This window comes from Nocardia sp. NPDC056611 (assembly GCF_042792755.1).
Lineage (GTDB): Bacteria > Actinomycetota > Actinomycetes > Mycobacteriales > Mycobacteriaceae > Nocardia.
Genome location: NZ_JBHTVV010000002.1, coordinates 659,026 through 758,589, shown reverse-complemented (window position 1 = coordinate 758,589; position 99,564 = coordinate 659,026). Strand labels below are relative to the sequence as shown.

Here is a 99,564-nt window from a genome sequence, read left to right as displayed (position 1 = left end):
GGGGCGCGCCCCCCCCCGCCCCGGGGCGCCCCCCCCCCGGGGCGCGCCCGCCCCGCGCGCGGGGCCCCCCCCCGCCCCCCCGGCCCGCCCCCCCCCGCCTGATCGATCTCCTGGGCCTGTCCCACCGCCGCGACGCCGACTGGCAGATCCTCTCCCAAGGGCAGCGCGGCCGCACCCTCATCGCCCGCGCCCTGATGCCCAGCCCGCGCCTGCTGCTGCTCGACGAACCGGCCACGGGCCTGGATCTGGCCGGGCGAGAACAACTTCTGGAGCGAGTCGACCTGCTCCAGCGCAGCCACCCCGAGCTGGCGTCGGTCCTGGTCACCCACCACCTGGAGGAACTGCCGCCCGGCACCACCCACGCCATGCTGCTGAGCAACGGTCGCACCGTCGCGGCCGGACCGGTTGAACGGGTGCTCACCACCGACCACATCAGCGCCTGCTTCGATCACCCCGTCCGCATCCTGCGCGACGAGGGACGGTGGAGTGTGCGCCCCGCCCAATCCCAGCCCGCCTGAATCGAATCCGGCGCGTGCGGCGACGCCGTGCGATTCTTCCGTTGGCCCGACAGGTACCGCGTCGAACGCTCCCGGGAAACCTGTCGCCACGCTTGGCCCCGGCTATACCGCGGGAACCAGTGAGTCGATCCACCGTTCCAGGCGCGCGCCCTCGGCCGCCATCATTGCCGGGTCGCGGAAGGTGTTGGTGAGCAGGGAGATTCCCTGATACGCGGCCATCAGCGCGACGGCGAGTTCGCGGGAGTCGGTGCGCCCCAGGGCGGCGAACTGCGTTTCGATCCAGTCGAGCAAGCCGCGCATGACATCGGCGAGTTCGCGGTCGAGGCCGTCGGCGCGCTTGTCGAGCTCGGTGGCGAGAGTGCCCGAGGGGCAACCGAATCGAGCGGCCAGCTCCCGCTGCTCGACCCACCCGCGCACCAGCGCCTTCAATCGCTCGGCGGGCGCGTCGAATTGCTCCAGCGCGGTGATGACCTCCTGCGCGGTCCGCGCGTGGGCACCGATCGCGGCCTGGACCAGCTGATCCTTGGTCTTGAAGTAGTAGTACACATTGCCCACCGGCACCTGCGCGGCGCGCGCGATGTCGGCGATGGTCGTCTTCTCCACGCCGTGTTCGTGGAAGACCTTGGCGGCGGCGTCGGAGAGCCGCTCCCGCTTCCCCGCCGGCCGGACCACTGAGTCAGTCATACGACTAACTATAGACAACGCCCGGTCATGTGGCCTATGTTCGATTTAGTCAGCCAACTAACTCAGGAGTGAGACAGATGATCGTGGTAACCGGAGCGACCGGAAACGTCGGCAGCGCGCTCGTGCGCGAACTCGCGGAAGCCGGTGAGAAGGTGGTCGCCGTCTCACGCGGCGAGAAGCCGATCGACCTCCCCCACGGCGCCGAACACCGCCGCGCCGACATCGGGGATCTGGACAGCCTGGCCGAGGCGGTGACGGGTGCGGACAGCGTGTTCCTGCTCATCACCGGAGCGCAGCTGGTCGAGGGGCCCGCGCCGGCCGAGGTGCTGGAAACCGTTGCGGCGGCGGGTGTCCGGCGCGTGGTGTTCCTGTCCTCGCAGGGCGCGGTGACCCGGCCGGACAGTGACGGATACGCACGGACGCTGGCCTTCGAACAGGCACTGGCCGCATCGGAGCTGGAATGGACGGTGCTGCGGCCGGGCGGGTTCTTCACCAATACGTTCGCCTGGATCGATCCGGTCCGCGCCGAGCGGACGATTCCCGCGCCCTTCGGGGATGTCGGTCTGCCGCAGGTGGATCCGGGCGATATCGCGGCCGTGGCCGCGGCCGCGCTGACGCACGACGGCCATCACGGGCAGAGCTACACGGTGACCGGACCCGAACTCGTCACTCCGCGCGATCAGGCGGAGGCGCTGGCGGAAGCACTCGGGGAGCCGTTGCGGTTCGTGGAGCTCAGCCGGGCGGAGGCCAGGGTCAACATGCTGCGCTTCATGCCGGAGTCCGTCGCGGACCACACCCTCAGCATTCTCGGCGAGCCGACGCCCGAGGAGCAGCTGGTCAGCGGTGATGTCGAGCGGGTCCTCGGACGTCCCGCGACGGGGTACGCGCAGTGGGCGGCTCGGGTCGCTCCGGCCTTCCGCTGAGTTCGACCGTTGAATATTTCGTACGCATACGCTTATCGTCTACGTATGCATACGAAATCATTCTCCGAAGGCACCGTGCTCATGCCCTGGAATCCCGGCCCGAACGATCGGCGTCCGGGTCCGGTGTTCGTCAGCGTGACCGACTTCCTCGCGGACTCCGAGGCCGAGGCACGCGACATCTATACGGCGGGGCTGGAATTGGGCCGGACGTGGCCGGTCATGCAGGGCGCGGTGGGTTTGTGGTTGTGGGGCCGGCCCGCGGAGTTCCGGGGCGGCTCGATCTCGATATGGGAGTCCGAACGGGACATGCGCCGCTTCGTGCGCTGGCCCGTCCACACCGAGATCGTGCGCGCCTGGCGCGGCCGCATCGGGATCAGCCTCGACTCCTGGCAGGCCGACACCTTCGACGCCGACGCCATCCTGACCCGCGCGGGCGAGACGATCGACAGGACGCACCGGCTGGCCGCATAGTCTGGTCCGCATGACAGACCGTCCGGACCTCGCAGCGATGATCGTCCCCCTGGGCCGCGCCCTCATGGCGGCCGAACAACCGGTGCTGGCCGGGCACGGGCTGACCATGTGGGCGTATGTCGTACTGCTGCATCTGGATGAAGGCCCGGCACGGGGTCAGGGGGTGCTGGCCCAGGAGATCGGGGCGGACAAGACACGGATCATCGCGGTGCTCGACGACCTGCAGGAACGTGGGCTCATCGAACGTCGCCCCGATCCGGCCGACCGCCGGGCGCGGCTGCTGGCCTTGACCCCGGAGGGTCGTCGCCTGCGCGACGCGGCACAGACCGAGATCCAGGCGCGCGAGGATCGCCTGCTCGCGAAACTCCCCGCCGCCGACCGCCGCGGCTTCCTGAACGCCCTCACCACCCTCGCCGCCCTCCCCCGCGACGAAATCACCAGCGCCTGAACAGGATCAGGGAGCAGTCAGCGCGACGATGCGGACATCATTCCGCGCCGGGAACTCCCTGATCTTGTTTCGACGCTAGCCGATGTCGATCGGGTCGATCTGGACGCGCAGGGGGGCGTCGGAGCGGTGGGTGCTGCGGATGGCCTGGGCGGCGGTGAGGGCGCGGGAGAGGGCGGCCCCGCCGGAGCGGTCGGCGCGCAGGATCATGCGTTCCACCTCGGCGGGAGAGTCGCCGGAGGAGAAGGGCTTTCGGGCACCGGGGGGCAGTGGCACCGGGCCCAGGACTTCGACATCGCCGGAAAGCTTGGCCTCGCCGAGCAATTCGGCGATGGAGTCGGAGGTGCCGTCGATGGCGGCGAAACGGACCGCGGGCGGGAAGCGGACCTCGACGCGCTGGTCGAGCTCGAAACCGGCGTGCCACACCGGGTCCCAGCGGACCAGAGCCTGCACGGTAGGGAGACCGGCGTCGGCCATGACGATGACCCGGCCGTCGGAGCGAACCAGGGCGGCGGCCGACATCCAGCGACGCAGGGCGTCCTCGGCGGCGCGCAGGTCGGCGCGGCCGAGCAGGGCCCAGCCGTCCAGGAGCATCGCGACCGCGTAGCCGCCGGGCACCGGGGGCTCCGCGCCGATGGTGGAAACCACCACCTGCGGACCCTCGGGGACGGAGTCGAGAATCGCGGAACCACCCGAACCCCGCACGGGCACACCGGGAAACGCGCGACCCAGCTCCTCGGCGGTGCGGGACGCACCGATGACGACCGCCCGCAGCGCACGAGACCCGCAGGATCCGCAGCGGAACGCGGCCTCGGTGATTCCACACCAGCGGCAGGCCGGGCTCTGCGCCTCGGCGACACCTTCTCGCCCGGTGCGCAATGCGCCACGTGACGCCGGGGCGGAGTCCGGCAGCGCCAGCGGTCCATTGCAGTGGCGGCAGCGCGCGGGGGTCCGGCACTTCGCGCACGACAGGGCGGGGATGTAGCCGCGCCGCGGCACCTGAACCAGCACTGCCCCACCGGCTTTGAGCGCCTTGCGCGCCTCCATGAACGCCACCGCCGGAATCCGGATCGCCTGCGCGATGGGATCCCGCTCCAATGCCGCGTCGGTGTCGCCGGGCGCGGTGATGCGCGGCATCGCCTGCCGCACCACGGCCCGATCCGCGAGCAGGTCGTGCGCCCACCCGGATTCGACGATCGCCTGCACCTCGGCGGTCCGCGCGAACCCGCCCGCCACGAACGCCGCCCCCGTCTCGTGCGCCCGCAGCATGGCCACTTCGCGCGCATGCGGATACGGCGACCGCGGTTCGGCGAACGTGTCGTCCCCGTCGTCCCAGATGGCGATCAACCCGAGATCCCGCACCGGCGAGAACACCGCACTGCGCGTCCCCACCACCACCTTCGCCTGCCCCCGCAGCACCGACAACCACCGCCGATACCGCGCCGACGGCCCCAACCCCGCCGCGAGCCCGACCGCCGACTCCCCCATCAGCGCGACACATTCCGCCAGCACCCGATCCAGATCCCGCTGATCCGGCACCATGATCACCGCCCCGCGCCCACCCCGCACGGTCACCGCCGCCAACTCCGCCAGCCGCTTGGCCCAATCCTCCCCCGGCAACGCCTGCCACCCGGCCCGCGGCCCCCGCCCCGCCGCGAGCGCACCCAGGAACGAATGCCCGTGCGCATACCGGCCCCACTCGGCGAACTCGGACACCCACGACTGTGGCGAAGCAGCGCTCACCGCACTCGGCCCGGTCGTGCTGTTCGATGCCGTCGGCGTGGCATCGGTTTCGTCCACGCCTGCGGACCGATCGTGCTGTTCGGCAGGATCGTCCGCGGTGTCCGCAGGAGCGACCGCGGCCTCGATGCTCGCCGATTCGACCGTCGTGGAAGTCCGCACCTGCTCCGAGCCCGTACCGGCGACCGGCTCGCCGCGGGTGAGGACATCGCCGTCGCGAGCCGGATCAGCGATGGTGCCGACCACCGCGGACACCTCCACAGCCGCAGCACCGGCGACCGGTGCCGGGTCGGCGGCGTCGCCGGGCACGCCACCCTCAGTAAGACCGCCGGTCGCTGCGGTGTCGGAGTCAGCGGACGCGGCCTCGACGTCTCGCGGATCAGCCTGCGCGGCAATGCAATCAGCGGTTCGGTGTGCCGCGCTGACCGACGCGGCGGCCGCATCGCCCGGCTGCGCCGGGCCGGCGGGCGCGATCGCGTCGAGGTCGACCACACCGCCCGGGGCTGTCACCGGATCGACGGCGGTGCTCTTCTTCGTGGTGCGCTTGGGCTTTTCGGGCTTCTCCGTGCCCTCGGTTTCGACCTTGGCGTGGCGGGGCGGGATGGCCAGGCGCAGGACGTCGGCTCGGGTGCCGGCGTAGCGGGCCGCGACGGCGGTGACGAGCTTCAGGATCTCGGGGGTGAGGACGCGCTCGCCCGACACCACGCGTTCGAGGCGGACGAGTTTGCCGGTGTGGGCGGATCTTTCGAGGCGTTCGAGGAGGTAGCCGTCGATGAGGCGGCCGGAGAAGCGAACTCGGACCCGGACGCCCGGTTGGGCGATTTCGTCCAGCTCAGGAGGGACGACGTAGTCGAAATCGCGGTCCAGGTGGGCGGGTTCGAGCAGGGGCAGGACGCGGGCGATGGGGCGTGCTGCGCCAACGACGCTGGGAGCGGTGCCAACGACGGCGGGAGCGTCGGGCTCGGAGGGGGACTCCGTGCCCGACGCTCCCGTCGAGAACTGTTGGGTGCCGGTCAATTACAGCCCGGCGGCCGCGCGCAGCTTCTCCGCGCGGTCGGTGCGCTCCCACGGCAGATCGACATCCGTGCGGCCGAAGTGGCCGTAGGCGGCGGTCGGCGCGTAGATCGGGCGCAGCAGGTCCAGGTCGCGGATGATCGCGCCGGGACGCAGGTCGAAGACCTCGCCGATGGCGTCGGAGATCTTGATCGGGTCGATCTGCTCGGTGCCGAAGGTCTCGACGAACAGGCCGACCGGGGCCGCCTTGCCGATGGCGTAGGCGACCTGGACCTCGACCCGCTCGGCCAGGCCGGCGGCGACGACGTTCTTGGCGACCCAGCGCATGGCGTACGCGGCCGAGCGGTCCACCTTCGACGGGTCCTTGCCGGAGAAGGCGCCGCCACCGTGGCGGGCCATGCCGCCGTAGGTGTCGACGATGATCTTGCGGCCGGTCAGGCCCGCGTCACCCATCGGGCCGCCGAGCACGAACTTGCCGGTCGGGTTGACCAGCAGGCGCACGTCGGAGGTGTCGAGCGGGTTGGGCAGCCGCAGCTCGGACAGGACCGCGTCGACGACCTTCTCGCGGATGTCGGGGGCCAGCAGGTTGTCCAGGTCGATGTCGGCCGCGTGCTGGGTCGAGATGACCACGGTGTCGAGGCGCTTCGGAATGGCGCCGTCGTACTCGATGGTGACCTGGGTCTTGCCGTCGGGCCGCAGGTACGGCAGCACGCCGGTCTTGCGGACCTCGGTCAGACGCCGGGACAGCTTGTGCGCCAGCGAGATCGGCAGCGGCATCAGCTCGGGGGTCTCGACGGTGGCGTACCCGAACATCAGGCCCTGGTCGCCCGCGCCCTGACGGGCGATCTCGTCGTCCTCGCCGCCCACGCGGGCCTCGTGCGAGGTGTCCACGCCCTGGGCGATATCGGGCGACTGCGCGCCGATCGCGACGTTCACGCCACAGGACGCGCCGTCGAAACCCTTTGCGGACGAGTCGTATCCGATCTCCAGGACCTTCTCGCGGACGATGGTCGGGATATCGGCGTAGGCCGAGGTGGTGACCTCACCGGCCACGTGCACCTGACCGGTGGTCACCAGGGTCTCCACCGCGACCCGGCTGCGCGGATCGGCCGCGAGCAACGCGTCGAGGATGGAATCGCTGATGGCATCACAGATCTTGTCGGGATGACCTTCGGTCACCGACTCACTGGTGAATAGGCGGCTGCCAGACGTGCGCACAGTTGTTCCCTCTCCCTCAACGGGTTTCTCGTATCGGGTGGCGACAGTAGCGTCTCCGCGCCATCGCACAACCCTTTGTCTCAGGTTATTCCAATATGTTCGTCACAGGGGCGAACCACCACCGTGACGAGCACATTGCGACTCGGACACCCGCCGCGACCTGCGCGGCGAGCGTCCGAACCCTGCGGTGCCGAGGCTTCAGCGGAGCAAGGGACCGAGTGCGTCCAGCACTCGGCTAGCCAATAGGGCCTTGGACCCGTGGTCCAGGGCGATCTCGGTGCCGTCGGCGCCGAGCAACCAGCCGTCGTTGGTATCGACCTCGAAGGCCTTCCCCTCCCCGACGGCGTTCACGACCAGCAGGTCGCAGCCTTTGCGGGCCAGTTTGGCCCGGGCGTGGGTGAGCACGTCGGCGTGCTCGTCCCCGGTCTCGGCGGCGAAGCCGACGATCGCGGTGCCCGGTAGGTGCCCGTCGCGACGAGCCTGTACCAACCCGGCAAGGATATCGGGTGTCTTGGCCAGCTCGATCGAATTCGGTTCGCCCGCACCCTTTTTGATTTTGGACGCGGCGACGTTGACCGGCCGGAAGTCGGCGACCGCGGCCGCCATGATGACGGCGTCCGCGCCGAGCGCGTGCTTGTCGACGGCCACCTTCAGCTGGTCGGCGGAGGTCACGTGCACCACCTCGACGGCGGCCGGAGCCTCCAGGCCGATCGTGTTGCCCGCGATCAGCGTCACCTGCGCGCCGCGCTGGGCGGCCAGGCGGGCGATCGCGTAGCCCTGCTTGCCCGAACTCCGGTTGCCCAGGAAGCGGACCGGGTCCAGCGCCTCGCGGGTGCCACCGGCGGAGACCACCACGCGGCGGCCCTCCAGGTCACGCGGCAGCGCGTCGGCGCGCTCGAGCAGCAGACGGGCCAGACCGAAGATCTCCTCCGGCTCGGGCAGCCGGCCCGGACCGGTATCGGTGCCGGTCAGGCGGCCCGAGGCGGGTTCCATCACGGTCGCGCCGTGCGCGCGCAGCGTCGCCACGTTCGCCCGGGTGGCCGGATGCTCCCACATCTCGGTGTGCATGGCCGGGGCGAACAGGACCGGACAGCGCGCGGTCAGCAGCGTCGCGGTGAGCAGGTCGTCGGCGCGGCCCTGCGCGGCGCGGGCCATGAGGTCCGCGGTGGCGGGGGCGATGACGACCAGGTCGGCCTCCTGGCCGAGGCGCACGTGCGGCACCTCGGGCACGTCGGCGAAGACACCGGTGTGCACGGGATGGCCGGACAGCGCCTCGAAGGTGGCCTTGCCGACGAATTGCAACGCCGACTCGGTGGGAATGACACGAACCTCGTGCCCGGTTTCGGTGAACCGGCGCACGAGGTTGCAGCTCTTGTAGGCGGCGATACCGCCGCCGACGCCGACGACGACTCGGGTCACCGCGGTTTTACTCCCCTTCGGAGTGCTCGAGCAGGTCGGCGTGGATCTCGCGCATGGCCACCGACAGCGGCTTCTCCTGCAGACCCGGCTCGACCAGCGGACCGACGTATTCGAGAATGCCGTCGCCGAGCTGGTTGTAGTAATCGTTGATCTGACGCGCGCGCTTGGCCGCGTAGATGACCAGCGCGTACTTGGACGACGTCCGCTCCAGCAGTTCGTCGATCGGCGGGTTGGTGAGGCCGACCGGAGTGTCGTAGGCGGGAACGGTCTTGAGGTCCGTACTCACTAGGAAGGCTCCTGCGGGGTTGTTCGGAAGGATGGCTTCCCGGCTCACTTCGAAGACGAGCCGGATGTTCGGGTTCCGCGGTTCGAGAACTAGGACCCCGAATTTGTGCTAACGAACAACGATACCAACTGCTCGCAGGCGCTGGTCACGTGGTCGTTCACGATCACGATGTCGAACTCGTCACACGCGGCCAGTTCGGTGCGCGCGGTCTGTAGCCGACGCTCGATGACCTCGGGCGATTCGGTCCCGCGCGAGGTCAGGCGGGACACCAGCTCGTCCCAGCTGGGTGGGGCCAGGAAGACCAGCAGGCCCTCCGGCATGGATTCGCGGATCGAGCGCGCGCCCTCGAGGTCGACCTCGATCAGGACGTGGTGTCCGGAGGCGAGCGCTTCCCGCACGGGTGCGGCCGGGGTGCCCGACCGCTGCAGTCCACCGTGGATATCGGCCCATTCGAGCATTTCGCCGCCGTCGATCATGGCGTCGAATTTCTCGCGGGTGACGAAGTGGTAGTCCTGACCGTCGACCTCCCCGGGCCGCGGAGCCCGGGTGGTGGCCGACACACTGAATACCAATTCGGGCAGTCGTTCGCGCACGCAGCGCACGACGGTGGACTTGCCGACGGCCGAGGGGCCGACCAGTACTACCAGTCGACCCTTCCGAGTGTGTTCGACCACCCTCGGATTATTCGGCGCTGAAGTCGAACCGGGCCAGCAGCGCCTTACGCTGCCGGTCGCCCAGTCCGCGCAGGCGGCGGGTGGGAGCGATCTCGAGCTCGCTCATGATCTCGGCAGCCTTGACCTTGCCAACCTTCGGCAGGGCCTCGAGCAGGGCCGAAACCTTCATCTTGCCGAGGACTTCGTCCTTCTCGGCGTCCGCAAGGACCGTCTTCAGATCGGTGCCACCACGCTTCAAGCGCTCCTTGAGCTCCGCCCGAGCGCGGCGAGCGGCAGCCGCCTTCTCCAAAGCAGCGGCGCGCTGCTCGTCAGTCAGCTGGGGAAGGGCCACGGTTCCTCCGTCTCATCGTTCATTGCTTGATCTACCTCCGGTAACCCGGTGGTCTCAGCGACCGTACCCACGACGCTTGCCGATTGCGAACCCACCCCCCAGGTCAGCGCGTGATTCGGCGCGCGACCGGGCCGGATGCACACCGCCGCGGGCGCCGCCGCACCGGGCGCGCCCCACGGCCGCGCACGGCCGCGAATAGCCTTGCGGCCAGGGGTTTTTGGGTTTCTCGACCGCGCGTTCGAGGGGTCGGACTGGCCCCGCATGAAACCGTGACCGAGCTGTAATCACGCGACCTGGATTTTTCTTGGATTTCTCGGCGTGTCGTTCGAATCCGTAGCGCGTGTCGCGCATCACCGGGGCCCGTTCCGAGACCTTGAAAACTCGCAAATCAGACACCCTTCGATGCAGGTCGGACCCGGTGCGGCCACCGGCGACGACGCCCGAGCGGCCCGTTTCCGCCCCTCAGGCGGCCGCTGACGCGCGAAACCCGGCCGATACATGCGAGAACCCGCCCACCGCCCGGGCGGGCGGGAGCGGGTCGATCCGGACAAGCGTTCGATCGGGCCGCCGGATGGTTCGCCGAGAGCGAACAGGATCGGATCAATCCGCGTACTGGCACAGCTCCACGAGCGTGCCCTCGGGAGCGCGCACGTGGCCCACGCGCATGCCCCACGCCGGCTGGTCGGCGGGCTCGCCGACGACGAGCGCGCCGCGCTCGCGCAGCACGGCGATCGCCTCGTCGACATCGGCGACCCGCAAAACCACCACGGCCGTATCGATCTCGCCGCGCGGCCGGTGCTCGGCGCCGATGGCCGCGTCCATGTAGGCGCGGGTGAACAGCGCGAGATCCTGCGTGCCGACGGCGAAGCAGGCGTAGGGCCCCGCCTCGTTCTCGGGCACGTCACCCTCGATCTCGGCCTTCAGTCGCAGACCCAGCACGTCGCGATAGAACCGGAAGCTGGACGCGAAATCGTCGACCAGGATGCGGGTTTGGGCGTACGAGAGCAGGCCGAGGGCGGCATCGGACATGAGAAATCCCACCTTTCTACTGAGCGGTCCGATTCAGGCCCGCCAGAAATCCCGCAGCCCGGGCGCCGCCTCCCCGCCCTGCCGCACCCCCGCCTCGTAGGCGGGCACCAGCGCGTCCGCGCTGAACAGGTTCGGGCCGAAGGCGGCGATGGCATCGGCGTCGGGGACGATGAACGTCGTTGCCGCGCCGCCCAGGTCGCGGTCGGAGGGGGCGTGCGGGAACAGGTGCGCCAGGGGTTCGATGACCAGCATCCGCTCGGCTCCGGCCGCCAGATCGGCGTTGATGGGTGAGCGCATGCCGCCGTCGAAGTAGTGGACGCCGTCGATCGGAATGGGCGGGAAGACACCGGGAACCGAGGTGCTCGACGCCAGCGCCTCGGGCAGGGTGGCCTTGCCGCCGGGGGTCCAGGCCTGCAGTTCCCCGGTGTTGACGCTGATGGCGGTGATCAGCAGATCGCGCTGGGGCCAGTCGCTGTGGCCGACGAACGCGCCGATGCGGGCGATGTGCGTGGCCGGATCGCCGAGATTCATCTCCAGGGCGCGGGCGCCCGCGCGCCGACGCGCCTCGGCCGGGTCCAGACCGGGCGTGCCGAGCAGGCCGAGGATCTCGCCGAAGCTGTTCGGGTCGAACTCGATCGGCTCGAGTTCGGCGGTCTCGGTGGAGGGCCGCCGCAGCAGCAGGTTCAGGTCGACGTCCGCGGCCAGGGCCGCGCCGACGACCGCTCCGGCGGAGGTGCCGACGATCCGGTCGGCCGCGGCCGGGTCGATTCCGGCCGCGCGCAGGGCGATGACGACACCCGCCATCCAGCTCAGGCCGACCGCACCACCTCCACCCAGGACGAGCGCACGGCGAATTCCCTTGGGCGGCATCGCGGCAGACATGAGGCCACTGTATCCGCCGAGGCAAGGAAGCGGAGGATATCCCTCCGAAAAGACTCGCGGCACCGGATCGGACCCGGTGCCGCGAGTGACTCTGTTCTGGAATCAGCGCTGCAGGAAGGCGAACTCCTCCGACAGCTCGGCGACCTTCTCCTTCAGCGCGGCCACCGACGGACCGGCCTTCAGCACCTCACGCGAGACATTGGGCAGCACCGCGCCCAGGTCGCGCGCGGGCACCAGGGCGCGAATGGAGTCCGCTCCCCCGCCCTGCGCGCCCACACCCGGCATCAGGATGGGCCCGTTGAGGGCGCTCAGGTCCGGGGCCTCGGTCAGGGTCGCGCCGACAACCACACCGACGGAACCGAATTCGGCCCCGACATTGGCCGCGGCGGCGTCGTCGACCATGCGCTGGGCGATGGTGCGGCCGTCCGCGCCGGTGATGCGTTGCAGCTCCGCGCCTTCCGGATTGGAGGTCGCGGCCAGCACGAACACGCCGCGCCCGTTGGCCGCGGCCAGCTCCAGAGCCGGTGCGAGCGAACCGAATCCGAGGTACGGCGACACGGTGACCGCGTCGCTGCCCAGCGGGCCGTCACCGAGCCAGGCGTGCGCGTAGGCGTCCATGGTGGAGCCGATATCGCCGCGCTTGGCGTCGGCCAGCACCAGGGTGCCCGCCGCCCGCAGCGCCGCGATGGTCTCCTCCAGCACCATCATTCCGGCCGAACCGTAGGTTTCGAAGAACGCCACCTGCGGCTTGACCAGGGCGACCCGGCCCGCGAACGCCCGCACGCAGGCGTCGGCGAACTTGGCCACCCCGGCTGCGTCCTCGCTCAGGCCCCAGGCCCGCAGCAGCGGCGGATGCGGGTCGATGCCCACGCACAACGGTCCGTGCGCGCGCATCGCCTCCCGCAGCCGTAGCCCGAAGCCGGTCGTCCGCGCAGCGCCGGAGGCGCTCATCCGCTCAGCGCCGGAGGCGCTCATCCGCGCAGCACCGCGTGCAGTTCCTGCAGGGAGCGCACGCCGATGCCGCCGCGGATGGTGGCCTCGATGCCCTGCACGGCCGCAGCCGCACCCTGCACGGTGGTGATGCACGGGATGTTCGCGCCGACCGCGGCGGTGCGGATCTCGTAGCCGTCCACGCGCGGGCCGTTGTTGCCGTAGGGCGTGTTGAACACGATGTCGACGTCGCCGTCCTTGATCATGTCCACGATGCCGGCCTCGTCGGGCGCGTTGTCGGACTGCTTGCGCACCCGATCGCACGGAATGCCGTTGCGGCGCAGCATCTCCGCGGTGCCCTCGGTGGCGAGGATGCGGAAGCCCAGGTCGTGCAGGCGCTTGACCGGGAACACCATGGCGCGCTTGTCGCGGTTGGCGATGGACACGAACGCGGTGCCCTCGGTCGGCAGCGACCCGTAGGCGGCGGACTGCGACTTGGCGAAGGCGGTCCCGAAGTCGGCGTCGATGCCCATGACCTCACCGGTGGACTTCATCTCCGGCGAGAGCAGCGAGTCGATGCCGGAACCGTCCGGGCGGCGGAAGCGGTGGAACGGCAGGACCGCTTCCTTGACCGCGACCGGGGCCTCGATCGGCACGGTGCCGCCGTCGCCCTCGGCCGGGAGCAGGCCCTCCTTGCGGAGGTCGGCGATGGTGGCGCCCAGCGCGATCCGCGCCGCGGCCTTCGCCAGCGGCACCGCGGTGGCCTTGGAGACGAACGGCACGGTGCGGCTGGCGCGCGGGTTGGCCTCGAGGACGTAGAGCACGTCGTCCTTGAGCGCGTACTGCACGTTCAGCAGGCCCTTGACGCCGATGCCCTTGGCGAGCGCGGCGGTCGAGCGGCGCACGGCCTCGATATCGCTGCGGCCCAGGGTGATCGGGGGCAGGGCGCACGCCGAGTCACCGGAGTGGATGCCGGCCTCCTCGATGTGCTCCATGACGCCGCCCAGGTAGACCTCGTCGCCGTCGCACAGGGCGTCGACGTCGATCTCGATGGCGTCCTCCAGGAACCGGTCGACCAGCACCGGGTGGTCCGGGGTGATCTCGGTGGCGCGGGAGATGTAGTCGGCGAGGGTGGCCTCGTCGTAGACGATCTCCATGCCGCGGCCGCCCAGCACGTAGGACGGGCGCACCAGCACCGGGTAACCGATCTCGGCCGCGATCTTCTTGGCCTGCGGGAAGGTGGTGGCGGTGCCGTACTTGGGGGCCGGAAGACCCGCCGCGACCAGCACATCGCCGAACTCGCCGCGGTCCTCGGCCAGGTCGATGGCCGCCGCCGAGGTGCCGACCACGGGCACGCCCGCGTCGGTGAGGCGCTGCGCCAGGCTCAGCGGGGTCTGCCCGCCCAGCTGGCAGATGACGCCCGCGACGGTGCCGGACTCGGTCTCGGCGTGGTACACCTCGAGCACGTCCTCGAAGGTGAGCGGCTCGAAGTAGAGGCGGTCGGCGGTGTCGTAGTCGGTCGAGACCGTCTCCGGGTTGCAGTTGACCATGATGGTCTCGTAGCCCGCGGCCGACAGCGTCTGCGCGGCGTGCACACACGAGTAGTCGAACTCGATGCCCTGGCCGATACGGTTCGGACCCGAGCCCAGGATGATGACCTTCTCGCGCTCCCGCTGCGGCGCGACCTCGGACTCCGCGGCGGGATCGAGCTCGTAGGCCGAGTAGTGGTACGGGGTCTTGGCCTCGAACTCGGCGGCGCAGGTGTCGACGGTCTTGAACACCGGGCGGATCTGCAGGCGGTGGCGCAGCTCGCGCACGCCGCCCTCACCGGCGAGTTCCGGTCGCAGCGCGGCGATCTGGCGATCGGAGAGGCCGTAGTGCTTGGCGGTGCGCAGCAGCGGCTCGTCCAGCACGGGGGCGTCGATGATCTCCTGACGCAGCTCCACCAGGGCGGCGACCTCGGCGACGAACCAGGGATCGATGCCGGAGGCGGCGGCGGTGTCCTCGATGCTCGCGCCCAGGCGCAGCGCGCGCTCCACCTGGTAGATGCGGCCCTCGGTGGGGACCTTCAGGTCGTCGAGAATGGCCTGCACGTCGGTCCATTCACCGTCGGGCAGGGTCCAGAAGCCGGTGGCCTTGGTCTCGAGCGAGCGCAACACCTTGCCCAGGGCCTCGGAGAAGTTGCGGCCCATGGACATCGCCTCGCCGACCGACTTCATGGTCGTGGTCAGCGTGGTGTCGGCGCCCGGGAACTTCTCGAAGGCGAAGCGCGGAGCCTTCACGACCACGTAGTCGAGCGTGGGCTCGAAACAGGCCGGGGTCTCCTTGGTGATGTCGTTGACGATCTCGTCGAGGGTGTAGCCGATGGCCAGCTTGGCGGCGATCTTGGCGATCGGGAAGCCGGTGGCCTTGGACGCCAGCGCCGACGAGCGCGACACGCGCGGGTTCATCTCGATGACGATCAGGCGGCCGTCGCGCGGGTCCACCGCGAACTGGATGTTGCAGCCGCCGGTGTCGACGCCGACCTCGCGCAGGATGGCGATGCCCAGATCGCGCATCTTCTGGTATTCGCGGTCGGTGAGGGTCATGGCCGGGGCGACGGTGACCGAGTCACCGGTGTGCACGCCCATCGGGTCCACGTTCTCGATCGAGCAGACGATGACCACATTGTCGTTGCGGTCGCGCATGAGCTCGAGCTCGAATTCCTTCCAGCCCAGGATGGATTCCTCGATGAGCACGTTCGCGGTCGGCGAGGCGGCCAGGCCGCCGCCGGCGATGCGGTCGAGGTCCTCGTGGTTGTAGGCCATACCCGAGCCCAGGCCGCCCATGGTGAACGAGGGGCGCACGACGACCGGGAAGCCCAGTTCCTCGACGGTCTCGCGGACCTCGTCCATGGTGAAGCAGACCTTGGAGCGCGCGGACTCGCCGCCGACCTTGGCGACGATGTCCTTGAACTTCTGGCGGTCCTCACCACGCTGGATGGCCTCGAAGTCGGCGCCGATCAGCTCGACGTCGTACTTCTCGAGGATGCCGTTCTCGTGCAGGGCGACAGCGCAGTTGAGCGCGGTCTGACCGCCGAGGGTCGCCAGGATCGCGTCGGGACGCTCCTTGGCGATGACCTTCTCGACGAATTCCCAGGTGATCGGCTCGACATAGGTCGAGTCCGCGAACTCCGGGTCGGTCATGATGGTCGCCGGGTTGGAGTTGACCAGCGACACGCGCAGGCCTTCGGACCGCAGGACGCGACACGCCTGGGTTCCCGAATAGTCGAACTCACAAGCCTGGCCGATGACGATCGGGCCCGAGCCGATCACCAGGATGTGGTTGAGGTCGGTACGGCGTGGCATCAGGCTCCTTCCATCAGCATGGCGAAACGGTCGAACAGGTAGGCGGCGTCGTGGGGTCCGGCCGCGGCCTCGGGGTGGTACTGCACGGAGAAGGCCTTGCCGTTCACCAGCTGCACGCCTTCGACGACACCGTCATTGGCGCACACGTGGCTGACCTCGGCCTTGCCGAACGGGGTGTCGAAGACCTCGCCGCGCTCGCCTTCGAGGGCGAAGCCGTGGTTCTGGGCGGTGATCGAGATCCGGCCCGAATGATGTTCGACGACCGGCACATTGATGCCGCGGTGGCCGAACTTCATCTTGTAGGTGTTGCGGCCCAGCGCCCGGCCCAGGATCTGGTTGCCGAAGCAGATGCCGAACAGCGGGATGCCCTCGCCCAGGACGCCCTGGGTCAGCGCGACCTGCGCGTCGGCGGTGGCCGGGTCGCCCGGGCCGTTGGACAGGAACACGCCGTTGGGGTTCAGTTCCTTGATCTGGTCCAGGGTCACGTTGGACGGGACCACGTGCACCCGCATGCCGCGCTGGGCGAACATGCGCGGGGTGTTGGACTTGATGCCCAGGTCGACCGCGACCACGGTGAAGCGGTGCTCGCCGATCGGGTCGATGGTGTACATCTCGTCGGTGGAGACCTCACCGGCCAGATCCGCGCCCAGCATGGACTGCTGGCCGTTGACCCGGGAGACCAGCTCCTCGTAGTCGGCCAGCGAATCGCCGGAGAAGATGCCCGCCTTCATGGAACCGGCGGTGCGCAGGTGCCGCACCACCGCGCGGGTGTCGATGCCCGCGATGCCGACGATGTTCTGGTTCTCCAGCTCGGCCTGCAGGGTGCGGTTGGCGCGCCAGTTGGAGGCGCGGCGCGCGGGGTCGCGCACGGCGTAACCCGCCACCCAGATCTTCGAGGACTCGTCGTCCTCGTCGTTCCAGCCGGTGTTGCCGATCTGCGGCGCGGTGGCCACCACGATCTGGCGGTCGTAGCTGGGGTCGGTGAGGGTCTCCTGGTAGCCCGTCATGGCGGTACAGAACACCGCCTCACCCAAGGTCTGCCCGACGGCGCCGAAGGTCGTCCCGCGGAACACGCGGCCGTCCTCGAGCACCATCACGGCAGTATTTCCGCTGCTCATGCCTCGTCTCCCGTCTTCGTAGCTGCTGCGGTCCATGCCGGGTACACCGCTTTGTCGTCGCCGCGGAAACCGGTATCCACCTCGGTCCCGGTCGGCAGCGTCCAGCGAATCACCAGCACACCGTCTTCTGTCATCACTTTGCCCGCGTGCCCGCGCTCGGCGCGCACCGCGGTGATGGATTCCTGCGGAATCCAGATCGTCGCCGCGCCATCCCGCTCGAGCAGGATGCCGCGTTCGAACCGGGTCAGCTCCGCGGTGGCGCGGAAACCCAGGTCGCCCACCGTAATTCGCTGAATCCAGCTGGGGGCGAGGGTGCTGCCGAGGTAGAGCCCCGTGGTGGGCTCGAGCAGCTGCGCGCCGCAGTCGGCGGGCACCGCGGGCAGTTCACCGATGGCACCGGCCTGCTTCTTGGCCCGGCCGGTCCACGCCCAGTACATGAGCCCCAGGCACAGCACGAAGAATGCCAGCAGTATCAGTACTTGCAGCAGTCGCATGACGGTTCTCCTCGGTTCCCCACCCGCCGCTAACCGGCGACGATCTTGCCGTCCCGGGCGGTGAGCCGGCCGCGCAGGAAGGTGGCGGTCACCTTCGCGGGCAGGGTCATCGCCTGGAAGGGCGTGTTGCGGGCGATCGAGGCGAGTTCGTTCGCCTCCACCGTCCATTCGGCGGCCGGGTCGATCAGCGCCAGGTTGGCGGGTTCGCCGACCGCGAGCGGGCGGCCCTGATCGTCCAGGCCCACGATCCGCGCCGGGTTCTCGCTCATGACCCGCGCGACACCGCGCCAGTCGAGCAGTCCGGGGTTGACCATGGTCTCCACGATGATCGACAGCGCCGTCTCCAGGCCCAGCATGCCGGGACGGGCGGCCGCGAACTCGCAGCACTTGTCCTGGTCGGCGTGCGGGGCGTGGTCGGTGGCGACACAGTCGATGACGCCGTCGGCGAGGGCTTGACGCAGCGCCGCCACGTCGGAGGATTCGCGCAGCGGCGGGTTCACCCGGTTCACCGCGTCGTAGGTCTCCAGCCGCGAGTCGTCGAGCAGCAGGTGGTGCGGGGTCACCTCGGCGGTGATCGAAATACCCTGGGACTTGGCCCATTTCAGCAGTTCGACGGTGCCGGCGGTGGAGGCGTGGCAGATGTGCACGCGGGCTCCGGCGTCGCGGGCCAGCAGGGCGTCGCGGGCCACGATGGACTCCTCGGCGGCGCGCGGCCACCCGGCCAGGCCCAGACGGGAGGCGGTCGGGCCCTCGTGGGCGACGGCGCCCTTGGTCAGGCGCGGCTCCTCCGCGTGCTGGGCGATGAGCACGCCCAGGGAGTTCGCGTATTCCAGGGCGCGGCGCATGATCAGCGGGTCGTAGACGCAGTGGCCGTCGTCGGAGAACATGCGCACCGCGCCGACACCGGCGGCCATGGTCCCCATCTCGGCGAGCTGCTTGCCCTCGAGGCCGACGGTGACCGCGCCGACCGGGTGCACGTCGACCAGGCCGACCTCCTGGCCGCGCTTCCACACGTGGTCGGTGATGACCGAGGTGTCGGCGACCGGGCTGGTGTTGGCCATGGCGAACACCGCGGTGTAGCCGCCCAGAGCGGCTGCGGCGGAACCGGATTCGATGGTCTCGGTGTCCTCGCGGCCCGGCTCGCGCAGGTGGGTGTGCAGGTCGATGAAGCCCGGCAGCAGGAACTGGCCCTTGCCGTCGACGATCTCGGCGTCCGGGGCGCTCAGGCCCGCGCCGATCTCACGGATCTCGCCGTCGGCGACCAGCACGTCGACCGCGTCGCCCTCACCGTAGAGAAGGACGTTCTTGATCAGGATGCTCATGCCACCACCTCGTCGGTTCCGACCAGCAGGCGGAACAGCACCGCCATGCGCATATGGACTCCGTTGTTGACCTGTTGCAGCACAGCCGCTTTCGGGGAATCGGCGACGGAGAAGCCGATCTCCATGCCGCGCAGCATGGGCCCGGGGTGCAGGACCACCGCGTGCTCGTCGAGCATCTTCATGCGGCGCTCGTTGAGGCCGTAGCGGATCGAGTACTCGCGCGCCGACGGGAAGAAGCCGCCGTTCATGCGCTCGGCCTGCACGCGCAGCATCATGACCGCGTCCGCGCCGGGCAGTTCGGCGTCCAGGGAGTCCGAGACCCGCACGGGCCAGGCTTCCACACCGACCGGCAGCAGGGTGCGCGGCGAGACCAGCACGACCTCGGCGCCCAGGGTGCTGAGCAGGAAGGCGTTCGAGCGGGCGACCCGGCTGTGCAGGATGTCGCCGACCAGCACGATCCGCTTGCCCTCCAGATCGCCGAGGCGCTGACGCAGGGTCAGCGCGTCCAGCAGCGCCTGGGTGGGGTGCTCGTGGGTGCCGTCACCGGCATTGATGATGGCGGGGCCGGGACCGGCGTAACCGCTCGCGGCCTCGTCCATCTCGGCGAACCAGCGCGCGATCTGGTGCGCCGCGCCCGAAGCGGGGTGGCGCACGATGAGGGCGTCCGCGCCCGCGGCGTGCAGGGTCAGGGCGGTGTCGCGCAGCGATTCGCCCTTGGAGACCGAAGAACTCGACGCGCTCACATTGATGACGTCGGCGCTCATCCACTTGCCCGCGACCTCGAAGGAGACCCGGGTGCGGGTGGAGTTCTCGAAGAACACGGTCATGACCGTGCGGCCGCGCAGCGTCGGGAGCTTCTTGACCTCGCGGCCCAGCAGCGCCTGTTCGAACCGCTCGGCCTCGTCGAGCAGGCCGTTGGCGGTCTCGCGGTCCAGGTCGGTGACCGAGAGCAGGTGCTTCACTGGGCGTCACCCTCCTGGCGCAGGTAAACGCCGTCGCGGCCGTCGTGCTCGCGCAGCAGCACCGAGATGTCCTCGGTGCGCGCGGTCGGCACGTTCTTGCCGACGTAGTCGGCGCGGATGGGAAGTTCGCGGTGGCCGCGGTCGATGAGCACGGCGAGCTGCACCGCGCGGGGGCGGCCCAGGTCGCGCAGGCCGTCGAGCGCCGAGCGCACGGTGCGGCCGGAGAAGAGCACGTCGTCGACGAGCACGACCAGGGCGTCCTCGATGCCGCCTTCGGGCACGGAGGTGCGCTCGAGCGGACGGTGCGGCTTGGAGCGCAGGTCGTCGCGGTAGAGGGTGATGTCGAGGGAGCCGATCGCGGGGCGGACGCCGGAGAATTCCTCGATCCGGCCGGCCAGGCGATGGGCCAGAGTGGTTCCGCGGGTGGGGATTCCGATCAGCACCACGCGGGCAACCTGCGGATCACCGGAGTCCAGGGCGGTCTTCTCGATGATCTGGTGCGCCATGCGGGCGATGGTCCGGCCGACGTCGGAATCGGAGAGCAGCTCGCGTCCGGTCTCGACCCGGTCCGGGTCGTGCCGCTGCGAGAACTCGGCAGCGCTCGACTTGGCCGCCCGGTCTTCGGGCACAGCCATGCCGACCTCCTTCCCCGCCTCACGGGACGGTCCGTTAAAGGATGTCTTTCGGGCAGTGACCCTACCAGCGCGCGAATGCGCCCCCGACCCCGCACCCCCCGCGCGTCCGCGGTCGGCGCACCACCGCCGTACCCGCCGCGACCTGCCGGAACCCGTGTTCGCCGGGGTCACCGGCAAGTCCGCAGCAATACGGTCGTCCGGCCAGTGTGGCGGGGTTCACGCCGCCTGATCACTCCCCGGTCCTAGCTACCGGCCGGTTGTCATACACCGTATATCGACGTGTGCGATGCTCGGAGAGTGAGCAATGACGCTGAATTCACCGAACCCGCCCGGGTCAACTTCCGCGGGTACGGCGGCATCACCATCGCCGGAGACAGCTGGGGACCCCAGGACGGCCCACTGGTGGTATTTCTCCACGGCGGCGGGCAGACCCGCGGATCCTGGAAGGACTCCGGACTGGCCTTGGCCAAAGCGGGCATGCACGCGGTGCTGCTCGACGCGCGCGGGCACGGCGACAGCGACTGGGATCCGGACGGCAACTACCGCCGCGAGGCCATGGTCGAGGATCTGATGGCGGTGCTCGAACAACTGGGCAAGCCCGCCTTCATCGTCGGCGCGTCCATGGGCGGGCTCACGGGCCTGATGGCCACCACCCACCCCGAGGCCGCGCGCATCACCGGCCTGGTCCTCGTCGACGTCGTGCCCCGCCCCGAACGCAAGGGCGTCGAGCGCGTCATCAACTTCCTCTCCAGCAATCCCGAAGGCTTCGCCAGCCTCGAGGAGGCCGCCGACGCCGTCGCCGCCTACCTCCCCCACCGCCGCCGGCCCCGCAATCCCGAAGGGCTGCAACGCAATCTGCGCAAGCGTGCGGACGGCCGCTGGTACTGGCACTGGGATCCGGCCATGATGGGCGGCCCGCGCGACGGACGCGGCGAGGAGATCGACGTCCACACCGAGGCCCTCGAGAACGCGGCGAAGCAGCTGAGCATCCCGACCCTGCTGGTGCGGGGCGCGCTCTCCGACGTGGTCAGCGAGGAGGGGGTGACGGCGTTCCGCGCCCTGACCCCGCACGCCGAGTACATCGAGATCGGCACCGCCGCCCACACCGCGGCCAGCGACGCCAACGACGAATTCACCGACGCCGTCGTCGATTTCGTCCGCGCCCATATCGGCGACCAGCAGGGCTGAGCGCCCTTATGGCAGCATCCTGTCGAGCAGGCGGTCGAGCAGTTCGACCGCCCGCTCCCGGGTAGCGCCACCCGCCAGCACGAACTGAGTGATGCTGCTGACCCCGCCGACGATGATCTCGGCGTCCAATTCCGCCGTGTGTGTATCGGATTCGGCCCCCCGAACGCGCAGCAGCTGGTCGGTGATCACGGTGACCAGATAGCGCGGCGCCCCCATCATCTCGTCGGAGGTGACGGTGTTCCCGGTCAGATTGGCCGCATGGAAGGCCGCGAACACCAGATTGTCCTGCCGCCTTCGCTCATCGAGCGGCAACAGCCCCACCGCGAAGGTCCGGATGATCTCCCGCGGTGTGACCTCGGGCCCGAGCTTGGTGAACTGCTCGGTGAACCCCACCCCGAAATCCGCCACGACCGCCGTATGTGTGGCGAGCATCAGTTCTCGCTTGGTGCCGAAGTAGTACTGAATCAGCCGCACCGAGATCCCCGCCTCGGCCGCCACCGCCTGAAACGTAGCGGCATCGAGCCCACCGGTGGCGATGACTGTGCGTGCGGCGGTGGTGATTTCCCACCGCCGCTGCTCGTGATCAACCAAACGGGGCATCTGACCAGCTCTCTTACGACGTTCTGACGGATTGAAGCTTTTGATGGTACGCCCATATCATTTTTATGGTATGTTCGTATCACCAACGAAGGTGAGCGGGGAGGCGCGATGGCCAAGATCGGGCAATGGAAGAGCGAAGCGGCACGCGACGCCTATATGGAGGCCTACGCCGCACTGTCGGCACTGTGGGCGATTCCCTCCAGTGAGTTCGATGTCGAAACCTCGTACGGGACAACACATGTTCGCAAGTGCGGCTCCGGATCCGGTGCGCCGCTGGTGCTGATCCATCCGCTGGGCGGCAATGGGGCCTGCTGGTATCCGATCATCGAGCGTCTGGCGGCCGAACGGACGATCTACGCCCTGGACACTGTCGGCGCGCCGGGACTCAGCGTGCAGACCGAGCCGATCACGTCCGGAGCCGACTACGGAATCTGGCTGGACGAGACCCTGGAGGCGCTGGGGTTGCCGCAGGCGCATGTCATGGGCTATTCCGACGGTGGGTGGCGAGCGTTCATGGCGGGCGTCGACGGTTCGGACCGGGTGGCGAGCCTGATGATCGTCGAATCGGGCGGGGCCGTGGCCAAGACGCCGTGGCGGGTTCTTTTCACGATGATCCGATACGCGATGCCGCCGTCGGAGAAGAACATGCGCAAGGCCGCGCAGTGGGCCATGCCCGGCAGTGTGGTCGTCGACGAGGAGATCGCGTGCTCGCGTGCCGCGCTCGGCTACCGCACCCGGACGCCGTGGCCGCAGCGGCTGACCGACGAGCAACTGCGGTCGATCACCGCGCCCACCCTGCTCGTCTACGGATCCGAGTCGGTGCTCGGAGATCCCACGGAGGCCGCGACACGGGCTCGGGCGCACATTCCGCACTGCGAGGTGGAGATCTACCAGGGTGCGACGCATGGCCTGCTGTTCCAGGGACCGTTCAAAGCCGCTGTGCTGGAGCGGATCCTGCGATTCGCGGCCGCCCACGACCCGGCCGAGCTGCGGCTCGCCGACTAGACGTTCAACGACGAACAGAAGGGGATCACATGGCCAAGATCGGGCGATTCAAGAACGAGCAGGCGAAGAGCGACTACCTGCGGGCCTATGACGAGCTGGCGGCGCAGTGGCCGGTGGCGGCGACCGACCTCGATGTCGAAACCTCTTTCGGCGCAACGCGAGTGCGCAGGTCCGGGAACGGCGAGGGGGCGCCGATCGTGTTGTTGCCCGGGATGCCGGGGATGGGGTTGTTCTGGATGCCGTTCATCGAGGAGATGTCGCGGGAGCATGTCGTGTACACGGTGGATCCGCTGGGGTGGGCGGGGCGCAGTGAGCAGACCGCGCCGTTGAAGGGGCAGGACGACATCGTGCGGTGGCTGGTCGAGGTGTTCGACGGGATCGGGGCCGAGCGGGTGCATTTGGCGGGGTATTCGGGGGGATCGTGGATATCGCTGCTGTTCGCGTCGCAGCGGTCGGATCGGCTGGCCAGTATCACCATGCTCGAACCCGATGCGGCGTCGTTCGCCAAGCCCAAATGGGGGCTGCTGTTCAAGTTCCTGCTCGGCGGGATCCGGCCCACGCGGGAGAAGATGGAGAAGTTCATGGAGTGGATGACTCCGGGGGTGAAGCTCACCGAGGAGATGTGGACTCTGACGTTGGCCGCGTTGAAGTTCCGCATCGCGATGCCGTGGTCACGGCTACTGCCCGACGAGCAGCTGTCGAGGGTCACCGCGCCGATGCTGGTGCTGTTCGGGGAGCAGACGATCGCCAATGACGCGCACGCGGCCGCGGCGCACGCGCGGGCGTGCATTCCGGCGGCCGATATCGAGATCTACCCCGGGGTCGGGCACGAAATGCTGTGGGCGATACCGGAAACGGTGATTCCGCGCTTCCTCGGATTCGTGGAGCAGCACGATCAGGTGCGGGCCTGATCAGGCCGTCGCGCAGAAGATGACCGCTGGATAGGTGGCGAGGAATGCCCACAGGAAAGTGTTGAGGCGCATGAGGATCGCGGTGCCGACGTGCAGGAGAGCGCCGCCGATCACGAGCAGGTAGGTGAGCGGTCCGATACCCAGTAGGACCAGCGGGAAACCGCATTCCAGCAGGATCACCGACCAGCACATCGCCGCCGCGGCGGTGCGATGACGCGCGAGGAGCTTGGCGGCCCGCCGATGCCCATAGGCTCGGGTCGCCAAGATCTCCGGCAGTGCCGTGCCGCTCCGCCACACCGGGCTGACCAGCTTCGCCACCCCCGCGGTGACATACGCGAGGCACACCTGGGCCGCGATGAACCAGAGCACGATCACCTCGGCGCGCTCCTGCCCGATGGCGAAGGCGAGTGCCAGGGCCACGAAGACGACGATCGTCATCTGGTCCGCCCCATCACCGCCGAAGCGGGAACGCATGCTCAGCAGAATGTAGGTCGCGGCGATCACGGTGGCCGCCAAGGCGTTCAGAGCGGACGACGGGTGCAGGACCAGCAGCACCGCGCAGGCCAGACAGGCGGCGACGAGGCCGAGCACTCGCGGGTAGACCAGCAGCCGTCCGACGCTGCTCTGGAAGGACCTCCTGGTCAGCAAGGGGATGCTGGTGGCCGAGACCGGCCATCCGGCGAGGGCGCCGTCGGCGAGCAGCCGGGGCGCCGCCAGCCGCTCCGACGATCCGATGACGACGGCGACCGAACCGATCGCCGCCGACAGATACAGCGCGTCCGAGGGAGCGAACATAGGCCGACTACCGGGCGCTCAGCGCGGGTTCCGACGAATGCATGGGCGACAGGAAGATCACGTCGTGGTCCACGTCCTCGTCCATTCCCTTCGACCGCATGATGAGAAATTGGGTGCCGTCGGCGCGGTAGTCCCGCGGCAGACCGCTCACGAAGTTGAGCGTCGCGATATACGCCAGCGAGAGTTGGATCCCGGCGGTGTCGCCGGCCAGGGACACGGCCGTCTTCCCGAGTTCGACCGAGATGTCGATCAGCGCCTTGTTCTGCCGTCGGCGCGGATTCCACACCGGACCGATCCATTTCGGTGACGCGCCCGGAGGTATCTGACGCCAGCGGGTGATGCGCCCGTCCGGCAATCGATCGCGGTACAGCAGATGCAGATCATCGGTGGCCGGTGTCGGCGCGAAGAAGTGCCAGCGCGGGATGAGTCCGCAGACGTCGCGGGTGCGGATCCACCGCTCCCACCGGGTGGCCTCCCATTTCTCGATGTCCCGGGGTATTTGGCAGAGCGCCGACAGCGTCAGCCACGACGACAGAAATATGGCGAGTGCGACGAATATCAGGTCATCGAGCGTCATGTCAGTGCACGTGCCCGAGGGCTTCGCGCCGGATGTCGAGCAGCTCCCGCGCCGTGGCCGCCGGGCCCAGATTCCGTATCCGCTCGTCCGTCAGGTGTTGCTGGTCGGCCTCCTCGGCCATGACGGCGGCCGTACAGATGACCGCGACGGTGACGGCCATGGCGGCCCACATGATGAAGGTGGCGTTATCGCAACAACTCGCGTTGATGGTCAGATTGCCTTCCAGCTGGTCCTCGGGCACCTGCGCCAAGGCGGCGCGTTCGGCCGGGGTCAGCGGCGGCTCGAATCTGAGGGCTATGGCCTGCAACCCGGCGTCCGTACCGTCACGCCGGTGCTCGACCAGGGTCAGATGTGTCGGGCTCAGCGCGCCACCGTTGTACGGATTGTCCAGGACTACCAGGCCGAGGCCGTCGGGCGGGAAGACGTTCGTCGCGAGGGTGCGGCCGCCGTATCGAATGGTCGCGAATACCGGAGCGCGCTCGAGCAACCGCCAGGCCTGATAGGGCGACAGTTGGGTACGCCCCTCGAAACGAGGCTTGATCGCATTCTCCATCAGGTCGATATCGTCGCCGTTGCGCAGGGTGACGGCCTCTCGCACCCGTTGCAGCAGCGGATCGCCTTCGGGGGCGACGATGACCCGCACGCAGCCTTCCTGGCACAGCAGCGCCCGATCCGGTTGTGTCGGGACGTAGTCGAGAATCTCGATCTCGCGATATCTGAGCGACCGCTTGGCGAGCTCATCGGCGGCGAGTTGCAGCAGTGTCTCTTGATCCATGTCTCAACCTCCGGAAGTGGTGGTGATGCCTGTGGACCCAGAGCGAAAAATAGCACAGGCGCACGGCGCGGAGTCGGCAATTCGATGGGAACACATGTTCGAACTGTGGTAGCTTCGTGCGCATGTCGACGCCATTGCAGGGATCTCTGCTCGACGGGTTCGGGGAGGTCGAGCTGGGTGCGCTGGATTCGGTCCGGCGTACCGAGCTCGGCGACGGCGCGTGGGTGGATGTGCTGCCCGGCTGGCTGAGCGGGGCCGACGTACTGTTCGAGCGGCTCGCGAGCCAGGTGCCGTGGCGGGCGGATCGGCGGGCCATGTACGACCGGGTGGTGGATGTGCCGCGGCTGCTGTCGTTCTACGACGAAGAGCGCGAGCTACCCGACCCCATCCTCACCGAGGCACGCGACGCGCTGAGCGCGTTCTACTCCCGGGAACTCGGCGAGCCGTTCACCACGGCGGGCCTGTGCTACTACCGCGACGGGGATGACAGCGTCGCCTGGCACGGGGACACGAGCGGGCGCGGGGCCACCGACGACACCATGGTGGCGATCGTGTCGGTGGGTGCGGCGCGCTCGCTGCTGCTGCGCCCACGCGGCGGCGGGGCCAGTGTGCGCTACGCGCTCGGGCACGGGGATCTCATCGTGATGGGCGGCTCGTGTCAGCGCACCTGGGAGCACGCGGTGCCCAAGACGAGGCGGCCGGTGGGGCCGCGCATCAGCATCCAGTTCCGTCCGCGCGGCGTCCGGTAGCGCGGGCGAATTCCGGGATCGGTTCGGACACGACGCCGCGAGCCACCAGGAAGACCGGGAGTTCGCGCAGGACCGGGATGCGGCGGAAGATCCGCAGCGGCAAGGGCGTTCGCGGGAGGTCGGCGATATTCAACCGGCCCGACACCGCGGGCCGCACGACCTGCGCGTGGGCCAAGCGCTGCATGCCCTGGATGACGGCGGTGGGCAGCCGGCGACGGCGTTGGACGCGGGCCAGGTCGGCGGTGGCGACGGTGTGGGACAGCAGTTTCGGGGCGAGGATGCGGGCCGCGGCCACCGCGTCCTGGACGGCCAGGTTGATGCCGACCCCGCCGATCGGTGACATGGCATGGGCGGCGTCGCCGAGGCAGAGCAGTCCGTCGGCGTACCAGTGGTCGAGCCGATCGAGTTTGACGTCGAGGAGTTTCACCTCGTCCCAGTCGTGGACGGCGTCGGCGCGGTCGGCCAGCCACGGGACCACCTCGGCGAGGGCGCGCATGATCTCGCCGACCGGCTTCTCGGCCCGCAGCCGCGTGTCACTGCCTTTCGCGATGAGGGTCGCGCTCTGCCAGTAGTCGCCGCGATCGAACAGGACGGCGACGCGGTCGGCGCTGACCACCGGGATCAGTCCGGCGGGATCGGTGCCGTGGCGCGGGATCCGGTACCACCAGGCGTCGAAGGGCGTCGCCCACTGGCGACCGCCGAGACCGGCCGCCGCGCGCAGCGCCGAACCGCGACCGTCGGCGGCCACGGTGAGGTCGGCGTGGATCTCCCCGGTCGCGCCGTCCGCGGTGCGATAGCGGACGCCGGTCACCGTCGGGCCGGTGCGCAGCAGGTCGACGGCCTCGGTCCGCATACGCAACCGGAAGGTCGGTTCGTTGTCGCCCGCGCGGGCGAGCAGATCGAGCAGATCCCACTGCGGCACCATCGCGATGTACTTGTGCCGCCCCGGGATGTGGTCGAAGCTCGCCAGCGGAACCAGCCGCCCGCCGATCGGGGTCTGGATCGAGGTGAGCCGCCGCTGCGGCAGTTTCGCGAAGTCCTCGCTCAGGCCGAGGGCCTCGATGAGGTCCAGGGTGGTGGGGTGCACGGTGTCGCCGCGGAAGTCGCGCAGGAAGTCACCGTGTTTCTCCAGCACGGTGACCTCGACGCCCGCCCGGGCCAGCATCAGCCCCAGGAACATGCCCGCCGGTCCCCCACCGGCGATGAGACAGGTCGTGCGTTCCATCGGGACCTCCCGAGCCGAAGACGCCGTCACCGTCGATGGTAGGACGAGTCCGGCTCGGGCACAGCCGTCGCACCGCGGCTAGCGGTCGCGGTACAGGACGAAGAAATACGGTTCGTCGAGTCCGCGCATATCCATGACACCGAGCAGGGTGTCCGCGTCGACGCGGCGGAAGATGTCGATGATCGGCAGGTGGTCGTAGATCATTGCGACGCTGGACTTTCCACGGAACTCGAGATTCCGCAGTCGAGCCTTCGGGGCGGCCGTCCGCAGCATCGGCCGCAGCACGCCGAGGGAGCGGCGTACCGGGGACAGGGCCGCCACCGGCACCTTGCCCGCCAGGAACAGCGGCACCCGGCGCGGGTCGACCGGGAAGATCTCGCCGTCGGGGGCCTGGAACAGCAGCGGCTGGACATGGTCGGCGCTGTCGAACTGCTTTCCGTACCAGCCTGTTTCGACCAGCATGCCGTCCCACGGGTGGCCGGTGCCCACTTCCGCGCCGCGCCAGCGACCGGTGGTGACCTCGTCCGCGTCCACCGGCGGCAGGCTGTCGAACAGATCCCAGGCCTGGGCCGCCGTCGCCACGCCCGCGATCAGGGTCTCCAGGCGCGCGGCACCGTCCGTCGCCGAGTCGGCGGCAACCATCATGATCTCCTTGGTGAGAGTGGACGACAGGATTTCTCTCACCCTAACGGCGGCCCCGGCGGTGGCCGGTAGAGCTCCAGTGACATTCTGACGACCGGATTGGCCGAATATGTCGATACTGGTTCCCGGGGGGCCGCGGGCCGTTCAGCCCAGGGCCGCCGGCGATTCGGCGTGCGGCACGAGCAGCCGCGGACTGCCCGAGCCGTCGGCCGGGACCGCCCAGATGTCGGCGTCATCGCCGCCGCGCGAGACGGCGTAGCCGATGGTGTTCGGGTCCAGCCACGCCGCTTGGTCGTCCACGCTGCGGGTTTCGGCCAGCGGGGTGCGGACGCCCGAAGCCAGGTCCAGTACCGAGAGCCGCCAGCCCTTCGCGGGGTCGCCGTCGTTCGCCGACTTGAACGCGATCCGCTTGCCGTCCGCCGACAGCGACGGGCATTCCACGTTCTGCGCGATGGTGCGCACGGTCTTCGCCGCCATATCGCCCTGCACGAGGTAGCGGCGGCCGTCGGTGGACATGGTGGCGTAGAAGGTGTTGTGGTCCGCGGCGAAGGTGATGCCCCAGAAGTTGAGATCGGCGGCGGTGTAGGGGCGGCCGTCGACCACGACCGACAGGAATTCCAGGGAATCGATCATGTCGCCGGTCGTCAGGTCGACCAGTCCGGCGCGGGTGGAGAAGCGGCCGTTGTTGTAGGAGTCGCCCGCCACGAACACCGTCCAGGCCGCCATCCGCCCGTCGCCGGACAATCGGGTGCGATTGGGCACGCCGACCAGCGGGATCTCCCGCGTCACGGTCAGATCGGCGTCCAGGATGGCGGCCTGGAAGGTGGCCAGCGGGCCGTCGGGCCGCAGGCAGATGCCGGTCCCGGCCGCCGCGGCCACGCGCAGGCATTCGAGTTTCGACACCGAGCGGGCCGCGCCCGGGTCGGCGGCGGACACCATCGCCACATGACCCTTGCTCTCGGCCGCGGTGCTGCGGAACAAGATTCGGGGCCCGGGCGCGATGTTCAGCGCTTCGTAGGCGATGGCGGGTTGCGCGCGCGTCCCGGTGACCACGCCGTAGCCGACGGCGACCGCGGCCAGGACGACCGCCCCGAGCAGGGCCAGCACGATCCGGGGATTCACGCGTGCTCCTCCGCGATCTCGGCGACGTCCTCGGCGGTCTGGGCGGTCTCCACCCCGCGCAGCAGCACGAAGATCACGACCACGGCCACCGCCACCAGACCCGCGGCGACCCGGCTCGCGTTCTCCGGACCCCACAGGCTCCAGGCCAGCCCGAACAGCACCGACGACACCAGGTACGACAGCGCCTGCCCGGTCTGGATCAGCGCGATCCCGGTGGTGCGCAGGGCTTTCGGCAGCACCGGACCGGCCAGCGCCATCAGCACGCCGTCGGTCGCGGCGTAGAACAGGCCGTAGAGCGCGAGCACCACCACCAGCAGCGCGGTGCCGCCGAACGGCCCGAACAGCAGCAGGTACACCAGCACCAGCGCGGTGTAGCCGCCGAGCACCACGGTCAGGCGGCCGATCTTGTCCGCGAGCATGCCCAGCGGGGTGGCCAGCACCAGGTACGACAGGTTGGTGCCGACCGCGAGCAGCGGAAACCAGCTGACGCTCAGGTGTTCCCGCTGCTGCAGCAGCAGGTAGACGAAGCCGTCGCCGATGGTCACCAGTCCGGCCAGGCAGGCCGCGGCCACCAGTCGGCGCACCGGCGCGAGCCGGATCAGCCCGCCCAGCGCGCGGGGTGACACCGCGCCCTTGGCGGGTTGCTCGTCGCGGTGGTCGCGGACGAACAACACCAGGATCAGGACGCCGAACGCGGCGATGCAGAAGCTGGCCACGAACACCGCGTCGTAGGCCTGCGCGGTGGCGGCGAGGATGCCGATCGCGACCAAGGGTCCGGCGAACGCGCCGATGGTGTCCATCGTCCGGTGCACGCCGAACGCGCGGCCGTAGAGCCGTGGCGGGGTGGACAGCGTGATCAGGGCATCGCGGGGGGCGGTGCGCAGGCCCTTGCCGGTGCGGTCGACGGCGATGACCGCGCCGATCGCGCCGATGGCGCTGCCCGCGGCCAGCATGCCGAGTTTCGCGATCGCCGACAGGCCGTAGCCCAGTCCGGCGATGAGTTTGCGGCGGTTGGTCAGGTCGGCGACGTAGCCGCCGATCAGCCGCAGCAACGCGGTCGCGCCGGTGTAGGTGCCGTCGACGACGCCGTAGGCGGCGGGGCTCAGATGCAGTCCGACGACCAGGTACACCGGCAGCACCGCGGTCATCATCTCCGAGGAGATGTCGGTGACCAGGCTGACGGCGCCGAGCGCGAACACATTGCCGCTCAACAGGAAGAACGCCTTGCGGCGCGACGGTGTCGCGTCGTCGCCCCCGGAATGCGGGCGGTCGATCGTGGACATGTACATGGGTGTACTACCTCAGGGAGTCGCGGGGAAGCCGCTCGGGACACATCGTCGGGTCCGCGAGCGGGGTCATGTCAGCTGCCGATCGGTCCGGTTGCCCGGTGAACGGTCAGTTCCACACGTTGGTGATCTCCGCCGCGGGGTTCAGGTGGGTCAGGCCGTAGGCGCTCTCGATGGTGCTGAGCACGTTGTAGTGGTTGATCTGGTTGGAGAAGCTGCCGACCTGGGTGTGCGCGCCCACGAAGGTGGTGAAGATGTGGTTGGACGAACCGCCGTTGTCCTCGTCGAAGGTGACGATGAGCAGGCTGTTGTGGGTCTTGGCCCACTGCGCGTAGGCGTCCATCTTGTTCTTCAGCCAGGTGTCACCGGTGCCGACCGAGCAGTCGTGCATGTCGTTGCACATGTCGGGGGCGATGTAGGAGACCGTCGGCAGAGTCGAGAAGTCGGTCGGGAAGGTGCTGAACCGGACGTTCGCGCTCGCGGGCACATTGCTGAAGTTCGGGACCGCGTTGTGCTTGCGACGGTAGGTGCCGCTCGAGCAGCCGGTGTAGCCGTCCGAGGGCATGGCCTCGGAGTAGCTCTTGTAGCTCTTGCCCGCGGTGAGCAGCTGGTTGGCGATGTTGTTGCCGCTGTAGGTGTGCGGGCAGCTGTCGTCGGTGACGCCCTGGGTGGAGCCGGAGAACATCGCGAGGTAGTTGGGCTCGCTCGGGTGGGTGACGCCGTAGGACTGGGTGAACTTCGCGCCCTGCCCGGCCAGGTTGTTGAAGTACGGCGCGCTGGAGCTGCCGTTGATCTGCGAGTACGAATGGTTCTCGAACATCACCAGCACGATGTGGTCGAACACCGGAACGCTGCCCGCCGCAGCGGCTTCCGACGAATTGACGACCGCGGACGTCGCCATACCGATGAACGCGGCGGCCGACATGACGGCGGCAGCGATGCGCTTCCTGAACACAGATCCTCCTGAAGGACTCGAGCGGGCCCCGGCAGCACCGCCAGGGCCGCGCAATATTAAGAACCGCCATGCGCCGGAACGACGAATGCTCTGCGGCCATCCGATGTGGGGAAAGTGAACAAATCGCATGGCCACTTTCCGCCGACTCGGACCGAGTCCCGCTGCCGCAGCACGAGTTTCGAGACAGCAAACCGGCGACCACCAGCGTTTTTGTCGAAACTACAAAAAGTTGGCGAAATCGCTGGCGCCGCTCGTTTTAGTCATCTAACCTAAAACCATGACGACAGCGCGAGAGACCGCGGAGACCATCCGGGCGGCTCGGCGGCCCGAAGACCTCTTCGGTTCCGCCGCAACGGATTCCACGAGCAGACAGACGGCTCGACGCCGGTATCACCGGCTGGCCGCGCTGGTCCACCCCGACCGGGTCGAAGCTGTCGACGCGGCGGCCGCGGGCGCCGCCTTCGCCCGGCTCACCGAGCTGTACCAGCGGTGGCTGGACCTGGACGAAGCCGCCTTCGAGGTGACCGGGGCGCGCGGGCGGCATCCCGTCGGCGCGCTGCACGCGGCCGGATCCATCGCCGACGTGTACCGCTCCGGCTCGGATCGGGTGGTGAAGATCCCGCGCCGCGCGGCCGCCAACCGGTTGCTGGCCGGTGAGCGAAACGCCTTGCGCGACATCGCGACCGTGACCGCCGAGCACGCGTGGCTGCGGCCGTACTTCCCCGAACTCGTCGACACCGTCGACCATCTCGACTCGGGCACCGGCGAGCAGCGCACGGTCAATGTGCTGGCCGGCCTGACCGACGGCTTCGTGACCATGGAGGAGGTCCGCGCCGCCTATCCGGACGGGCTCGACCCGCGCGACTACGCGTGGATGCACCGGCGGCTGCTGCGCTGCCTCGCCGGGGCGCAGCTGGCGGGCTGGGTGCACACCGCGATCAGCCCCGCCAATGTGCTGGTCCATCCGAGACTGCACGGAATCGTGCTGGTGGGCTGGTCTTTCGCGACCCGGCCGGGCAATCCCGCGGCGGCCACACTGAAGTCGCTGGACTATCCGCCCGAGATCCGCGACGCGGTCTCCCCCGTCACCGACGTCCACCTCGCGCATCGCCTCATGCTCACCATGCTCGGCGAACGCGCGCCCGACCCGATGCGCGCCTACGCCACCGGGTGCCTGCAAGCCGATCCCAGACTGCGGCCCGACGCCGCGGACCTGCTCGGCGAATTCGACGACCTGCTCGACCGGCTCTACGGGAAGCGCCGCTTCCGGCCCTTCGAGCTCACGAAAGGTAAGTGATAGCAATGGGTTACGGAAGCTGGGACGACAGCGCCTACGACGCGGCGCGGACCTTCCGCGCGGCCTCGGGACTCGACGACTTCGGCTACACCGCCGACATGCGGTCCACGCCGTGGGAGCAGTGGAAGGCGCACCCGACGTTGGATCCGTTCGGGGTGGGCATGCGGGAGTCGCGCGACTCCGACGACCACGGGAACTCGCTGCCCATCGCGGTGCTGTTCGACGTCACCGGGTCCATGGGCCGGGTGCCGCGGGTCATGCAGGAGAAGCTGGCCACACTGCACGGACTGTTGCAGCGCAAGGGTTATGCCGACGATCCGCAGATCCTCTTCGGGGCCATCGGCGACGCCGACAGCGACCGGGTGCCGCTGCAGGTCGGGCAGTTCGAATCCGACAACCGCATGGACGAACAGCTGCGGCTGATCCTGCTCGAAGGCGGCGGCGGTGGGCAGAAGTCCGAAAGCTATGAGCTGGCGGCGTATTTCATCGCCCGTCACACCGTCACCGACGCGTGGGAGAAGCGCGGACGCAAGGGCTACCTGTTCATCGTCGGCGACGAGCTGAACAAGAAGCGCCTGCCCGCGCGACACATCCAGGCCGTCATCGGCGACGACGTGCGCAGCGACATCGCCGTCGACTCCATCTACCGGGAGCTGGGCGACCGGTGGAACGTGCACTACATCCTGCCCAATCAGTCCAGCTACTACCGGGATCCGGAGATCGCCGAACACTGGCGGGAGCTGCTGGGCGAGCGATTCCTGCGGCTCGACGATCCGGCCGCGGTGTGCGAGCTCATCGCGCTGACCATCGGGATCGGCGAGGGCCGCGTCGATCTGGGGGCCGGGCTGGCCGACCTGCGCGATATCGGGTCGACCGGTGAGGCCGACGCGGTCGGCAAGGCGCTCGCACCGCTGGGCGGGGTCCGCCGCGGCCGCAGCATGGGCGCGCTGCCCGCCGCCACCGGAACCGACGACGTCGATCTCTGATCACGAAAAACGAAGGGAAAGCTCATGTTCGGCGACCGGCACCTGATCGTGGTGGACCTCGGCTTCGGTGACGCCGGGAAAGGGGCCACCGTCGACTGGCTGTGCTCACCGCGGGCCGGGCTCGACGTGGCCGCGGTGGTGCGGTTCAACGGCGGGGCGCAGGCCGCCCACAATGTGGTCGCCGACGGCCGCCACCACACCTTCCGGCAGTTCGGGTCCGGCACCCTGTCGGGGGTGCCGACCCTGCTGTCGCGGCACATGCTCGTCGAGCCCCTGGCACTGGCGGCCGAGGCCCGCGAACTCGCCGCGCTGGGGGTCGCCGATCCGCTGTCGCTGCTCTACGTCGACGAACGCGCCCTGCTCACCACGCCGATCCACGGGGCCGCCAACCGCTGCCGGGAGGATACGAGGGGTACCGCCCGGCACGGTTCGTGCGGCATCGGCATCGGGGAGACCGCGAGCTACGCCCTCGACCACGACGCGCCGCGGGTCGCCGACTGCGCGCGACCGGATGTGCTGCGGCGCAAACTGATCGCGCTCGAGGAGCACTACGCGCCGCTGCTCGCCGGTGGGCGGCACGGCTACGATCCGATCGACGATCTGGTCGCGGCGTACACCGCCTTCGCCGGCGCGGTCGCCATCCTGCCCGGTGAGCAGCTCGCGGGGTTCGCGCGCAGCGGGCGGCTGGTGTTCGAGGGCGCGCAGGGCGTGCTGCTCGACGAATGGCGCGGAACCCACCCGTACACGACCTGGTCGACCGTGGAACCCCGCAACGCGCGGGACATGCTGGCGCGCATCGGGGCTCCCGGCTACGTGCTCGGCGTGACCCGGGCCTACCTGACGCGGCACGGGGCGGGGCCCTTCCCGACCGAGGACCCCGCGCTGTCGATTCCCGAGCCGCACAATGGAACCGGCGTCTACCAGGGCGCGTTCCGGCGCGGGCACCTCGATCCGCTGCTGCTGCGGTACGCGATCGACGCCTGCGGCGGGATCGACGGGCTGGCCGTCAACCACCTCGACGCGGTCGGCGACATCCGCACCGCCACCGGGTATCTCACCCCCGACGGCTGCGTCGACCGCCTCGACTGCGGGGTCTGGCAGGACCTGAAGCACCAGCAGGGACTCACCGATCTGCTCAGCGCCGCCACCCCGGCCCTGGCCGACCTGCCCGGCGACGTCCCCGGCTACCTGGAGGCCGAACTCGGCGCGCCGGTGGTGCTCACCGCCCACGGCCCGGATCGAGCCGATCGCACCGTCCGGATCACCGCTCAGGCATGATTGTCCATTTGTGGAGCAACAATCCGCGGTATCCATCGACGTGATCGCCCTGCGCTACGGGCCCGACGACCCCACCGCCACGCTCGGCATCGCCGCGCGGCGGTGGGAACCGTTCGCCGGAGAGCTCGCGCTGCCGGGCGTGCTGCTCGGCCTCGGTGAACGCCTCGCCGAGGCCGCCCACCGCGCGGTGCACACCAAATTGGGGGTGCCCGAGGACGCCATCCTCGCCGTCGGACAGGTCGCCACCTTCGACGAACCCAACCGCGACCCGCGTGGCCCGACTCTGTCCATCGCCATGTGGGCGGTCGTCGGCGCACACGAATCCGACACCGCGACCTGGGTGCCCTTCGACGCGGTCCCGCCGCTGGCGTTCGACCACAATCAGATCGTCGCCGCCGCCCGGGACCGGCTGGCCGACATGCTGTGGAAGGACCTGACTTTCACCCGCGCCCTCACCGGCGACCAGTTCACCGCCACCCGCGCGGTCGGCCTCACCACCGCCCTGCACGGCGCCAAACCCGATCCGGGCAACCTCAACCGCACCCTGGCCGCGCTGCCCGGCCTGTCCCGCACCGGCGAACGCGTCCGAGTGAAAGCCACCGGACGCCCGGCCGCCGTGTGGTCCTTCGCCTGAACACGCCGGGCTCGGTGAGCGTCAGGGGATCAGCACCGGGCGACCGCGCAGCTGCCCCGCGGCCAGTAGACGGTGGGCGTCCGCCGCGCGGTCGAGTGGGAAGGTCTCGGCGACGCGCGGGGTCAGGCGGCCCGCGTCGACCAGGGCCGCCAATTCGGCCAGGCGGCGGCCGTCGGCTCGAATCCAGGTGTTGGCCACCCGGATTCCGCGCAGGGCCGCCGGTTCGGCACCACCCACCAGGGCGGTGAACGCACCGGACGAACGGACGGCGTCGAGCGCCTCCACGCCCAGCACCGCCGCGTCGAGCGCGCCGTCGACACCGCCGGGGACCAGCTCCCGCACCGCGTCACCGAGTCGTTCGCCGCGCGGGACGAAGAACTCCGCGCCCAGCTTGCGCACCGCGTCCGCGTCGGCGGACCCCGCCGTCGCGACCACTCGAATGCCCTGCGCCACGGCCAGTTCCACCGCGTAGCCGCCCACCGCGCCGGCCGCGCCGGTGATCAGCACCGTCGCGCCGGGGGCCAGGCCGAGCAGGTCCAGGGATTGCGCGGCGGTGAGAGCGTTCAGCGGGACCGTCGCCGCCTCGATCGCCGAGACCGTGCGCGGTGCGAGGGCGACGGCCGACGAATCCAGGATCACCTGGTCGGCGTGCGTGCCGAGGGCTACATCGAGCCGATCGGAGAGGCCGAACACCGCGTCACCGATGGCGAATTCCGTGACACCGGAACCGATGTCGTCGATGGTCCCGGCGACATCCCAGCCCAAGCCGATCACCTCGCGGGCCGGCATCAGACCCGCCTGGGCCAATCCGCCCGAGCGGGTGTGCAGGTCGACCGGCTGCACGGCCGCGGCGGCGACCCGGATCCGCACCTGCCCGGGGCCCGGCGCGGGCACCGGAACGTCGGCCACCTCCAGCACCTCCGGGCCTCCGAACGATCCAACGATGACGGTACGCATGTGAAATCTCCTCTGCTGTACGGTTTCCCACCCCGTCACCGAACCTAGGGAGTGCTACTCTCCATCGGGAAGTACGCACCTCGGAGTGCGTACCGAACGTCAGGGAGAGTCATGGCGACCAAGACCGCCGCCCAGCGGCGCACCGAGGCCCGGCGCGACTATGACGCCTACATCCAGGAATGCCCCACCCGGCACCTGCTCGACCGGATCAGCGACAAATGGGTCAGCCTGCTGCTCAACGCGCTCGCCGACGGTCCCCGCCGATACAGCGATCTCAATCGCATCGTCGCCGGAGTCAGCCAGAAGATGCTCACCCAGACCCTGCGCGGCATGGAACGCGACGGACTGGTGAGCCGCACCGTCACACCGTCGGTCCCGGTGCGGGTCGACTATCGGCTCACCGCACTCGGGCAGAGTTTGCTGCCGGTCATGCGGGCGATCAAGAACTGGGCCGAGACGCATATCGAGGATGTGCTCGCGGCCCGCGAAAGCTACGACGCCGCGGGCTGATCGATCACCGAGAGGACCAGTTGCCGGACACCGTCGAGGAGGCGGTCGCGCTGGCCCGAACGGACCAGGTAGGGCACCAGTTCACCGCCGAGCGGCGCGAGCAGTAGACCGCCGACCACCTCGGCGTCGAGATCGGGGCGGATCTCGCGGAGCAGGGTGCTGATGTGGTTCGCCCAGAAGGCGTGGAATTCATCGCGGCGTGGATGCGGCGGGAGCGCCTGGTAGGCGACGTTCAGTTCGAGGTCGTCCGCGATCAGCCGGGTCATGGCGTCGAAGTAGGCGAGCAGGCGGTCGCCCGCGGGCGCGCCCGGGCCCAGTGGCGGCGGACCACTGGTCACCGCCTCCATCAAACCGACCGCTCCCTCCGCGACCAGCTCGTACAGCAGGCCCGCACGGTTGCCGAACCGGTGGAACAGCGTGCCCTTGGCCACCCCCGCCGCGGCGGCGATGCGGTCCATGGTCGCCGCATCCGCACCTTCCTCAGCGAGCAGCGTGCGGGCCGCCGCCAGGATTGCCAGACGGTTGCGGGCCGCGTCGGCGCGCTCCTTGGGCGGATTCATATCACCACTTCCATTGACAACTTGACCGACGGTCAATATCTTCGCAGACATATCTTGACCGTCAGTCAACTTGTGAGGTTCTCCATGCAAGCAATCCTATTGACCGGTACCGGCGGACCCGACGTCCTGGTGGCCGGAGAGGTCCCCGCACCACGCCCACAGGCCGGGGAGATCCTGCTGCGCGCCGAGGCGATTCCCGTACTGTTCCCCGAGACCATGATGCGGTCGGGGGCGTTCCCGCTGCCGGTGCAGTTCCCCCTCGTGTTCGGCACCCAGGCCGCGGGCGTCGTCACCGAAGTCGGCGCGGGCGTGGACGCCGCACTCGTCGGGCAGCGAGTCGTGGTGAGCAGCAACAGTTTCGGCACCTACGCCGAACAGGTCTGCGTCCCCGCCCACGCCGCCACCCCGATTCCCGACGGACTGAGCACCGACGCCGCCGCGGCCGTCGCCATGAGCGGGTCGGTCGCCATTCCCCTGCTCGAGACCGCACGGCTCACCGGCACCGAGACCATCCTCGTCGAAGCGGCGGGCACCGGTGTCGGGGCCTATCTCACCCAGCTCGCCAAGGAGTACGGCGCGGCCCGCGTCATCGCCACCGCGGGTGGTCCCGAAAAGGCCGCGCGGGCACGCGAATTCGGTGCGGACCTCGTCGTCGACCACCACACGCCCGGCTGGACGCGGCAGCTGGCTGACCTGCTCGGCGGCGCGACGCTGGATGTCGTCTTCGACTCCGTCGGAGGCGAATCCGCGCTCGAACTCCTGGACCTGATGACCCCGCTGCGCGGGCGCATGCTCAGCTACGGCTTCCTGTCCGGCGCGCCCGCGCAGGTCGGCGCGATGGATCTGATCATGCGCGGCCTGACGCTCACCGGCTGCTCCGGTCCGGCCTGGCTGGCCGGGGTGGCGGCGGCCCGCGAACCCGCCCTGCGGCGGGCGGCGACGGGTTCGCTGACGCCGCTGGTGGATCGGGTGCTGCCGCTCGACCAGGCCGCGCACGCCCACCGGCTGCTGGAGGATCGCGCCGCCCAGGGCACGATCATCCTGCGCGCCGGCTGATCAGAGCTCAGAGGTCCTTCAGGCAGAAGGTCGTCGGCTGCTCGGTCAGCGTGATGACCTTGTCGGCTTCCTCGCCGCACAGGTTCTCGTCCGACTGGCCGTCGATCCGGGTCAGCACCTGGAAGCTCGCGTTGCTGGTGCCGCATTCGGCGTACTGATAGCCGGTCATCATGCTCTCGTGATAGCAGGCGCCCGGCTGGAAGTTCGGCGCCAGACACAGGTAGGCCATCGAGGCGCCGTTGATCGTCTCCTCGTAGGAGGTGTAATCGGCGGCGCACTCGGCCTTGGCGCTGGAGTGCTTGGCCACCTTGTACACCGCCTTCGGGGAGGCGCAGTCCACCGGCTCGGTCTTGGAATTGATCATCGACCCCTCGATAACGTTGATGCAATCGCCGACCTTCGAACGTCCGGTCTCGGACTTCCCCGCGTCCTTGATGCTGTCCGCACCCTTTTGCACGACCGAGCAACCCGCCAGCGCCAGTGCGAAAACCGCCACGGCCACCGGAATCAGCCGCCACCAGCGCCGCGTTCCCACCGAACTCACCTGCATCGTTGCCACGAACCTCTCTCACCGGTCATCATTCGAACCCCGACAACCAAACCCGGACCGCGATCGGCGAGCATCCGTGGAACCACGGGATCGGCCCGGCATCGGCCCGAACCCGGCGTCGAGCTAGGCTCCGCTCGGGACCGTTCGCTCGGAAAGGAGTGCGTGATCGAGCCATTCGTCGGCCGCGTTCACGAACTCGCCGCACTGGACGCGACCCACCACGTGCCGGGCCGGCACCGTGTGTTCCTGGTCGAGGGTCCGGCGGGTATCGGAAAGTCCAGACTCCTGGCCGAATCCGTGCGGCATGCCCGCGCGGCGGGGCTGCGCACGATCACGGTCGCGGGCACCGAGTACGAGCGGTCCACGCCCCGCCAGGTGCTGCTTGATCTCGCCGACCAACTCGACCACGACGCCCATGGCTACGGCGAAGGCAACGGCGATGCCCGCGGGGGCGATCCCGAGGGCCCCACACCGGATCACGGGATCGCGACGGCCGATACCAGGGAGTCGGCGCGGTGGCTGCGGCACCGGCTCGCAGGCACTCCCACGGTCCTGATCATCGATGACGCGCAGTGGGCAGACCCGGCGTCACTGCAGGTGCTGGCCGTGCTGATCCGGCAGTCGCCGATGCCCGCGACCGTGGTCCTCGCCTATCGGACCGGACAGTTTCCCGCCGAACTCGGTGCCGCCCTGCGGAGCCCGCGCGCCGACGTGACCCACCTGAGCGTGCCGCCGCTGTCCACGGATGAGGCGACCGCGCTGCTCCCGGACCTGACGCCGGCGCACCGGGCCCGGCTCGTCGCCGCGGCCCACGGCAATCCGCTGTACCTGCAGGTCCTGGCCGAACTCACGCCCGCGGAACTGGATCAGGCACTGCGCGACGATCGCGTCGACACCGGGTTCGGGCACGCGGCACTGGACCGCACCCTGCGCGCCGAACTCGCGCATCTGCCGCCCCGCGAACAGCTCGTCGCCCAGGCTGCCGCGGTCTGCGGCGCGACCGCCGATACCGAACTGCTCAGCGCCACCGCCGAAGTCACGCGCACCGACCTCGACGCCGCGGTCGACGACCTCGCCCGGCGCGGCTGGCTCACCGTCACCGGCGGCACCGTCGCCTTCCGCCACCCCCTCATGCGCACCGCCGCCTACCGCCTCGCCGGTCCCGCCTGGCGCGCCGCCGCCCACGACCGCGCCGCCCGCTTCCTGCGCACCGTCGACGCCCCGGTCCTGAGCCGCGCCCGCCACCTCGAACACGCCTTCGGCAGCCGCGACGACCTCGCCGCCACCGAACTGATCCGCGCCGCCGAACAAGCCCTCGCCACCGCCCCCGCCACCAGCGCCCGCTGGATCGAAGCCGCCCTCCGCCTCACGCCGAACTGTGCCCCCGGCCCCAGCTCACCCGGTGCCACCACCGCCCTCGACGGCGATGCGAACGCGACACGACTACTGCTCGGGCGGGCGCTGCTGTTGTCCGGGTCCGCCGAGCGGGCACGGGACGTGCTGGAATCACTCCTGCCGGCGACGGACCTCCCCGCAGAGCCGGCGAGCAACGAGGCGGTGTTGCTGTACGCGCGATGCGAGCGGATTCTCGGCCGGATCGACAGTGCGCGACAGCTGCTGGCGTCGGCGGTCGAACGGCTGAATCCGGGCGAGAGTGGTTCGGTGCAGCTGGAACTGGCGATCCTGGAGTCCCAGGACAACCGCGATCGGGAGGCGGAGGTGCGGATTCGGGCGCTGTTCGCGTCGGGAGCCGTGCGGGATCCGGCGATTCGAGCGGCGGCACGCACCCTGCGCAGCATGGGGCAACTCAACGGCCTGGACCTGAGCGCGGCGCGGGCCGAGTACCGCATCGCCGAACGAGAATTCGCGCAGCTCAACGACACTCGGCTGCTCGACGGCGTGCACGCGGTAGCGGCGCTGGGCTGGATGGCGTACTTCCTCGACGACCAGCGCACCGGCCTCACGCACATCGAACGCGCTATCACCGTCAGCCACCGGCACGGTCGCAGCTTCGTGCTGCCGGAGCTGCACACCGTCCACGCCTACTCCCTCGCCAAGCTCGGCCGTTACGATGACGCGCTCGCCGCCGCCGAGGACGCTCTGGAAACCGCGCGGCTGTACGGATACCCGGGCATCGCGCCACTGGCCGGGGCCGTCAAACTCCGCATCCTCCAGGACACCGCGCCCGCCACGGAGGTGCTGCGCTGGTGGCGCACCCTCGACGCCCTCCCCCGGCCCGCCATGCGGTGGTGGTGCGCCACCGTCGACGCGGCCCTCGCCGAAATCGCCGCGCGGCTACCGCATCCGGCCCGGCCCCAGGCCACCGAAGCCATGGCATCCGATCTGCCCACCGCCACAACGTCTGTCGCACTGCCACGGGTTGCGACCGCGCCGTCGGCGATGGGCTCCGCCGAGCCCGTCGCCGATACGGCCCTGACGCCGGAACCCGTGGACGCGGCGTCGCGGGAACATCCGATGCGGGCCGCGGAGCTCGCGGTCGGCGCACTGGCCTGCCTCGCCCACGGCGACCTCGACGCGGCGGGGGCGCTGGTGGAGCGGGCCCACGACGTGGCCGAACGGCTCGACCTGCCTGGACAGCGGGCCTCGGCCGCGCGGGCGCGCGCTGGATATCTCTGTGCCCGAGGCGATCTCGAGGCCGCCGCCCGGGCGGCCACGGCGGCGATCGCGCACTACGGTCAGGCCGGGATGCCGGTCTTTCGCGCCCAGGCCATGTTGGTGGCCGCCGAAATCGACGGGAAGCGAGGCGATTTCGCCACCGCGACCGCGCGAATCGCCGCCGCCCGAGAGGAATTCGCGGCTGCCGGCGCACACGAGCTGCTCACCGCCGCCACCACCGCGCAACGCAGGCTGGCGGGTCATCGCAGTGTGAGTGGCGCGACCATATTGAGCGAACGTGAACGCGAGGTCGCCGAGCTGGCGGCGCGGGGACTCACCAACAAGGACATCGCCGAGAAGCTCTTCCTGAGCCCCCGCACCGTGGAAGACCACTTGGGTCGCATCCTGCGCAAACTGGGACTCACCGGTCGCGGCGGGATCGCGCACAAGCTCGCGGAACTGGACCGGACGGACTGAACGCAGGTCCGGGACGCGGCGAGCCGAGCTCAGCCGGTGATCTCCCACTCGTACACGGTCAGCTCGGATGCGCCCGTGGTGTGAATCGGGTCGGTGAGGATCAATTCCTGTGCGGCGGCCAGATTCTCCGCGGTGATCACGTACGCGCCGCCGCTGCCGTCGGTGAACTTGCCGGTTTCCACCAGCTGTCCGCGCTCGCGGACCGCCGCCAGCCATTCCTTGTGCGGAACGACGACGGAATCGTCGAAGCGCGGGGTGCGCATGGCCATGACCAGATATTTGCGCACCCTGCGCTTCTCCTTCGAACTACTTGTCGTCGTCGGCGACGGTCGAGCGGGTGGCCGCGGCGGCGGCCCGCACCTGCGGAGCCACCTGGACCACCTGGCCGAGCACGCCGTTGATGAACGACGGGGAATCGTCGGTGGACAGCTCCTTGGCCAGCTCCACCGCCTCGTCCACGGCCACCACGGGCGGAACGTCGTTGGCGTGGAACAACTCCCACACCGCGACCCGTAGGATGGCGCGGTCCACGGCGGGCAGCCGCGGCAGCGTCCAGTCCTGGGACAGGTACGACTCGATGGTGCCGTCCACCCGGTCCAGATCGTCGGCTACGCCTTCGACCAGGACACGGGTGTAGGGGTTGATCGGCGCGATGGACTCCTCACGCACCGACAGGGAGACCCGCTCGGAGAGCAGGTCCGCCGGGTCGATGTCGCGGGCCTCCGCCTCGAACAGCAGATCCACCGCACGCCGACGCGCCTTGTGCCGTGCGCCGAGCTTCTTGAAAGACTTCTTGTCCGATTGATCGGCCACGGAAGACATTATCCGTCGCGTCAGTTGTTGACGCGGCTGATGTAGCTGCCGTCGCGGGTGTCGATGCGCAGCTTGTCGCCCTGGTTGATGAACAGCGGCACCTGCACCTCGGCGCCGGTCTCCACGGTGGCGGGCTTGGTGCCGGCCGAGGAGCGGTCGCCCTGCAGGCCCGGCTCGGTGTGGGTGACGATGACGTCGATCGCGACGGGGAGCTCGACGAACAGCGCCTCACCCTCGTGCATGGCGATCTGGACGGCCATGTTCTCCAGCAGGAAGCCCGCGTTGCGGCCCAGCAGCTGCTCGCTCAGGTGGATCTGGTCGTAGGTCTCACCGTCCATGAAGATGTAGTCCTCACCGTCGTGGTAGAGGTACTGCATGTCGCGACGGTCGACGGTCGCGGTCTCCACCTTGACGCCGGCATTGAAGGTCTTGTCGACAACCTTGCCCACGACGACGTTCTTCAGCTTGGTGCGCACGAAGGCGGGACCCTTGCCCGGCTTCACGTGCTGGAACTCGACGATCTGCCAAAGCTGATTGTCGATCTTCAGCACGAGGCCGTTCTTGAAGTCGCTGGTGTCCGCCACTGTCCTCGGATCTCCTACTAGTCGTTGCAACCGCGCGTCAGTCGACGACGGTCAGGTCTTTGCTGGTGCGGGTGAGCAGCTCCGGGCCCCCCTGGCGAACCACGAGCGTGTCCTCGATCCGGACGCCACCGCGGCCGGGGAAGTACACACCTGGCTCGACGGTCACCGCCACGCCATCCAGCAGTGTACCCGTGCCGGTTTTGGCGATTCCGGGCGCTTCGTGAATCTGCAGGCCGACGCCGTGCCCGAGACCGTGCACGAACAGGTCGCCGTGACCGGCCGACTCGATCACCCGACGCGACGCGGCGTCGACCGCTTGGGTGGAGACGCCCGGGGCCAGGGCCTCGCGGCCGGCCTTCTGCGCGGCGCTGACCAGGTCGTACACCTCGCGCTGCCAATCCGTCGGTGCGCCCAGGACGAAGGTGCGGGTCATGTCGGAGTGGTAGCCGTGCGACACCGCGCCGAAGTCGAGCTTCACGAAATCGCCGGTGGCCAGCACCGCGTCGGTCGGACGGTGGTGCGGGACAGCCGAATTCGCGCCCGCCGCCACGATGGTCTCGAAGGACACCGCCTCCGCGCCGTGCTCGAACATGAGCCATTCCAGGTCGCGGGCCACCTGCCGCTCGGTGCGGCCCGGACGCAGACCACCGCGTTCGAGCAGGGCGGCCAGGGCCGCGTCGGCGGCGTCGCAGGCCGCGCGCAGGCAGTCCACCTCGTAGTCGTCCTTGACCATGCGCAGCTGCTCGACCAGGCCCGACACCGGGACCAGGTCCAGGCCGGTGCCCAGGGCGGCCAGGCCGCGATGCTGTTCGACGGTGACCACGTGGCTCTCGAAACCGACCCGTCCGGTCTGCCACTCCCCCGCGATCTCCATCACCCGGCGCGCGCACGACCGGTTGATCTCGGCGCGCAGATCCGGCACCTGCACGCCGACCTGGGTGAGGTAGCGGCCGTCGGTGCTGATGATGGTGCGGTCCTCGCTGGAATCCCAGGCGTAGACCAGCAGCGCGGCGTTCGACCCGGTGAAACCGGTCAGGTACCGGATATTGATCAGGTCCGTGACCAGCAGCGCGTCGACACGGTTCTCCACCAGCAGATTCCGCAGGTTGGCCCGGCGCAGCGCGTAGTCGGGTCGCCGGGCCGGATCGTGATCAGCAGACATGCGTCAAAGCTACCGCCGACACGCCGCGACACGGGCCCGCAACACGTGAATGGGGTGGTGAGGGAAACCCCGGTATTCACAACCGAAGCAGTTATCCACATTTCGCGACGGCACGGCCCACGCGGGCCGCGGACGCGAGAACCTCGAAGCATGAATTCGACGGCGATGCTGGTGCTCACGGTGTGGTGCGCGGCCCTGAGCGCCTTCGATGCGCGGGAGCGCCGGCTGCCCGACACCCTCACGCTGCCCGGGGCGACGGTGATCCTCGGCTACGGATTCGCCGTGGGCACACCCGGATTGGCGGTGCTGGGCGGGCTGATGCTCGCATTCCCCTACCTGGTCGTGCACCTGTGCTGCCCGGCCGCCCTCGGCGCGGGGGACGTGAAGCTCGCGCTGGGCCTGGGCGCGGCGACCGCCCTGGGCGGTGCCCAGACCTGGTCGTGGGCCGCGCTCGCGGCCCCGATGCTGACCGCCTGCGTCGCGGTGGGAACGCTCATGACGCCCGCCGTCGGCACCCGCCTCCCGCTCGCCCCGGCCCCAGCGTGGTGGCCGGGCGGCAGGAGGCCGTGGTCCCCCGCCGCGACACTCGCGCACGGGCCCGCCATGTGCGCGGCGAGCGTGGCGGCGTTGCTGGCCGGGCGCTGACATCGGGCGTCGCGCGGGCCGTGTGTCCGGGCACCTCGGTATTCATGAAAGGATGTCACTCGTGTTGCGCTGGATAACTGCCGGAGAATCCCATGGTCCTGCTCTCGTCACCATCCTCGAGGGGATGGTGGCCGGTGTCGAGGTGACCTCCGCCGAGATCGGCGCGCAGCTGGCCCGGCGTCGACTCGGGTACGGGCGTGGCGCGCGGATGAAGTTCGAGGCCGACGTGGTGACCATGGTCGGCGGCGTGCGGCACGGCCGCACCATGGGCGGACCGGTCGCCATCGAGGTGGCGAACTCGGAGTGGCCCAAGTGGACCCAGGTCATGGCCTCGGACCCCGTCGATCAGGCCGAGCTGGCCGAGCTGGCGCGCAATGCGCCGCTGACCCGTCCGCGTCCCGGCCATGCCGACTACTCGGGCATGCTCAAGTACGGCTTCGACGACGCCCGCAATGTGCTGGAGCGCGCCAGCGCCCGGGAGACCGCGGCTCGCGTCGCGGCCGGCACGGTCGCCAAGAACTTCCTGCGTCAGGCGCTCGGGGTCGAGGTCATCTCGCACGTGGTGTCGATCGGCGCGGCCGCCAACACCACCGGTGTGGTGCCGACCGCCGCGGATCTGGACGCCATCGACGAGTCGCCGGTGCGGGCGTTCGACAAGGACGCCGAGGCCGCCATGATCGCCGAGATCGAGGCGGCCAAGAAGGACGGCGACACCCTCGGCGGTGTGGTCGAGGTCGTCATCGAGGGCCTGCCGGTCGGTCTGGGCTCGTTCACCTCCGGTGAGGCGCGCCTGGACTCGCGGCTGGCGGCCGCCCTCATGGGCATTCAGGCCATCAAGGGCGTCGAGGTCGGCGACGGTTTCGAGACCGCGCGCCGGCGCGGCAGCCAGGCCCACGACGAGATGCGCCCGGGACCCGACGGCGTGCTGCGCTCCACCAACCGGGCCGGCGGCCTGGAGGGCGGCATGACCAATGGCGAGGCGCTGCGGGTGCGCGCGGCCATGAAGCCGATCTCGACGGTGCCGCGCGCGCTGTCGACGGTGGACATGACCTCCGGCGAGGAGGCGGTGGCCATTCACCAGCGCTCCGACGTGTGCGCGGTCCCCGCGGCCGGTGTGGTCGCCGAGGCCATGGTGGCGCTGGTGGTGGCGCAGGCGGTGCTGGAGAAGTTCGGCGGCGACTCGCTGCCCGAGACCATCGACAACATCCACGCCTACCTGAAGCGGATCAACGCCCGCCCGCACATTCCGGGCAACGCCGGGCAGTGACCACCGAGGACAGTGCGGCGCCGGGCGAAACCGACCGGCCCGCACCGAATGTCGTCTTGGTCGGCCCGCCGGGTGCGGGCAAATCGACCATCGGGCGCAAGCTGGCCCGTGAGCTCGGCGTGGAGCTGTACGACACCGACGCCGGAATCGAGGAGCGCACCGGGCGCACGATTCCGGAGATCTTCGCCACCGACGGCGAGCCGGAGTTCCGGCGCATCGAGGAAGAGGTCGTCCGCGACGCCGTCCTCGCCGGACACGGCGTGGTGTCGCTGGGCGGCGGCTCGGTGCTCTCGGCGGCGACGCGCGAACTGCTGCGCGACCGCACGGTCATCTACCTGGAGATCAGTGTCGGCGAGGGCCTGCGCCGCACCGGCGCGAGCACCAATCGCCCGCTGCTCAACGGCGACGACCCGGCGAAGAAGTACCGCGAACTCATGAAGACCCGCCGCCCCCTCTACCGCGAGGTGGCGAGCGTGCGGGTACGCACCGACGGCCGCAGCCCCGGCCGCGTCGTCCGCATGATCCTGGCCAAACTCGGTATCGAGCCGGTCGAGCGCCCCGAGGATCCGGCCACCGACACCACGCCCGCCGAGCCCGCGGCGTCCTCCCGCTCCCGCGCGCGCCGCAAACGCCGCCGGGGCGGCAAGAGCCGCGGCGAGAACCCCGCGACGGGACCCGAAACGACCACCGCCACCGCCGATTCCAGCGCTCCCGAGCGCAATGGCCGCGGCCCCGGCGGCCGGTCCGAGGACCCCGCCGACGGATCCGACACCACGAAACGTGGTCGCCGCAACCGCCGTTCGCGCCGCCGGGGCGGCCGGGTCGCCGAATCCGGTACGCCCGCCGCGGTTTCCACGGCCGCACCGGCCACCGAACCGGGGTCCGCTGTCCCGGAGCGTCCGGCCGGCGGACGGCGTCGCCGCGCCGCACGCGCGGCCGGTGCGCCCTCGAACTCCATCACCGGCGGCCAGAGTTCATCCCAGGCAGCGTCGTCACCGGCGTCCGAGACCACCGCAGCCGCCGCGCGCCCGGACACTCCCACCGCGCAACCGGGTTCGGACCGGGCCTCCGGCACCGTGGCGGCGCCCGGTAGCGGCCGGTCCCGCCGCGCCCGCGCCAGACGGGCACGCGCGCGGGCGCGCGCCGAGCACAGCGCAGATCAATCCGCACAAGCAGAATCGGAGCAGCAAGCATGAGCGAGCCGACTCGCATCGAGGTTCGTACCGCGGACCCGTACCCGGTGATCATCGGGCGGGGCCTGCTCGGGGATCTGGTCGAGGAGGTGACCGGGCGATCCGCGGTGCGGACCGTCGCGATCTTCTACCAGCCGCCGCTGGCCGAGACCGCCGAGGTGGTGCGCAAGGCCCTCGTGGACAAGGGGATCGACGCGCACCGGGTGGAGATCCCGGACGCCGAGGCCGGTAAGGATCTGCAGGTCGCCGGGTTCTGCTGGGAGGTGCTCGGGCGGATCGGGCTGACCCGCAAGGACCTGATCGTGAGTCTCGGCGGCGGCGCGGCCACCGACCTGGCCGGGTTCGTGGCCGCCACCTGGATGCGCGGCGTCGACATCGTGCACGTCCCGACCACGCTGCTCGCCATGGTGGACGCCGCGGTCGGCGGCAAGACCGGCATCAACACCGAGGCGGGCAAGAACCTGGTCGGCTGCTTCCACGAACCCGCCGCGGTCATGGTGGACCTGGCCACGCTGGAGACGGTGCCGCGCAACGAGATCGTGGCGGGCATGGCCGAGATCATCAAGGCCGGTTTCATCGCCGACCCGGTGATCCTGGAACTGGTCGAACGCGACCCGCAGGCCGCCCTGGACCCGACCGGCGACGTGCTGCCCGAGCTGGTGCGCCGCGCCATCCAGGTCAAGGCCACGGTGGTGGCCGCCGACCTGAAGGAATCGGATCTGCGCGAGATCCTCAACTACGGCCACACCCTGGGCCACGCGATCGAGCGCCGCGAGCGCTACCGGTGGCGGCACGGCGCGGCCGTCTCGGTCGGCCTGGTCTTCGCCGCCGAGCTGGGCCGCCTGGCCGGGCGCCTCGACGACGAGACCGCCGATCGGCACAAGGCGATCCTGGAGAGCATCGGCCTGCCCACCACCTACGACGCCGACGCGCTGTCGCAGCTGATGGACGCCATGCAGACCGACAAGAAGACCCGCTCGGGCGTGCTGCGCTTCGTGGTGCTCGACGGCCTGGCCAAGCCGGGCCGGCTGGAGGGGCCGGACCCGAGCCTGCTGGCCGCGGCCTACTCGGCCATCGCCCGCGAGGACGGCCCGACCGGCGGAGCCATCCTGCTGTAGGACCCGGCGGTAGTCACGACAACGCCCGTCGCCGGGAATCGGCGGCGGGCATCGTCGTCTCCGGGCCGGTCAGCCGCCCTGCAAACGGATCTCCGAATCCAGCAGCGCCGCGTACTCGACCAGTGCCAATTCCTGCGGATCCGAGCCCAGCCGAGCCAGCACCTGGGACCGGTCGATCAGCCTCAAGCCCGGCGCGTCGGCGCCTGTGGCTACCTGCGTGCGGCCTTCGGCCAGCACCAGACATGCATCGGGGTCGTCTGCGGCCAACAGTCTCCGCAGATCAAGAGCGGTGACAGTATCCATAGCCTCATTCTGCCCCCACGATGCCATCGCGGATCCGGCAACTCCTCGGCCTCGCGGCGCCCGGGTGCACCGTGCCGCGACTGCCCATACGAAAAACCCCGCGCCACAAGGGATGTGGCGCGGGGTCGAGTTCAGCGGGAGCGTCAGGCGTTGACCGGCTCCTGGGTCGGCGCGGCGGGGGCCGACTTCTTGCCCTCGCGGCCGACCAGCCAGCGGCCGAGCACCACGCCGAGCATGCTCGGGATGAAGATCAGCAGCACGATGAACGCGGCGGCCGAGGTGACGTTGAAGACCAGGCCCTGGTCGCCGAGATCGAAGCCCGGGACGAAGTCGAGGATCCAGGCCACCAGCTGGGAGCCCACACCCGCGGCCAGCGCCGCCTTCAGCCAGCGCATGGTGAGGTCGGTCCCGTGCTCGGGATCCGGGTTGGCGCGCCGGTCGGCGCGGCCGTCCAGCAGGCCCCACATCACCACGGCGCCGACCAGGACGATCAGAGCCAGGATGCGCATCCACACACCCGCGGTCGGCCAGTACCGCATGCCCACCCCGAGCAGCGTCTCCAGCACAACGGTCAGCGCCCCCAAGCCCACGGCGCGCAACACCCACGCATTCATGTGATCACCTTAACCCGCGCGGCCGTCCGGCCGAACCGAATGAACTGAAACTTGTTACAGAACCATAGCCGACCGGGCCGTCAGCACCCATCCGGGGCCGACACGCTGCGGCGGTCGAGCCGAGCCGGCGGGATCACTCCCGCAGCGCCGCCGCCATCTCCGCGCGCGGAGCGGGCTTGCCGGTGAACTGCTCGACCTGGCCGTAGGCCTGGTTCAGCAGCATCTCCAGGCCGCTCACCACGGTGTGGCCCGCCCGTTCCACCGCCGCGGCGAGCGGGGTGGGCCACGGGTTGTAGATGGCGTCGAGCACCACCGGCGCCGCGGCCACCGAATCCGCCACGGCCGCCGCCGCTTCCGCGGGCACGGTGCTGACGACGGCGTCGACGTCGGAGCAGACGAACAGCAGGCCCTCGGGGTCGAAGCCGAGAATCTCGGCCGACATGCCCAATTGCTCTGCCAGCCCCAGGGTTTCGGCGGCGCGGCCGCGGTCGCGAGCCACGATGGTGACCGTGTGCGCGCCCAGATCGGCCAGCGCGAGCAGCGCGGGCCGGGCGGTGCCGCCCGCGCCGAGCACGAGGGCACGCGAGATCTCCCGCACGCCCGCGCCTTCCAGCGCACCGCGCACGCCGTCCACGTCGGTGCAGTCGGCGCGCCAGCCGGAGTCGGTGCGCACCAGCGTGTTCGCCGATCCGACCAGCTCCGCGCGCTCGGTGCGCTCGTCGGCGTACCCGAGCGCGGCGACCTTGCCGGGCATGGTGACCGACAGACCCACCCATTCGGGGCCGAGTCCGTCGACCAGCCCGGGCAGCTGCTCGCCGGTGCACTCGATGCGCTCGTAGCTCCAGTCCAGGCCCAGCGCCCGGTAGGCGGCCAGATGCAGTTGCGGCGAACGGGAGTGGGCGATCGGGCTGCCGAGCACGGCGGCCCTGCGCTTACCGTCCACTGTCGAGAATTCCACTCTGCCTGGCCTTTTCGATATTGCGCAGGTGCTCGTTGTAGTTCTCGGTGAACAACGTGGTGCCCTGCTTGTCGATGGTGACGAAGTACAGCCACGGGCCGGGCGCGGGATTCTCCATGGCACGCATGGCCTCCAGCGACGGCGCCGAGATCGGCGTCGCGGGCAGTCCGGGCATGGCGTAGGTGTTCCACGGGGTCTTGTGCGCGCGGTCGGAGTCGGTGGTGGCGACCTCGGTCTTGTCGAGCGCGTAGTTGACGGTGGAGTCGAACTGCAGCGGCTGCTGCACGGCGAGCCGGTTCACGATGACCCGCGCCACCTTCGACATGTCCTGGGGCAGCGCCTCACGCTCCACCAGCGACGCCGCGATGAGCGTGTCGTAGGCGCTCAGACCGTTCGCCGCACCGGACTGCATGAGCCCGGAGGCCTCGTAGCTGCGTGCGCTCGCGGCAACCAGTTGCTTGAGGATGTCCTGCGCGCCCGCGGTGGGATCGAAATCCAGGGTGCCACCGGCGATCAGGCCCTCGAGCTGGCGGGAGCGGTCCGGCACGGTCTTGACGCGTTCCAGCGCCCAGGTCGGAACCCCCAGCGCCATCGGATCACTCGTGGACCCGGCCTGGTCGAGCTGCTCGTACGTGACGCACTTGGCGGCGCTACCGGTGCCGACGCAGCTGGCCTCGGCGATCTTGCGGTAGATGCCGTCCTTGCGGGCGCCGGTGTTGACGTCGCTGGAGTCGTGCAGCTGGCGGCCCTCGGAGATGACCACATTGCCGACCCGGGCGTCCTTGCTGAACAGCGCGGTCACCGCTTCGGCGCCCTTGCTGTGGCTGGGGATGGCGTAGTAGCCGGGCTGGATGGAGTTCATGTTGGTATTGCGCACGGCCGCTTCGTAGAACGCGCCGCTGCTGGCCACCACACCCTTGTCGGCCATGGTGTCCGCGATCTGGGTGGCGGTGTCGCCGGGCTTGATCTGGATGATCGCCAGCGGGCCCTGGGGTCCGGAGAAGTCCTCGGGACCGCTCAGCTTGCCCAGGAACTTCCAGCCCGCGAAGCCGACCGCGCCGACGAACAGGACCGCGAACACGCCCGCGATGACGAACAGGTTGCGGCGACGGCGCTTGCGCTCGGCGGCTTTCCGCGACGCCATCCGGGAACGCTTGGGCCGCTGGCCCCGGCCACCGCCCGCTTTCGCACCCGCACGGCCGGGCCGCTCGGTGCGGCGACCGCGGTCGGCCCGTCCGCGCTCGGTGCGCTGGGGAGCGCTGCGGCGCGGGGGTTCGGGGTCGAGCGGGGCGTTGCCGTCGAATTCCTCGCCCGCGTAGGGCTCACCCTCGTAGAGCTCGTCCTCGTAGCGCGGGATGACGGTGGTGTCGTCCTCGTAATCGTCCGCCTCGGACCAATCGAGATCGTCGCGGCGATAACGCCGTTCGGCGTTCTGCCGGTAGCGTTCCTCGGCCCGCGTCCAGCGGTCGGTCATGCGTCCTCACCACGCGGCTTCAATAGGGCACTCCGTTCGTCCAACCATCCTTGCAGGATCGACACGGCGGCGGCCTGATCGATGACCTGCCGCTGCCCGCGTGCGCGAACTCCACTGTCTCGCAACGCACGTGCAGCAGACACCGTAGTCAACCGTTCGTCGGAAAGTCGCACCGGCACGGGCGCGATGAGGTTCCGCAAACGTCCCGCGAAGGTGGCCGCCAGCTTAGCCGACGCGCCGCTTTCTCCGCGTAAGGTGCGCGGCAAGCCGACGATCACCTCGACCGCCTCGTACTCCCGCACAATCTCGGCAATTCTGGACAGGTCGGGCGCGAGTGTTCCGGGCGCGACCTTCTTGGCCTTCGGCACGGTTTCGACCGGGGTGGCGAGCAGACCGTCGGGATCGCTGGAGGCGACACCGATCCGGACCGATCCCACGTCGATGCCGATGCGGCGGCCACGCCCCGGATCGGCCTCGACGCTGGGCCGCTCGGACGCGAAGCCGCGCCCGTCCGCGGACACCCCGGACGCCTCGGTGGGCGTCCGGGCAAATCCGGAGGAATCTCCCGAATCGGTCCGCGATGTGGCCGGCTCCGGCCGTGCTGTCCCCGGCTCCGGCCGCGATGTGTCGGAGTCGTCCATCTACCCGGCGAGCTCGGCGACCCGCGACCGCAGGGCGGCCAGACCCGCCTCGATGCCCGACGGATCGGAGCCGGCGCCCTGCGCCATCTCCGGCTTGCCGCCACCGCGGCCCGAGATCGCGGGACCGAAGGCGGACACCAGGTCCCCGGCCTTGATGCCGAGATCCTGGGCGGCCTTGGTGACCGCGGCCACGAACGGCACCTTGCCGTCGGCATTGCCGAGCAGCACCACGATGGCGGGCTCGGAACCGAAGCGGCCCTTGATGTCCTGCACCAGGGTGCGCAGATCGCCCGCGCCCACCCCGGCCGGGGCGGCGGCCGCGACCAGCAGCACCTTGCCGACCCGCTGCGCCTGCTCCACGAAGGTGCCGGCGCTGGACAGCACCGCGGCCATCTTGGTGCGCTCGAGCTCCTTCTCGGCGACCTTGAGCCGCTCGACCAGCTGCTCGACGCGGCCCGGCACCTCTTCCGAGGGCACCTTCAGCGAGGAGGCGAGACCGGCCAGCAGCGCGCGCTCCTTGGCCAGGTACTTGTACGAGTCCAGGCCGACGAAGGCCTCGACGCGGCGCACACCGGAACCGACCGACGACTCACCGAGCACGGTGATCGGGCCGATCTGCGAGGAGTGCGCCACGTGGGTGCCACCGCACAGCTCCATGGAGAACGGTCCGCCGATCTCCACCACGCGCACCTCGTCGCCGTAGTTCTCGCCGAACAGCGCCATGGCGCCCATCTTCTTGGCGGAGGTCAGGTCGGTGACGAAGGTGTTGACCGGGAAGTCGTCGCCGACCGCGCTGTTGGAGACCGCCTCGATGTCGGCCTTCTGCTGCTCGGTCAGCGCGCCCTGCCAGTTGAAGTCGAAACGCAGGTAGCCGGGCTTGTTGAGCGAGCCGGCCTGAACGGCGTTGGGGCCCAGCACCTGTCGCAGCGCGGCGTGCACCATGTGGGTGCCGGAGTGGCCCTGGGTGGCGCCGTGCCGCCAGGTCGGGTCGACCTGCGCCAGCACGGTGTCGCCCTCGGTGAGCTGACCGGCCTCGATGGTGGACTTGTGCACCCACACCTTCTTGGCGATCTTCTGCACGTCGTTGACCGTCACCTTGAGCCCGTGCGAGGAGCTCAGCGAGCCGCGGTCGGCGATCTGGCCGCCGGCCTCGGCGTAGAGCGGGCTGCGGTCCAGGATCACCTCGACGTCCTGCCCGGCCTGGGCGACCGGGACCCGGACGCCGTCCTTGATCAGGGCGAGCACGGTGGCCTCGGTGGCCAGTTCGTCGAAGCCGGTGAACTCGGTCGCGCCGCGGTCCACGAACTCCTTGTAGACGGTGAGGTCGGCGTGCGCGTGCTTACGCGAGAGCGCGTCCTCCTTGGCCCGCTTGCGCTGCTCGGCCATGAGCGAGCGGAAGCCCTCCTCGTCGACCTGCAGGCCGGCCTCGGCGGCCATCTCCAGGGTCAGGTCGATCGGGAAACCGTAGGTGTCGTGCAGGGTGAAGGCGTCGGTGCCGCTGATCTTCTTGCTGCCCTTGGTCTTCACCTCGTCGACGGTCTCGTCGAACAGCTTGGTGCCGGTGCTCAGGGTCTTGAGGAAGGCGGCCTCCTCACCGACGGCGACGTTCTCGATGCGCTGGAAGTCGGTGAGCAGCTCGGGGTAGGACGGCGACATGAGGTCGGCGACGACCTTGATGAACTCGCCCATCACCGGCTGATCGGCGCCCAGCAGGCGGGCCGAGCGCACGATGCGGCGCAGCAGGCGGCGCAGCACGTAGCCGCGGCCGTCGTTACCGGGGTTGACGCCGTCGCCGATCAGCATGGCGGCGGTGCGGGCGTGGTCGGCGATGACGCGGAAGCGGACGTCGTCGGCGTGCTCGACACCGTAGGAGCGGCCGGTCAGCTCCTCGGCCTTGTCGATGATCGGGCGCAGCAGGTCGGTCTCGTAGACGTTGTCGACGCCCTGCAGCAGGAACGCGACGCGCTCGATGCCCATGCCGGTGTCGATGTTCTTCTTGGGCAGCGGGCCCAGGATCTCGAAGTCGTCCTTGCCGCGTCCCTCGCCACGCTCGTTCTGCATGAACACGAGGTTCCAGATCTCGAGGTAGCGGTCCTCGTCGGCCTCGGGGCCGCCCTCGACGCCGTACTCGGGGCCACGGTCGAAGTAGATCTCCGAGCACGGGCCGCAGGGGCCGGGGATACCCATGGACCAGTAGTTGTCGGCCATGCCGCGGCGCTGGATGCGCTCGTCCGGGACGCCCAGCTCACGCCAGATCTGCTCGGCCTCGTCGTCGTCGAGATAGACGGTGACCCACAGCTTTTCGGGGTCGAAACCGTAACCGCCGTCCTCGACCGGGCCGGTCAGCAGCGACCAGGCCAGTTCCATGGCGCCGCGCTTGAAGTAGGCGCCGAAGGAGAAGTTGCCCGCCATCTGGAAGAAGGTGTTGTGGCGGGTGGTGACGCCGACGTTCTCGATGTCGCCGGTGCGCACGCACTTCTGCACGCTGGTCGCGGTGTCGAAGGGCGGGGTCTGCTGACCGAGGAAGTACGGCACGAACTGGACCATGCCCGCGTTCACGAACAGCAGGTTGGGGTCGGCCAGGATCAGCGAGGCACTGGGTACCTCGGTGTGTCCGGCCTTTACGAAATGCTCCAGGAAGCGCCGTCGAATCTCGTGGGTCTGCACAGGTATCCAGCCTACCGTTCCCAGTCCAGGGAGTTTCCACCCACCACCGGGCGATAGCTACCATCGCCCGGGTGACTGTGATCCCCGACCCATCCCAGCGCTTCCCGCTCCCCCACGCGCACCGGACCGTCTTCCTGAAACCCCACGTCACCTCGCCGAACATCGAGGTCGGCGACTACAGCTACTTCGACGATCCGGTGGCGGCGACGGCCTTCGAGACCGACAACGTGCTGTACGCGTTCGGGCCCGAGAAGTTGATCATCGGCAAATACTGCGCCATCGCGAGCAACACCCGGTTCATCATGGCCGGGGCCAACCACCCCACCGCGGGCGTCTCGACCTTCCCGTTCACGATCTTCGGCGGCACCTGGGCCGAGGAGACCATGGACATCATCACCTCGATCCCGTCCCGGGGCGACACCGTGGTCGGCAACGACGTGTGGTTCGGCTACAACAGCCTGATCATGCCGGGGGTGCGGATCGGCGACGGCGCGATCATCGCCACCGGGGCGGTCGTCACCGCCGACGTGCCGCCGTACACGATCGTCGGCGGCAATCCGGCGCAGGTGGTGAAGCAGCGCTTCAGCGACGAGGAGGTGGCCATGCTGCTGCGGGCGTCCTGGTGGAACTGGCCGATCGAACTGATCACCGAGCACGTGCGCGACATCATGGGCGGCGCCCCCGCCGAGATCGAACGGATCGCCTGCCACCACGATCTGCTCATGGACTGAGACGACCCGCTCATGGACTGACCTGCGGCGCAGACGTATTCGGGACGCGTCGCACGACCGTTTGTGGCATCCACTGCAATTCGGCGCGCGACGCATACTCGCCCGGGGCGCTATCTGCCCCGGACGATGCGGCGGAGCTTGGTCACGCGCGGGCCGACTTCGCGTTCGTAGCCGTGGTCGGTCGGGTGGTAGTAGTCGGTGCCGACCAGTTCGTCCGGCGGATACTGCTGGCCCAGAACGCCATCCGGGTGATCGTGCGGGTACTTGTACCCCTGGGCGTTGCCGAGCGCGGCCGCGCCCGCGTAGTGGCCGTCACGCAGGTGCGGGGGCACCGCCCCCGCCTTGCCCGCGCGCACGTCGGCCATGGCCGCCCCGATGCCCTTGACCACCGACCCCGATTTCGGGGCGGTGGCGATGTGAATCGTGGCCTGGGTCAAGGCCAATTGCGCCTCGGGCATACCGACCAGCTGGACCACCTGGGCGGCGGCGACCGCGGTCTGCAACGCGGTGGGGTCGGCCATGCCGACCTCCTCGCTGGCCTGGATCATCAAGCGGCGGGCGATGAATCGCGGATCCTCACCGGCGCTGATCATGCGGGCCAGGTAGTGCAGCGCGGCGTCCACGTCCGAACCGCGCAGCGATTTGATGAACGCGCTGATCACGTCGTAGTGCTGATCGCCGGAGCGGTCGTAGCGCACCGCGGCCTTGTCGACGCTGGCCTCCACCAGTTCCACGCCGACGGTGCCGTCGAGGGAGGATTCGGCGGAGGCTTCGAGGGCGGTCAGCGAGCGCCGCGCGTCACCGCCGGCGATTCGCACGATATGGTCGAGGGCCTCGTCGGTGACCGTGTACTCCCCCGCCAGCCCGCGCGGATCGGCGATGGCACGGGTCAGCACCTGACGGATCTCGGCCTCGGTCAACGACTGCAGTTGCAGCACCAGCGACCGCGACAGCAGCGGCGACACCACGGAGAACGACGGATTCTCGGTGGTCGCCGCGACCAACAGCACGATCCGGTTCTCCACCGCCGCCAACAGTGCGTCCTGCTGAGTCTTGGAGAATCGGTGCACCTCGTCGATGAACAGCACGGTCTGCTCGCCGACGGTGAGCCGCCGCCGCGCCAGATCGATGACCGCGCGCACTTCCTTCACGCCCGCCGACAACGCCGACAACGCCTCGAACCGGCGGCCGGTGGCCTGCGAGAGCAGCGAGGCGAGAGTGGTCTTGCCGGTGCCGGGCGGACCGTACAGCAGCACCGACGCCGCGCCCGACCCCTCGATCAACCGGCGCAGCGGCGAGCCGGGACCGAGCAGATGCTGCTGACCCACGACCTCATCGAGGGTGCGCGGACGCATGCGCACGGCCAGCGGCGCGAACCGGTCGTCGCCACTGGGAATGCGCGCCGCGCTCGCGTCGAAGTCGTCGGCCACGGCCTGCGCGCCCGGCGCATCGAAGAGCCCATCACTCACCCGCACGACCCTACCGACCGGCTCCGACACAATCCCCGGCCCACGGCACCCGCGCGGACGAGGTCCGGAAGAACGGGAGGATCGGTCCTCGTCGTGCAAGGCGGAGGACTACTCCTCCCAGCGCTCCTCGAGGGTGGCCGAGACGTGCTCGGCGAAGTCGCCGAGGGTGTCGTCGCCGGTGCAGCGGGCGTCCTCGGCGAGGGCGGCCCAGCGGTTGATCAGCGCGGCCGACCGCGGAATCGACAGGCCGTGCTCGCGGGCGGCGGCGATGCGGGCGTGGTCGGCGGGCAGGAACCAGTAGGTGGACAGCCACACCCAGATGAGCCGGGCCTCGAGGATGCGTTCGGCGAGCACGGCGTCGTCGGCCAGCGCCGGCCAGACCGCCACCACCTCCGACCGCCACGCCTCCACCATCTGGCGGGCGCGTTCGCGGGAGAGCTCGACATCGCACAGGCAGCCCGGGAACGAGACCAGCGCGTAGGCGATGTCGAGGGTGGCGTCGCGGAACCCGCCCCACTCGTAGTCGAGGAAGCGGGCGCCCTCGTCATTGAGGATGACATTGTCCGGGCACAGGTCCGAGGGGCTGAAGGCGCGGTAGCGTCCGGCCGAGAACAGGCGGTTGCCGCGCACGATGCGTTCGGCGATCTCGCCGGGCACCTCGATGCCGAGTTCGCGCTGCAGCATGACCGGCACCTCGGCGACCGCGGACTCGGCCTGCTGGGCGATGCCGTCCACCCGATGCACCACATCGACGCGGCGGAGCAGCGCGACGAAGTCGGCTTCGCGGCCGACGGTCGCGGCGTGCATGCGGCCCAGCGCCTGCGCGAACGCCATGAGCGCGTTGCGTTTGTTGGGCTCGACACCGGACTGCAGGACCGCGGTGAGCGACAGGTTCTCGCCGAGATCGCTGAGAATGAGCAGGCGGCCGGGCAGGCTGTAGCCCAATAAGTAGGCGCCGGGGCGATGGTCGCGACCGAGGGCGGTGGTGAATTGATACGACACCGCCTCGCGGAGGAATGCGGAATCGATGCTGGCGACACCCGGCGCCATGCCGCCGGTACGTCGCTCCGACGCCGGACCCGCTACCTGCTTCACAATGAGTGTGCGAGGGAGCGAGAAGGCGTTCTCCGCTACGCGGACACGTAGGACCGTCGTCCTACCACTGCCGCTGAGCTCTATGGGGTCACTCAGCTTTACCGCAGCACCCATTCGCTTTGTGAGCAACTGTTGTGCCGCGGACACGACTTCGGCGGCGCGTTCGGCCAATAGTGCGGTCATCGGAACCCAAGGTACTCCCGCCAGGTCACTTTCAGCGAGCGGTTGCACAACCTTTCGCGCGTCGGACGGCGTGTCTTTGTGAAGGGTTTGCCCACGCGGCGCTGGTTGCTTGACACAACCAGCGGGGTCTAGTTGTCTCTTGGATCAACTGCTGTGCGCCACACCGTAAACCGGGAAATGTGAAAGGCTTGCGACCATGACTGGCACGCCGCCCTCAGCACCGTACGACCCCTCCGGCGACCGTCCCGTCGCCCGGGGCGGCGAACAGTACCCACCACACTCCGGACACCACCAAAACCCCGATCCCGCACCGGTTTCCGGCGCCGCCGAACCTGGCCCCGGGCCCGCCCGCCACCAGCTGCCCGGCCTCGCCGGGTACCCGCAGTTCGACGGACCCGGCGCGGCGCACTACGGCAGCGAGCCCGTGGAGCCCCCGCCCGCCTTGGTCCCGCAGCCGGGCGCGCCCCAAGGGCCTCCCAGCGTCGGCGGCGGCGTGCCGCAGCAGTTGCCGCCGGGCGCGATGGCGCCGGGCAATCCGCCTCCCCCGGGCGGCTTCCCGCCGGGCTCGACACCACCGCCCGCCGCGGGCCCCGACACCGAGCCCGTGCCGCAGCAGTCCTACAGTCCGCCGCGCGAGCGCCTCGATGTGGTCGGCGCCCTCACCTACGGGTGGGATCGGTTCCGGCTCAATCCCGTTCCGTGGGTGGGCATGGTGCTGATCGGCCTGATCGCCTGGCTGCTGGTCACCCTGCTGGTGAGAATCATTGACGTCCAGTCGCTGTCGGCGGTGGTGCTGCTGTTCGCGGTGGCGTCGCTGGTGGTGTGGCTGTTGCAGGCGGCCATGATCCGCGGCGCGCTCTACGAGACCGACGGCACCCCACCCGATTTCCCGGCCTTCTTCGGATTCGTGAACGCCGGCAATGTGCTCATCACCGCCCTCATCGTGTTCGCGGCGTGCTTCCTGGCCTCGATCCTGTGCCTGTTCCCGGCGGTGATCGTCGGGGTGCTGTGCATGTTCGCGCTACATTTCGTGATCGATCAGGACCAGAATCCGATCGCCGCGATCCAGTCGAGTGCGCGGCTGGTGATCGCGAATGCCCTGCACGTGTCGCTGCTGGCGCTGGCGGTGCTGCTGATGACGGTGGTCGGCACGCTGTTCTGCGGGCTGGGCCTGCTGATCGCCGGGCCGGTGACCGCGATCGCCACCACCTACGCCTACCGGACCCTCACCGGGCGGCTGGTCGTGTACTGACCGCCGCCCGACCTAGTCGGCAAACGACGACGCCGCGCTGCCCGGGCAGCGCGGCGTCGTCGTATTTCCGTGTCGAGGCTACTTGCCCTCGTCCTTGACCGGGTTGCCGTTCACGTCCAGCTTGGCGTTGAGGCCCGCTTCCTGACGCTGCTGCGGCGTGATCGGGGTCGGCGCGTCGGTCAGCGGGTCGACGCCGCCGCCCGACTTCGGGAACGCGATGACCTCACGGATCGAGTCCACCCCGGCCAGCAGCGCGGTGATGCGGTCCCAGCCGAAGGCGATGCCGCCCATGGGCGGGGCGCCGTAGGAGAAGGCGTCGAGCAGGAAGCCGAACTTCTCCTGCGCCTCCTCCTCACCGATGCCCATCACCTGGAACACCCGCTCCTGCACATCGCGGCGGTGGATACGGACCGAGCCGCCGCCGATCTCGTTGCCATTGCAGACGATGTCGTAGGCGTAGGCCAGCGCCGACGCCGGATCGGTGTCGAAGGTGGCCATGTGTTCGGGCTTGGGCGAGGTGAACGCGTGATGCACCGCGGTCCAGGCCGAATAGCCCAGGGCCACATCGCCGCTCGCGGTGGCGTCGGCGGTCGGCTCGAACATCGGGGCGTCCACGATCCAGACGAAGGCCCAGGCGTTCTCGTCGATGAGACCGCACTTGCGGGCGATCTCGCCGCGCGCCGCGCCCAGCAGCGCCCGGCTCGACTTCTGCTCACCGGCGGCGAAGAAGACACAGTCGCCCGGCTCGGCGCCGACCTGCTTGGCCAGGCCCTCGCGCTCGGCGTCGGTCAGGTTCTTGGCGACCGGGCCGCCGAGGGTGCCGTCCTCGTTGAAGGTGATGTAGGCCAGGCCCTTGGCGCCGCGCTGCTTGGCCCATTCCTGCCAGGCGTCGAACTGGCGACGCGGCTGCGAGGCGCCGCCCGGCATGACCACCGCACCGACGTAGGGAGCCTGGAACACGCGGAAGGACGTGTCCTCGAAGTACTCCATCATCTCGGTGATCTCGACCTCGAAGCGCAGGTCGGGCTTGTCCGAGCCGTAGCGGCGCATGGCCTCGGCGTAGGTCATGTGCGGGATCGGGGTCGGGATCTCGTAGCCGACCAGCTTCCACAGCGCGGTCAGGATGTCCTCGGCGAGCAGGATGACGTCCTCCTGCTCGACGAAGCTCATCTCGATGTCGAGCTGGGTGAACTCCGGCTGACGGTCGGCGCGGAAGTCCTCGTCGCGGTAGCAGCGCGCGATCTGGAAGTAGCGCTCGATGCCGCCGACCATGAGCAGCTGCTTGAACAGCTGCGGCGACTGCGGCAGGGCGTAGAACTTGCCGGGCGCCAGGCGGGCCGGAACCAGGAAGTCGCGCGCGCCCTCCGGGGTGGAGCGGGTCATGGTCGGGGTCTCGACCTCGATGAAGGCGTGCTTGGCCAGCACCTCGCGGGCGGCGGAGTTCACCTTGGAGCGCAGGCGGATCGCGTGCGCCGGGCCCTCGCGACGCAGGTCCAGGTAGCGGTACTTGAGGCGGGCTTCCTCACCCGGCTCGTCGTCGAGCTGGAACGGCAGCGGCGCGGCCTCGTTGAGCACCTCGAGCGCGGTCACGTTGACCTCGATCGCGCCCGTCGGCAGGTTCGGGTTCTCGCTGCCTTCGGGACGGTTCTCGACCACGCCGGTGATCTTCACGACGAACTCGTTGCGCAGCTTGTGAGCGGCCTCCGCGGGCTCGCCTTCACGGAAGACGGCCTGGGCCACACCCGAAGCATCACGCAGATCGATGAAGATCACGCCACCGTGGTCTCGCCGCCGGGCCACCCAGCCGGTGAGGGTGACGGTCTGACCGGCGTGCTCGCTTCGCAGCGAACCAGCCAAGTGGGTGCGCAGCACGGGATTCCTTTCGACGGGACTCGAAGCACCGGTGCGGGTGACCAGGTGCAGACCCATCGTAGAGAGACACGTGGGGCGAGTGGAAACCGATATCCGCTCGCCCGTGTCAGAGTGATACGCATGACCTTCAACGAGGGCCTGCAAATCGACCCGAACCGGGTGAGCGGCGGCGGAGGACCCGGTCTGGGCGGCGGCCTGGCTCTCGGCGGTGGCGCGCTGGGCATCATCGCCCTGATCGCGTCCCTGCTGCTCGGCGGCGATCCGGGCAGCATTCTGGGCCAATTCACCGGCGCGGACTCGAACGCCAAGTCGGGCGCGGCCACAACCCCTGATCACTGCAAGACCGGCGCGGACGCGAACAAGTACGTGGACTGCCGTGTCATCGCCACCGTCCAGAGCCTGGACAATGTGTGGGGCACCGAGCTACCCAAGCAGACCGGCCGCAAATACGTCGCCCCGAAGGTGACGCTGTTCTCCGGCGCGGTGAACACCGCCTGCGGGCGCGCGTCCTCGGCGGTGGGCCCGTTCTACTGCCCCGCCGACCAGACCGCCTATTTCGACACCAGCTTCTTCCAGGAACTGGTCGACCGCTTCGGCTCCAGCGGCGGCCCCCTGGCCCAGGAGTACGTGGTCGCCCACGAGTTCGGCCACCACATCCAGAACCAGCTCGGCGACATCAACAAGGCCCAGCGCGACCCCAAGGGCCCGACCTCCGGCGCGGTCCGCACCGAGCTGCAGGCCGACTGCTACGCCGGCGTCTGGGCCGCGTACGCCGACAAGCTGCCCGCCCCCGGCGGCGGCCAGCCCTTCCTGAAGCCGCTGACCGACAACGACATTCGCGACGCGCTCTCCGCCGCCTCCGCCGTCGGCGACGACCGCATCCAGAAGGCCTCCACCGGCCGCGTCAACCCCGAAGCCTGGACCCACGGTTCCTCGGTGGAACGCCAGAAGTGGTTCCTCACCGGCTACAAGACCGGCCAGGTCAAGGCCTGCGACACCTACTCCGCCCAGGATCTCGGCAACCCGCCCGCCCTGCGCTGACCCCGCCAGACCAGAGGTCCCCGTCCGAATCGGCCGGGGACCTCGTCATTTCCACACCTGTCCGATCCCACCTCCCGGGCGCTACCCAACGGCGGGGTGGCCGAACCCAACCGGTGTCCCTCCGATCCCGCCGAGCACCCACCGGGTATTCGACCGATGGCACCCACGGCGGGCGCAGGTCGCGGCCCCTCGATGGCGGTCGTCCGAGGTCGGTGTGCCAGTGGGCCACTCGATGGACCGGCCCGACGCGACCGCGGGGCACCTCGCCACGGGCGAATTCGGGCGAATTCCGCGAGCCGTGACTCCTTCCGGTGCGGCGTCGGCGTGGCGCTCCGCGCCGGGATGGGCGCGGGGCAACAATCTGCGGGCGGCGGGTGCACGCTCGCCTGGGAACTTCGGAGGATGCGATGGGAACGGCAGGGGTGGCGGGACAACTCGGCGGGGCGGGAATCGCGGTTCGGCGGCGAGGGTGGCTGGCCGCGCTGACCGCGGCGGCGTGTGCGGTGTTACTCACGGGCGCGGGCGGATTCGCGGGAGTGCGGCCGGCGGCGGCCGCTCCCCCGGCGCTGTTCACGCTGACCGCCCTGCCCGCGGGCTGGCAGACCCGGACCGATCTGCGGCCCGCACTCGAGGTACAGCCGGACGGGCACGCGGTGAAGCGGTCCGATCCCACCGCGGAGCCGGTGAACGGGACGGTGCCCGCCGATGTTCTGACCGCGGCGGCGACCGAGATGAAGGCGCTGGTCACCGTCGATATGGGGACCCCGGAGGCCACCGACAAAGGCACTTCGATCATCGATTACATGCCTGAGCACCGCGACCAGGATCTGCATCTGATCGTGTACGCGCCCGAGATCACCGACGGCCTCAGTGACGAGCAGAAGGCGTCCCGCAAGCGCTTCGACGATCTGTTCCAGCGCCTGCTGAACGCCTTCGCTCCGGCCTGAAAACTCAGCCGACCGTCCAGGTTTCGTTGCCGGTGAGCAACTCCTGCAAGGAGTTCGGGCTCACCGGTTTGCGTTCGACGGCGGTGCCGAGCTGGGCGCGGACGCCGTCGTCGTAGGTGGGGCGGGTGATGCTGCGGAAGACGCCGGTCACCACGTGGGTGAGGTCCTGGTCGGACAGCCGCGACAGTGCGTAGGCGTATTCGGGCTGGTCGGTGTAGGCGTCGTGCACCACGATGTCGGATTCGGCGACGTTGTCGGCGCGCGCCACCTTCAGACCGAAACCGTCACGGACCACGGCGAATTCATTGTCCGCGCCGAAGCGGATGGGCTGCCCGTGCCGCAGCCGGACCAGATGTGATTCGGCGTTCTCGCGGCGCAGCGCGTCGAAGGAGCCGTCGTTGAAGATCGGGCAGTCCTGCAGGATCTCCACGAACGCGGTGCCGCGGTGTTCGGCGGCGGCCCGCAGCACCTCGGTGAGCCCGGCCCGGTCGGAGTCCAGGGCCCGGGCCGCGAAGGTGGCTTCCGCGCCCAGCGCCACCGACAGCGTGTTGAACGGATGGTCGATGGAGCCCATCGGGGTGGACTTGGTGACCTTGCCGGTCTCCGAGGTCGGCGAGTACTGACCCTTGGTGAGGCCGTAGATCCGGTTGTTGAACAACAGGATCGTCATGTTCACATTGCGCCGCAGCGCGTGGATGAGGTGATTGCCGCCGATGGAGAGCGCGTCACCGTCGCCGGTCACCACCCAGACCGACAGGTCGGGCCGGGTGACCGCCATCCCGGTGGCGATGGCCGGGGCGCGGCCGTGGATGGAGTGGATCCCGTACGCCTCCAGGTAGTACGGGAACCGGCTCGAGCAGCCGATCCCGGAGACGAACATCAGGTTCTCGCGCTCGAGACCCAGCTCGGCCAGGAAGCCGCGCACGGTGGCGAGGATGACGTAGTCGCCGCAGCCCGGGCACCAGCGCACCTCCTGATCGGAGGTGTAGTCCTTGGCCTTCTGCGGGCCCGCCGCCCGCGGCACCCCGGACAGTCCGGTGAGGCCCAGATCGGTTCCCACGAGCAGGTTTTCGACAATGGTCATCACTTGCTCCCTGGGGTGCGGTAGGTCGCGCGCGCCCGTGCGGCGAAGGCCTTGTCCTGCTCCATCTCCGCGATGGAGCCGTCCAGGGCCGCGTCGATGACGCCGACCAGTTCCTGTGCTTGGAAGGCGGTGCCGGCCACCTTGGTCCACGGCTGCACGTCGACCAGGTAGCGGGCGCGCAGCAGCATGGCCAGCTGGCCGCCGTTCATCTCCGGGCAGACCACGGTGCGGTAGCGGCGCAGCACCGCACCGAGGTTGGGCGGGAAGGGATTCAGATGCCGCAGGTGCGCCTGCGCCACCGGCACCCCGCGCCGCCGTGCCCGCCGGCAGGCCTCGCCGATCGGACCGTAGGAGCTGCCCCACCCGATGAGCAGCAGTTCGGCGTGGCCGCCGGGATCGTCGACCACCAGGTCGGGCACCGCGATGCCGTCGATCTTGGCCTGCCGCAATCGCACCATGAGTTCGTGATTGGCCGGTTCGTAGGAGATATTGCCGCTGCCGTCGGCCTTCTCGAGCCCGCCGATGCGGTGCGCGCGGCCCGCGGTGCCGGGCACCGCCAGCGGCCGGGCCAGCGTCTCGGGATCACGCGCGTAGGGCTGGAACGAATCGTCCTGCGCGCCCGCGGGTTCGAAGGCCGGGTCGATCGGGGCGAGCTGCTCGACCCGCGGAATCGCCCACGGCTCGGAGCCATTGGCGATCGATCCGTCCGACAGCAGCAGCACCGGTGTCCGGTAGGTGAGGGCGATACGGGCGGCCTCCACGGCGGCGTCGAAGCAGTCCGCGGGCGAGCGCGGCGCGACCACGGGCACCGGGGATTCGCCATTGCGCCCGTAGAGCGCCTGCAGCAGATCCGCTTGTTCGGTCTTGGTGGGCAGACCGGTGGACGGGCCGCCGCGCTGCACGTCGATGATCACCAGCGGCAGTTCGGTCATGACGGCCAGGCCGATGGTCTCGCTCTTGAGCGCCAGCCCGGGACCGGACGTACTGGTCACCCCGAGCGCCCCGCCCAGCGAGGCGCCCAGGGCCGCGCCGATTCCGGCGATCTCGTCCTCGGCCTGGAAGGTGGTCACGCCGAAGTTCTTGTGCTTGCTCAGTTCGTGGAGGATGTCCGAGGCCGGGGTGATCGGGTAGGTGCCGAGGAAGACCGGCAGCCCGGACAGCTGCCCGGCGGTGACGATGCCGTAGGCGAGCGCAGTATTGCCGGTGATCTGCCGGTAGGTGCCGGCCGGGAGCGTCGCGGGGGCCACCTCGTAGGTGGTGGCGAACGCCTCGGTGGTTTCGCCGTAATTCCATCCTGCCCGGAATGCGAGGATATTTGCTTCGGCGATATCGGGGGTGGCGGCGAATTTCTCCCGCATGAACTGTTCGGTGCCGCCGATCGGCCGCCCGTACATCCAGGACAGCAAGCCGAGCGCGAACATATTCTTCGCGCGCTGCCCATCCTTTTTACCCACACCGGTCGGTTCGGTTGCGCCGAGCGTCAAGGATGTCATCGGCACCCGGTGCACCACGAAATCGGTCAAGGTGTCATCGGTGAGCGGATCCCCGGCGTACCCGACCTTGGCCAGGGCGCGTTTGGTGAATTCGTCCGTATTGACGATCACCGTCGCCCCGCGCGCCAAATCCTCCAGATTCGCCTTCAGCGCAGCGGGATTCATCGCGACCAGCACATCGGGCTGGTCACCGGCGGTCAGGATGTCGTAGTCCGCGATCTGGATCTGAAACGACGACACGCCGGGCAGCGTGCCCTGGGGTGCGCGGATCTCGGCGGGGAAATTCGGTTGGGTGGCAAGATCATTGCCGAATGCGGCGGCCTCGTGCGTGAACCGGTCACCGGTGAGCTGCATGCCGTCACCGGAGTCGCCCGCGAAGCGGATGACGACCCGTTCCAGTTTCTCGACCGCCAATTTCCCTGTGCCGGCCCCATTTCCGGTCACCACAGAGTCGTCGTCATGCTGCGAAACCATGCGCGTGCATCACTTCCCTCGTCAGATGTGAGGTACCAACGCCAAACTACTCCGCAATATTCGCGACACACCCGTGAAGCGCAATGGTTTCGATCAAAAGAACCGCCGTCAGGCGAACAACGCCAACTGCGGGTCGGGCGTGTGCGATTCGACGGCGCGAACCTCGGGCTCGGCCGGTCGATCACGGTTCAAACGGTGTTTCTCCAGCAGCGGCTCGATGCGGCCGCGTAGCCACGCAGAATACTCCGGTGTCACCGAAGTTCCACGACCATACAGCTGCCGGTAGCGGCGCAGCAGCGCCGGGTGAGCCTCGGCCAGCCAGGCCAGGAACCAGCCGCGGGTGGAACCGCGTAGATGCATGGGGAACGCCGTGACCCGGGCCGCCCCGGCCTCGGCGATGGCGGCGAAGAGCGCGTCCAGATGCGCCTGGGAGTCGGTCAGATACGGAATAACCGGGGCTACCATGACATTCACGGCGAATCCGGCATCCGACAGGGCGCGCACCAGTTCCAGCCGCGCCCGCGGCGACGGCGTGCCGGGCTCGAGCCCGCGATGCAGTTCCTCGTCCAGGATGGCGATCGACACCGCGAGCTCCACCGGCACCTGACCGGCGGCCTCGACCAGCAGCGGCAGATCCCGCCGCAGCAGGGTGCCCTTGGTGAGGATGGAGAATCCGGTCCCGGATTCGGCGAGCGCGGTGATGATGCCCGGCATCAGCCGGTAGCGACCCTCGGCGCGCTGATACGGATCGGTATTGGTGCCCAGCGCGACGTGTTCGCGCCGCCAGGACCGCTTGTGCAGTTCACGCCGCAGGATCGGGACGACATTGGTCTTGACCACGATCTGGGAGTCGAAATCGGCGCCCGCGTCGAGATCGAGGTACTCGTGCGTGCCGCGGGCGAAGCAGTAGCGGCACGCGTGCGAGCACCCGCGCATGGGGTTGATGGTCCAGCTGAACGGGAGGGCGCCACTGTCGGGCACCCGGTTCAGCGCACTCTTGCAGAGCACCTCGTGGAACGTGATGCCCTCGAACTCGGGTGTCTGTACGCTGCGTACGAAACCCGCACGTTCGAGCCCGGGGAGCGCGCCGTCATCGGCGCCGAGGGTTTGCCTTTGCCAACGCACCACCCCAGTCGAACATGTGTTCTATCGAGTGTCAAGCAATCTTCTGCGTGTCGGCCTCGATCGGCCTGCCGTTGTAGAAGGCGACCAGGTCCCGGATGGTCTGCTCGGCGGGCCGCGGACGGTAGCCGAGTTCCTCGGTGGCCTTGGTGTGTTCGACGATCGGGGCGGCCAGCAACGCGCCCATGGCCGCCTTGGAGATGCGGTCGCTGCCGAACGCCTTGGCCACCGGCTCCATGACCGGCATGCAGGCGTTGATCACCTTGGCCGGGATAGCGAAGGCGGGCTTCATCTTCCCGTTGACCTCGGCGGCGGTGCGGGTGGCCTGGAACATGTCGGTGAAGTGGCCACCGAGCAGGTAGTTCTCGCCGGTGCGGCCGCGCTCGCCGGCCAGGACCAGGCCGGTGGCGACATCACGCACGTCGACCAGGTCGAAGCCGCCGCTGATCATGACCGGCACCCGGCCGCGCGCGGCGTCCCACAGCGTGGTGTTGATGCGCGAGGCGGTGTTGTCGATCGGGCCGTACACACCGGTCGGGTTGCAGATGACCGCGTCCAGGCCCTTGTCGATGACCGAGCGGAGCTCGATCTCGCCCTGCCACTTGGACCGGTCGTACACCGGCAGATCCGGGTCGATCGATCGCGGCGAGCGCTCGTTGATGACGCCGCCGCAGGAGTACTGGTTGAACGCGTGAATGGAGCTGGTGTGCACCATGCGGCGCGCGCCGACCTCGAGCGCGGCCTCGGCGACGACGCGCACACCCTCGGTGTTGACCCGCCAGGCGACATCGTTCTTGTGGGCCAGGGTGATCAGCGCGACCAGGTGGTAGACCACCTCGGCGCCGTCGAGCGCGGACCGCATCGAGACCGGATCCAGCACGTCACCGTTCACCCAGGTCACCCCGGGCTGGGTGGCACCGGCGACCCGGTCGATGGCGGTGACCTCGTGACCGCGATCGGTAAGCAGGCGAAGCAAATTGGTGCCAAGGAACCCGGCAGCGCCGGTGACTGCGACCTTCATGGTCAGAAGAATATAGAACTTGTTCTAATTTGCAAGAACGGTCACATCACGAGCGGGATGCGGACGGCGTCACAGTCGGATGGGGACGGCGTCATAGTGCCGACACGCCCGCCGGAGCCACGCGGCAGCGCCCACCCCTCGGCGTGGGCGCGAACGCCACGCCGGGCTGGACTCTCGACGGGATATATTCACCCTTCGCATGTCCATGACGCTTGGGGGGAGCTGATATGGCCGATCTCTCGGTCGACACCGGCGCGGTCCGCGCCTTCGCGGCGGCCCAGGAGGGCGTGGCCGCTGACATCGGCGCCCAGGGCGGCCTGGACACCGTCGCCCACGTCGCCGCCCTGACCCCGGTCTTCGGACTCATCGGCGCGGACTTCCTGGCCGGCTACGCCGTCGCCGAACTCCTGCACGACCGCGACATCAACGCCCTCTCCGGCCGCTTCGCCGAGCTCGGGCAGGCGGCCTGCGGTTCGGCAGCCACTTACGAGAGCGCCGACGCCGACGTCGCGGGCTGGCTCGGCGCGGTCGCCGGGCAGATCGGCGACAAGGCATGAGGCCGCTCGACTCCGGCGTCATCGGAGTCGCCGCGACCGGCTCGGACCTCGGCGCGATGGGAACGCAGCGCGCTGATGTCGCGCCCGGCCCGATTCCGGAGTTGCCGGTGGGCGTGCTGCCCGCCGATGCGTCGCCGCTCGAACCGCCCGCGTTCGTGCTCGCGCGCAAGCAGTCCGACCAGGGCGGCACGCCGGTCGCCGGTCCACCCGGCCCGATCCCCGGCTACGAGCCCGGGGCGGGAACCCTCGGCGGCACGGTCGAGCCTGCCCTCGATGGCGCGCACGGCGTGGTGGCGGGTGCGCAGGCCGCACTGGACGGGGTACCCGCCGCACTGAATGCCGCGCAGGCCGCGTTCGCACGGGCCGCCGCGAGTCCGGCCACCGCCCTGCCGCCGCTGCCCGCCGATCCGGTCGGCGATCTGATGGAGGGCCTGGCACTGCCCGCGATTCCGGGGCTGGACGCGCTGTTCGCGCCCTTCCTGCAGCTGCTGCGGGCGTTCGGCACCGGCGTGCTGGGCCGGCTGAATCCGACGACGCTGCTGAGCGCCGGGTCCACGGTCATCGAGTCCGCGGTGCGGGTCGGCGGCGGCGCGCTGACGGCGGTCGAATCCCTGTGGCAGGGCGAGGCTGCCCGGAGCGCGCAGGAGTCGGGCAGGCGGGCCGGGGATCACGGCCAGGAGACGGCCCAGCGCGGTGTCGAGCTGTCGGTGATCACGAATCAGGCCGTGGCGGTGGTGCGGTGCGGCAACGTGCAGCTCAGCGCCATCGCGCAGGCTTTCGCGACGGAGGCCGCCGCGCTGGCCCCGCTGATCCTGACCCCGCTCGGCCAGACCACGCTGCTTGCCTCGGCCACCCGGCATCTCGGGGAGGCCGTGACGGTCGTGAACACCGCACGCGGCGAGCTGTCGGTCTGCACAGCGCGGGTGCAGGGGCTGATCGGGCAGCTGGCCGGACCGGGCGGCGGCCCGAGTCCGGCGGAGGTCGCCCAGGCCCTCGCGCGGAATGTGGGCCGGCCGATCCTGGAGCAAGCCGAGGGATTGCTCGAAAGCGGCTGGCAGGCAGTGACTTCCGCGCCCAGTGGTCCGTCGACATTCGATCTCCCCAGCGGGCTGCCGGACACGTCGGCGGCCGGTGCCGGTGGCGGCCCCGGAAGTGGCGGCGGCGCGGGCGATCTCGGCGGCAGCCTGTCGCCGGCTCCCGGCGGACCGGGTTCGTCGATTCCGGGCGGCAAGGTCGCGGATCCCGCGAATCCGTTCGGCGCGGGCGCGGCCGCGGTCCCCGGTTTGGGCGGACCGGCCGGTTCGGGATTCTTGGGTTCTCCCGCCGCCGCGGGCGCGGGCAAGGGCGGCGCGGGCGACGCACCACACGGCCGGACGGTGCAGCCGCACCGAAGTCCCACGGCCGACAGCGAACTCACCGGCAATCTGGGCGCCTTCGCCCCGGGAGTCATCGGCGATGCCGAGGATCCGGCCGATGCTGCCGAGCCTATTCAGCTCTGAGACAACCCGATCACTCCGGAAAAGGGTGATGCCGCGGTGATCTGGACGGGTACCCAGACCACCGCGGCATCGGTGGAGACCGAAAGCGGATGTACACCCCGCGGGCTCGGCCACCGTTTCAGGGCGCGCTCGCGCACGCCGCGGTGGGTTACACCGCGGTCGGGCGCGCCTGCGCGTCGACTCCGCCGTCGATGACGAACTGGGAACCGTGGATGAATCCGGCCTGCGGACCCATGAGGTAGGCGATGAGCGAGGCGATCTCCTCGGCGCGGCCGTTGCGGCCGATCGGGGAGACGAAGTTGCGGATGGCGTCGCCGTAGCGCGGGTCGTCGAGCCCGGCCTGCAGCAGCGGGGTGTCGACGCTGCCGGGGGCGACGGTGTTGAGCCGGACGCCGGCGGCGCCCCACTCGACAGCGCGCTCGCGCACGGCCACGGTGACGGCGTTCTTGGACGCGGCGTAGGCGTAGCTACCCGCGTAGTCCCCGGCCTGGGCGAAGGCCTCGGCCTCGGCGCCCGTGGCGATCGGGTTGTCCTCCCACTTGATGTGGGTGGAGGCGACGGACGAAACCACCACGGCCGCAGGGTTTTCGCCCTTGGTGAGGGCGGGCAGCAGCGCGTCGAGCAGGGCGACGGTGGCCCGGTAGTTGATCTCCACCACCAGGTTGGGGTCGGGCACCTGGGGGCCGACGCCCGCGCAGAGGATCAGGCCGTCGAGGCTGCCGCCCGAGCGCTCGAGCACCGCTTCGACCGCGGCGTTGCGGGCGTCGGCGTCGGTGAGGTCCACGGTGATGTCCGCGTTGCGCAGGTCGATGCCGATGATGTCGTGCCCGGCGGCACGCAGGGCGGCGGCGGTGGCCGCGCCGATGCCGGAACCGGAGCCGGTGATGGCGATGGTCATGGGGCGATTAGAACAAGAGGCAGAACAATCCAGCAAGCCCCGGTCGCGGATCATCTCGGCTACCGGGACGGTGGCGGCGAGGCGTGCGGCGGGTGGATCGACTGTCCGGATCGCCTCGGAACTGATGCCTTTTGGCGAGGGTGGCGCTAGCATCAATCACAAAACTAGAATCGGTTCTAGTTTTTGGCCCTTGCTCACTGTCGAGAGGACGATCGATGCGCTTCACCTACGCGGAGGCGATGACCAACCCGGATTACTACATCCCCCTCGCTCAGGCTGCCGAAGCCGCCGGGTTCCACAGCATCACCGTGGCCGACAGCATCGCCTACCCGGCCGAGTCGGATTCGAAGTATCCCTACACCGCGGACGGCAATCGCGAGTTCCTCGACGGGAAGCCGTTCATCGAGACCTTCGTGCTGTCGGCGGCCATCGCGGCGGCCACCACCACGCTGCGCCAGACCCCGTTCGTGCTCAAGCTGCCGATCCGCCCGCCGGTGCTGGTGGCCAAGCAGGCCAGCTCGCTGGCCCGGCTGAGCAACAATCGCTTCGCGCTGGGCGTGGGCATCAGCCCGTGGCCGGAGGACTTCCAGATCATGGGCGTCCCGTTCGAGAAGCGCGGCAAGCGCATCGACGAGTGCATCGAGATCGTGCGCGGTCTGTCGACCGGTGAGTACTTCGAGTACCACGGCGAGTTCTACGACATCCCGAAGATCAAGCTCACCCCCGCCCCCACCGAGCCGCTGCCGATCCTGCTCGGCGGCCACAGCGACGCCGCGCTGCGCCGCGCGGTCCGCCTGTGCGACGGCTGGATGCACGCCGGCGGCAATGCCGAGGAGCTGGACAAGTACCTGGCCCGGATCAACGAGCTGCGCGCCGAGCGGGACCACAAGGGCGACTTCGAGATCCACGCGGTCTCCTACGACGGCTACACCCCCGACGGGGTGAAGCGCTGCGAGGAGAAGGGCATCACCGACCTGATCGTCGGTTTCCGCAACTCCTATGCAAAGGAGCAGGACACCGAGACCCTGGAAGAGAAGATCACCAAGATCAAGTGGTACGGCGACAACGTGATCGCCAAGCTGAGCTGATCACGCCTGCCCGGCGGGGCTGATCACGCCTTCTTCGCGAAGCCCAGCTCGATCACGGCGTCGCGTTCGCCGACCAGTTCGGCGACGCTGTGATCGATTCGGGTGCGGGCGAATTCGCCGATCTCCAGGTCCGGCACGATGGTGTACTCGCCGTCGGCGCAGGTCACCGGGAACGAACTGATCAGTCCCTCGGGCACGCCGTAGGAGCCGTCCGAGGGCACCGCCATCGAGGTCCAGTCGCCGGGAGCGGTGCCCAGCACCCAGTCGTGGATGTGGTCGATGGCGGCGCTGGCCGCGCTCGCCGCCGAGGACGCGCCGCGCGCGGCGATGATGGCGGTGCCGCGCTGCTGGACGGTGGGCACGAAGTCGCCGGTCACCCAGGCGGGATCGTCGATGACGGTGAGCGCGTCGCGGCCGCCGACGGTGGCGTGCGCCAGGTCGGGGTACTGGGTCGCGGAGTGGTTGCCCCACACGGTGATCCGCGCGATGTCGGCGGCCGCGGCCCCGGTCTTCCCGGCCACCTGCGCGATCGCGCGATTGTGGTCGAGGCGGGTGAGGGCGGTGAACCGTTCGGCGGGAACGTCGGGGGCGTTGTTCATGGCGATGTAGGCGTTGGTGTTGGCCGGGTTCCCGACCACCAGCACCCGGACGTCATCGGCGGCGTTGGCATTGATGGCCGCGCCCTGATCGGTGAAGATCGGGCCATTGGCAGCGAGCAGGTCGGCGCGTTCCATTCCCGCGCTGCGCGGCCGCGACCCCACCAGAATGGCGATGTTCGCGCCCTCGAAGCCGAGCCACGGGTCGTCGGCGATATCGATTCCGGCCAGTAGCGGGAACGCGCCGTCCTCGAGTTCCATCGCGACGCCTTCGAGGGACCCGACGGCGGCGGGAATCTCGAGCAGCCGCAGGCGCACCGGCGTGGACTCCCCGAGCAGGGCTCCCGACGCGATGCGGAAGAGCATGCCGTAGGCGATCTGCCCGGCGGCTCCGGTCACGGTGACGGTCACTGGCGCAACGTTGCTCACGGCGATCTCCTCGCGATAGCGGCTGATCTCTCTTCGACCCTATCGACGCTCACCCCGCGTCACGCCCGGCCGTGAGCAACGGAACACCGGCCGCGAGCTCACATCACAGGCCACGACCAGGTCCCGGCCGCGCGGCGGAGTGCGCGACGATTGGCAATCACGGCGGGGTGTACCGCGGCGTTCATCGGCGACGGCGCCCACGCCGACCCGAGGGCCGCGGCAGCGTGCGCCGTCGTGCAGCGGGTGTCGCCGGTGATCGATACGTCGGAGTGCGCGACGACCGGCAAACACGGCCCGGGTGTACCGCGGCGGCCATCCTCGACAGCGCCTACGCCAACCCGGGGGCCGCGGCAGCGTGCGCCGTCGTGCCGCGCGTGTCGTCGGTGGTCGATGTCCGGTCCGCGTCGCCTCAGCGGGCGAGGTCGGCGATGTCGGAGTCGGCGAGGATGATCGGCCCGGCCTCGTCGCGGGCCCGCACCAGCTGGACCGCGCGGTAGAGCGGGCGTTCCTCGGCGTTGGCGTCGCGGGCCTCGGCGCGCAGTTGCTGGACCAGCATTCCGGAGATGGCCAGGGCGGCGGCGAGCGGGCATCCGGCCAGGGCGTCGGCGAGTTTGCGCAGGCCCAGGATGTGGAGTTCGCGGCCGCTGCCGGAGTCGCTGTAGATGGCCAGCGGCACGACCTGGATGTCGGGGCCCGCGGTGGCGCGCAGCACGATGCGGCTGATCTTGCCGGGGTGGACGACGATCTCCACGGCCGTGGCCGCGGCCAGGTCCAGGTGGCGTTCGCCGCGCCAGGTGCGGGCGTGGATGACGCTGCCGGACACGGTGATCCGGCGGCGTTGCACGGCCATGGCGTACAGGGCGGTCGGTGCGCCCAGGACCAGACCCACCGCCAGCGCGGTCGGCCAGTGCACGAACAGCGCCATCAGCAGGCCGACCCCGATGCCGATGCCGAGCGCGGCGAGGGTGAGTTTGCGCAGCGCGGGGGCCAGCAGTTCGGGGGCGATCAGGTCGAGCCCGACCTCGCCGGATCCCGGCGTCGATTCATGAGTCACAGCGGTGCATTCGTCCAGGTCCGTAGGGTTCGCGCGGTCCGCCGGCGGGCACCGGCCCGTGCGGCGTGCGCGGGTATGTCAGCTGGCCTCTACCTCATACCCCGATTCGCGCACGCGTACGCGGATTCGGCGGAGGTTCGCCGGGCCGTAACAATGCCGCACCGCCAGGTAACACCATGCCGCGCCGCCTGGTGGCACTGCCGCGCCGCCGGGAGCGGTCGCGTCGCAGCCAGCCCAGCCGGTCGAGGACATCCGTGGTGGGTCGCGGCCGCTGATCGCGTCCCGTACCGGCCATGGGCCAAGCGGTGGCTGCCCACCATGCTGACCACCTGTCCATGCGGATGGACCCGATCAGGCGGATGCGGCCGCCGTTGACGCCGCCGCGCACGTCGGAGCCGCGGTGGGACGAGGCCGCGGCCCAGGCCGCGCCCGCCACGGGTCACGGCGGGCGCGACGGCAGTTGTCACCGTCGCGTGACGGCAGTTGTCACCGTCGCGTGACGGCAGTTGTCACCGTCGCGTGACGGCAGTTGTCACGTCGCGTGACGGCAGCGGTGGAGCAGGTGCCGTCGTGCGGCGGGAGCGGGTGGCGGGACCCAGCGCCTCTCGGTACTGCCGGGTCCCGCCTACGCGATCAATCCTGTTCGCCCGCAAGGGCTGCCGCGACCTGGGCGACGGCCTCGTCCAGCGGGATCTGCCGCTGTTCGCCCGTACTCAGGTCCTTGAGCCCGATCTCGCCGTCGGCGACCTCGCGGTCGCCCAGGACCAGCGCGAGCCGGGCGCCGGACTTGTCGGCGGCCTTCATCGCGCCCTTCATGCCGCGCCCGCCGTAGGCGAGGTCGGTGCGGATTCCGGCCTTGCGCAGGTCGGCGGCCAGCACCACCAGGCGCTGCTTGGCGACGTCGCCGAGCGGGATGCCGAAGACCTGCACGCGCGGGCCGTCGACGGCGGTCTTGCCCTCGGCCTCGAGCGCGAGGACGGTGCGGTCGACGCCGATGCCGTAGCCGATGCCCGACAGCGCCTGCCCGCCGAGTTCGGCCATCAGTCCGTCGTAGCGGCCGCCGCCGCCGATGCCGGATTGCGCGCCGAGTCCGTCGTGCACGAATTCGAAGGTGGTCTTGGTGTAGTAGTCGAGCCCGCGCACCATGCGCGGGTTGACCACGTACGGCACGCCGAGCGCGTCGAGGTGGCCGAGCACCTGCTCGAAGTGGTTCTTGGCGGACTCCGACAGGTGGTCGATCATGAGCGGCGCGTTCGCGGTCATCTCCTTGACCTCGGGACGCTTGTCGTCGAGCACCCGCAGCGGGTTGATCAGCGCGCGGCGGCGGGTCTCCTCGTCGAGCGGGAGCTTCATGAGGAATTCCTGCAGCAGTTCGCGGTACTGCGGGCGGCAGGTCTCGTCGCCGAGGGAGGTGATCTCGAGCCGGAAGCCGTCGAGGCCGAGGGTGCGGAACCCGGCGTCGGCGATGGCGATCACCTCGGCGTCCAGGGCCGGGTCGTCGATGCCGATGGCTTCCACGCCGACCTGCTGCAGCTGCCGGTAGCGGCCCTTCTGCGGGCGCTCGTAGCGGAAGAACGGTCCGGCATAGCAGAGTTTGACCGGCAGCGGGCCGCGGTCGAGGCCGTGCTGGATGACCGCGCGCATGACGCCCGCGGTGCCCTCGGGGCGCAGGGTGAAGCTCTCGCCATTGCGGTCGGCGAAGGTCCACATCTCCTTGGAGACGACGTCGGTCGACTCCCCCACACCGCGCGCGAACAGGGCGGTCTCCTCGAAGACCGGCAGCTCGACATGCCCGTATCCGGCCAGTCGCGCGGTCTCCACCAGTCCGTCACGGACGGCGGCGAACTCCGCGGAGGTGGGGGGCAGATAGTCGGGGACCCCCCTCGGGGCACTGAAGCTGCTGGTCTTGGTCACGATTGTCAAGTTTCCACCACGGCCGCGCGACAAGTCCAACCGGTTCCCGGCCCGGCCCTCATATGTAGGTTTTTCTCAGCGAATGCAGGTAATGTCTGCCGCGGCCGCTGGGCTGACGGGCTCGTTTGTGCTGACGGCCCCCGTCTGTACAGACATTAGATACCGACCGTTCACGGAGGGACAGTTAGTGCCGAGCAATGAACAGCGACGCGCTGCGGCGAAGCGGAAGCTGGAGCGTCAACTCGAGAACCGGGCCCAGCGGGCGCGCAAGCGCAAGCAGCTCACCATCGCGGCGTCGGCGCTGGGCGTCGTGGTCGCCGTGGCGGCCGGTGTCGGCATCTACTTCCTGACCAAGGGCGATGACAACAGCACGAGCGCGAAGGCGTCCGAGACGCCCGACGCCTCGCTGACCGCCGCTCCCCCGCCGGCCGCGAAGGCCAAGCCGGCCTCGGTGAGCTGTGAGTACCGTCCGTCGCAGAAGCCCGCCGACAAGACGGTGAGCGCGCCGGGGACGGCCAACATCACGACCGCCGGCCAGGTGAAGGCCACCATGGACACCAATCAGGGCCCGATCTCCATGACCCTGAATCCGGGCGAATCCCCCTGCACGGTCAACAGTTTCGAGTCGCTGGCCAAGCAGAAGTACTTCGACGCAACCAGCTGCCACCGCATGACCACCGGTAAGGGTCTGCAGGTGCTGCAGTGCGGCGACCCGTCCGGCACCGGAATGGGCGGTCCCGGTTACGAATTCGACAACGAGTACCCGACCGACCAGTACGCGCAGACCGATCAGGCCGCGCAGTTCCCGGTCGAGTACAAGCGCGGCGTGCTGGCCATGGCCAATGCCGGTCCGGGCACCAACGGCAGCCAGTTCTTCCTGGTCTACGGCGATTCCCAACTGCCGCCGCAGTACACGATCTTCGGCACGGTCGACGAGGCTGGGCTGGCCACCCTCGACAAGATCGCCAAGGGCGGCGTCGCGGGCGGCGGTCAGGATGGCAAGCCGGCCATGGATGTGAACATCCAATCGGTCCAAATCAACTGACCAGCATGGTCTTTCGGCCCCGGCGCGAATCGCGCCGGGGCCGTTGCTTTTCCGGCGAAAGTCTCGGGAAGGTCCCGTTGAACCTCTCGCGTAAGGCTTCCCTAACCAAAGAAAATCCTGAGTTTTCCCTCACCTGCCGGAATTGTGCGATATATGCTGGATCGCGACGCGCGCGTACGGCGGTTTCGGAGTTTTCGCTGGTAATCTCGTAGAACGGAGTACCAAGGCGAAGTAAAGCCCACCGGGCAATCCCCACTCGGGCCGCCGCTTCGCCCCATGTTCTCCGGGTGTCCGCGTTTGCAGGCGGGACAACCTATGCGCAACCACCGTTCGTATAGCGATGTCCGTGACGAAGCACCATCATCCACAGTGATCCAACTGCAGCATCGGGGAGCAGGCAATGGCCGAGGAACTCGACGACATCGGCCGCGAGACGGCGGCGATGATGAGGCAAATGTTGCAGCTCGCGACACTTGTCGCGCTGCGCACCCGGGAACGTGGCCAGAAGGAAGCGGAAGCGCGTGTCAGGGTCACCGAGGCCCGCCAGAAGGAAGGCCGTGAGCGCCGGTTGCGTGAGGCCGCCGATGCCAAGGCCCGCGATCCGCGTAACCGTGAGCTCTCGCGAATCCTGGAGCGCCCCACGCTCGAACGCGGTGGCGTCTCCCTCGAGAAGGATCGCTTCTCGGCGGCGACCGAGGCCTCCCGCATGGCCGCGCAGCAGGCCGGTCGCGGTGGCGCCCGGTACGACTCGGTGGAGCGGCGAACCGCTCTGGCCCAGCATCTTTCGCGCATGGGCATCTCGCCGGAACTGCAATCGGTGCGCATGCTGATGGAAGTCGGCCAGGCGCAGTCCGCTCAGGACGCCGTGCGGATCCGCGAGCAGGAGGCGGCTCAGCGTCGCGTCCGCGAGCAGGAAGCCCACGAGCGGGAGCGCGAACGCGCCCGCTCCCGCGAACGAGTCTGAGTACCAGTCGTTTCGGCCGTTGCGATGTGTACCGTGGCGGATCGCCTTGCGATCCGCCACGATCCGTTTCCGGGGCCTAGAGCGGGAACTCGCCCATGGTGGGGTTGCTGAACAGGCCCTGCTGCGGCGACTTCAACGGCAGCGGCGTCAGCATGTCCTTGTGCCCGTTGCGCACACTGCAGTACTTGAACGGGCCCTTGGGGTCGAACAGCTTCGCCATGTGCGGGTCGGCGTGGTCGAGGAACCACACGCTCAGTCCGGTCTTGCCGTCGTGGCGGAAGTGTTCCCACGCCCGCCACATGGCATCCAGTCGTGCGACCGCCTCGGCGTGCTTCCACCATTCCGGACACCACACGGTGTCGCTGATGTCGGTCACCTGCCGGCGGTACACCAGACTCAGGTAGTTCTCGACGAACTCGACCACGCTCTGGTAGACCATGCGCTGCGGCTCGTCGGGACGACGGCCACGAGAGTCGTCGAAGGGGAAATTGTCGGGGTGCTGCTCGTCGCTCACAGCGGTCGGACCTCCTTGGGAGCCGCGACATCCGGGATTGTCTCTTTGATCAGCGCGGGACTGGTCAGATCATCGATGGTGGTCTTCTTCGTCGGTGACGGGTCGTGTGCCTCGATGGAACGCTCCACCGCGGCCGCGTCGGCGCCCTCCCACCACGGGACGGTGCGCACCAGCACCGCCGGTGTGCCGGAGGAGAACAGGATGGCGCGCCCACGCGGCAGGGTGGCCAGGGCGTGCGCGTTGAAGGTGCGCGAGGAGCTCAGCGAACGCGAATAGCTCTTGCCGCCCTTGGATTCCGACACCGACTGCGCGATCGAGTCGTAGTCGCCGATGGCCTCGGAGCGCTGTTGCAGGAAGGCCATATCGTCGATGCCGCTGCCGATCACCTTGATATTGGCCGCGCCCCAGAGAGCTTCCATGCCGTCGGGTCCCCAGCAGCGCGCGCCCTGGGCCCAGGACTGCAGCACCGTCATCACCACGATGCCGCGAGATCCGAAGTGGCTGTACTGCTTCGGCAGATCCTTCCAGCGCACCACGTTCGCGGCCTCGTCGAGCGCGGCCAGCAGCGGGACCGGCAGGCGGCCGCCGGGCGAGCGGGACGCCTTGTGGGTGGCGACCTCGATGACCGCCGCGGTCAGCGCGCTCACCAGCGGCGCGGCCGAGCCACGGCCTTCCAGGGACAGGCAGTACAGGGTGCCGTTGCCCTCCAGGAAGGCGAGCTCGTCGAAGGGTTCGCGGCCGCCGTTGGGAATGATCCACGGCTGGATGTGCGGCAGTTTCAGGCACCGGATCATGGCCTTCGCGCCACCGAAGATGCCGTCGCGGGTGCGCACGTCGAGGTTGTACTGCCCGGCCAGGCCCTCGGCCATGTAGTGCTTGGCGCTGCGGCGCAGGATTTCCACGGGCGTGGTGTCGAGTGGGTTGTTCACCCATTCCCACGCGCGCAGGATATTGCTGCCCTCCAGACCCGCGGCCAGGAACAGCGCGGCGAGCAGGTCCTCGGCTTCGGGGTCGAAGTAGGAGTCGGCGCCGCCGCCCGCCGAGGGGCTGCCCTCGGCGTCGGAGAAGTGCCCGGCCAGGCTGACCGCGCGCACCTCGGCGCCGGCGCGGTGCACGTCGACCCAGGCCAGCGGATCCCAGTACCACTGGGGTTCCTGCTGGGCCTGCCAGTCGTGCGAATCCGGGGCCACGCCTTGCGGATCGAAGACGAAGATCGGGGAACCCTTGCCCGCGCGCACATCCCGGGTGGCGTCGACCACGTCACGCTTGTTGGAGGTGACGACCACCGGGCCGATCGCGGCCAGCACCGCCGGGATGACCCGGGAGGTGGTCTTGCCCTGGCGCGGTCCCCAGATGTCGACCTGCAGGTCCTCGTAGGAGCCGTACATCATCTCGCCGTCGGCGACCGACATGCCGATCGGAATGCCCGGCACCAGGGCGTCTCCGGGCCGCATGAGCGATCCGGGGATGACCTTGTCGCCGGTGAGGTGGGTGTGCAGCGGGACGCCCATCTTCCCGGCCTTCTCCCGCACCCCGGCGAGGGTGAGCGACTTGATCGCGCCGCCGGACCCCATGTGGTCGGCCTTGTCGTCGATGGCCAGGCGCCCCTTCTTCGAGGTCTCGGTGCGGTGGCGCTTGTAGAACACCCAGCCCGCGGTCCCGGCGACCACCAGCACCACGATGACCGTGGCGGCGGTCGGCCAGCGCACCTGGCCCTTGATCAGGTTGACCACGATGGCGATCGGGTTGATCGGCAGGTTCTGGCGCGGGGAGCTGAGCAGATTGCCCAGTTGTACTGCCAGCCACAGGGTTCCGAAGATATAGAAACCCGCGTACACGAGGTGCAGGGTGCGGTCTGGACCCGGATCGGCCGGGTCCTGCACCGGTGTCTTCGCCATCTCTATCCTCCTGGGATGACCTGTGAGTCGTTGCCGCTCAACGGAATTCGTCCAGCAACCAGCTACCGCCGGGGCCACGCACGACGGTGGCGACGACCGTGGCCGGGGGTAGCTTTTCCCGCTTGCCGTCCGAGTGGACGACCGTCTGCTCGATACCGATCTTGTACTGCTGCCGGTTCGGGTCGGCGCCCGCGGGCGCCTTCTCGCCGGAGGCGAAGGCGAACGCCTCGACGTGCGCGTTCTCCTTGGCCCATTCGGCCCACCGCAGCGTCGGGCGCGGTGTGTCCACGGCGGTGGAAGGATTGTCCAAGGTGCGGATCAGGGTGGGGCCCAGCCATTTCCGAGCGCGCCGCAGCGCGTCGCCCTCGGATTCGGTGGCCGGGTTCCAGGTGTAGATCTGCTGCAGCGCCGCCACCGCGACCCCATCGGGGGTGGTGGGGTCGGGCGCGGGCGCGACCTCCAGCAACCGGGTGGTGGTCGTGGGCGCTTGCCCGGCAGGCGGATTCGAGCCGCCGCCGTTCGAGCCGCCGCCGGAACAGGCGGTGGCCAGCATCGTGACGCTCACCACCAGCATCACCACCCCAATCGGACCACCCTTCCAGGCTAGTCTCCGGGTGCGGCGCGCGCGCCATACCAGCCGGTTTCGATGCTCGGCGTGTCCAGCCCCGTTGCGGCCGTTCGGGTCTTCGTCGCGGGAGCGGCTCATGTGCCGCGCTTGGCGTCGTGGAGGGTTTCCACCAGCGAGCGGTTCATCTCCGCGGCCGCGGCCAGCTGTTGTTGCAGCAGCGCCACCTTGCGGCGCAACGCGACCGCGTCCATACGCTCGAGGCCGGGGGTCTCGGCGGCACGCACCCAGTTGCGCACCGAATTGGTGTGCACGCCGATCTGTTCGGCCACCACCCGGCACGCCTCCGATTCCGAGCGCAGCTTGCCGGTCAGCGCGATGACCTGTTCGACCGCGGCCTGCCGGACCTCCGGCGACACTCTTCGATACGACCGGTGCGGCATCATGCGGCGCTCCCCTCGTCCGAGCCGGACTCCGTGCCCGCGCCGCGCGTGGCGGTGGTCTCGGTGAATTCGCTGAAACGCTGGTTGGTGTCGTGGATTCCGCTCTCCCGCTCGGAGAGCGTGAACTCCATCTGGAACGGGATGCCGGGGCGGCGGTCCTCGCCGATCTTGAGCAGGAACTTGCCGGTGCCGGGTGCGGGCGGGCGCTGCTGGCCCGGTTTGAGCGCCTCACCGGTGAGCGCCTGCGGCGCGGACCAGCTGGTCACCATGTCCTCCTCGGCGGAGGTGAACGGCACGGTGGAGTCCAGCCGTGCGATCTCCTCGGCCGGCAGCGCGCCGAAGATCTTGGCGCGGGCGCGTTCCAGGAAGCCGAGCGCCTTGGCGATGGCGGCCTCGGAACCCAGCGCCTGCAGGTCCTTGATGGTGTGGCTGATCATGATCAGCGAGGTGGCGATGCCGCGCTGCAGCCGGGTGAGCTCGTCGACGCGGTCGACCATGAAGTCGCCCAGGCCCAGCACCTGCCACAGCTCGTCCATCACGACCTGGAAGTAGCGCTGCGGGCCCAGGTCGGCGTCGGCCAGCACGTGCGCCGCCTCCACCGAGGCGAAACCGTCGGCCCAGCAGGCCAGCATGACCGCGGCCTTGAGCTTCTTGTCGCCGGTGGGGATGTGGGAGACGTCGATGCAGACCGCGGTCGCGGCGGTGTCGATGGGAGTCGTGGTCTGGCCGTTGAAGATCGCGCCGAACGGGCCCTGGGTCAGCGCGCGCAGGGAGCGACGCAGTTCCTTGATGGCCTCCGCGTACTCCTCGATATCGTCCGCGCCCGCGTCCAGGCGCAGTTCGTCGCCGCCGGCGACCACCACATCCAGGAGATCCTCCATGATCGGCGGATTCTCGGGGGTGAAGGCACTGCCGTCGCGGTAGAGGATGCGCAGACCGGTCGAGATGAGGGTCTCCTCGAAGTCGCGCACACGCTCGCCGCGCACCAGCTCCACCAAGCCGGCGACCAGGGTGACCTGGCGGGCCCGCATCTCCTGCATGACTTGCGTCTGGAGTTCGGGAAAGTCGTCGAGCCGCGGCACGATCGAGCCCAGCACGCCCGCGGCGAGCGGGTTCAGCTTGCCGTGCCCGTAGCCCAGGTCGATGACCTGGCCGCCGACCAGCTCCACCAGCTTGCGGTAGTCGGGCTTGACGTCGGCCAGCACCAGCGGCGTGATGCCCTGTGCGACACCGCCGAGCACGATCCGGCGCACCAGCGAGGACTTGCCGAAACCGTTGAGGCCCAGGACGAACAGGCTGGGCGCGGTGATGAAGCTGCCGCGCATGAACCAGTTCATCGGGTCGAAGCAGACCGGCGCGCCGGTGTGCAGGTGCGAGCCCAGCGGGGTGCCGATGAGCGGCGCGCCCGCGCCGACCGACCACGGCCACAGGCCCGCGACCTGCGCGGTGGTGGCGCGATACTCGACGGGACGGCCGACCACGTTCATCCGCCCGCCGCCCGCGCCGATGTACCCGCGATCGGTGAGTTGCGCGGTGGTCCGGTCGAATTCGTCGAAGCTGCCGTACTCGATGCGCTCGGCCCGCGCCGCGAAGTTGCGCCGCCGCAGGTCGTCGGTGTGCAGCCGGAAGGTGGCCCAGGCCGCCTTGATGCCGTTGCCCTCCCGCGCGGTCACCTCCAGCTTGGCCCGCTGGGTGTCGTCGAGCAGCTTGGGTCCGGACTGCTTCTTCTTGGCCGCCGCCTTGCGCGCCGCGGCCCGCTTGGCCGCCGCCTCCCGCTCGGCCTGATCGAGGTCCTTGTCCCGCTTGTCCTTCCGGAGTCCGCCGCGCCCGCGCTCCTCCGCGGTGGACCGCTCGGGGCGTCCATTGCGCGTGGGCCGGTTGCGCGCCGGCCGCTCCCCCGCGTCGCTCTCGGGCCGCGCCGATCGCGTTCGCCCGGGCGTTCCGGTCCGGCCGCCCAGATGCACCCGATCCGCGTCGGTCGCCCGGCCGCGTCCTTCGGAGCCGCTGCCGCGCCGCGCATCCCGCTCGCCGTCACCTCGCCGCGCATCACGCTCGCCCTCACCACGCCGCGCATCCCGCTCGCCGGTGCCGCGCCGCGCATCACGCTCGCCCTCACCGCGCCGCGCGTCCCCGTCGCCGGTGCCGCGCCGCTCGCGTGGGAGGTCGCCTTCGCCGCGGCGGTGGCCGTCGGCGCCGCGGTGAGCCTCGGCTGCGCGGTGTCCGTCGGCTGCGCGGTGAGCGTCGGCGCCGCGGCGGTCACGTGCGGGATCTCCGTCGGCACGCCGACGTTCACGCCCGAGTTCGCCTTCCACGCCGCGACGTTCACGGCCGGGGTGTCCCTCGCCCTCACGTCGTTCACGGCCGCTGTGCCCGTCGCCGTCCCGCCGTCCACGCGCGGAGTCACTCGCGGCGCTCCGGCGGTCACGCCCGTCGCCGCTCTCGGCAGCACGCCGGGTGCGCCGGGGATCGTCGTCGCCGGGGCGTTCGCGACGTGGACGCTCGCCGGTCTCCGCGCGGCGCGCCGTGTCGCTGCCGGGCTCGACCTCACGAGTCCGCTTGCGCTCCATGCGATCCCCCTCGGTTCGTTCCGGCCCGCGCGCCCGACCGCGCTCCGCGGCCACGTCCCCGGAGCCCGCGCCGCCGTGCACCGCGGCACCGGGGTCCGGCGCGTCGCGCACCGCGAGCTCGCGCCCCCGGGATGCGGTGTCACGCGAGGACGTCTCGGACACGCGGCGGTCACCGAGGGCCGCACTCGAATCGGTGTTCCCGACACCGGGTTCGAGAGCGGGCAGAGCCGGCAGCCGCCGCTTCGGCGCCGTACCGCTCCGCTCCAGGGCGATGTCATCGCGACCGGTCGGTTCGACCGCTCCGGAAACCTCCTGCGTGCCACGGGTCACCGTTGCCGTCCGGGATGCCACCGGGTCCGGCCCACCTGCTTCCGCGCGCACGCCGCCCGGTCCGAACTCACCGCGGCCGGCCGACACGCCCGTTTCCCCGGCGTGATCGCCGAGACCGGGTGCGGGAATGACCGATTCGGCACGATCGGCCGAGGCCCGGCCGCTGGTCGAGTGGGACTCCGAATCCCCGTGCCCCTGGCCGGTCACTCCCGGTGCCGAGCCCCGGGCCGGATCGTCCTGGCTCGCACCGAGCGCCGCGTTGTCCCAGGCCCCGGTGTCGGCGCGGCGCGCCTCGCCGGCGCCCCCGTCGGCACCGGACTGCGCCGCGGTGTCCGCGAACTCCGCCGAGTAGTCGATCGGGGTGTCGCGGCGGAGCATGCGACGGTCCGGGAGGGTGCCGCGGCGGGGGCGGTGCTCGTCGCGCATGACACGGGAGCCGGTGGGCGGGTAGGGCTCCGCGTCGTCGTAAGGGTCGACGGGGGCCTGCTCCCGTCGCGAGCCGCGGCGCGCAGGGGGCGGCGCGGCGTCGCGTTCGCGGACGGGCGGGTCGAGGTCACGTGACATGGTGGGTTACCCCGCGAGTGCTTTCGGGATGGTGGCGTGTTCGGGGAGGATCACCCCGCAGCCGAGAGAGGCCGCGAAGGCCGCGGCCTGATAGCGGTAGCAGCGACGGATCTTCAAGCGGGCCTGGGTGGACAGGTCCCGGGTGATGGACTCGATGCGGGGCAGGTCGCCGCGCAGCGGTTCGGTGATGGTGACCAGCGCGCCGAATCGGGTCACGCCGTGGCCGCGGGCCTGCTCCTCGCGGGCCTGCTGGGTGGCTCCGACCCGCAGGGTGGCGGCGGCGGACACGACGCCGCGCTCGGATTGCTGTGCGACGAGGGCGTTCTTGTAGTCGTCGTCGACGATCTGGGCGGCGTCACCGGCCGAGTGCGGGCGGTAGACGATGGTGATGCGCTTGCGCGGCACCTCCGGATTCGGCGCGAGCAGCCGCTGCAGCACGCGTTCGTCGACCGCGCCCTCGGGGGCGGTGTCCATCTCCCAGGTGACCGAGCGGCCGCCGTCGTGGATGAAATGGTCCCAGCGCTCCTCGTGCGAGACCGGTCCGGCGTCGGCCCAATCCAGGCCGTGCCCACCGGGTTCGCCCGCGGCCACCTCGAGGTCGGCCTGCGCGGCCGGGTCGTAGCTGCGGCGGATGAAGGAGATGATGTCGTCGGCGGCCATGGGCTGGCAGCGCACGCCCGCCTCGGCCAGCGCCGCGCAGATGCCGGGCAGACGGCGGCCGATCTCGACCGCCTCCTCCGCCGGATTCTTGCGCCGCTCCGCGGTGGTCGCCTTGAAGGTGATGGCGACCCGCGGCAGCAACTGCACCCGTTCCTGCGGCAGCTCGGTGGCCAGCTCGTACATGACCTGCTGGGCCAGATCGGGGGCCTCGGGCCGGGTGATGGCGGAAACCTCGGTGAGCAAACGGTTTCCGGTCTCGGGCACGGTGTCGATGACCGGCACCACCGCCACGATGTCGGAGGTCTGGCCCAGCGAGGCCAGGAAGGTGCCCCACGCGCCGACCCAGCGGTCGATGACCGGCTGGTCGACGGCCTCGTGGCCCTGCGGCCAGGCCCGCAGCACGACCGTGTACTGGGCGAACTGCGGTAGGTGGATCATGCCGAAGCTGTAGCCGCCCGCGTCGATGCCTTCGTACAGGCGCGACGGGGCCATCAGCCCGGGCAGCCGGGTGACGCCGCCCGGGATCCGCGAGAAGCGCCCGCCCCGGTACACGTGCTCGCCCTTGGACCGGCCGCGCAACCAATGGAACATCATCAATCCGTTCTCGTAGCCGGAGCGGCCCCCCGTCCGCCACACCAGTGGAACCATCACGACCGTGCCGATGCCCGCCACCACGGCGGCCGGTTGCGGACCGGCCACCAGCGCCGTCAGCAGCGCGGTGATGACGACGGCGAATCCGACCACGGTCTCGCCCCAGCGCAGGCCGAATAGGCCGGCGCTGCGGGGCTTCTGCCACAGTCCGTACGAGCGCCGCTCGTAGGTGTCGGTCATCGTCATCGCGGGATGGTGCTCCTGCCGAGGTCGGGTGCACGGTTGGCCCAGCGGTCACCGGCGACGTCGCCCGCGGCCGATTCGGCCTTGCCCAGCGAGGCGGTCGCCGCCCGGGCCTGCGCGACCCGGCTCGCCACCGCGGACGCGCCTGACGGTACTGCGCCGCCGCCTCCTTGGGCCGCAGGACTCGCGGCCGCGCCGCCACCGGCGGGACGCGGCGGCGGGGTCGGGCGCGGCGCGCCGCCACCCGGGCCGCCGCCGGGACCGGGCCGGGGCCGTCCGCCCCGGCCGCCGCCGACGTATCCGGCCGCGCCCGGACCGGCGACCCCGCGCGGGGCCACCGCGCGCGAGCCGACCGCGCCGAGCGCCGCGATACCGACCAGGGTGCCGGTGGTGGCGGCCAGACCCGAACCGCCGGAACCGACGATGGCCACCTCACCCGCGGTCGCCAGGCGCATGAGCGCGGGCAGCACGAACGCCACGGTGCCCAGCAGCACGATGGCGACCAGCATGCGCTGGGCCTCGTCGGCGTCGGGCAGGTTCGCGGTGCCGGTGCGGTCGTCGGTGACGCCCGCGGTGGTGAAGGCGATCATGTAGACGATCGCGGCGACCGGCTTGTACAGCATGAACGCGATGATCCAGCGAATCAGCTTGTTGTAGGACGACATTCCGATGCCGGTGCCCGAACCCGCGGCGGCCAGCGGCAGCACGCCCGCCGCGACCACCAGCATGCCCTGGCGCACAATGGCCAGCACGATCTGCGCGAGCGCCCCGAGCAGGCCGACGATGGCGATGATGAGCACCAGACCCGGCGAGAACGCCTGCAGCTTGGAGGTTTTCACCATCAGCTCGGCCATGTTCTTGGCATTGCCGTTGGTGGAGTCGTTGATCACCCACTCGGAGAACTTGTCCGAGGCCTGGGTGGCGGCCACGATCACCGCGCCCAGCATCCAGGAGCTGAACACCACGCGGGCGAACATCCAGAACGAGTCCGTGGCCTGGTCGACCGCGGCCCCGCGTCTGGCTCGCGCCAGTTTCAGGCCGGTGAGTATCACCGAGGTCATCAGGAACAGGATCTGGACTTGATAGGTGTAGTCGTTGATCTTGGTGAATAGCGTTCCGGCGTCGCTGACTCTCTCGTTCGGGATCTTCATCCAGAACGTGAGCGCCAGGATCAGTGCCTCACCGAGACCACTCATCAGCGAGTCCACGACCTTGCCGAAGGTGGAGTCCCACGCCTTGTCGCGCACGGTGTTGGCCACCTCGTTCGGGTGGGTGGCGACATTGCCGGCCTTGCACGCGGCCGAGGCCGCGTCGCCGAGCGAGATGCCGGGCACGCCCAGTCCGTCGAGGGAGTCGTGTAATTCGTTGCAGGCCTGGTCGAAACCGTAGGTCTGGCCGTAGGCCACCGTCGGGGTCGCGATCATGACGGTGAATACGACCGCGAGAATCGTGACTAGCCGCCTCAGCATGTGGTCCACCTCTCGATGGGTCGCGATGCCATATCTTCTTCTGTCACCTGTGGAGCTGTTGTCGTCACCAACGGGTCCACCCCGCCAGCGAATCCACGTACTCGGTCTGCGAAGTCCGGGACGTGGAGGGCTTGAGCCGCCAGTCGCCGGCGTCCCAGACCATGATCAGGCGCACCGCCGCCCACAACTGCCGGCTGTCGACGACGGGCCCGCGCGCGGCCAGCCGCACGATGGCCATGTCGTCGGCGTAGTTCTCGACCTGGAAGCCGTCGGGGGCGACCAGGTAGCGGGTCACCTTCTCGGGCTGCTGTTTCGGCAGCCGCTGATCGGCCAGCGCCTGGTCGTAGGCGGTGAGCTGTTCGGCGGGCACACGGACCTGCCGCACGTACAGCTCCCGGTCCGCGGGCCGGGCGTTGAGCCGGTAGGTGATCTGCGCGGCCGCCAGGGCCGCGCCCTGCGGGGTGTGCGAATAGCCCACGGCCAGGCCGTTTTCCAGGCGAGCCGGGCCGTCGGACGTGGAGAAGGGGACCGACGCCCCGTACACCCGCTGCCAGCCGTGCGGATCGGTGATGCCCAGCGGGGCCGCGGTCAGCCAGTCGGTGTCGGTGGCCTTGCGCTGCTTGCCGGATTGCTGCGGCAGGGGCTGGCCCGCCACGTTGTTGGGGATGTCGATGCGGCGGCCGAACAGATCCACCTCGGGGGAGGCGAATCCGGTGGCGCCGGTGTCCGAGGTCGCCGGCGTCGCGCCGGGTTCGGGCTTGGCGCTGGGCTTGGCGTCGCCGTGCCCGAAGTAGACCACCAGACCGGCGATCAGGATGACCGCCACCAGGGCGGCCGAGGCGATCACGCCGAACGAGACGCCGTCGCGCTCGGGCGACTCCTTCTCGCTCATCGCAGTGCCTCCACGGTGTCGTTTTCAAGAGCGTGTGTGCGGGTGGACAATTCAGCCGACCGGCCCCTCAGGTCGGCAGCAGGGCCAGCGCGATGCCGCTGGCCGAGGTCGCCATGATCGCGCCCAGCAGGCTCATCACCACCCCGTGCGTCGCCTCGTTGGCCGCCAGGTCGCCGCGGAACGCGTACCACAGCCGGCCCGCGGCCAGGATCATCCAGGCCAGGCAGAACAGCAGGACGCACCACAGCAGCCAGTCGATGAGCTGCATCATCGGCCGGAGCACATCGGCCGGCATCTGTTTGTAGGCCAGTACGGCCACCGCGTCCGCGCGGGTGGAGAGCGCGGCGTGCAGGGCCTGCGGCACCAGCGCGGCGGGCATTAGGTGATCACTGCGTTCATGATCGTGCCCGCGCTGGTCGCGACGATGCCTCCGATCATCGCGCCGGCCACCATCTTCGGGGACTCCAAACCGCCTCCCGTCCACTTCTCCCAGGCGAACCGGCCACCGGCGTAGGTGATGCCCAGGATTCCCGACAAAAGTACGAACCAGGTGAAGTACCGAACCAGTTTCAGCAACTTGTCCGACGCGGGCGGCGCCTCGGGGGTCGGGTTACCGACCTGGGCGAGGAGCTGACCGTACGCGTCATGTACGGCGAGGAGCATGCTCATTGTCTGTCCTTCTCCAAAAGCGAACTGCTAGTAACAATCTCGCCGATCACCGGCCCCGCCGTCCAACCGGAGGCGGCGCCTACTTCGGAAATCTTTCCAGCACAATGCAATCCAAGGGTGTTCATGATCACTCCCACCGGTCCGTGAACACGTCGCGGGGGGAGTCGAGCGCGTCCTGGGCGGCGGCCACGATGCCCGCGCCCAGGTCCCGCACAGCCTGCGTAACCTCTTCCAACGGATCGGGTTTGCGCTTGCGCTGCACCGGCGGCGGGTCGCCGGGCGACCAGATGGGCAACTGGTCGGCTTCGACCAGCGTCCACTCCTCGTGCCAGGGCAGCTGCCACACCTGACCGGCCAGCGAACCGACCACGTCGCGGTAGCGGCGGATCTCGGCGGGCATCCGGCCCGGGCGCGCGGCCACGGTGATCAGCCCCAGCACCTCACACGGACCGGCCAGTCCGGCGTGATGCTGGCGCAGCAGGTCGTGGGCGCGGGTGAGCCCGGCGATGGTCTCGCGGGCCACCAGCACCACGAACGGGGACTCCCGTTCGAAGACGCCGGGCCAGCGCCGGTACGAATCCGCCGCCGGCGCAAGCACATGCGCGAGCGTGGTCGCGCCCGCGCCGCCGTGCACGCCGAGCAGCCACACCAGCGGCGCCCGGCCGCCACCGGGTACGGGTCGGTCCCACAGGGGTGCGCGGCGGGCTTCCGGCGGTGGCACCACACCGGCCGCGGATGCGGCCCCTGAATCGATGTTCCGGTCGGCGGATCGGCGTTCCTTCATGGCTGCGGTCATGATGCCACTCCAGCAAGCAGGCGGCGATACGCGCGGCGTGTCTCGGCGGCCAGCTCGCTATGCCGCACCAGCTCCCCCCGCGCGAGGTGTGCGTCATAGGGTATCTCGACGACCTCGTTCACCCAACCGTCCAGATGCTCGCGCAAATGTTCAGCGATTCGAGAATCGCTGCCCGGCAACTGATGTGAGACGACGATCGTGGTGTCGCCGACAATTCCGTCGCCGGGGCCCTCGCCCTGCCCGCCGAACTGATCGTCGAGCCACTCCAGGGTGACGCGCAGCCGGTTGGCGGCGTCCACGCGCGCCGGAATCGCCAGCACCAGTGCGATATCGGCGTCCTCGAGCAGCGGGCGCAGGTGCCGGCTGGCGATCGGATTGCCGCCGTCGTAAACCGGGGTGTACCCGGACTCCCCCAGGGCGCGGGCGACGGTCAGGTAGGTGGCGCGGCGGCGCAGCGGCGCGGGATCGCGCCACAGCAGCCCGATTCCGGATGTCGCCCGCGAGAGGCACTCCTTGAGCGGCGCGGGCTCGTCGTCACCGCGGCCGTAGAGCCAGGCCTGCAGGCTGATCGGGCTCAAGTGCTCGTCAGCGCCCCGCAGCGCTAGGTCGCTGCCCGCGAAAGTGCCGTCCACGGCCACGGTTCGGTCACCGGCGGCGCCCAGCTCCCCCGCGATGCCGAGCGCGGTGGTCGTCGTCCCGGCACCACCGCAGCCGCCCACCACCAGAATAGGGCGCGGGGCGGGTCCGGCCTCGCCGGAATCGCCACGGCGCTTGCGCAAGCGCACCACCGGAGTCTTGGAACGCGCGGCACGACCCGACGATTCGCCCACTTCGGGCACCTCGTCGAGCCAGCGGCTCCAGTCCTGATCCATTGTCTCCGCTCTCTTCTTATCCGGCCGGAACGCCCGCGGTGGGTCCATGGTCGCCGATGATCGCGGGGGCCGTCATTTCGTTGTACGCCGCCGCGACCGCGATCGGGTGAGAACCGGCTCCGGCGCCGGGTTCGCCGAGGGATTGCGCCGAGCCGCCATGGGAATTCAGCACATACAGGGCAACCGCGCCGACGAGGGCCAGCAAAACAACGGCAACAATCAGCAAGGCGAGCGTGAGCAGCCGCCGATCCGGGAGGCGTTGAGCGAGTGCGGGTTCGGGGATTTCGAAGGTCTCGCGCCACTGCGCGGTGGTGTCGACGGCCGGGATGGCGGGTTCACCACTGTCCGTGGGGAATTCGATCACGGTGTTGCCGCGGTAGCGCGGCGGCGTGTAGGAATCGGTCTCGCCGGTCCCGGTCATCCAGTCCGACCAGGCGCCGTCGAAGCGATTGTGCCGCAGCACCGATTCGGGGACCGGCGGCAGTTCGACCTCGGGCTCGGCGTCGTGAATGTAGTGCGGGAAGCGGGCCGGGCCGGCGCTCTCGTCGAAGGCGGGCGTCTCGGCGGCCGCGTCGCGACCGGGCGGTTCGGGGGCGGCCGGGTCGAGGGCCGGGTACCAGCGCGACTGTTTTTTGTACGACTTCAACATTCCCGCTGCGGGCACGTCGCTCGGCATCGTCTGACCCTCTCGGCGGTCGGTCGTGGCTGACGGTGTGTTGTCGTCGGTGATCGGTGGTACCGGGTGAGTCCGCCGGTACCACGTCGCCACCGGCGCCGCGTCCGAACGGTCCCGATCGGAAATTCTCTCGCATGAACAGGATTCCAACGACTCGACGCGCCGGACGACACACCGTTCAATCCGCGCGTGCGCGCGAGTAGCAGGGTTCGTACGGTCTCGTGAACGCCACGCCGACGGGGCGGTCTTCCCTGCGATCCGAGCGGAATCTACATTAACAAGACCAAGAATTTTGGAGGTTTTGTGAAGACAGCAGATATCGTCGCGGTTGTGACCGGCGGCGCGTCGGGACTGGGCATGGCCACCGTGCGGGAACTGCACTCGGCCGGCGCGAAGGTCGTTATCCTCGACCTTCCCTCGTCCGACGGCAAGGCTTTCGCCGAGGAACTCGGTGAGCGCGCGGTGTTCTCCCCCGGCGACGTCACCAGCGAGGCGGACGTGAGCGCCGCGCTGGATGCCGCTCAGGCGCTCGGCACCCTGCGAATCGCGGTGAACTGCGCGGGAATCGGCAATGCCGTCAAGACGGTCGGCAAGCAGGGCGCGTTCCCGCTGGAGGCCTTCTCCAAGATCATCAACGTTAACCTGATCGGCACGTTCAACGTGATCCGCCTGGCCGCCGAGCGCATGTCCGCGGTCGAGGAGGCCGACGGCGAACGCGGCGTCATCGTCAACACCGCCTCGGTCGCGGCGTACGACGGCCAGATCGGCCAGGCCGCCTACTCCGCCTCCAAGGGCGGCATCGTCGGCCTGACCCTGCCGGTCGCCCGCGACCTGGCCTCGTACAAGATCCGCGTCATGACCATCGCGCCGGGCCTGTTCCACACCCCGCTGTTCGCGACCCTGCCGCAGCAGGCCATCGACGCGCTCGGCGCGCAGGTGCCGCACCCCTCGCGCCTGGGCGACCCGGCCGAGTACGCCGCGCTGGTCCGCCACATCGTGGAGAACCCGATGCTCAACGGCGAGGTCATCCGCCTCGACGGCGCGATCCGCATGGCCCCGCGCTAAGCAGCGGGCAGCGGCGTCCGGCACGCCGCGAACACGCCAACGGCACCGGAGCGAGCACTGGCTCGCCCGGTGCCGTTCGCGTTCCGGATCAGGAGCAGGCCGCCGGCTCCATCTCCCACGGCGCCTGCGGCAGCACCGCGCCGGTCTCCAGCAGCGACTTGAGGTTGGCCAGCACCGCGGGCCAGCCGCTCGAAATGCCTTGCAGCATTTCCTGGTTCGGCAGGTTCTCGTGAGTGACGGTGAGCCGCACGATGTCCTGGTGCGGCTCGATCGAGAAGGTCACCACCGAGGGCGAGCGCTCCTCCTGCGGGGAGTCCTCGAAGGTGACGACCAGGCGGTTGGGCTGGTCGGCCTCGAGTACCTTGCCGACGACATCGAGCTTGTCCGAGCCGTCGACGCGGCGGTGCTCCCAGCGCGAACCCTCCTGCCAGTCGGACACATTCGCGTGTCCCCAGTACTGGGCGGTCAGATCGGCGTCGGTCAGGGCCTTCCACACCTGCTCGGCGCTGGCCCGGATGTAGGTGACGTAGACGTAGTTCGGCACGGTCGTGGTCATGGCGTACTCCTCTGCCTGGTCTTTGATGGCGCGCAGGACGTCCAGCCGGGGTCGGTCGAACACGGAGATCCAACGCTGTTCGATGTCGTGAATCGGGGTCGGATTGATGTAGTGCACCCGTTCGCGGCCGCGGCGTAGCACGGTGACCAGCCCCGCCCGCTCGAGAATGTCGAGGTGCTGGGTCACCGATTGCCGGGCCATCGCGACCCGTTCGCACAGTTCCCGCAGCGTCTGACCGTTGTGTTCACGCAGCCGGTCGAGCAGCTGCCGCCGAGTGGCGTCGGCCAGAGCCTTGAAAACGGTGTCCATGTCGGGTTCGGGTTGCACGGCTCAAATTATGCAGGCATTTACCTGCATATGTCAACGGGGGCGCCGCGCACGCCGGAGCGCACCCCCGATTTCGTGGGAATTTCGTTCTCGGGCATGACAATCCGCGTCCGAGCGGTCAAGATGGTCAACGGCCTTCAGCCGAACCGACATCGTTGTCTCTTCAGCGCCTCCTGCCGTGGCGCGGACAGGAGTGCCCGTGGCGACCACGCCGCAGCCCTCACACCCCGTGCCCGCGGGCGAGGATCCCGCGTCCCCGGTGCGCCCCGCGTCCCCGGTGCACCCCGCATCCTCGGTGGTCGTGGAGACCATCCCCCCGGCCCGCATCGGGACCCGGCTCGCGCACCCCGTCCTGCGCACCACGCTCCAGCAGTTCCTGCGCGCCGGAGCCTGGGTCGCTGACCTGGGACCGCGTCCGGCCAACCTGATCTTCCGGGTGACCCGGCTGTCCGAGCAGCCAGCCCGGGTCATGGGCACCCCGCGCGGCACCCGCCGCGAAACCCTGCGCTTCGAGCACTTCGAGGCCGAATGGCTGTGGAGCGCACCGGTTCCCGATCCGCGCGTGGACCGCGACGCCGCCATCCTCTACCTGCACGGCGGCGCGTTCATCGCGGGCGGACTGCACAGCTACCGCCGCCACACCGCGCGCCTGGCCGCGCTGAGCGAGCTGCCGGTGCTGACCGTCGACTACCGCCAGCTGCCCGACGCTCACCCCAACGAGAGCCTCGCCGACGCGCTCACCGCGTACCGGCATCTGCTCGACGAGGGCTTCCCGCCGGAGAAGATCATCGTGGCCGGCGATTCCGCGGGCGGCGGGCTGGCATTGCGGCTGGCGCTCACGCTGCGCGAGCGGGAGCTGCCCTTGCCGGTGGCGCTGTCGGTCACCTCGCCGTGGGCCGATTTCGACTCCACCGCTCGTCTCGCGCACCCCAACAGCCGCGACGACGCGGTGTTGCCCGCGCTCGGACCGGACATGGTGGTGCGCCGCGGTATCGCGGTGGACGGGGAGCTGGATCCGGCGTGGTCGGTGGTGAATCACGACTTCACCGGTCTGCCACCCATTTTCCTGCAGGTCGGGTCCCGGGAGATGCTGCTGACCGACGCGCTCGCGGTGGCGCGCCGGGCCGAGGCGGCCGGGGTGTCGCTGCGCCTGCAGATCCGGCCCAGCGCGCCGCACACCCTCATCCACCTGGGCGCGGATCTGCTCGCCGACGGCCGTGACGCCGCCCGCGACGCGGCCGAGTTCCATCGTGCGATGATCGATCCGGGTCGCCTCGGCCGCAGCGCGGCCTGACCGCGAGCACCGCCGGCGGCCCGATCCCGCGATCCGAGAGGCTCCGATGTCCCAGCCCGACAGCGCTTCCCGCCCCGCGGTCCTGGTCACCGGCGCGGCCGCCGGGATCGGCCGCGCCATCGCCGCCCGCTTCGCGCGGGAGGGCTGGACGGTCGGTCTCTATGACATCGACGCCGACGCCGTGGCCCGTACCGCCGCGGAGATCGGCGGGCACACGATCACCGGCGCGTTCGACGTCACCGATGCGGCGGGCTGGGATCGGGCGCTGCAGGAATTCGCCGGGGCGACCGGCCGTCTCGATCTGCTGGTCAACAACGCGGGCATCCTGGTGTCGGGGGCGTTCGGCGAGATCGACGTGGACCGCCAGCACCGCGTGGTGGACGTCAATGTGAAGGGCGTCCTCAACGGTTGCCACGCCGCGCTCCCCTATCTGCGCCGGACGCCGGGCAGCCGGGTGATCAACCTGGCGTCGGCGTCGGCGCTCTACGGACAGCCCGGGCTGGCCGTGTACGGCGCGACCAAGGCAGCCGTTCGCAGTCTCACCGAGGCCCTCGACCTGGAGTGGCGGCAGTACGGGATCACGGTCAGCGACCTGCTGCCGCTGTTCGTGGCGACCGACATGATGACCGAGGTGAGCCGCGGCTCGAAATCGGCGACCACCCTCGGGGTGCGGCTGACCCCGCAGGATGTGGCGGACGCGGTCTGGCGGACCGCGTCCGGTCGGGGACCGCTGCGCGGCCCGCACGTGCTGGTCGGACTACAAACCAAACTGACCGGTCTGGCGATGCGGTTGTCCCCGCCGTTCATGACGCGCGCGATCGTCGGCTGGATCAGCAAGGCCGATTCGCTGCACTAGCCGCGGGTTCAGAGGGCAGCCAGGTCGCCCACGATGAAGATGATCAGGCCGACCGTCATGGTCAGCGCGCCCGCCAGACCGAGTGGCATGGTCCGGGCCTTGTCCGCGAATTCGTCGTCGACCCCCGTCAGCCAGTTGATGGTGTCCTTGGCGGCGATGAACGCGCCCGCGGCCACCACCAGCGACGCGGCCGTGATGTTCCAGCCGTCGGGCAGGTCCGACAGCCGGGCCGCCCAGACCAGGCCGAGCACCAGCGCGCCCTGCAGGATGGCCCCGACGTGAGCGACGTTGAGATAGCGGGGAGCCGGTGGATTGCCCTCCCGCCGGCGCAGCGCGACCAGGGGATATCCCAGCAGCGTCCCGTAGGTGAGGGTCAACAGTCCGCCGATGATGAGGATCTTGTCCGTTGCCGTCATGACGACCCCTTCCGGATGGCTTCACGATAGAAGTGCCCGTCCGGGGCCGCCGGGGTTCACCCGAATCGATGCCCGACCTTGATCCGGGTCAGCCGGTGGCGATTCTTCCGCTCGCCGCGGTCCGCGCCGCCAGAGCGAATCGCAGTTCACTGCGGCGGGCGACGGACAGTTTGCGGTACACCCGGGTGAGGTGCTGCTCGACCGTGCTGGTGGTGATGTCGAGGGTTTCGGCGATATCGCGATTGCGATTCCCGCTCGCGGCCAGTTCTGCGACGCGCCGCTCGGCCGGACTCAGGGTCTCGAAGCCGCTGCCGCCCAGCGTGTCTCGCGTTCCTGGTCCGGAGTCGACCTGCAGCCGGGCCAGGAGCGGTTCCGCGCCGGAGGTTTCGGCGAGCCGCGCCGCCTCGCGCAGCGGCGGGCGCGCCCGATCCGCCTCCCCCAGCGCGCGGTAGGCGGCCCCGAGATCGGCCAGCACGGTGGCCAATTCGAGTTCGTCGCCGCCGGAGCGGGCCAGGGCGGCCGCGCGGCGCAGCAGGGTGACCCGGCGCAGCGGGTCGCCGGTGGCGGCCAGCAGTCGCAGTGACACCCCGCCGCTGTGATGCCGTTCGGCCCCGCCGATCGCGTCCAGGTGCCGGGTGGCGAGGGCGCGGGCCTGCCGCGGCTCCCCCGCCGCCAGGCTGACCGCGGCCAGGTCGTTGCGCCACGGCGCGAGCCACGCGAAGTCCAGGCCCCACTCGGTCATGAGACGACCGCAGCGGCGGAAGTGGCGTTCGGCCTCGTCGAGCAGCCCGATGGCCAGGCAGTGCTCGCCGCGGGCGCGCAGATAGCCCAGCGCGAAACG

Annotated in this window: 95 protein-coding genes and 2 pseudogenes (1 of these 97 only partly in view); 32 read left to right on the top strand and 65 right to left on the bottom strand. The window is 69.9% G+C overall.

Going from position 1 to position 99,564, the window contains the following annotated elements; genetic code table 11:
- Positions 1-518, top strand: a pseudogene (locus ACFRAQ_RS12130) (ATP-binding cassette domain-containing protein); the annotation flags it as partial.
- Between the two features lie 102 nt (positions 519-620).
- Here the strand turns inward: ACFRAQ_RS12130 and ACFRAQ_RS12125 are convergent.
- Positions 621-1,202: a TetR/AcrR family transcriptional regulator gene (locus ACFRAQ_RS12125; RefSeq protein WP_379097871.1), complete on the bottom strand. Its 582-nt coding sequence runs from the start codon at positions 1,200-1,202 to the stop codon at positions 621-623.
- A gap of 77 nt (positions 1,203-1,279) precedes the next feature.
- Here ACFRAQ_RS12125 and ACFRAQ_RS12120 point away from each other — a divergent pair, with 77 nt between their 5' ends.
- From ACFRAQ_RS12120 to ACFRAQ_RS12110, 3 genes are read left to right on the top strand one after another with little or no spacing between them, the layout of a single operon-like run.
- Positions 1,280-2,125 carry an SDR family oxidoreductase gene (locus ACFRAQ_RS12120; RefSeq protein ID WP_379097869.1) on the top strand — a complete coding sequence of 282 codons (846 nt, stop codon included), beginning with the start codon at positions 1,280-1,282 and terminating at the stop codon, positions 2,123-2,125.
- Positions 2,126-2,170: 45 nt separating this feature from the next.
- Entirely contained in the window at positions 2,171-2,596 is a 426-nt protein-coding gene (locus tag ACFRAQ_RS12115) for a hypothetical protein (RefSeq protein ID WP_379097866.1), read from the top strand.
- Positions 2,597-2,606: 10 nt separating this feature from the next.
- Positions 2,607-3,044 (top strand): MarR family winged helix-turn-helix transcriptional regulator, encoded by a 438-nt coding sequence (locus ACFRAQ_RS12110; RefSeq protein ID WP_379097864.1) that lies wholly within the window; start codon positions 2,607-2,609, stop codon positions 3,042-3,044.
- 75 nt (positions 3,045-3,119) lie between these two features.
- Here the strand turns inward: ACFRAQ_RS12110 and ACFRAQ_RS12105 are convergent, their stop codons facing one another.
- From ACFRAQ_RS12105 to pyrR, 15 genes are all read right to left on the bottom strand, one after another.
- Positions 3,120-5,798, bottom strand: a complete 2,679-nt coding sequence (locus ACFRAQ_RS12105) for a primosomal protein N' (RefSeq protein WP_379097861.1) — start codon at positions 5,796-5,798, stop codon at positions 3,120-3,122.
- Complete coding sequence (metK, locus tag ACFRAQ_RS12100; RefSeq protein ID WP_379097858.1) at positions 5,799-7,013, bottom strand: methionine adenosyltransferase; 1,215 nt, start codon at positions 7,011-7,013, stop codon at positions 5,799-5,801.
- Between the two features lie 198 nt (positions 7,014-7,211).
- Positions 7,212-8,432, bottom strand: a complete 1,221-nt coding sequence (gene coaBC, locus ACFRAQ_RS12095; RefSeq protein WP_379097855.1) for a bifunctional phosphopantothenoylcysteine decarboxylase/phosphopantothenate--cysteine ligase CoaBC — start codon at positions 8,430-8,432, stop codon at positions 7,212-7,214.
- Positions 8,433-8,439: 7 nt separating this feature from the next.
- On the bottom strand, positions 8,440-8,718 hold the full coding sequence (gene rpoZ, locus ACFRAQ_RS12090) for a DNA-directed RNA polymerase subunit omega (RefSeq protein ID WP_213556271.1): 279 nt from the start codon (positions 8,716-8,718) through the stop codon (positions 8,440-8,442).
- 89 nt (positions 8,719-8,807) lie between these two features.
- A complete protein-coding gene (gene gmk / locus ACFRAQ_RS12085) occupies positions 8,808-9,392 on the bottom strand; it encodes a guanylate kinase (RefSeq protein ID WP_357286150.1) in 585 nt (194 codons plus the stop codon).
- Between the two features lie 7 nt (positions 9,393-9,399).
- Positions 9,400-9,723: an integration host factor, actinobacterial type gene (gene mihF / locus ACFRAQ_RS12080; protein ID WP_033086940.1), complete on the bottom strand. Its 324-nt coding sequence runs from the start codon at positions 9,721-9,723 to the stop codon at positions 9,400-9,402.
- A gap of 600 nt (positions 9,724-10,323) precedes the next feature.
- Positions 10,324-10,752, bottom strand: a complete 429-nt coding sequence (locus ACFRAQ_RS12075) for a VOC family protein (RefSeq protein WP_379097850.1) — start codon at positions 10,750-10,752, stop codon at positions 10,324-10,326.
- A 33-nt stretch (positions 10,753-10,785) separates the two neighbouring features.
- Entirely contained in the window at positions 10,786-11,634 is an 849-nt protein-coding gene (locus tag ACFRAQ_RS12070; RefSeq protein WP_379097847.1) for a patatin-like phospholipase family protein, read from the bottom strand.
- Between the two features lie 102 nt (positions 11,635-11,736).
- Positions 11,737-12,609: an orotidine-5'-phosphate decarboxylase gene (gene pyrF / locus ACFRAQ_RS12065; protein ID WP_379097843.1), complete on the bottom strand. Its 873-nt coding sequence runs from the start codon at positions 12,607-12,609 to the stop codon at positions 11,737-11,739.
- Positions 12,606-15,911 carry a carbamoyl-phosphate synthase large subunit gene (gene carB, locus ACFRAQ_RS12060; protein ID WP_379097840.1) on the bottom strand — a complete coding sequence of 1,102 codons (3,306 nt, stop codon included), beginning with the start codon at positions 15,909-15,911 and terminating at the stop codon, positions 12,606-12,608. Before carB ends, pyrF begins: the two co-directional genes overlap by 4 nt.
- A complete protein-coding gene (carA, locus tag ACFRAQ_RS12055) occupies positions 15,911-17,029 on the bottom strand; it encodes a glutamine-hydrolyzing carbamoyl-phosphate synthase small subunit (RefSeq protein WP_379097837.1) in 1,119 nt (372 codons plus the stop codon). Before carA ends, carB begins: the two co-directional genes overlap by 1 nt.
- Positions 17,026-17,523: a transporter gene (locus tag ACFRAQ_RS12050; RefSeq protein ID WP_379097834.1), complete on the bottom strand. Its 498-nt coding sequence runs from the start codon at positions 17,521-17,523 to the stop codon at positions 17,026-17,028. Before ACFRAQ_RS12050 ends, carA begins: the two co-directional genes overlap by 4 nt.
- Before the next feature lie 29 nt (positions 17,524-17,552).
- The gene (locus ACFRAQ_RS12045; protein ID WP_379097831.1) at positions 17,553-18,845 is read right to left on the bottom strand and encodes a dihydroorotase; all 1,293 of its coding nucleotides are present in this window, start codon (positions 18,843-18,845) and stop codon (positions 17,553-17,555) included.
- Positions 18,842-19,807, bottom strand: coding sequence for an aspartate carbamoyltransferase catalytic subunit (locus ACFRAQ_RS12040; RefSeq protein ID WP_379097828.1), 966 nt, complete (start codon positions 19,805-19,807; stop codon positions 18,842-18,844). Before ACFRAQ_RS12040 ends, ACFRAQ_RS12045 begins: the two co-directional genes overlap by 4 nt.
- Positions 19,804-20,442 carry a bifunctional pyr operon transcriptional regulator/uracil phosphoribosyltransferase PyrR gene (gene pyrR / locus ACFRAQ_RS12035; protein WP_357083329.1) on the bottom strand — a complete coding sequence of 213 codons (639 nt, stop codon included), beginning with the start codon at positions 20,440-20,442 and terminating at the stop codon, positions 19,804-19,806. Before pyrR ends, ACFRAQ_RS12040 begins: the two co-directional genes overlap by 4 nt.
- A 297-nt stretch (positions 20,443-20,739) precedes the next feature.
- Between pyrR and ACFRAQ_RS12030 the strand changes: the two genes are divergently transcribed.
- The gene (locus tag ACFRAQ_RS12030; RefSeq protein ID WP_379097825.1) at positions 20,740-21,630 is read left to right on the top strand and encodes an alpha/beta fold hydrolase; all 891 of its coding nucleotides are present in this window, start codon (positions 20,740-20,742) and stop codon (positions 21,628-21,630) included.
- 6 nt (positions 21,631-21,636) lie between these two features.
- Here ACFRAQ_RS12030 and ACFRAQ_RS12025 read toward each other — a convergent pair whose 3' ends face one another.
- A complete protein-coding gene (locus ACFRAQ_RS12025) occupies positions 21,637-22,230 on the bottom strand; it encodes a TetR/AcrR family transcriptional regulator (RefSeq protein WP_379097822.1) in 594 nt (197 codons plus the stop codon).
- Positions 22,231-22,338: 108 nt separating this feature from the next.
- Between ACFRAQ_RS12025 and ACFRAQ_RS12020 the strand changes: the two genes are divergently transcribed.
- Positions 22,339-23,235, top strand: coding sequence for an alpha/beta fold hydrolase (locus ACFRAQ_RS12020; RefSeq protein ID WP_379097819.1), 897 nt, complete (start codon positions 22,339-22,341; stop codon positions 23,233-23,235).
- Positions 23,236-23,264: 29 nt separating this feature from the next.
- A complete protein-coding gene (locus ACFRAQ_RS12015; RefSeq protein ID WP_379097816.1) occupies positions 23,265-24,146 on the top strand; it encodes an alpha/beta fold hydrolase in 882 nt (293 codons plus the stop codon).
- On the opposite strand, the gene ACFRAQ_RS12010 is transcribed toward ACFRAQ_RS12015, so the two are convergent.
- From ACFRAQ_RS12010 to ACFRAQ_RS12000, 3 genes are read right to left on the bottom strand one after another with little or no spacing between them, the layout of a single operon-like run.
- Positions 24,147-24,941 (bottom strand): hypothetical protein, encoded by a 795-nt coding sequence (locus ACFRAQ_RS12010; RefSeq protein ID WP_379097813.1) that lies wholly within the window; start codon positions 24,939-24,941, stop codon positions 24,147-24,149.
- 7 nt (positions 24,942-24,948) lie between these two features.
- On the bottom strand, positions 24,949-25,518 hold the full coding sequence (locus ACFRAQ_RS12005; RefSeq protein ID WP_379097811.1) for a hypothetical protein: 570 nt from the start codon (positions 25,516-25,518) through the stop codon (positions 24,949-24,951).
- A gap of 1 nt (position 25,519) precedes the next feature.
- Complete coding sequence (locus ACFRAQ_RS12000; RefSeq protein ID WP_379097808.1) at positions 25,520-26,293, bottom strand: hypothetical protein; 774 nt, start codon at positions 26,291-26,293, stop codon at positions 25,520-25,522.
- Between the two features lie 122 nt (positions 26,294-26,415).
- Between ACFRAQ_RS12000 and ACFRAQ_RS11995 the strand changes: the two genes are divergently transcribed.
- The gene (locus ACFRAQ_RS11995; RefSeq protein ID WP_379097805.1) at positions 26,416-27,042 is read left to right on the top strand and encodes an alpha-ketoglutarate-dependent dioxygenase AlkB; all 627 of its coding nucleotides are present in this window, start codon (positions 26,416-26,418) and stop codon (positions 27,040-27,042) included.
- Here ACFRAQ_RS11995 and ACFRAQ_RS11990 read toward each other — a convergent pair.
- From ACFRAQ_RS11990 to ACFRAQ_RS11970, 5 genes are all read right to left on the bottom strand, one after another.
- On the bottom strand, positions 27,008-28,267 hold the full coding sequence (locus ACFRAQ_RS11990) for an FAD-dependent oxidoreductase (protein ID WP_379097802.1): 1,260 nt from the start codon (positions 28,265-28,267) through the stop codon (positions 27,008-27,010). The two genes, ACFRAQ_RS11995 and ACFRAQ_RS11990, sit on opposite strands and share 35 nt — an antisense overlap.
- A gap of 78 nt (positions 28,268-28,345) precedes the next feature.
- The gene (locus ACFRAQ_RS11985; RefSeq protein ID WP_379097799.1) at positions 28,346-28,909 is read right to left on the bottom strand and encodes a DUF4334 domain-containing protein; all 564 of its coding nucleotides are present in this window, start codon (positions 28,907-28,909) and stop codon (positions 28,346-28,348) included.
- Positions 28,910-29,053: 144 nt separating this feature from the next.
- Positions 29,054-30,031, bottom strand: a complete 978-nt coding sequence (locus ACFRAQ_RS11980; RefSeq protein WP_379097796.1) for a TolB family protein — start codon at positions 30,029-30,031, stop codon at positions 29,054-29,056.
- Positions 30,028-31,314, bottom strand: a complete 1,287-nt coding sequence (locus ACFRAQ_RS11975) for an MFS transporter (RefSeq protein WP_379097793.1) — start codon at positions 31,312-31,314, stop codon at positions 30,028-30,030. The genes ACFRAQ_RS11980 and ACFRAQ_RS11975 overlap by 4 nt, the downstream gene beginning before the upstream one ends.
- Positions 31,315-31,426: 112 nt before the next feature.
- Positions 31,427-32,272 (bottom strand): alkaline phosphatase family protein, encoded by an 846-nt coding sequence (locus ACFRAQ_RS11970; protein WP_379097790.1) that lies wholly within the window; start codon positions 32,270-32,272, stop codon positions 31,427-31,429.
- A gap of 277 nt (positions 32,273-32,549) precedes the next feature.
- Between ACFRAQ_RS11970 and ACFRAQ_RS11965 the strand changes: the two genes are divergently transcribed.
- From ACFRAQ_RS11965 to ACFRAQ_RS11950, 4 genes are read left to right on the top strand one after another with little or no spacing between them, the layout of a single operon-like run.
- On the top strand, positions 32,550-33,569 hold the full coding sequence (locus ACFRAQ_RS11965) for a hypothetical protein (protein WP_379097787.1): 1,020 nt from the start codon (positions 32,550-32,552) through the stop codon (positions 33,567-33,569).
- 5 nt (positions 33,570-33,574) lie between these two features.
- Positions 33,575-34,555, top strand: coding sequence for a hypothetical protein (locus ACFRAQ_RS11960; RefSeq protein WP_379097785.1), 981 nt, complete (start codon positions 33,575-33,577; stop codon positions 34,553-34,555).
- Positions 34,556-34,579: 24 nt separating this feature from the next.
- Positions 34,580-35,833, top strand: coding sequence for an adenylosuccinate synthetase (locus ACFRAQ_RS11955; RefSeq protein ID WP_379097782.1), 1,254 nt, complete (start codon positions 34,580-34,582; stop codon positions 35,831-35,833).
- Between the two features lie 10 nt (positions 35,834-35,843).
- On the top strand, positions 35,844-36,467 hold the full coding sequence (locus ACFRAQ_RS11950) for an NUDIX hydrolase (RefSeq protein ID WP_379097780.1): 624 nt from the start codon (positions 35,844-35,846) through the stop codon (positions 36,465-36,467).
- 21 nt (positions 36,468-36,488) lie between these two features.
- On the opposite strand, the gene ACFRAQ_RS11945 is transcribed toward ACFRAQ_RS11950, so the two are convergent.
- Positions 36,489-37,424, bottom strand: coding sequence for an NADP-dependent oxidoreductase (locus ACFRAQ_RS11945; RefSeq protein WP_379097777.1), 936 nt, complete (start codon positions 37,422-37,424; stop codon positions 36,489-36,491).
- 111 nt (positions 37,425-37,535) lie between these two features.
- Between ACFRAQ_RS11945 and ACFRAQ_RS11940 the strand changes: the two genes are divergently transcribed.
- Positions 37,536-37,934, top strand: a complete 399-nt coding sequence (locus tag ACFRAQ_RS11940; protein WP_379097774.1) for a winged helix-turn-helix transcriptional regulator — start codon at positions 37,536-37,538, stop codon at positions 37,932-37,934.
- Here the strand turns inward: ACFRAQ_RS11940 and ACFRAQ_RS11935 are convergent.
- Entirely contained in the window at positions 37,916-38,494 is a 579-nt protein-coding gene (locus ACFRAQ_RS11935) for a TetR/AcrR family transcriptional regulator (RefSeq protein WP_379097771.1), read from the bottom strand. The two genes, ACFRAQ_RS11940 and ACFRAQ_RS11935, sit on opposite strands and share 19 nt — an antisense overlap.
- Positions 38,495-38,578: 84 nt before the next feature.
- Between ACFRAQ_RS11935 and ACFRAQ_RS11930 the strand changes: the two genes are divergently transcribed.
- Positions 38,579-39,550 carry a zinc-binding alcohol dehydrogenase family protein gene (locus ACFRAQ_RS11930; protein ID WP_379097769.1) on the top strand — a complete coding sequence of 324 codons (972 nt, stop codon included), beginning with the start codon at positions 38,579-38,581 and terminating at the stop codon, positions 39,548-39,550.
- Between the two features lie 7 nt (positions 39,551-39,557).
- On the opposite strand, the gene ACFRAQ_RS11925 is transcribed toward ACFRAQ_RS11930, so the two are convergent.
- Entirely contained in the window at positions 39,558-40,085 is a 528-nt protein-coding gene (locus tag ACFRAQ_RS11925) for a hypothetical protein (protein WP_379097767.1), read from the bottom strand.
- Between the two features lie 177 nt (positions 40,086-40,262).
- Between ACFRAQ_RS11925 and ACFRAQ_RS11920 the strand changes: the two genes are divergently transcribed.
- Positions 40,263-43,193: a helix-turn-helix transcriptional regulator gene (locus tag ACFRAQ_RS11920; RefSeq protein ID WP_379097764.1), complete on the top strand. Its 2,931-nt coding sequence runs from the start codon at positions 40,263-40,265 to the stop codon at positions 43,191-43,193.
- Between the two features lie 29 nt (positions 43,194-43,222).
- Here the strand turns inward: ACFRAQ_RS11920 and ACFRAQ_RS11915 are convergent, their stop codons facing one another.
- The 4 genes from ACFRAQ_RS11915 to ACFRAQ_RS11900 are packed head-to-tail and all read right to left on the bottom strand — an operon-like array spanning position 43,223 to position 45,752.
- Positions 43,223-43,480: a YciI family protein gene (locus tag ACFRAQ_RS11915; RefSeq protein WP_379097761.1), complete on the bottom strand. Its 258-nt coding sequence runs from the start codon at positions 43,478-43,480 to the stop codon at positions 43,223-43,225.
- Between the two features lie 19 nt (positions 43,481-43,499).
- Positions 43,500-44,006 (bottom strand): transcription antitermination factor NusB, encoded by a 507-nt coding sequence (gene nusB, locus ACFRAQ_RS11910; RefSeq protein ID WP_357286071.1) that lies wholly within the window; start codon positions 44,004-44,006, stop codon positions 43,500-43,502.
- Between the two features lie 20 nt (positions 44,007-44,026).
- Entirely contained in the window at positions 44,027-44,590 is a 564-nt protein-coding gene (gene efp / locus ACFRAQ_RS11905; protein WP_357083405.1) for an elongation factor P, read from the bottom strand.
- A gap of 37 nt (positions 44,591-44,627) precedes the next feature.
- The gene (locus tag ACFRAQ_RS11900) at positions 44,628-45,752 is read right to left on the bottom strand and encodes a M24 family metallopeptidase (protein ID WP_379097756.1); all 1,125 of its coding nucleotides are present in this window, start codon (positions 45,750-45,752) and stop codon (positions 44,628-44,630) included.
- A gap of 150 nt (positions 45,753-45,902) precedes the next feature.
- Between ACFRAQ_RS11900 and ACFRAQ_RS11895 the strand changes: the two genes are divergently transcribed.
- From ACFRAQ_RS11895 to aroB, 4 genes and pseudogenes are all read left to right on the top strand, one after another.
- Positions 45,903-46,397 (top strand): prepilin peptidase, encoded by a 495-nt coding sequence (locus tag ACFRAQ_RS11895; RefSeq protein ID WP_379097753.1) that lies wholly within the window; start codon positions 45,903-45,905, stop codon positions 46,395-46,397.
- Between the two features lie 52 nt (positions 46,398-46,449).
- Entirely contained in the window at positions 46,450-47,664 is a 1,215-nt protein-coding gene (gene aroC, locus ACFRAQ_RS11890) for a chorismate synthase (RefSeq protein WP_357286058.1), read from the top strand.
- A pseudogene (locus tag ACFRAQ_RS11885) lies at positions 47,661-48,200 on the top strand (shikimate kinase); the annotation flags it as partial. The gene aroC and the pseudogene ACFRAQ_RS11885, both read left to right, overlap by 4 nt.
- 656 nt (positions 48,201-48,856) lie before the next feature.
- A complete protein-coding gene (gene aroB / locus ACFRAQ_RS11880) occupies positions 48,857-49,975 on the top strand; it encodes a 3-dehydroquinate synthase (RefSeq protein ID WP_357286055.1) in 1,119 nt (372 codons plus the stop codon).
- A gap of 69 nt (positions 49,976-50,044) precedes the next feature.
- Here the strand turns inward: aroB and ACFRAQ_RS11875 are convergent, their stop codons facing one another.
- The 6 genes from ACFRAQ_RS11875 to alaS all read right to left on the bottom strand — a co-directional run bounded on the left by ACFRAQ_RS11875 (position 50,045) and on the right by alaS (position 56,632).
- Positions 50,045-50,278, bottom strand: coding sequence for a hypothetical protein (locus tag ACFRAQ_RS11875; protein ID WP_357286052.1), 234 nt, complete (start codon positions 50,276-50,278; stop codon positions 50,045-50,047).
- A gap of 143 nt (positions 50,279-50,421) precedes the next feature.
- The gene (locus tag ACFRAQ_RS11870) at positions 50,422-50,892 is read right to left on the bottom strand and encodes a B-4DMT family transporter (RefSeq protein ID WP_379097748.1); all 471 of its coding nucleotides are present in this window, start codon (positions 50,890-50,892) and stop codon (positions 50,422-50,424) included.
- Positions 50,893-51,025: 133 nt separating this feature from the next.
- Complete coding sequence (locus ACFRAQ_RS11865; RefSeq protein ID WP_379097745.1) at positions 51,026-51,850, bottom strand: shikimate dehydrogenase; 825 nt, start codon at positions 51,848-51,850, stop codon at positions 51,026-51,028.
- Positions 51,825-53,324, bottom strand: a complete 1,500-nt coding sequence (gene mltG, locus ACFRAQ_RS11860; RefSeq protein ID WP_379097742.1) for an endolytic transglycosylase MltG — start codon at positions 53,322-53,324, stop codon at positions 51,825-51,827. The genes ACFRAQ_RS11865 and mltG overlap by 26 nt, the downstream gene beginning before the upstream one ends.
- Entirely contained in the window at positions 53,321-53,845 is a 525-nt protein-coding gene (ruvX, locus tag ACFRAQ_RS11855; RefSeq protein WP_357083428.1) for a Holliday junction resolvase RuvX, read from the bottom strand. The genes mltG and ruvX overlap by 4 nt, the downstream gene beginning before the upstream one ends.
- A gap of 120 nt (positions 53,846-53,965) precedes the next feature.
- Positions 53,966-56,632 carry an alanine--tRNA ligase gene (gene alaS, locus ACFRAQ_RS11850; RefSeq protein ID WP_379097739.1) on the bottom strand — a complete coding sequence of 889 codons (2,667 nt, stop codon included), beginning with the start codon at positions 56,630-56,632 and terminating at the stop codon, positions 53,966-53,968.
- A 77-nt stretch (positions 56,633-56,709) separates the two neighbouring features.
- Between alaS and ACFRAQ_RS11845 the strand changes: the two genes are divergently transcribed.
- A complete protein-coding gene (locus ACFRAQ_RS11845) occupies positions 56,710-57,363 on the top strand; it encodes a CatB-related O-acetyltransferase (protein ID WP_379100227.1) in 654 nt (217 codons plus the stop codon).
- A gap of 110 nt (positions 57,364-57,473) precedes the next feature.
- On the opposite strand, the gene ACFRAQ_RS11840 is transcribed toward ACFRAQ_RS11845, so the two are convergent.
- Positions 57,474-58,832: a replication-associated recombination protein A gene (locus ACFRAQ_RS11840; RefSeq protein ID WP_379097736.1), complete on the bottom strand. Its 1,359-nt coding sequence runs from the start codon at positions 58,830-58,832 to the stop codon at positions 57,474-57,476.
- Positions 58,833-58,940: 108 nt separating this feature from the next.
- Entirely contained in the window at positions 58,941-60,110 is a 1,170-nt protein-coding gene (locus ACFRAQ_RS11835) for a phosphotransferase family protein (RefSeq protein WP_379097733.1), read from the bottom strand.
- Between the two features lie 196 nt (positions 60,111-60,306).
- Between ACFRAQ_RS11835 and ACFRAQ_RS11830 the strand changes: the two genes are divergently transcribed.
- Positions 60,307-61,362 (top strand): hypothetical protein, encoded by a 1,056-nt coding sequence (locus ACFRAQ_RS11830; protein WP_379097730.1) that lies wholly within the window; start codon positions 60,307-60,309, stop codon positions 61,360-61,362.
- 78 nt (positions 61,363-61,440) lie between these two features.
- Here ACFRAQ_RS11830 and aspS read toward each other — a convergent pair whose 3' ends face one another.
- Entirely contained in the window at positions 61,441-63,234 is a 1,794-nt protein-coding gene (gene aspS / locus ACFRAQ_RS11825) for an aspartate--tRNA ligase (protein WP_379100225.1), read from the bottom strand.
- 120 nt (positions 63,235-63,354) lie between these two features.
- Here aspS and ACFRAQ_RS11820 point away from each other — a divergent pair, with 120 nt between their 5' ends.
- Both ACFRAQ_RS11820 and ACFRAQ_RS11815 read left to right on the top strand, forming a co-directional pair.
- Positions 63,355-64,275: a neutral zinc metallopeptidase gene (locus ACFRAQ_RS11820; protein ID WP_379097727.1), complete on the top strand. Its 921-nt coding sequence runs from the start codon at positions 63,355-63,357 to the stop codon at positions 64,273-64,275.
- 407 nt (positions 64,276-64,682) lie between these two features.
- On the top strand, positions 64,683-65,222 hold the full coding sequence (locus tag ACFRAQ_RS11815; protein WP_379097724.1) for a hypothetical protein: 540 nt from the start codon (positions 64,683-64,685) through the stop codon (positions 65,220-65,222).
- 4 nt (positions 65,223-65,226) lie between these two features.
- Here the strand turns inward: ACFRAQ_RS11815 and ACFRAQ_RS11810 are convergent, their stop codons facing one another.
- The 4 genes from ACFRAQ_RS11810 to ACFRAQ_RS11795 all read right to left on the bottom strand — a co-directional run bounded on the left by ACFRAQ_RS11810 (position 65,227) and on the right by ACFRAQ_RS11795 (position 70,416).
- A complete protein-coding gene (locus tag ACFRAQ_RS11810) occupies positions 65,227-66,306 on the bottom strand; it encodes a 2-oxoacid:ferredoxin oxidoreductase subunit beta (RefSeq protein ID WP_379097722.1) in 1,080 nt (359 codons plus the stop codon).
- A complete protein-coding gene (locus tag ACFRAQ_RS11805) occupies positions 66,306-68,273 on the bottom strand; it encodes a 2-oxoacid:acceptor oxidoreductase subunit alpha (protein WP_379097719.1) in 1,968 nt (655 codons plus the stop codon). The genes ACFRAQ_RS11810 and ACFRAQ_RS11805 overlap by 1 nt, the downstream gene beginning before the upstream one ends.
- Positions 68,274-68,381: 108 nt before the next feature.
- On the bottom strand, positions 68,382-69,398 hold the full coding sequence (locus ACFRAQ_RS11800) for an Rv2578c family radical SAM protein (RefSeq protein ID WP_379097716.1): 1,017 nt from the start codon (positions 69,396-69,398) through the stop codon (positions 68,382-68,384).
- 31 nt (positions 69,399-69,429) lie between these two features.
- On the bottom strand, positions 69,430-70,416 hold the full coding sequence (locus tag ACFRAQ_RS11795; protein ID WP_357288105.1) for an NAD-dependent epimerase/dehydratase family protein: 987 nt from the start codon (positions 70,414-70,416) through the stop codon (positions 69,430-69,432).
- A 227-nt stretch (positions 70,417-70,643) separates the two neighbouring features.
- Here ACFRAQ_RS11795 and ACFRAQ_RS11790 point away from each other — a divergent pair, with 227 nt between their 5' ends.
- Positions 70,644-70,973 (top strand): type VII secretion target, encoded by a 330-nt coding sequence (locus tag ACFRAQ_RS11790; protein WP_379097712.1) that lies wholly within the window; start codon positions 70,644-70,646, stop codon positions 70,971-70,973.
- Complete coding sequence (locus ACFRAQ_RS11785; protein WP_379097709.1) at positions 70,970-72,472, top strand: hypothetical protein; 1,503 nt, start codon at positions 70,970-70,972, stop codon at positions 72,470-72,472. Before ACFRAQ_RS11790 ends, ACFRAQ_RS11785 begins: the two co-directional genes overlap by 4 nt.
- Positions 72,473-72,620: 148 nt before the next feature.
- On the opposite strand, the gene ACFRAQ_RS11780 is transcribed toward ACFRAQ_RS11785, so the two are convergent.
- A complete protein-coding gene (locus ACFRAQ_RS11780; protein WP_357083468.1) occupies positions 72,621-73,370 on the bottom strand; it encodes an SDR family oxidoreductase in 750 nt (249 codons plus the stop codon).
- A gap of 215 nt (positions 73,371-73,585) precedes the next feature.
- Here ACFRAQ_RS11780 and ACFRAQ_RS11775 point away from each other — a divergent pair, with 215 nt between their 5' ends.
- On the top strand, positions 73,586-74,458 hold the full coding sequence (locus ACFRAQ_RS11775) for a TIGR03619 family F420-dependent LLM class oxidoreductase (RefSeq protein WP_357083471.1): 873 nt from the start codon (positions 73,586-73,588) through the stop codon (positions 74,456-74,458).
- Positions 74,459-74,481: 23 nt separating this feature from the next.
- Here the strand turns inward: ACFRAQ_RS11775 and ACFRAQ_RS11770 are convergent, their stop codons facing one another.
- Together ACFRAQ_RS11770 and ACFRAQ_RS11765 are read right to left on the bottom strand one after the other, a co-directional pair.
- Entirely contained in the window at positions 74,482-75,483 is a 1,002-nt protein-coding gene (locus ACFRAQ_RS11770) for a malate dehydrogenase (RefSeq protein ID WP_379097704.1), read from the bottom strand.
- A 409-nt stretch (positions 75,484-75,892) separates the two neighbouring features.
- On the bottom strand, positions 75,893-76,537 hold the full coding sequence (locus ACFRAQ_RS11765) for a hypothetical protein (RefSeq protein WP_379097701.1): 645 nt from the start codon (positions 76,535-76,537) through the stop codon (positions 75,893-75,895).
- Positions 76,538-76,830: 293 nt separating this feature from the next.
- Here ACFRAQ_RS11765 and ACFRAQ_RS11760 point away from each other — a divergent pair, with 293 nt between their 5' ends.
- Positions 76,831-77,037 carry a hypothetical protein gene (locus ACFRAQ_RS11760; protein WP_379097698.1) on the top strand — a complete coding sequence of 69 codons (207 nt, stop codon included), beginning with the start codon at positions 76,831-76,833 and terminating at the stop codon, positions 77,035-77,037.
- Between the two features lie 133 nt (positions 77,038-77,170).
- On the opposite strand, the gene hisS is transcribed toward ACFRAQ_RS11760, so the two are convergent.
- On the bottom strand, positions 77,171-78,451 hold the full coding sequence (hisS, locus tag ACFRAQ_RS11755) for a histidine--tRNA ligase (protein WP_379097695.1): 1,281 nt from the start codon (positions 78,449-78,451) through the stop codon (positions 77,171-77,173).
- Positions 78,452-78,638: 187 nt separating this feature from the next.
- Between hisS and ACFRAQ_RS11750 the strand changes: the two genes are divergently transcribed.
- Together ACFRAQ_RS11750 and ACFRAQ_RS11745 are read left to right on the top strand one after the other, a co-directional pair.
- A complete protein-coding gene (locus tag ACFRAQ_RS11750; RefSeq protein WP_379097692.1) occupies positions 78,639-79,496 on the top strand; it encodes a peptidylprolyl isomerase in 858 nt (285 codons plus the stop codon).
- Between the two features lie 400 nt (positions 79,497-79,896).
- A complete protein-coding gene (locus ACFRAQ_RS11745) occupies positions 79,897-80,460 on the top strand; it encodes a hypothetical protein (RefSeq protein WP_357288128.1) in 564 nt (187 codons plus the stop codon).
- 76 nt (positions 80,461-80,536) lie between these two features.
- Here ACFRAQ_RS11745 and ACFRAQ_RS11740 read toward each other — a convergent pair whose 3' ends face one another.
- From ACFRAQ_RS11740 to ACFRAQ_RS11680, 13 genes are all read right to left on the bottom strand, one after another.
- The gene (locus tag ACFRAQ_RS11740; protein ID WP_357288131.1) at positions 80,537-80,974 is read right to left on the bottom strand and encodes a DUF4913 domain-containing protein; all 438 of its coding nucleotides are present in this window, start codon (positions 80,972-80,974) and stop codon (positions 80,537-80,539) included.
- Positions 80,971-82,872: a type IV secretory system conjugative DNA transfer family protein gene (locus ACFRAQ_RS11735; protein ID WP_379097688.1), complete on the bottom strand. Its 1,902-nt coding sequence runs from the start codon at positions 82,870-82,872 to the stop codon at positions 80,971-80,973. Before ACFRAQ_RS11735 ends, ACFRAQ_RS11740 begins: the two co-directional genes overlap by 4 nt.
- Before the next feature lie 37 nt (positions 82,873-82,909).
- Positions 82,910-83,446, bottom strand: coding sequence for a hypothetical protein (locus ACFRAQ_RS11730; protein WP_379100223.1), 537 nt, complete (start codon positions 83,444-83,446; stop codon positions 82,910-82,912).
- Positions 83,447-83,574: 128 nt separating this feature from the next.
- Positions 83,575-83,883: a transposase gene (locus tag ACFRAQ_RS11725; protein ID WP_357100470.1), complete on the bottom strand. Its 309-nt coding sequence runs from the start codon at positions 83,881-83,883 to the stop codon at positions 83,575-83,577.
- Positions 83,880-87,341, bottom strand: a complete 3,462-nt coding sequence (locus ACFRAQ_RS11720) for a hypothetical protein (RefSeq protein WP_379097684.1) — start codon at positions 87,339-87,341, stop codon at positions 83,880-83,882. Before ACFRAQ_RS11720 ends, ACFRAQ_RS11725 begins: the two co-directional genes overlap by 4 nt.
- A gap of 6 nt (positions 87,342-87,347) precedes the next feature.
- The gene (locus ACFRAQ_RS11715; RefSeq protein WP_357083503.1) at positions 87,348-88,838 is read right to left on the bottom strand and encodes an SCO6880 family protein; all 1,491 of its coding nucleotides are present in this window, start codon (positions 88,836-88,838) and stop codon (positions 87,348-87,350) included.
- Complete coding sequence (locus tag ACFRAQ_RS11710) at positions 88,835-90,304, bottom strand: hypothetical protein (RefSeq protein ID WP_379097680.1); 1,470 nt, start codon at positions 90,302-90,304, stop codon at positions 88,835-88,837. Before ACFRAQ_RS11710 ends, ACFRAQ_RS11715 begins: the two co-directional genes overlap by 4 nt.
- Before the next feature lie 64 nt (positions 90,305-90,368).
- Positions 90,369-91,196, bottom strand: a complete 828-nt coding sequence (locus ACFRAQ_RS11705) for a hypothetical protein (RefSeq protein WP_379097677.1) — start codon at positions 91,194-91,196, stop codon at positions 90,369-90,371.
- Positions 91,197-91,263: 67 nt separating this feature from the next.
- Positions 91,264-91,575: a hypothetical protein gene (locus tag ACFRAQ_RS11700; protein WP_357083512.1), complete on the bottom strand. Its 312-nt coding sequence runs from the start codon at positions 91,573-91,575 to the stop codon at positions 91,264-91,266.
- Positions 91,575-91,865: a hypothetical protein gene (locus ACFRAQ_RS11695; RefSeq protein WP_379097673.1), complete on the bottom strand. Its 291-nt coding sequence runs from the start codon at positions 91,863-91,865 to the stop codon at positions 91,575-91,577. The genes ACFRAQ_RS11700 and ACFRAQ_RS11695 overlap by 1 nt, the downstream gene beginning before the upstream one ends.
- Positions 91,866-91,992: 127 nt before the next feature.
- Positions 91,993-92,661 (bottom strand): hypothetical protein, encoded by a 669-nt coding sequence (locus ACFRAQ_RS11690; RefSeq protein WP_379097670.1) that lies wholly within the window; start codon positions 92,659-92,661, stop codon positions 91,993-91,995.
- A complete protein-coding gene (locus ACFRAQ_RS11685) occupies positions 92,658-93,533 on the bottom strand; it encodes a MinD/ParA family protein (RefSeq protein ID WP_379097667.1) in 876 nt (291 codons plus the stop codon). The genes ACFRAQ_RS11690 and ACFRAQ_RS11685 overlap by 4 nt, the downstream gene beginning before the upstream one ends.
- A gap of 16 nt (positions 93,534-93,549) precedes the next feature.
- Positions 93,550-94,209, bottom strand: a complete 660-nt coding sequence (locus ACFRAQ_RS11680; protein WP_379097665.1) for a hypothetical protein — start codon at positions 94,207-94,209, stop codon at positions 93,550-93,552.
- Positions 94,210-94,512: 303 nt separating this feature from the next.
- Between ACFRAQ_RS11680 and ACFRAQ_RS11675 the strand changes: the two genes are divergently transcribed.
- Positions 94,513-95,274: a 3-hydroxyacyl-CoA dehydrogenase gene (locus ACFRAQ_RS11675; RefSeq protein ID WP_357083524.1), complete on the top strand. Its 762-nt coding sequence runs from the start codon at positions 94,513-94,515 to the stop codon at positions 95,272-95,274.
- Between the two features lie 88 nt (positions 95,275-95,362).
- Here the strand turns inward: ACFRAQ_RS11675 and ACFRAQ_RS11670 are convergent, their stop codons facing one another.
- Entirely contained in the window at positions 95,363-96,139 is a 777-nt protein-coding gene (locus tag ACFRAQ_RS11670) for a metalloregulator ArsR/SmtB family transcription factor (protein WP_357288259.1), read from the bottom strand.
- Positions 96,140-96,356: 217 nt separating this feature from the next.
- Here ACFRAQ_RS11670 and ACFRAQ_RS11665 point away from each other — a divergent pair, with 217 nt between their 5' ends.
- Positions 96,357-97,451, top strand: coding sequence for an alpha/beta hydrolase (locus ACFRAQ_RS11665; protein WP_379097662.1), 1,095 nt, complete (start codon positions 96,357-96,359; stop codon positions 97,449-97,451).
- 46 nt (positions 97,452-97,497) lie between these two features.
- Positions 97,498-98,307 (top strand): SDR family oxidoreductase, encoded by an 810-nt coding sequence (locus ACFRAQ_RS11660; RefSeq protein WP_379097659.1) that lies wholly within the window; start codon positions 97,498-97,500, stop codon positions 98,305-98,307.
- Between the two features lie 8 nt (positions 98,308-98,315).
- On the opposite strand, the gene ACFRAQ_RS11655 is transcribed toward ACFRAQ_RS11660, so the two are convergent.
- Positions 98,316-98,723, bottom strand: coding sequence for a hypothetical protein (locus ACFRAQ_RS11655; protein WP_379097657.1), 408 nt, complete (start codon positions 98,721-98,723; stop codon positions 98,316-98,318).
- An 88-nt stretch (positions 98,724-98,811) separates the two neighbouring features.
- On the bottom strand, positions 98,812-99,564 hold the 3' end of the coding sequence (locus tag ACFRAQ_RS11650) for a LuxR C-terminal-related transcriptional regulator (RefSeq protein ID WP_379097654.1). It continues 1,377 nt past the right edge of the window; the window shows 753 of its 2,130 coding nt (coding positions 1,378-2,130); its start codon lies off the right edge, out of view; the stop codon is at positions 98,812-98,814.

Excerpts from the sequence above, each read along its gene's own strand:
- ACFRAQ_RS11785 (WP_379097709.1), top strand. The coding sequence starts at position 70,970 with ATGAGGCCGCTCGACTCCGGCGTCATCGGAGTCGCCGCGACCGGCTCG.
- ACFRAQ_RS11690 (WP_379097670.1), bottom strand. The coding sequence starts at position 92,661 with ATGACCGCAGCCATGAAGGAACGCCGATCCGCCGACCGGAACATCGAT.
- ACFRAQ_RS11975 (WP_379097793.1), bottom strand. The coding sequence starts at position 31,314 with ATGTCCACGATCGACCGCCCGCATTCCGGGGGCGACGACGCGACACCG.
- ACFRAQ_RS11780 (WP_357083468.1), bottom strand. The coding sequence starts at position 73,370 with ATGACCATCGCCATCACCGGCTCCGGTTCCGGCATCGGCGCGGCCACC.
- ACFRAQ_RS11715 (WP_357083503.1), bottom strand. The coding sequence starts at position 88,838 with ATGACGATGACCGACACCTACGAGCGGCGCTCGTACGGACTGTGGCAG.
- ACFRAQ_RS11875 (WP_357286052.1), bottom strand. The coding sequence starts at position 50,278 with ATGGATACTGTCACCGCTCTTGATCTGCGGAGACTGTTGGCCGCAGAC.
- ACFRAQ_RS11700 (WP_357083512.1), bottom strand. The coding sequence starts at position 91,575 with ATGCCCGCCGCGCTGGTGCCGCAGGCCCTGCACGCCGCGCTCTCCACC.
- ACFRAQ_RS11935 (WP_379097771.1), bottom strand. The coding sequence starts at position 38,494 with ATGAATCCGCCCAAGGAGCGCGCCGACGCGGCCCGCAACCGTCTGGCA.
- ACFRAQ_RS12010 (WP_379097813.1), bottom strand. The coding sequence starts at position 24,941 with ATGTTCGCTCCCTCGGACGCGCTGTATCTGTCGGCGGCGATCGGTTCG.
- ACFRAQ_RS11720 (WP_379097684.1), bottom strand. The coding sequence starts at position 87,341 with ATGTCACGTGACCTCGACCCGCCCGTCCGCGAACGCGACGCCGCGCCG.
- ACFRAQ_RS11900 (WP_379097756.1), bottom strand. The coding sequence starts at position 45,752 with ATGTCTGCTGATCACGATCCGGCCCGGCGACCCGACTACGCGCTGCGC.
- ACFRAQ_RS12025 (WP_379097822.1), bottom strand. The coding sequence starts at position 22,230 with ATGCCCCGTTTGGTTGATCACGAGCAGCGGCGGTGGGAAATCACCACC.
- ACFRAQ_RS11805 (WP_379097719.1), bottom strand. The coding sequence starts at position 68,273 with ATGGTTTCGCAGCATGACGACGACTCTGTGGTGACCGGAAATGGGGCC.
- ACFRAQ_RS11725 (WP_357100470.1), bottom strand. The coding sequence starts at position 83,883 with ATGATGCCGCACCGGTCGTATCGAAGAGTGTCGCCGGAGGTCCGGCAG.
- ACFRAQ_RS11775 (WP_357083471.1), top strand. The coding sequence starts at position 73,586 with ATGCGCTTCACCTACGCGGAGGCGATGACCAACCCGGATTACTACATC.
- ACFRAQ_RS11710 (WP_379097680.1), bottom strand. The coding sequence starts at position 90,304 with ATGCTGAGGCGGCTAGTCACGATTCTCGCGGTCGTATTCACCGTCATG.
- ACFRAQ_RS11795 (WP_357288105.1), bottom strand. The coding sequence starts at position 70,416 with ATGAAGGTCGCAGTCACCGGCGCTGCCGGGTTCCTTGGCACCAATTTG.
- ACFRAQ_RS11670 (WP_357288259.1), bottom strand. The coding sequence starts at position 96,139 with ATGGACACCGTTTTCAAGGCTCTGGCCGACGCCACTCGGCGGCAGCTG.
- ACFRAQ_RS11985 (WP_379097799.1), bottom strand. The coding sequence starts at position 28,909 with ATGGTTGCCGCCGACTCGGCGACGGACGGTGCCGCGCGCCTGGAGACC.
- ACFRAQ_RS11735 (WP_379097688.1), bottom strand. The coding sequence starts at position 82,872 with ATGGCGAAGACACCGGTGCAGGACCCGGCCGATCCGGGTCCAGACCGC.
- ACFRAQ_RS12015 (WP_379097816.1), top strand. The coding sequence starts at position 23,265 with ATGGCCAAGATCGGGCGATTCAAGAACGAGCAGGCGAAGAGCGACTAC.
- ACFRAQ_RS11930 (WP_379097769.1), top strand. The coding sequence starts at position 38,579 with ATGCAAGCAATCCTATTGACCGGTACCGGCGGACCCGACGTCCTGGTG.
- mltG (WP_379097742.1), bottom strand. The coding sequence starts at position 53,324 with ATGACCGACCGCTGGACGCGGGCCGAGGAACGCTACCGGCAGAACGCC.
- ACFRAQ_RS12050 (WP_379097834.1), bottom strand. The coding sequence starts at position 17,523 with ATGCGACTGCTGCAAGTACTGATACTGCTGGCATTCTTCGTGCTGTGC.
- aroB (WP_357286055.1), top strand. The coding sequence starts at position 48,857 with ATGAGCGAGCCGACTCGCATCGAGGTTCGTACCGCGGACCCGTACCCG.
- pyrR (WP_357083329.1), bottom strand. The coding sequence starts at position 20,442 with ATGGCTGTGCCCGAAGACCGGGCGGCCAAGTCGAGCGCTGCCGAGTTC.
- ACFRAQ_RS11655 (WP_379097657.1), bottom strand. The coding sequence starts at position 98,723 with ATGACGGCAACGGACAAGATCCTCATCATCGGCGGACTGTTGACCCTC.
- ACFRAQ_RS11695 (WP_379097673.1), bottom strand. The coding sequence starts at position 91,865 with ATGAGCATGCTCCTCGCCGTACATGACGCGTACGGTCAGCTCCTCGCC.
- ACFRAQ_RS11960 (WP_379097785.1), top strand. The coding sequence starts at position 33,575 with ATGGGTTACGGAAGCTGGGACGACAGCGCCTACGACGCGGCGCGGACC.
- ACFRAQ_RS12020 (WP_379097819.1), top strand. The coding sequence starts at position 22,339 with ATGGCCAAGATCGGGCAATGGAAGAGCGAAGCGGCACGCGACGCCTAT.
- pyrF (WP_379097843.1), bottom strand. The coding sequence starts at position 12,609 with ATGAGCGCCTCCGGCGCTGAGCGGATGAGCGCCTCCGGCGCTGCGCGG.
- ACFRAQ_RS11680 (WP_379097665.1), bottom strand. The coding sequence starts at position 94,209 with ATGCCGAGCGACGTGCCCGCAGCGGGAATGTTGAAGTCGTACAAAAAA.
- ACFRAQ_RS11995 (WP_379097805.1), top strand. The coding sequence starts at position 26,416 with ATGTCGACGCCATTGCAGGGATCTCTGCTCGACGGGTTCGGGGAGGTC.
- ACFRAQ_RS11945 (WP_379097777.1), bottom strand. The coding sequence starts at position 37,424 with ATGCGTACCGTCATCGTTGGATCGTTCGGAGGCCCGGAGGTGCTGGAG.
- ACFRAQ_RS12005 (WP_379097811.1), bottom strand. The coding sequence starts at position 25,518 with ATGACGCTCGATGACCTGATATTCGTCGCACTCGCCATATTTCTGTCG.
- ACFRAQ_RS11745 (WP_357288128.1), top strand. The coding sequence starts at position 79,897 with ATGGCCGAGGAACTCGACGACATCGGCCGCGAGACGGCGGCGATGATG.
- ACFRAQ_RS11940 (WP_379097774.1), top strand. The coding sequence starts at position 37,536 with ATGGCGACCAAGACCGCCGCCCAGCGGCGCACCGAGGCCCGGCGCGAC.
- ACFRAQ_RS11990 (WP_379097802.1), bottom strand. The coding sequence starts at position 28,267 with ATGGAACGCACGACCTGTCTCATCGCCGGTGGGGGACCGGCGGGCATG.
- ACFRAQ_RS11815 (WP_379097724.1), top strand. The coding sequence starts at position 64,683 with ATGGGAACGGCAGGGGTGGCGGGACAACTCGGCGGGGCGGGAATCGCG.
- ACFRAQ_RS11730 (WP_379100223.1), bottom strand. The coding sequence starts at position 83,446 with ATGCTGGTGGTGAGCGTCACGATGCTGGCCACCGCCTGTTCCGGCGGC.
- ACFRAQ_RS11820 (WP_379097727.1), top strand. The coding sequence starts at position 63,355 with ATGACCTTCAACGAGGGCCTGCAAATCGACCCGAACCGGGTGAGCGGC.
- carB (WP_379097840.1), bottom strand. The coding sequence starts at position 15,911 with ATGCCACGCCGTACCGACCTCAACCACATCCTGGTGATCGGCTCGGGC.
- ACFRAQ_RS11705 (WP_379097677.1), bottom strand. The coding sequence starts at position 91,196 with ATGAGCGAGAAGGAGTCGCCCGAGCGCGACGGCGTCTCGTTCGGCGTG.
- ACFRAQ_RS11830 (WP_379097730.1), top strand. The coding sequence starts at position 60,307 with ATGACTGGCACGCCGCCCTCAGCACCGTACGACCCCTCCGGCGACCGT.
- ACFRAQ_RS11810 (WP_379097722.1), bottom strand. The coding sequence starts at position 66,306 with ATGACCATTGTCGAAAACCTGCTCGTGGGAACCGATCTGGGCCTCACC.
- ACFRAQ_RS11685 (WP_379097667.1), bottom strand. The coding sequence starts at position 93,533 with ATGGATCAGGACTGGAGCCGCTGGCTCGACGAGGTGCCCGAAGTGGGC.
- ACFRAQ_RS12110 (WP_379097864.1), top strand. The coding sequence starts at position 2,607 with ATGACAGACCGTCCGGACCTCGCAGCGATGATCGTCCCCCTGGGCCGC.
- ACFRAQ_RS12045 (WP_379097831.1), bottom strand. The coding sequence starts at position 18,845 with ATGAGCATCCTGATCAAGAACGTCCTTCTCTACGGTGAGGGCGACGCG.
- ACFRAQ_RS12070 (WP_379097847.1), bottom strand. The coding sequence starts at position 11,634 with ATGTCTGCCGCGATGCCGCCCAAGGGAATTCGCCGTGCGCTCGTCCTG.
- ACFRAQ_RS12075 (WP_379097850.1), bottom strand. The coding sequence starts at position 10,752 with ATGTCCGATGCCGCCCTCGGCCTGCTCTCGTACGCCCAAACCCGCATC.
- ACFRAQ_RS11760 (WP_379097698.1), top strand. The coding sequence starts at position 76,831 with ATGGGCCAAGCGGTGGCTGCCCACCATGCTGACCACCTGTCCATGCGG.
- aroC (WP_357286058.1), top strand. The coding sequence starts at position 46,450 with ATGTCACTCGTGTTGCGCTGGATAACTGCCGGAGAATCCCATGGTCCT.
- ACFRAQ_RS12125 (WP_379097871.1), bottom strand. The coding sequence starts at position 1,202 with ATGACTGACTCAGTGGTCCGGCCGGCGGGGAAGCGGGAGCGGCTCTCC.
- ACFRAQ_RS11895 (WP_379097753.1), top strand. The coding sequence starts at position 45,903 with ATGAATTCGACGGCGATGCTGGTGCTCACGGTGTGGTGCGCGGCCCTG.
- ACFRAQ_RS12115 (WP_379097866.1), top strand. The coding sequence starts at position 2,171 with ATGCATACGAAATCATTCTCCGAAGGCACCGTGCTCATGCCCTGGAAT.
- ACFRAQ_RS11870 (WP_379097748.1), bottom strand. The coding sequence starts at position 50,892 with ATGAATGCGTGGGTGTTGCGCGCCGTGGGCTTGGGGGCGCTGACCGTT.
- carA (WP_379097837.1), bottom strand. The coding sequence starts at position 17,029 with ATGAGCAGCGGAAATACTGCCGTGATGGTGCTCGAGGACGGCCGCGTG.
- ACFRAQ_RS12120 (WP_379097869.1), top strand. The coding sequence starts at position 1,280 with ATGATCGTGGTAACCGGAGCGACCGGAAACGTCGGCAGCGCGCTCGTG.
- ACFRAQ_RS11965 (WP_379097787.1), top strand. The coding sequence starts at position 32,550 with ATGACGACAGCGCGAGAGACCGCGGAGACCATCCGGGCGGCTCGGCGG.
- ACFRAQ_RS11835 (WP_379097733.1), bottom strand. The coding sequence starts at position 60,110 with ATGACCGCACTATTGGCCGAACGCGCCGCCGAAGTCGTGTCCGCGGCA.
- ACFRAQ_RS12000 (WP_379097808.1), bottom strand. The coding sequence starts at position 26,293 with ATGGATCAAGAGACACTGCTGCAACTCGCCGCCGATGAGCTCGCCAAG.
- ACFRAQ_RS11955 (WP_379097782.1), top strand. The coding sequence starts at position 34,580 with ATGTTCGGCGACCGGCACCTGATCGTGGTGGACCTCGGCTTCGGTGAC.
- ACFRAQ_RS11660 (WP_379097659.1), top strand. The coding sequence starts at position 97,498 with ATGTCCCAGCCCGACAGCGCTTCCCGCCCCGCGGTCCTGGTCACCGGC.
- ACFRAQ_RS11790 (WP_379097712.1), top strand. The coding sequence starts at position 70,644 with ATGGCCGATCTCTCGGTCGACACCGGCGCGGTCCGCGCCTTCGCGGCG.